The organism is Maribacter algarum (ex Zhang et al. 2020) (assembly GCF_005885635.1).
Taxonomy (GTDB): domain Bacteria; phylum Bacteroidota; class Bacteroidia; order Flavobacteriales; family Flavobacteriaceae; genus Maribacter_C; species Maribacter_C algarum.
Genome location: NZ_VATY01000003.1, coordinates 173,015 through 288,357, shown reverse-complemented (window position 1 = coordinate 288,357; position 115,343 = coordinate 173,015). Strand labels below are relative to the sequence as shown.

General features: G+C 38.7%; 87 protein-coding genes, 1 other RNA gene and 1 pseudogene (2 of these 89 running past the window's edge). 44 read left to right on the top strand and 45 right to left on the bottom strand.

Annotated features, from left to right (window positions below):
• The 3 genes from FEE95_RS14995 to FEE95_RS14985 all read right to left on the bottom strand — a co-directional run.
• Positions 1-952, bottom strand: the 5' portion of a protein-coding gene (locus FEE95_RS14995; protein ID WP_138658815.1) for a fasciclin domain-containing protein. 1,073 nt of this gene lie to the left of the window's left edge; 952 of the gene's 2,025 nt are visible here — the first part of the coding sequence; the start codon lies at positions 950-952; its stop codon lies off the left edge, out of view.
• Between the two features lie 370 nt (positions 953-1,322).
• Positions 1,323-2,720: a fasciclin domain-containing protein gene (locus FEE95_RS14990; protein ID WP_138658814.1), complete on the bottom strand. Its 1,398-nt coding sequence runs from the start codon at positions 2,718-2,720 to the stop codon at positions 1,323-1,325.
• Between the two features lie 283 nt (positions 2,721-3,003).
• Complete coding sequence (locus FEE95_RS14985; protein ID WP_138658813.1) at positions 3,004-3,996, bottom strand: fasciclin domain-containing protein; 993 nt, start codon at positions 3,994-3,996, stop codon at positions 3,004-3,006.
• A gap of 180 nt (positions 3,997-4,176) precedes the next feature.
• Between FEE95_RS14985 and mnmA the strand changes: the two genes are divergently transcribed.
• Entirely contained in the window at positions 4,177-5,367 is a 1,191-nt protein-coding gene (gene mnmA / locus FEE95_RS14980; protein WP_138658812.1) for a tRNA 2-thiouridine(34) synthase MnmA, read from the top strand.
• A gap of 66 nt (positions 5,368-5,433) precedes the next feature.
• Positions 5,434-6,396 carry an NAD(P)H-dependent flavin oxidoreductase gene (locus FEE95_RS14975; RefSeq protein WP_394347957.1) on the top strand — a complete coding sequence of 321 codons (963 nt, stop codon included), beginning with the start codon at positions 5,434-5,436 and terminating at the stop codon, positions 6,394-6,396.
• Here the strand turns inward: FEE95_RS14975 and FEE95_RS14970 are convergent.
• From FEE95_RS14970 to FEE95_RS14930, 9 genes are all read right to left on the bottom strand, one after another.
• Positions 6,393-9,821, bottom strand: coding sequence for a HEAT repeat domain-containing protein (locus FEE95_RS14970; protein WP_138658810.1), 3,429 nt, complete (start codon positions 9,819-9,821; stop codon positions 6,393-6,395). The genes FEE95_RS14975 and FEE95_RS14970 overlap by 4 nt on opposite strands.
• 42 nt (positions 9,822-9,863) lie before the next feature.
• A complete protein-coding gene (locus FEE95_RS14965; RefSeq protein ID WP_138658809.1) occupies positions 9,864-10,076 on the bottom strand; it encodes a putative signal transducing protein in 213 nt (70 codons plus the stop codon).
• 45 nt (positions 10,077-10,121) lie between these two features.
• Positions 10,122-12,314 carry a transferrin receptor-like dimerization domain-containing protein gene (locus FEE95_RS14960; protein ID WP_138658808.1) on the bottom strand — a complete coding sequence of 731 codons (2,193 nt, stop codon included), beginning with the start codon at positions 12,312-12,314 and terminating at the stop codon, positions 10,122-10,124.
• A 73-nt stretch (positions 12,315-12,387) separates the two neighbouring features.
• The gene (locus FEE95_RS14955) at positions 12,388-13,035 is read right to left on the bottom strand and encodes an SCO family protein (RefSeq protein ID WP_138658807.1); all 648 of its coding nucleotides are present in this window, start codon (positions 13,033-13,035) and stop codon (positions 12,388-12,390) included.
• Positions 13,035-14,759 (bottom strand): tetratricopeptide repeat protein, encoded by a 1,725-nt coding sequence (locus FEE95_RS14950; RefSeq protein ID WP_138658806.1) that lies wholly within the window; start codon positions 14,757-14,759, stop codon positions 13,035-13,037. Before FEE95_RS14950 ends, FEE95_RS14955 begins: the two co-directional genes overlap by 1 nt.
• 11 nt (positions 14,760-14,770) lie before the next feature.
• Positions 14,771-16,438, bottom strand: a complete 1,668-nt coding sequence (locus tag FEE95_RS14945) for a tetratricopeptide repeat protein (protein WP_171037057.1) — start codon at positions 16,436-16,438, stop codon at positions 14,771-14,773.
• 321 nt (positions 16,439-16,759) lie between these two features.
• Positions 16,760-17,422, bottom strand: a complete 663-nt coding sequence (locus FEE95_RS14940) for a DUF2306 domain-containing protein (RefSeq protein WP_138658805.1) — start codon at positions 17,420-17,422, stop codon at positions 16,760-16,762.
• Positions 17,423-17,526: 104 nt separating this feature from the next.
• Positions 17,527-18,804 carry an aminotransferase class V-fold PLP-dependent enzyme gene (locus FEE95_RS14935; protein ID WP_138658804.1) on the bottom strand — a complete coding sequence of 426 codons (1,278 nt, stop codon included), beginning with the start codon at positions 18,802-18,804 and terminating at the stop codon, positions 17,527-17,529.
• Between the two features lie 28 nt (positions 18,805-18,832).
• The gene (locus FEE95_RS14930; protein ID WP_138658803.1) at positions 18,833-19,270 is read right to left on the bottom strand and encodes a PaaI family thioesterase; all 438 of its coding nucleotides are present in this window, start codon (positions 19,268-19,270) and stop codon (positions 18,833-18,835) included.
• A 105-nt stretch (positions 19,271-19,375) separates the two neighbouring features.
• Here FEE95_RS14930 and FEE95_RS14925 point away from each other — a divergent pair, with 105 nt between their 5' ends.
• A complete protein-coding gene (locus tag FEE95_RS14925; protein WP_138658802.1) occupies positions 19,376-20,302 on the top strand; it encodes a 3-keto-disaccharide hydrolase in 927 nt (308 codons plus the stop codon).
• Positions 20,303-20,318: 16 nt separating this feature from the next.
• Here the strand turns inward: FEE95_RS14925 and FEE95_RS14920 are convergent, their stop codons facing one another.
• Positions 20,319-21,182, bottom strand: a complete 864-nt coding sequence (locus FEE95_RS14920) for a DUF5694 domain-containing protein (protein ID WP_171037056.1) — start codon at positions 21,180-21,182, stop codon at positions 20,319-20,321.
• A gap of 132 nt (positions 21,183-21,314) precedes the next feature.
• A complete protein-coding gene (locus FEE95_RS14915) occupies positions 21,315-22,454 on the bottom strand; it encodes a DUF819 family protein (RefSeq protein WP_238474592.1) in 1,140 nt (379 codons plus the stop codon).
• Positions 22,455-22,654: 200 nt separating this feature from the next.
• On the opposite strand from FEE95_RS14915, the gene FEE95_RS14910 reads away from it, so the two are divergent.
• Both FEE95_RS14910 and FEE95_RS14905 read left to right on the top strand, forming a co-directional pair.
• Positions 22,655-23,704, top strand: a complete 1,050-nt coding sequence (locus FEE95_RS14910) for a DUF6340 family protein (RefSeq protein ID WP_138658801.1) — start codon at positions 22,655-22,657, stop codon at positions 23,702-23,704.
• A 161-nt stretch (positions 23,705-23,865) separates the two neighbouring features.
• The gene (locus FEE95_RS14905; protein ID WP_138658800.1) at positions 23,866-24,291 is read left to right on the top strand and encodes a hypothetical protein; all 426 of its coding nucleotides are present in this window, start codon (positions 23,866-23,868) and stop codon (positions 24,289-24,291) included.
• A gap of 15 nt (positions 24,292-24,306) precedes the next feature.
• Here FEE95_RS14905 and FEE95_RS14900 read toward each other — a convergent pair whose 3' ends face one another.
• Together FEE95_RS14900 and ggt are read right to left on the bottom strand one after the other, a co-directional pair.
• Positions 24,307-25,245 carry a hypothetical protein gene (locus FEE95_RS14900; protein WP_138658799.1) on the bottom strand — a complete coding sequence of 313 codons (939 nt, stop codon included), beginning with the start codon at positions 25,243-25,245 and terminating at the stop codon, positions 24,307-24,309.
• A gap of 56 nt (positions 25,246-25,301) precedes the next feature.
• Positions 25,302-26,996: a gamma-glutamyltransferase gene (gene ggt, locus FEE95_RS14895; RefSeq protein ID WP_138658798.1), complete on the bottom strand. Its 1,695-nt coding sequence runs from the start codon at positions 26,994-26,996 to the stop codon at positions 25,302-25,304.
• A 234-nt stretch (positions 26,997-27,230) separates the two neighbouring features.
• Between ggt and FEE95_RS14890 the strand changes: the two genes are divergently transcribed.
• Positions 27,231-27,836: a trimeric intracellular cation channel family protein gene (locus tag FEE95_RS14890; protein ID WP_138658797.1), complete on the top strand. Its 606-nt coding sequence runs from the start codon at positions 27,231-27,233 to the stop codon at positions 27,834-27,836.
• A 47-nt stretch (positions 27,837-27,883) separates the two neighbouring features.
• On the opposite strand, the gene FEE95_RS14885 is transcribed toward FEE95_RS14890, so the two are convergent.
• Positions 27,884-28,600: a peptidylprolyl isomerase gene (locus tag FEE95_RS14885; RefSeq protein WP_138658796.1), complete on the bottom strand. Its 717-nt coding sequence runs from the start codon at positions 28,598-28,600 to the stop codon at positions 27,884-27,886.
• Here FEE95_RS14885 and FEE95_RS14880 point away from each other — a divergent pair.
• Both FEE95_RS14880 and FEE95_RS14875 read left to right on the top strand, forming a co-directional pair.
• The gene (locus tag FEE95_RS14880) at positions 28,599-29,240 is read left to right on the top strand and encodes an NUDIX hydrolase (protein WP_138658795.1); all 642 of its coding nucleotides are present in this window, start codon (positions 28,599-28,601) and stop codon (positions 29,238-29,240) included. The genes FEE95_RS14885 and FEE95_RS14880 overlap by 2 nt on opposite strands.
• A gap of 50 nt (positions 29,241-29,290) precedes the next feature.
• Positions 29,291-30,100: a lysophospholipid acyltransferase family protein gene (locus FEE95_RS14875; RefSeq protein WP_138658794.1), complete on the top strand. Its 810-nt coding sequence runs from the start codon at positions 29,291-29,293 to the stop codon at positions 30,098-30,100.
• Here FEE95_RS14875 and FEE95_RS14870 read toward each other — a convergent pair.
• The 5 genes from FEE95_RS14870 to FEE95_RS14850 all read right to left on the bottom strand — a co-directional run bounded on the left by FEE95_RS14870 (position 30,097) and on the right by FEE95_RS14850 (position 35,426).
• Complete coding sequence (locus FEE95_RS14870) at positions 30,097-30,750, bottom strand: hypothetical protein (protein WP_138659197.1); 654 nt, start codon at positions 30,748-30,750, stop codon at positions 30,097-30,099. The two genes, FEE95_RS14875 and FEE95_RS14870, sit on opposite strands and share 4 nt — an antisense overlap.
• A gap of 7 nt (positions 30,751-30,757) precedes the next feature.
• On the bottom strand, positions 30,758-31,252 hold the full coding sequence (locus tag FEE95_RS14865) for an RNA polymerase sigma factor (RefSeq protein ID WP_138658793.1): 495 nt from the start codon (positions 31,250-31,252) through the stop codon (positions 30,758-30,760).
• A 150-nt stretch (positions 31,253-31,402) separates the two neighbouring features.
• Positions 31,403-32,830, bottom strand: coding sequence for an amidohydrolase (locus tag FEE95_RS14860; RefSeq protein WP_138658792.1), 1,428 nt, complete (start codon positions 32,828-32,830; stop codon positions 31,403-31,405).
• 22 nt (positions 32,831-32,852) lie between these two features.
• Entirely contained in the window at positions 32,853-33,668 is an 816-nt protein-coding gene (locus FEE95_RS14855) for a carcinine hydrolase/isopenicillin-N N-acyltransferase family protein (RefSeq protein WP_171037055.1), read from the bottom strand.
• Positions 33,669-33,731: 63 nt separating this feature from the next.
• Positions 33,732-35,426 (bottom strand): glycoside hydrolase family 13 protein, encoded by a 1,695-nt coding sequence (locus FEE95_RS14850; protein ID WP_238474590.1) that lies wholly within the window; start codon positions 35,424-35,426, stop codon positions 33,732-33,734.
• Positions 35,427-35,678: 252 nt separating this feature from the next.
• Between FEE95_RS14850 and FEE95_RS14845 the strand changes: the two genes are divergently transcribed.
• The gene (locus FEE95_RS14845) at positions 35,679-36,179 is read left to right on the top strand and encodes a hypothetical protein (RefSeq protein WP_138658790.1); all 501 of its coding nucleotides are present in this window, start codon (positions 35,679-35,681) and stop codon (positions 36,177-36,179) included.
• Between the two features lie 6 nt (positions 36,180-36,185).
• Here the strand turns inward: FEE95_RS14845 and xerD are convergent, their stop codons facing one another.
• Positions 36,186-37,088 (bottom strand): site-specific tyrosine recombinase XerD, encoded by a 903-nt coding sequence (gene xerD / locus FEE95_RS14840; protein WP_138658789.1) that lies wholly within the window; start codon positions 37,086-37,088, stop codon positions 36,186-36,188.
• A gap of 164 nt (positions 37,089-37,252) precedes the next feature.
• On the opposite strand from xerD, the gene FEE95_RS14835 reads away from it, so the two are divergent.
• The 6 genes from FEE95_RS14835 (at position 37,253) to FEE95_RS14810 (ending at position 41,484) form a co-directional block, all read left to right on the top strand.
• Positions 37,253-37,834, top strand: a complete 582-nt coding sequence (locus FEE95_RS14835) for a porin family protein (RefSeq protein WP_138658788.1) — start codon at positions 37,253-37,255, stop codon at positions 37,832-37,834.
• A gap of 59 nt (positions 37,835-37,893) precedes the next feature.
• Positions 37,894-38,481 (top strand): porin family protein, encoded by a 588-nt coding sequence (locus FEE95_RS14830; RefSeq protein ID WP_138658787.1) that lies wholly within the window; start codon positions 37,894-37,896, stop codon positions 38,479-38,481.
• Between the two features lie 195 nt (positions 38,482-38,676).
• Positions 38,677-39,204 (top strand): hypothetical protein, encoded by a 528-nt coding sequence (locus FEE95_RS14825; protein ID WP_138658786.1) that lies wholly within the window; start codon positions 38,677-38,679, stop codon positions 39,202-39,204.
• 82 nt (positions 39,205-39,286) lie between these two features.
• A complete protein-coding gene (gene aroQ / locus FEE95_RS14820; protein ID WP_138658785.1) occupies positions 39,287-39,700 on the top strand; it encodes a type II 3-dehydroquinate dehydratase in 414 nt (137 codons plus the stop codon).
• Positions 39,701-39,772: 72 nt separating this feature from the next.
• Positions 39,773-40,231, top strand: a complete 459-nt coding sequence (locus FEE95_RS14815; protein ID WP_138658784.1) for a DUF1569 domain-containing protein — start codon at positions 39,773-39,775, stop codon at positions 40,229-40,231.
• A gap of 80 nt (positions 40,232-40,311) precedes the next feature.
• The gene (locus FEE95_RS14810; protein ID WP_138658783.1) at positions 40,312-41,484 is read left to right on the top strand and encodes a PQQ-dependent sugar dehydrogenase; all 1,173 of its coding nucleotides are present in this window, start codon (positions 40,312-40,314) and stop codon (positions 41,482-41,484) included.
• On the opposite strand, the gene FEE95_RS14805 is transcribed toward FEE95_RS14810, so the two are convergent.
• The 8 genes from FEE95_RS14805 to FEE95_RS14770 form a co-directional block, all read right to left on the bottom strand.
• Entirely contained in the window at positions 41,481-41,735 is a 255-nt protein-coding gene (locus tag FEE95_RS14805; protein ID WP_171037054.1) for a hypothetical protein, read from the bottom strand. The two genes, FEE95_RS14810 and FEE95_RS14805, sit on opposite strands and share 4 nt — an antisense overlap.
• Before the next feature lie 44 nt (positions 41,736-41,779).
• Entirely contained in the window at positions 41,780-42,469 is a 690-nt protein-coding gene (locus FEE95_RS14800; protein WP_138658781.1) for a hypothetical protein, read from the bottom strand.
• A 42-nt stretch (positions 42,470-42,511) separates the two neighbouring features.
• On the bottom strand, positions 42,512-42,811 hold the full coding sequence (locus tag FEE95_RS14795; RefSeq protein ID WP_138658780.1) for a DUF3817 domain-containing protein: 300 nt from the start codon (positions 42,809-42,811) through the stop codon (positions 42,512-42,514).
• 10 nt (positions 42,812-42,821) lie between these two features.
• Positions 42,822-43,376: a PepSY-associated TM helix domain-containing protein gene (locus tag FEE95_RS14790; protein WP_138658779.1), complete on the bottom strand. Its 555-nt coding sequence runs from the start codon at positions 43,374-43,376 to the stop codon at positions 42,822-42,824.
• A 1-nt stretch (position 43,377) separates the two neighbouring features.
• A complete protein-coding gene (lpdA, locus tag FEE95_RS14785; RefSeq protein WP_138658778.1) occupies positions 43,378-44,769 on the bottom strand; it encodes a dihydrolipoyl dehydrogenase in 1,392 nt (463 codons plus the stop codon).
• Between the two features lie 155 nt (positions 44,770-44,924).
• The gene (locus FEE95_RS14780) at positions 44,925-45,455 is read right to left on the bottom strand and encodes a DUF1572 family protein (RefSeq protein WP_138658777.1); all 531 of its coding nucleotides are present in this window, start codon (positions 45,453-45,455) and stop codon (positions 44,925-44,927) included.
• Between the two features lie 111 nt (positions 45,456-45,566).
• Positions 45,567-46,067, bottom strand: a complete 501-nt coding sequence (gene msrB, locus FEE95_RS14775; protein WP_138658776.1) for a peptide-methionine (R)-S-oxide reductase MsrB — start codon at positions 46,065-46,067, stop codon at positions 45,567-45,569.
• A 130-nt stretch (positions 46,068-46,197) separates the two neighbouring features.
• Positions 46,198-46,767: a collagen-like protein gene (locus FEE95_RS14770; protein WP_138658775.1), complete on the bottom strand. Its 570-nt coding sequence runs from the start codon at positions 46,765-46,767 to the stop codon at positions 46,198-46,200.
• A gap of 197 nt (positions 46,768-46,964) precedes the next feature.
• On the opposite strand from FEE95_RS14770, the gene glgB reads away from it, so the two are divergent.
• The 6 genes from glgB (at position 46,965) to FEE95_RS14740 (ending at position 66,198) form a co-directional block, all read left to right on the top strand.
• The gene (gene glgB / locus FEE95_RS14765; protein ID WP_138658774.1) at positions 46,965-48,863 is read left to right on the top strand and encodes a 1,4-alpha-glucan branching protein GlgB; all 1,899 of its coding nucleotides are present in this window, start codon (positions 46,965-46,967) and stop codon (positions 48,861-48,863) included.
• A gap of 103 nt (positions 48,864-48,966) precedes the next feature.
• Positions 48,967-51,366, top strand: a complete 2,400-nt coding sequence (locus FEE95_RS14760) for a glycoside hydrolase family 31 protein (RefSeq protein WP_138658773.1) — start codon at positions 48,967-48,969, stop codon at positions 51,364-51,366.
• 37 nt (positions 51,367-51,403) lie between these two features.
• Positions 51,404-52,213 carry a M48 family metallopeptidase gene (locus tag FEE95_RS14755; protein WP_138658772.1) on the top strand — a complete coding sequence of 270 codons (810 nt, stop codon included), beginning with the start codon at positions 51,404-51,406 and terminating at the stop codon, positions 52,211-52,213.
• A 76-nt stretch (positions 52,214-52,289) separates the two neighbouring features.
• Positions 52,290-53,681 (top strand): MFS transporter, encoded by a 1,392-nt coding sequence (locus FEE95_RS14750; protein WP_138658771.1) that lies wholly within the window; start codon positions 52,290-52,292, stop codon positions 53,679-53,681.
• A gap of 198 nt (positions 53,682-53,879) precedes the next feature.
• Positions 53,880-59,867 carry an Ig-like domain-containing protein gene (locus FEE95_RS14745; protein WP_138658770.1) on the top strand — a complete coding sequence of 1,996 codons (5,988 nt, stop codon included), beginning with the start codon at positions 53,880-53,882 and terminating at the stop codon, positions 59,865-59,867.
• A gap of 322 nt (positions 59,868-60,189) precedes the next feature.
• Positions 60,190-66,198 (top strand): Ig-like domain-containing protein, encoded by a 6,009-nt coding sequence (locus FEE95_RS14740; protein WP_138658769.1) that lies wholly within the window; start codon positions 60,190-60,192, stop codon positions 66,196-66,198.
• Between the two features lie 66 nt (positions 66,199-66,264).
• Here the strand turns inward: FEE95_RS14740 and FEE95_RS14735 are convergent, their stop codons facing one another.
• Positions 66,265-67,113, bottom strand: a complete 849-nt coding sequence (locus tag FEE95_RS14735; RefSeq protein ID WP_138658768.1) for a DUF4349 domain-containing protein — start codon at positions 67,111-67,113, stop codon at positions 66,265-66,267.
• Between the two features lie 132 nt (positions 67,114-67,245).
• On the opposite strand from FEE95_RS14735, the gene FEE95_RS14730 reads away from it, so the two are divergent.
• Positions 67,246-68,139: a hypothetical protein gene (locus FEE95_RS14730; RefSeq protein ID WP_138658767.1), complete on the top strand. Its 894-nt coding sequence runs from the start codon at positions 67,246-67,248 to the stop codon at positions 68,137-68,139.
• Complete coding sequence (locus tag FEE95_RS14725; RefSeq protein ID WP_138658766.1) at positions 68,136-68,612, top strand: hypothetical protein; 477 nt, start codon at positions 68,136-68,138, stop codon at positions 68,610-68,612. Before FEE95_RS14730 ends, FEE95_RS14725 begins: the two co-directional genes overlap by 4 nt.
• Before the next feature lie 87 nt (positions 68,613-68,699).
• Here FEE95_RS14725 and FEE95_RS14720 read toward each other — a convergent pair whose 3' ends face one another.
• From FEE95_RS14720 to FEE95_RS14705, 4 genes are read right to left on the bottom strand one after another with little or no spacing between them, the layout of a single operon-like run.
• A complete protein-coding gene (locus FEE95_RS14720) occupies positions 68,700-69,425 on the bottom strand; it encodes a head GIN domain-containing protein (RefSeq protein ID WP_138658765.1) in 726 nt (241 codons plus the stop codon).
• A 47-nt stretch (positions 69,426-69,472) separates the two neighbouring features.
• The gene (locus FEE95_RS14715) at positions 69,473-70,564 is read right to left on the bottom strand and encodes a DUF4097 family beta strand repeat-containing protein (protein WP_138659195.1); all 1,092 of its coding nucleotides are present in this window, start codon (positions 70,562-70,564) and stop codon (positions 69,473-69,475) included.
• Entirely contained in the window at positions 70,545-71,105 is a 561-nt protein-coding gene (locus FEE95_RS14710; protein ID WP_138658764.1) for a DUF3379 domain-containing protein, read from the bottom strand. The genes FEE95_RS14715 and FEE95_RS14710 overlap by 20 nt, the downstream gene beginning before the upstream one ends.
• Positions 71,105-71,659, bottom strand: a complete 555-nt coding sequence (locus FEE95_RS14705) for an RNA polymerase sigma factor (protein ID WP_138658763.1) — start codon at positions 71,657-71,659, stop codon at positions 71,105-71,107. Before FEE95_RS14705 ends, FEE95_RS14710 begins: the two co-directional genes overlap by 1 nt.
• A gap of 243 nt (positions 71,660-71,902) precedes the next feature.
• Between FEE95_RS14705 and lon the strand changes: the two genes are divergently transcribed.
• Positions 71,903-74,353: an endopeptidase La gene (gene lon, locus FEE95_RS14700; protein WP_138658762.1), complete on the top strand. Its 2,451-nt coding sequence runs from the start codon at positions 71,903-71,905 to the stop codon at positions 74,351-74,353.
• Between the two features lie 50 nt (positions 74,354-74,403).
• Positions 74,404-75,096, top strand: coding sequence for a (d)CMP kinase (gene cmk, locus FEE95_RS14695; RefSeq protein ID WP_138658761.1), 693 nt, complete (start codon positions 74,404-74,406; stop codon positions 75,094-75,096).
• A 52-nt stretch (positions 75,097-75,148) separates the two neighbouring features.
• On the opposite strand, the gene FEE95_RS14690 is transcribed toward cmk, so the two are convergent.
• The gene (locus FEE95_RS14690; protein ID WP_138658760.1) at positions 75,149-75,529 is read right to left on the bottom strand and encodes a LysM peptidoglycan-binding domain-containing protein; all 381 of its coding nucleotides are present in this window, start codon (positions 75,527-75,529) and stop codon (positions 75,149-75,151) included.
• Between the two features lie 263 nt (positions 75,530-75,792).
• On the opposite strand from FEE95_RS14690, the gene rpsA reads away from it, so the two are divergent.
• The 8 genes from rpsA to ppk1 all read left to right on the top strand — a co-directional run bounded on the left by rpsA (position 75,793) and on the right by ppk1 (position 83,941).
• The gene (gene rpsA / locus FEE95_RS14685; protein WP_138658759.1) at positions 75,793-77,664 is read left to right on the top strand and encodes a 30S ribosomal protein S1; all 1,872 of its coding nucleotides are present in this window, start codon (positions 75,793-75,795) and stop codon (positions 77,662-77,664) included.
• 150 nt (positions 77,665-77,814) lie between these two features.
• Positions 77,815-78,354 carry a bifunctional pyr operon transcriptional regulator/uracil phosphoribosyltransferase PyrR gene (pyrR, locus tag FEE95_RS14680; protein ID WP_138658758.1) on the top strand — a complete coding sequence of 180 codons (540 nt, stop codon included), beginning with the start codon at positions 77,815-77,817 and terminating at the stop codon, positions 78,352-78,354.
• A 1-nt stretch (position 78,355) separates the two neighbouring features.
• Positions 78,356-79,282, top strand: coding sequence for an aspartate carbamoyltransferase catalytic subunit (locus FEE95_RS14675; protein ID WP_138658757.1), 927 nt, complete (start codon positions 78,356-78,358; stop codon positions 79,280-79,282).
• Positions 79,283-79,287: 5 nt separating this feature from the next.
• Positions 79,288-79,620: a ribonuclease Z gene (locus FEE95_RS14670; protein ID WP_138658756.1), complete on the top strand. Its 333-nt coding sequence runs from the start codon at positions 79,288-79,290 to the stop codon at positions 79,618-79,620.
• A complete protein-coding gene (locus FEE95_RS14665; RefSeq protein WP_138658755.1) occupies positions 79,617-80,522 on the top strand; it encodes a ribonuclease Z in 906 nt (301 codons plus the stop codon). Before FEE95_RS14670 ends, FEE95_RS14665 begins: the two co-directional genes overlap by 4 nt.
• A 122-nt stretch (positions 80,523-80,644) precedes the next feature.
• A complete protein-coding gene (gene pdxH / locus FEE95_RS14660; RefSeq protein WP_138658754.1) occupies positions 80,645-81,289 on the top strand; it encodes a pyridoxamine 5'-phosphate oxidase in 645 nt (214 codons plus the stop codon).
• Between the two features lie 91 nt (positions 81,290-81,380).
• Complete coding sequence (locus FEE95_RS14655) at positions 81,381-81,869, top strand: SixA phosphatase family protein (RefSeq protein ID WP_138658753.1); 489 nt, start codon at positions 81,381-81,383, stop codon at positions 81,867-81,869.
• Positions 81,866-83,941: a polyphosphate kinase 1 gene (gene ppk1 / locus FEE95_RS14650; protein ID WP_138658752.1), complete on the top strand. Its 2,076-nt coding sequence runs from the start codon at positions 81,866-81,868 to the stop codon at positions 83,939-83,941. Before FEE95_RS14655 ends, ppk1 begins: the two co-directional genes overlap by 4 nt.
• A gap of 52 nt (positions 83,942-83,993) precedes the next feature.
• Here ppk1 and FEE95_RS14645 read toward each other — a convergent pair whose 3' ends face one another.
• Positions 83,994-84,575, bottom strand: a complete 582-nt coding sequence (locus FEE95_RS14645; RefSeq protein WP_138658751.1) for a MiaE family protein — start codon at positions 84,573-84,575, stop codon at positions 83,994-83,996.
• Positions 84,576-84,711: 136 nt separating this feature from the next.
• On the opposite strand from FEE95_RS14645, the gene FEE95_RS14640 reads away from it, so the two are divergent.
• A complete protein-coding gene (locus FEE95_RS14640) occupies positions 84,712-85,071 on the top strand; it encodes a transmembrane 220 family protein (RefSeq protein WP_138658750.1) in 360 nt (119 codons plus the stop codon).
• On the opposite strand, the gene dnaX is transcribed toward FEE95_RS14640, so the two are convergent.
• Positions 85,060-87,108 (bottom strand): DNA polymerase III subunit gamma/tau, encoded by a 2,049-nt coding sequence (gene dnaX / locus FEE95_RS14635; protein WP_138658749.1) that lies wholly within the window; start codon positions 87,106-87,108, stop codon positions 85,060-85,062. The genes FEE95_RS14640 and dnaX overlap by 12 nt on opposite strands.
• A gap of 128 nt (positions 87,109-87,236) precedes the next feature.
• On the opposite strand from dnaX, the gene rnpB reads away from it, so the two are divergent.
• Positions 87,237-87,552: RNase P RNA component class A (gene rnpB / locus FEE95_RS14630), an RNA gene on the top strand.
• A gap of 180 nt (positions 87,553-87,732) precedes the next feature.
• Here rnpB and FEE95_RS14625 read toward each other — a convergent pair.
• The 5 genes and pseudogenes from FEE95_RS14625 to FEE95_RS14605 form a co-directional block, all read right to left on the bottom strand.
• Positions 87,733-88,407, bottom strand: a pseudogene (locus tag FEE95_RS14625) (RluA family pseudouridine synthase); the annotation flags it as partial.
• Positions 88,394-90,037: an amidohydrolase gene (locus FEE95_RS14620; protein WP_138658748.1), complete on the bottom strand. Its 1,644-nt coding sequence runs from the start codon at positions 90,035-90,037 to the stop codon at positions 88,394-88,396. The pseudogene FEE95_RS14625 and the gene FEE95_RS14620, both read right to left, overlap by 14 nt.
• Positions 90,038-90,078: 41 nt before the next feature.
• Positions 90,079-90,618 carry an RsmD family RNA methyltransferase gene (locus FEE95_RS14615; RefSeq protein ID WP_138658747.1) on the bottom strand — a complete coding sequence of 180 codons (540 nt, stop codon included), beginning with the start codon at positions 90,616-90,618 and terminating at the stop codon, positions 90,079-90,081.
• Entirely contained in the window at positions 90,618-91,448 is an 831-nt protein-coding gene (locus FEE95_RS14610) for a DUF3822 family protein (protein ID WP_138658746.1), read from the bottom strand. Before FEE95_RS14610 ends, FEE95_RS14615 begins: the two co-directional genes overlap by 1 nt.
• A complete protein-coding gene (locus tag FEE95_RS14605; RefSeq protein WP_317129257.1) occupies positions 91,426-92,160 on the bottom strand; it encodes a hypothetical protein in 735 nt (244 codons plus the stop codon). The genes FEE95_RS14610 and FEE95_RS14605 overlap by 23 nt, the downstream gene beginning before the upstream one ends.
• A 99-nt stretch (positions 92,161-92,259) precedes the next feature.
• On the opposite strand from FEE95_RS14605, the gene FEE95_RS14600 reads away from it, so the two are divergent.
• From FEE95_RS14600 to FEE95_RS14575, 6 genes are all read left to right on the top strand, one after another.
• Positions 92,260-93,699, top strand: a complete 1,440-nt coding sequence (locus FEE95_RS14600; RefSeq protein WP_138658745.1) for an ATP-dependent DNA helicase — start codon at positions 92,260-92,262, stop codon at positions 93,697-93,699.
• An 86-nt stretch (positions 93,700-93,785) separates the two neighbouring features.
• The gene (locus FEE95_RS14595) at positions 93,786-94,355 is read left to right on the top strand and encodes a DUF4126 domain-containing protein (protein ID WP_138658744.1); all 570 of its coding nucleotides are present in this window, start codon (positions 93,786-93,788) and stop codon (positions 94,353-94,355) included.
• A gap of 35 nt (positions 94,356-94,390) precedes the next feature.
• A complete protein-coding gene (kdsB, locus tag FEE95_RS14590; protein ID WP_171037075.1) occupies positions 94,391-95,104 on the top strand; it encodes a 3-deoxy-manno-octulosonate cytidylyltransferase in 714 nt (237 codons plus the stop codon).
• Positions 95,095-95,793, top strand: a complete 699-nt coding sequence (locus tag FEE95_RS14585; protein WP_138658742.1) for an HAD family hydrolase — start codon at positions 95,095-95,097, stop codon at positions 95,791-95,793. The genes kdsB and FEE95_RS14585 overlap by 10 nt, the downstream gene beginning before the upstream one ends.
• Before the next feature lie 8 nt (positions 95,794-95,801).
• On the top strand, positions 95,802-96,929 hold the full coding sequence (locus FEE95_RS14580; protein WP_138658741.1) for an iron-containing alcohol dehydrogenase family protein: 1,128 nt from the start codon (positions 95,802-95,804) through the stop codon (positions 96,927-96,929).
• Between the two features lie 102 nt (positions 96,930-97,031).
• Positions 97,032-97,538 (top strand): 1-acyl-sn-glycerol-3-phosphate acyltransferase, encoded by a 507-nt coding sequence (locus FEE95_RS14575; RefSeq protein ID WP_317129256.1) that lies wholly within the window; start codon positions 97,032-97,034, stop codon positions 97,536-97,538.
• Here FEE95_RS14575 and FEE95_RS14570 read toward each other — a convergent pair.
• On the bottom strand, positions 97,535-98,038 hold the full coding sequence (locus FEE95_RS14570; protein WP_138658739.1) for a hypothetical protein: 504 nt from the start codon (positions 98,036-98,038) through the stop codon (positions 97,535-97,537). The genes FEE95_RS14575 and FEE95_RS14570 overlap by 4 nt on opposite strands.
• Before the next feature lie 224 nt (positions 98,039-98,262).
• Between FEE95_RS14570 and FEE95_RS14565 the strand changes: the two genes are divergently transcribed.
• From FEE95_RS14565 to FEE95_RS14555, 3 genes are all read left to right on the top strand, one after another.
• Positions 98,263-101,067 carry an HYR domain-containing protein gene (locus FEE95_RS14565; RefSeq protein WP_138658738.1) on the top strand — a complete coding sequence of 935 codons (2,805 nt, stop codon included), beginning with the start codon at positions 98,263-98,265 and terminating at the stop codon, positions 101,065-101,067.
• Between the two features lie 376 nt (positions 101,068-101,443).
• Positions 101,444-113,818, top strand: a complete 12,375-nt coding sequence (locus FEE95_RS14560) for a BspA family leucine-rich repeat surface protein (protein WP_138658737.1) — start codon at positions 101,444-101,446, stop codon at positions 113,816-113,818.
• A 590-nt stretch (positions 113,819-114,408) separates the two neighbouring features.
• Positions 114,409-115,343, top strand: the 5' portion of a protein-coding gene (locus FEE95_RS14555; RefSeq protein ID WP_138658736.1) for a BspA family leucine-rich repeat surface protein. The gene runs 3,232 nt beyond the window's last position; 935 of the gene's 4,167 nt are visible here — the first part of the coding sequence; its start codon is at positions 114,409-114,411; its stop codon lies beyond the right edge, outside the window.

The window sequence follows — 115,343 nt, the reverse complement described above, 5'->3', positions numbered from 1 at the left end:
TAACGAAACTTTTGTCCAAGGAAATGATGTCAATGGAATTCCCTTCTAAAGCTGTTGGAACCATGCCCTCGGTTAAATCGGCTGCCTTGACAGTTGCATTCGGAATTACATGGAATAAAAGAATGTCTTTCAATAGGTCCATTTCTTCGGGAGTATCAAAATCTTCTAAACCATGATAGTCGTCACCTAAAATTCCTAGTAATTCTACAAAGGCATCATTGGTAGGTGCAAAAACAGTAAATGGACCTTCGCTACTCAATGTTTCTGCAAGGCCTGCTTTAATAACAGCTGCTTCTAATATGGATAATTGTTCTGTGGCAACAACGAGGTCGACCAATGTACCTAAAGCCTCCATTTCAGCATCATTAATAGCATCAATGATAGCTTGCGGTAACAAAACTTTGTCAACAACATGCACCACACCATTACTTGCTGCAACATCGGCGATAACTACTTTAGCATCGACTTCAGTAGCATCTTGAATGAACACATCCGCATCAATGTTTATTGTAACATCTTCTCCTTGAACTGTAGAAATCATTTGATTATTACTCAAATCAGTCGAGAAAGCTGAGACACCTGCTACTACATGGTAGCTAAGGATAGTTGTTAGAACAGCCCTGTCTTCATCTGTTGAGAAATCTTCAAGAGAATTGTAATTGTCTAAACTGGAAAGCAAATTTGAAAAGGCCTCATTAGTAGGTGCAAAAACTGTAAAGGGGCCTTCGCTGCTTAGCGTACCTATTAAGTCTGTGCCTTCACTTTCATCGGCTTTAGCGAGTGCAGCGACAAGAGTACTTAATGCATCAGTTTCTTGTGCGGTTTCTACTATGTTTTTTGGAGGTGTTTTATTTTCGAAGTCGTTGATGTCAACGTTTTTTTCACAGGAAGTGAAAAACAAAAAAAGTGCTGAAAGAAGCAAATAACTTTTGAATGGGACATTTTTTTTCATAATAAAAAGTGTTTTTGTTTAATAGTAAATTGTTTAAAAATCAAATGGTAGTTCTATTTTAGGTGATAACCATTCTTTAACTAAAAGTTAGTTTTGTAAGATGTTGTGCACAATACATGCCTATAAAACTGGAATAGGTTAAACAACTAAAATGTTTTGTTTAATTATTAAGTAGATTAGTTAAACTTAAAAAGGTTGCTTTATTGTTCACTATTTTTTTAAAAAAATTAAACAAAAAAAATTTTATGGACTGTTGACCTTATTTGGTTTTTGATATCATAGATATGCAGCAGAGTGACAATTCGGATTTACTCCATAAAAAAAGGACCGCTATTGCGGTCCTTTAGAAAATCTTCTATTTCAAAAAAACTTAGTTATCTGAATTTGGAAATAATACGGTATCCAAAACATGTATCACACCGTTTATGGCTTGAACATCCACTGCGTCAATTCCTATTCCATCATTATTAGCTCCATCTACTACATTAGCAATATTTCCATCCGTACCAGGCAAAATAATCTGAAAAGTATCGCCTTCTAAAGTTTCGGGGGTAACTGTTGTGCCATCTGCTGTTAAATCACCAGAACGAATATTGGCCCCTGCAATTACATGATGCTGTAAAATGGGTGTAAGACCAGCTTCATCAGGAATAGCAGCCAATTTACCAAAAGCATCATTAGTTGGTGCGAATACGGTAAATGGTGCTGGGTCTGTACCGGTAAGCGTACTTAAAACAGCAACGAAATCAGTAGCTGGGGTCAATTCGGTTAGTGCGGTAACCAAAGTTGAAAAATTTGGGTCAGCAGTGGCAAAGGTAACTACTGTCGGTAAATCGATGACTTGATCTACGGCATGCACAATTCCATTCGTGGCAACGATGTCAGCAATGGCCGCTGTACTTGTTCCATTAAATTTTACTCCGTCATCTGTATTTATATAAATACTCAAGGCATCTCCGTCTGAATTTGTGGCAACAGTGTTTGCATAAGTATTTGATAAATCGGCAGCAGCTAAAGCAGCTCCGCTTATCACATGATTTGAAAGTACATCGTTAATGTCATTGTCATTAAGGTTCATAAAAGACGTAAATCCGTCATTTACTGGAGCTAAAACTGTGAACTTGCCACTGGCATCTGAAAGTAAATCTGTAAACGTTGTATTACCATCAGCGGTTAGGGCCCCAACCAAAGAAGTTAATCCGGGGTTGTTGATAGCGTGGTCGACGATTGTTGGTAATCCAATTACTTTGTCAACAATATGAACTACACCATTTGAAGCTTCCACATCAGCCTGGGTAACGGTAGAGCCATTTATTTTAACTCCACTGGTAGTATCAACATAAAGACTTAATGCCCTCCCATCAACACCAGCCGTTGAAGAAGAACTAATGTAGCTCGTGCTGAATCCAGAGGATAAATTTTTACCTGCTACAACATGATTCAATAAAACCTGGGTCAAAACATCAACAGGTACATCCTCTAAAGTTGCAAAACCATTATCACTTAAAAAAGCAGCGAAGGCATCGTTCGTTGGAGCGAAAACTGTAAATGGTCCGTCACCCTGGACAGTTGCTACTAATTCAGCACGGGTTAGAGCTGCAACTAAACTAGATAGGTCAGGTGTAGCTATTGCAGTCTCAGCGATATCGGGCATGGCCATTGGTGGGTCAATTAAAGGGTTGTCGTTATCATCGTCGCTACAAGCAACAAAAAATAGCGCCAAAATTAACACTGTTGTAAATTGTTTCATTTTTAAAAATTTCTTCATGGCAATTGTTTTAGTGATTTAACTGTTTCATTTAAAATGTGAGTTTTAGGCAATACCTTAAGTATTTTCTTTATCACCCACTTCTGAGATGCATAATTAAATAACGGTTGCTTTTGTTTAACAATTTTTACAAAAAGTTTAACAGAATGAAAAATACTTTAGGAAAGTAGAAGGCCCGAGTTCAATCTTTTAATGCAAAGAATTTTAGGTGTTTAGCCTTCGATTCGTGATTTGCATAAAAAAAACCGCCCAAAGGCGGTTTTTTTAAAGTGGGTAGTAATTATCAGTTCGTGGTATCAGGCAGTAAAACATTGTTCGATATAACATGGATAACTCCATTCGCTGCCTGAATATCAACGATTTCTATTGGTGTACCTTCATTTCCTGAACCATCGGTAATTTCTAAATTACCATCCCTAGACGATATAGTTATTTGATCTCCCTCAAGGGTAGCGACCATATTACCAGCAACAATATCGGTTGATCGGATATTGCCATTTAAGACATGATGTTCAAGGACGGCAGCCAAAAGATTCTCTTCTATATCACTTACAAAATCCCAATCCCCATTTGTTGCCAAAAGGTTGTCAAAGGCTTGCTCGCTTGGTACAAAGACAGTATACGGCCCACCTGCACCTTCCTTTAAATTTTCGGGTAAATCTGACGCTACTGCCGCTGCATCCAGAGCGGTAGCAAAAACTTCAAAATTCTCATCAGATGAGATGAATGTGTCGATCGTTGGTGGTGCAATAACTTGATCGACAATATGAATAATGCCGTTTTCAGCAACAACATCCGTTTCTATGACCGACGATAATCCATTAAATTCCACACCATTGACTGCATCAAAGTAAAGCGATAATTTGGACCCATTAGGCCCATCGGCCAAGGTCTGTAAATAGTTGCGCTGGAGATTGATTAGGGGTGCGGAGTCCACTCTACCCGTCACAACATGATTTAGTAAAATCTGTTCTAAGACTTCCGCTGGAACAGCCTCCAAATTCGCAAAGCCATTTGCGGATAAGAAACTTGAAAAAGCAGTATTTGTTGGAGCCAATACAGTAAATGGCCCGGCACCTTTTAGTGTGTTATCTAAGTCTGCTCTTTGCAAGGCGGCAACTAAAGAAGATAGATCTGCATTTGCCGCAGCGATTTCCACAATATCTGTTTCCGGTATGGGTATGGTATCTGTACCATCATCAATATTACAGGAAGTTATGACAAGTCCTACAATTATTAAAATCAAAAAACTTTTTACTCCCAAGAACTTTTTCATATGTATCAATTTATCTTTCAAAGTTAAAACAATTCATTAGCAATGAACCCTACTACCGATAGATGGTTAAAATCGTTTAGGGTTGCTTGTAATAGTTTTTTTAACTAAGATTTTGTCTTTATTGCCTGTAGATGCTTACCTGTTTAATTTTGTACTTTTGTACCCCAATTTTAGATTAAAATGAAAAAAGTGGTTGTCGGACTTTCCGGCGGAGTTGATTCTAGTGTGGCTGCATACCTTTTGAAAGAACAGGGGTATGAGGTAATAGGTCTTTTTATGAAGAACTGGCATGATGATTCCGTGACTATTTCCGAGGAATGTCCTTGGTTGGAAGACAGCAACGATGCTTTGATTGTAGCAGAGAGATTGGGGATTCCGTTTCAAACGGTTGATTTAAGTGCGGAATACAAAGAACGGATTGTCGACTATATGTTCAAGGAATACGAGATGGGAAGGACGCCAAACCCAGACGTACTTTGTAACCGCGAAATCAAATTTGATGTGTTTCTTAAAATTGCACTTCAATTGGGCGCCGATTATGTAGCTACCGGTCACTATTGTCGGAAAGGAACAATTCAAAATGCGGATGGGAGTGAAACCTATCAATTGCTTTCAGGTGCAGATGCGAATAAGGATCAGTCGTATTTCTTGTGCCAACTTTCTCAAGAACAATTGTCTAAAACTCTTTTTCCAATAGGGGAATTGCAAAAGCCTGAAGTTCGGAAAATTGCTGCGGCCAATGATTTGATAACTGCTGATAAAAAGGATTCTCAGGGACTTTGTTTTATAGGAAAGGTTCGCCTACCGGAATTTCTTCAGCAAAAATTGAAACCTAAAAAGGGAGTCATTGTTGAGGTTCCAGCGGGGGCAGTCCAGTTGCGTCGTTCGCAAATGGAATTTGATTCTAAAGAGGCCGAATTGGCCTATACTTCAGCAAAACCCGTTTACCATATTGAAGATGGCAAAATAGTAGGCGAGCACCAAGGTGCGCATTATTTTACAAAAGGACAAAGAAAAGGTTTGGACGTTGGTGGCACCAAGGAGCCTTTGTTTGTTATAGAAACTGATGTAGAGGAAAATGTAATTTATACGGGACAAGGAAAAAGTCACCCGGGTCTATATCGAAGAACGCTATTTGTAACTGATGCGGAATTGCATTGGGTACGTCCTGATTTGGCTTTGAAAGTTGATGGAACAATGAGCGTAATGGCAAGAATACGGTATCGACAAGCTTTGGAAAAGGCAACCTTATACAAAGTTGATGGCGGGCTTTATGTGGATTTCGAAGAGAAACAATCCGCAATTACAGAAGGTCAGTTTGTAGCTTGGTACCTAGAGGACGAACTTATAGGGTCGGGAGTGATTTCTTAGCCCTCGGTCAGTTCGAGCGGAGTCGAGAACGATGTTCGGATTGAGTTCCTCTCGACTCTGCTCGAGGTGACAGAAACATCTATACAAATGCAAAACAAAATAACAGAACTCTTCAAAATCCAATACCCCATCATTCAAGCAGGAATGATTTGGGCTAGTGGTTGGCGATTGGCTTCAGCAGTATCAAATGCTGGAGGACTAGGAATTATTGGTGCCGGAAGTATGTACCCTGAAGTGTTACGCGAACATATTCAAAAATGCCAACATGCTACGCATAAACCTTTCGGAGTGAATGTACCAATGCTCTATCCTGATTTGAAAGAGCTGATGGAAATTATTGTAGAAATGGGTGTAAAGATTGTATTTACCTCTGCAGGAAATCCGAAAACCTGGACCTCTTATTTTAAGGAAAAAGGAATCACTGTTGTTCATGTGGTGAGTAGCTTAAAGTTTGCTTTGAAATCTCAGGAAGCTGGCGTCGATGCCATCGTTGCCGAAGGCTTTGAAGCAGGTGGACATAACGGTCGTGATGAAACAACTACCTTGACTTTAATCCCCTCTGTGAAAGAAAAAGTGACCATTCCTATCATTGCCGCTGGAGGTATTGCTACAGGAAGAGCGATGCTAGCTGCGATGATTTTGGGTGCCGACGGAGTTCAAGTAGGTAGTCGTTTTGTGGCAAGTCGTGAAGCTTCTTCACATGAAGCATTTAAACAGAAAGTAGTTGAGGCCAGTGAAGGGGACACTCATTTAACTTTAAAGGAATTAGCACCTGTGCGACTTATCAAAAACAAGTTTTACAATGATGTTCAAGCAGCTTATGCGAGAGGTGCATCAATAGAAGAACTAAAAGAAGTTTTGGGTCGGGCAAGAGCCAAACGTGGCATGTTCGAAGGTGATATGGAAGAAGGCGAATTGGAAATTGGTCAAGTTTCCGCTTTGATTCATGATATCAAACCAGCAGCACAAATCGTTGTAGATATGATGCGGGAGTTTGAGGAAGCTAAGAAAATAGTTTCAAACCTTTAATTCAAAGTTAAAGGTTCAACCACTTTCAAACTGGATAGGTATTCTATCAAATCCCTTAGTTCTCGTTTGCTAATTAGTTTTCCAGCCGCGGGCATGGCTGATATACTGTTTTCCCTTTTTTGAATTCTGGAATGTGCAATTTCCAGGGGTTCTGCATCGGAGGTTCGGAGAATTAATTCATGTTCTGTTTCTTTTTCTAAAATCCCCGTAGCGATTTGGCCATCCTTTAAAGTTACGGTGACGGTGCCATAGCCTGGAGCTAATCTTTTACTGGGCTCTATTAATGATTCCAAAATCTCTTCCCTTGTTAAGATATTGGCGATGTTATCCAAAGGTGGACCTACTTGTCCACCCGCTCCTCCGACGGCATGACAACGAACGCATTGCGCTGCTGGATTGCTATTGAATACGGTTCTTCCTCCCCACCAATTGCCGCCATTTAGCGTTTCTTTAAACGAATCAGCCGTGTGTCCTCCAATTTTCAAAATACTAAGTTGAGCAATAAGCTCAGTAGATCCCGAAGTTTCGACTGCTTCCATAAGGTCTAATATAACCCCACTTTTCAATTGATTTTTTGCTGCGCGTTGAATAAGGTTTTTCAAAACACTCTCGCTTTTTTCACTGGGCATTTCAGATAAGACACCTAAAATTCTTTGTTGCTCGCGTACGGAACCTGTTCTAAAAATCGGATTAACGACAGCTGGAAGATCTTCCTTGGCAATATCTAATTCAGAAATCAATCCGACCGCCGCTTCTCGTACCATTTGTTCCTTATCGCCCATACCAGTTTTCATGGCGGTACCAATGTTTTCAAATTTTAGCTTCCCTAGAGCAGATAGCATTGCGGCCCTGACTTCTGGAGATTCACTTTTGGAGAAAACGGCGAACATATCCTTGTTGTTATCTTGAATACCCAAGTTCTCTAAAGTCTTCGCTAATCCAATCAGTATTTCAGGATTCACATCTGACAAGAACATCGGAATATCTTGTTGCAATTCTTTTCTCAAGAGACTTGCATCGCGTTCCACTTGACCTCGTAGACGACCATCGACACGATCTAGAACGGAAGGGGATTCCCATGTGCCTAGGGCGGCTAAGGCCTCGCCGCGAAGTTCACTAGTGAAAGCGGGATTCTTTGCGAAAGCAATGAGGTTTCTCATTTCGGTATCTCCACCAATCCGAAGCGCTGCATTTATACTGCGCCGTAGCAAAGGTTCCGATTTGAATTTTTCTTGTGTCAAAAGTCCTGCCAGAGCTGGAAGCGCTTCTTCAATAGACCAATCATCATTAATAGCACGGGCGGCTTCGGTTACAATATATTCATCAGTATCCTTTAAAAATAGGGCAACATTTTCATTTTCTAACCTTCTTAGAACCAATACGGCGGCAATTCGCAAACTGCGGTTCGGATTATCGACTAGGGCAGTAATCGGTTCGACTTTTCCTATTCTCGAAAGTGCTAAAACAGCAGCATGGCGTAAGTAGACATCTGCATCTGCATTGGTCTCCAACATATCTAATAAGGGCTGAATAGCAGCTTCATGTTTCGTTCTTCCCAAGGCTTGAGCGGCAAAGAATTTTACTCTGTCATTTTCGTGCTGCAGAAAAGGAATATATTCTGAAGCGGCTTCTGAATATTTTACATCTCCAAGTACTTTTAGAGCCTGGGCTATTATTTCGGAATCTTCATCAGACAATAATGATACAAGAGGTCCTGCTTTTCCTGAATTATTAGCAGCAATTTGACCTATACCCCAAATGGCATGAATCTTTGCAAACTGATTATCGCTCTCTTCCAATACTGATTTTAGTTTTCGGTAACCCCAAAATGTACTTTTTGCCAAGGAAAATTGTGCCTTTTGACGAATGCGCATATCTGGATAAGAGAGTAGTTTTACCAATTCATCATTCGATTGGCCATCATAATCCAAAGTCATCAGGCGTTCGGTTTCTGCTCGCTCTTTTTTCAAATCATTAGTATTGTCTGTAACATCGAGCTTCCAGATTCTGCCGTAGTTTTTAGTACCCCAACCATTAATCCAATCCGCCAGGTATAATGCTCCATCAGGACCAAATTTGATTCCAGTGGGAAGTACACCACTTAGCATATCGATATCCGTATCCAATTCAAAAGAAGCACCTTTGGGTTTCAAGTCAAAGGACCAGATATGTGACCTACTAGGATCACCCACGAATTCTACCAAAAAGAAACGATTTAACCAGTTTTTGCCGAGAGCCGTCCCTGGGTTGTAGACCATTCCGGTTGGTCCGTTATGGAAATTTTGAATAGGAGGGATGATATAGGCAGCTTGACCTTCCCATCGGGGTTTGTACAATTCTTCATCCATCCAAACTTTATAGCCGTTGTTTTTTGGGTCGGTGTATTTACCATATTGCCAATTGGAACGCCATCCGGCATCGGAACCTTCCACGATGTGAACCAAACGTTCACTTTCACCTCTATGGTCACCATCATTATCCGAAGAAATAATATTTCCGTAGGCATCAAAAACAAATTCATGGGTATTGCGAAGTCCGCGAGCGAAAACTTCGAAATCACTCCCATCAGGATTGCTACGGACTATCATTCCCTGATTTGGTAAATGATGCTTTTCCCCAGAAACGGTAGTAAGACTTCCTCCGATATCACCGATACCATAATATATTTTTCCATCGGGACCTTCAACTGCTCCAGACATTCCGTGAGCGCCAAAACCAATGTGAACTGCAAAACCATGGGCAATCGAAGTTTTCTCGTCTAAGATTTCATCGCCGTTGGAATCGGTTAGTCGCCACATATCAGGACCAACGCCTACAAAGACATCATTATCGCGAACTAGAAGTGCTCCAGCAACATCGGTAATTTCTTCATTGAAATCTTCTAAAATTCGTTTCGACACATCCGCCACACCATCTTTATTGGTATCCTCTAGCATCCAAACTTCGTCTTTTTCAACAGTCAAATCCTTCCAATCATGACTACCATCTTCATTCAAATCAGGAAACCATTCGTTTTCTTTGCTAAGTTCAGGGGCAAAAGTTTTTCGTAAAAATGCGCGTCGGTCTTCTACGGATTGTAGGGATATGGATGGTGTCATCCAATCCTGATATCCGCGGATATCAAACTCCGAATTTTTTTGACGATTGGTTCGGGTAAGATAGATTCTTCCTTTGGTGTCAATATCCATCGCAATAGGGTCTGGAGCCAGAGAATCGGATGCCCATAGGCTTAACTCTAATCCGTCTTCCATTTTAGCTACGATACTCTCACGTGCTTCTTTGGCTTTGGCACTTCCCAAAACGGAATCCTCAAAGACCGTTAAAGGAATTTCTTTCGGCTTGTTGGATTTGGTGTCGCATGACACACTAAGAAGTACTATTGCAATAAACGAAAGGGGAATGCGAACTACGGAATTTAGTTTCATTGGATGTTTGAATTCTAATTTGTGAGGTATGGTCTATTTTGGTTATGAATCCAGCACCTTTTCAGCCTGTTCTAATTCATCATTATGAACAAAAACTTCAGCCTCACCAAGCATTGATGATCCAAAACCTGCTAAACGAGCGGACTCTGCCTCATCTTTCACTACGGCAATAATTCCAATATCTTTAAGACGGCTCACAATACTTTGGGCTTCTGCAATATTTCCTATAAATATTCGGGTATAATTCGAATCCATAACAAATGTATTTTTAGTTTACATATCTAAATTACGAATTCCTTTTTATAACATTCCATTCATTTCTTGAATGTGTTTGTCAAAGTTTTTGAGTGTAGCGGCCAGTTTACTGATTTGCTCTTGCGCCTCTTTCCAATTCTTCTCCTCCACAGCTTCGCGAACCCCAGGTAAGGTCTTTACGCCGTAACCCGTATAGAAACCAGGTGCATAGATTTGGTGTTTGTACCATGAACGTCTTGGAAGCCCATCTTCAGAGGTTAATAGGTGTTCGGCTTGTATTAGCTTTTTATTCAAACTATTTCGTTTTTCTTTGGAAACTTTTGAAACATCCATTTTGGATAACATTTCAATACTTATTTTCAAAGCTGCCAATTCGTTTTGCAAAGGCGTAAAGTCCAAATAGGGAATAGCTTCTTTTTTCTTAGGTTTTAAAAAGGGTTTCTTAGGGTCGGCGGCCAATTCAAACATATTCTTATCGACCATTGTATTATGCTTCTCAACCTCTTTTCGCATCTTTTCTGTTTGCTTCATGATTCCATCTAAATAGCCCGAAACAGTCTTGTGCCATTGCTTGAATTCAAAAGGTAGCATATCAGCATTTGCCAATCGTAATGTAATTCTACCAGCCGTATTGGCTAGAGCAACTCCATAAGCGAATTCTGGGTCTTTAAATCTTTTATAATGGGGATAGGTATCATATATGGTGTGGTACTCACCGCCTCCATTTTCACCTCCAAAACCTAAGTTTAATGATGCAATACCTGCATGCTGGATGAAAGGCGTATAATCAGAACCAGAACCTAAAGCGTATAGTTCAAAATCTTCGGTGCCTCCTCTTACCATGTCTACCGCAATCCGTCTTTCTTTGATTGAAACTCCTCTTTGTGGGTCTTTTACAGTACCGGCCACCTCACCGACCATAGCCTGTAAGCTGTGGGAACCTCCTGCACCTAAGAATCCACGTCCGTTACCATCGGTGTTGATATAGGCGACTACTTTTTGTTGTAGCTCTTTTTTATGGTCTTCCACCCACTCGGTAGATCCTATGAGTCCGGGTTCTTCGGCATCCCAAGCACAATAGACTAAGGTACGTTTGGGCTTGTTTCCTTTTTTTGCCAATTCACCTACCGCTCTCGCCTCCTCCATTAAAGCAACCATTCCGCTAATCGGGTCATTTGCACCATGTACCCAAGCATCGTGATGATTGCCTCGCATCACCCATTGGTCAGGAAAGTCTGTTCCTTTAATGGTTGCGATAACATTATGGGCCGGTTTTAGCTGCCAATCGAATTCCAATTTCAAATGGACTTTCGCAGGACCCGGACCAATATGATAGGTGATTGGTAATCCACCTCGCCAAGATTGTGGTGCCACTGCTCCATCTAAAGCCGCCAATAAAGGTTGGGCGTCTTCGTATGAAATTGGTAAAACAGGAATCTTCGTAATTGTAGGTGCATCTTTTCTATCCAAACGTTTGGCATCTTTGGTCGCACCGTAGCCTGGAGTAAGAACATCGCCAGGATAAGTTGGCATATCCATCACAGAACCGCGCTGCACACCGGTCTTATTTTTGTAGGCTCCTTTAGGATAGACATCACCACGCCCATATCCATCATCCGCGGGGTCCGAATAAATAATACATCCTATAGCACCGTTTTCGGCGGCTAATTTTGGTTTGATTCCTCGCCAAGAACCTTGGTATTTGGCGATTACGATTTTTCCTTTTACATCGATACCCAGCTTATCAAGGACTTCGTAATCACTAGGAATTCCATAGTTCACAAAAACCAATTCGGCTTCTACATCTCCATCCGTAGAAAAGGCATTATAACTTGGGAGCAAAGCATCGCCTTGAGCCGTGAATTCATCGCCCTCAACAGGAACAGCAGTTAATTTTGCTTTATATGAAGTAGGACCTTTTAGTTCAAGTAAACGAACTTTAGGATAGGGAAAGAGCACATGATAGGTTTCTATTTTTGCATCATAACCCCAAGATTTGAATTGCTTCTGAATCCATTTGGCATTTTTTTCTCCGTATTCAGTGCCTACCCAATGTGGTTCTGCCGCCATAATTTGCATCCATTCATCAAGATTACTGGCATCGAGTTTAGCTTCAAAAGCGGTTTCTAAAGTCTTTTGCTTTTTGGCGTTTTCGCGAGTAAATCCTAAGATGGATTCTTGAGCGTTTAGAAAAGTAATGCAAAGTAAAAGGGAAAGGGTGAAAGTTCGAGTTCTCATGGTGGTTGGATTTAGCTAATGAAGATACTGAATTTTTTAGTTTTAAAATAGAATAAAACTACCTGTAGAAAGTCTATAATAAACTTTTCAAATCCTGAGTCAAACGGGTCATTTCTTCATTTTTAGTGCCATCATAAACCCCTCTAATACGCTTTTGTTTATCAATCAATATAAAATTTGGGGTATGTATAAAATCCTGAAGTCCGCCATCTCCTTCATTTACAACAGCAAAATAACTTTTGCGTGCTAGGTTGTAAATATGTTTTTTGTCTCCTGTTGTGATATTCCATTTGCCATCAATGACACCATGCTTTTCGGCATAGTCTTTTATAATGGGAATACTATCCAATTTTGGCGTGACTGATACCGAGAGAAACATCACATCGGCCTCATCAAGGAATGTGCTTTGTAGTTTCTCCATATTATTTGACATAATAGGGCAAATACTCGGACATCTTGTAAAAAAGAAGTCGGTTACATAAATTTTACCATCATAATCTTCTTGGGTAATTGTATCCCCATTTTGGTTACGAAGTTCAAAATCGGACACAGAATGGTCGCCCATCTCATTATGCAAACTAACATCAACCAGCTCTGAATTAAAATCTGAGGGATTAAAAACTGGCAACTCGGACTTCGCGTTAAACAAAAGAAGAACCACGGCAATTGAGAAAGCTATCAAGATTGCCACATATAGAACGGACTTATTAAATTGCTTCATTATAAAACGGAGTTGCTAATCTCAATATCAGCATGTTCCCAAGCTTTGTCAAATTCTGCTTTTATTTCTTGGGCTTCTTTTAGTTTGCCTTGGGCTTTTAAGCTATTGTGAAGTCCCATTAAAGACCATCCGTTTTGACGGAGAATTGCTAAATCTTCTTTGAATATTTTTTCAGCTTCTTTAAATTTTTCAGCTTTCATTAAAACCGCACCTAAATTCTGGCGTGTCGGGATGTGCCATGCAGCGGGCTCCGTATAAGTCAGCGCATCTTCAAATGCAACCGCTTTTTGCAAATGAGTAATGGCTTCCGAAATCTCGCCCCTTGCTGCCGCCAGTTCACCAGACACAATTTCGTAAGCTATATTGGCTGAATGAATAGAAGCATTATTTGCAGTAGCGACCAGAGTTTCCAGCTCTGGGTCATTTTTTAATGTTTCAATGGCATCTAGTTCTTCTTGAGCATCCTTAAGATTTCCTTTTCGGATAAATGCTATTCCACGGGCATAGTGACGAATGAGGTTTAAATGTTTGATATCTCGACTTGGTGCGGGGATAGTCAAAATTTCATTCCATTTACCAAAGCGTGTATACGCCAATAAGGGCGTAGCAGAAAAATCCTGTAAGAATGGAAGCGTTACCAGTTCTCCCGTGGGTACCTTTTCTGCCGTTTTCTTGGCAGCATCAATAGCAATATCACTCGCGCCAAGCAAACTTGCCGAAGACCAAAGAAAATGAATATTATGCGGATAGTAGGCAAGTGGATAAAGTCCCTGTGCAAAGCATTGTGCGATATAATCCTCATCCGCTTGAATGGCGACTTGATTTACTTTAACGGCATCTAAATAGCGACCCACCCGAATATAAATATGCGACGGCATGTGAACAATATGACCTGCGCCTGGCATCAACGTGACTAATTTATCAGCACTGGCAACACCCATATCGGGATAAGGTAATTCTACCATATGAATGTAATAGTGATGCCCTCCTGGGTTTTCCGGTTCAAGTGCCATTGCAGTTTCCAGGGCAGCCTTCGCTTCTTTTATATTTGGAGACGGATTTCCATCGGTATCCCAATAATTCCACGGTACGGTATTCATAACCGAAGCAGCATATAATATCTGAATATTTGCATCTTTCGGATACTTTTTGACCACCTTGGCCATAGCGTGCATATAGGCCAAATTAAGTTCTGATACATCTGCATTCAAATCCTCGCTATATCTTGCAGCTAATGCTTTGATAAGCGCCTCTTCTTTTGGGCTCGATTTGGCTGCTAATTTGTTTGCCATGACCATTGCCTCTTTGATTTTGCCTTTGCGTTCGTCATCAGGTAAAGGGTCATTGATATTAGGACCTAGTGCAAATGCCTGTCCCCAATATGACATGGCCGAATTTGGGTCTAATCTTGCTGCTTCCATAAACGAGCGATGTCCCTCAGCATGATTAAATGCATAGGATAATTTTACACCTTGGTCAAAAAATGCTTGAGCCCTTTCATTCTTTGTGGAAATAGGAAAGTGTAGGTTGCCTAAATTATTGAAAAGTGGTGAAATCTGTTGGGTGGTATCGACAACATCCAGCAGAAACTTTGTGGGCGTGCATTTGATAAAACTAAAGGAAGCTTTTCCATAATCTTTATTTCCATTAGAATCTTTAGTTATAAAATGAACTAACATAAGGAGAGATGCCCCTAATGTTAAAAGACTGATTTTGGTTTTCATGATGTTCTATATTAAGATTGATGTATGAACTTCTTTGCCTCGGCAACTTCAGGTCGTTTACTATTCGAATCCTTTGTTAATTCAATCAGTTGGTTAAAGTAGTGATTTGCTTTTTCTTGGTTACCGGATTGCTTTGCGGCTATTGCCGCACCATAAATGCCATTGAAGCGATTCGGGCGTCTTTGAAGGTTTAGCTCGTATGCATCTAATGCCTGTTGAGGTTTGTTCATGGTCAATAACATATCAGCAAAAAGCTCATCGGCAGGTACCACCTCTCCTGGAGTTACGGGATGTTTTGATGTTATACTTTCCATGATAACGGCGGTTTCCATTAATGATAGCGCCTCTTCTTTATTTCCTTTTGCCAGTGCTAACCAGCCTTCCGCCATTTTAATCTGTATACCGACCTGATTGGCTTTGTACGCATCATTCATTTCAATTAACTCATTTTGAAATGATTTTAAAGTGTTTAGTTCATTTTCTGCGGCATCGAGGTCTTTGGTATGTATGGCCCCCATAGCGCGGGTAAAGTGTAAAATACTCTTTTGCCACGGGAATGATTCCCAAGCCAACCCTAGATTTTTAGGCAATTCTATTGCTGCCGCTTCTTCCCAATTCTTATTCTCTATGGCAATACGTGCAGGGATAGCAGCAGCGGTATAGGCAATTTTAAAATTAGGAGGGAAAACTTCTTCAAACGATTTTAAATAATTGTACTGCTCTAGCGCATTTTCATTATCTCCAATCTGGAGATAAGAATACACCAAATATCCCATAGCGTGAACTTCTTCATCCCAATGTGCTCCGGGTGCAATACTTTCCGCGTAGCAGGTCGCCGAGGAGGCAGAGCTGATATTGGTATTAATAGATTCTTCCCAAAGTCCTAATCGCGTAAAGATATGCGAGGGCATATGCTGGGCATGGGCCGAATTCGGAGCAATTTCGGCATATCTTCGCGCGGTAGTCAAACCTAATTCAGCTAATTCCGGATAGTCATACGAATGAATGATATAATGGGCAATTCCTGGGTGATTGGGTTCTTTTTCAAATAACACTTCTAATATTTGACCAGCCTCTCGTTGTATTTTATAGGTTTTATCTGTGGGTACGGCCGATGCTCGAAGTGCTAAGGCATAAAACACCGCTACTTCAGTATCATCAGAATTAGCATTATACATTACCCCCATTTTTTTGGCATAGCGCTCTTTCCTCGTCTGGTTGTCTACGGTTTCCCAATCTTCGTAAAAAGCTCCAATGGCACCCAAATATTGCTCAGCTTTTTTTGATTTTGGAAGTTTCGCAGCAACTTCAAGTAATTTGCTACCTTTTTCCAGGACCGTGTTTGGAGGTGGGGCCCACAAACCATGATAAATACTCATAGCCACGCCCCAATAGGCCATGGCACATTCTGGGTCTTGGTCGATAACCTGAACAAAAGCTTTTTCGGCTTCCGTATATTCAAAGGAATGCAATAGCGCAATAGCAAGGTTGAAAGTAACTCTAGTTTCGTAAGAACAAGATTCAGAAAAACTAACATCTCCGAATTGTCCGTTTCCACAAAGTTGTAAATCACCTCTTAGTAAGTTCAAAGATGCTAATGCTGGATTTTGTTTCTGGTCTTTGCATCCCAAAAATGAAATGAAAACTAAGAGGAACATACTTTTTGAAATTGAAGTCATAGAATTGGTTTTAGTTATTGATTCAATCAGCATTGCATGCTATTAAGATACCATGGAATACTATTACCATATCATGAACTACCTTTTCAGAAAGAGGGGAGTTAGTCCTAGGGACTATGGGTAAACCAAGTTATAGTTGATTTAATCTTGTGAATATACTAAGTGCTAACTAATTATGAGACTTATCTGTGTAGAAGGGATAAAAGAAAGGTTAATCCGAGTATTTATCTGTGTAGATGGCAGAATTAAGAAAAACATATCCAAGCTCTTCCTTCTAAATTATTTATAATGTCGGATGAAACTTTATTTAAAAAGTGATTCCTAAGAAGTTTTTCGAGCACCAATTTTCCCTTCGGTTTTCCTTCGCCAATAAATGATATAAATCGTACCAATTACTGAAGGTAGTACCCAAGCCGTAATCGTCCACAATTTGAGTCCAGCTACAATGAACGCAGTTATAGAAGCAATCATACCAGCAATCATATGTGTTAAGTGTGTTAGTAACCAAGCTACTTTTTTCTGCTTGAAATTTTTATAGAACAAGAAGTTTTTGATGGTTAAGAAAAGACCTAATCCCCCAAAAACCATATACAGCACATTATCCGGTACCGATGCGAATAGGCCATAGATTCCGTAACCTAACATAAAAAAAGAGAATACCATCATAGCAGTAGAGATACCCAAATCAATAGAATGTGCTTTGAGCTTTTTTCGATTTTTGAAAGTAAGTGCCCGCTGCCCTATTAAAACCAAATAGATTGTAAATAAGGAAATAAGGAACAGGAATAAACTTTCATGACCAGGCATCCAAGCAATAGGTAGGATGATAAGGCAACTTGTTATCATTGAAAGGGAAAAAATCTTACCCATGCGCTTATGAAGTTTTCCTCCTTTTTTTACAGCCATGCTTCCAATGCCAGTTATTAGGCCAAGGCCTCCAAAAAATGCGTGAATGTAAATGCCAATAGTAATGATTTGTTCCATGGTTGGTTTCTTAGTTACAGTGCAAAAATCGAACTATACTGGAGAATTTAGAATTTTATATTACCGAACTGTCATTTTTGATAGATGGAAAGTTATTCTAGAAATTATTCTGAAATTGTTTCCAAAGCATTTATTAGAGTATCAATCTGGTTTTTGGTAATGAAAATGGCAAAAGAAAGGCGAACTGCATTGAGTCCAAATTTACTCATAGGACGACTATCGATGCCATATTCGTCAAAAAGACGATTCTTTACCTCCTGCACATTTTTACCTAGAACTTCTACCACTTGAATTCCCGCGGAAAGGGAATCCAATTCGGGAGTTTTTAAAACCAATTTTTCGTTGTCTTTAATCTTATCCCTGAAATAATGTTTCAGTTCATAAGTGCGGTCATGTATTTTTTGCGCACCGATGGCATTTCGATAATCTAGGGCTGCCCCGAGACCTAAAACTTCTGGAAGATTTCTGGTATTGTAATTTTCCAATCTTCGGATGCTCGTATCTTCATAGCCACGGGCGACAATGAGTGGTTTTAGGTGTTTTTGACTGTCTTGCCTGGCATAAAAGACACCAACGCCTTTGGGAGAAAACAACCACTTATGGGCACTTACGGTATAGAAATCACAGCCAATATCTTTTAAATCAATATTGAACATGCCGGTACCTTGTGCACCATCAACAGCAACTAGTATTCCCTTTTCATGAGCCAGTTCAGTCACCTCTTTTATGGGAAGTATCATACCATTCGTATTGACCAAATGGCAGATAGAAATCACCCTGGTTTTTGATGTTATCGCCTTTCGATATACGTCGACAACTTCCTCAACACTTTTGGGCAAAATTGGTAGGGTAGGAGTGACGATTTTAACACCTTTTGATTGCTGCCAATATTTCCAAGGATTTAACGCACTGGTATGCTCGTGGTCCGCGGAAATGATTTCGTCTCCTGGTTGCAAATCCATACTACTGGCGATGAGGTTCATACCTTCCGTAGTATTATGAATCAATGCAATTTCTTCTTCGGAGACGGAGAATAAGTCAGCAGTTTTTTGACGGACTTCCTCAATTTCATCCTTCCATCCACCCCACATATATTTTGAAGGGAAATCATCTAAAGTATTCTGAAAGTTTATCGTTGCCTGACGAATCGGTTTCGGACAAGCTCCAAGCGAACCGTTATTGAAATAAGTAAGACCTTCAGCAAAATGGAACTGCGATTGTATGGTTTTCCAATAGGTCTCGGAAATATCATCGGACTGTAAATCAGTTAGAGCAGAACGTAAAGGTGTGGTGGCTTGCCCCCAAATTTGTGTGGGAGTGGCTAGAGCACCCGCTGCTCCTATACTTAGGGTTTTTAGAAATTTTCTTCGGTTGTCAGTCATGTTTTAAAGATATCGAAAACTGCCAACTTTATTTCCTATCCGTATCGATTTTAATAAGATTCGAATGCCCCATAGCAATCATTCTTGAGCGATCTGCATTCCAAATTTCACAGTTTGTATTAATAATCTGATTGCCATTTTTGGTGATAGAAGCAACTGCAATAATAGTTTCTCCTGCTTTAGCTGAAGCAAAATAATCCACAGCTAAGTTTACTGTAGTATAGAAATTTGGTTTTCCTAAGGAGAACACCGTTGCGCCAACGGCATCATCAATGATAGCTGCTGTTGTACCTCCGTGTAAAATACCCATGGGGTTGGTCATCTCCTCACGAATCACATAGGAAAATTCAAGTTTGCCTGCTTCGGCGCTTAACAATGTTGGATTAAGCCAACGCATTAAGGGCGAAATGGACTTTGAAGAATCTTGACCAACTAAGGACTCAAACATCTCAAGGGATTTGTTCATTTTTCTAGCTTAAGAATTTGTCGCATAAAAGTAGTTTTTTTTCGTTGGATGAGTTCGTTATATTTGGATATACAACTTGATTTAACAACAATTTAGAACATACTTATGAAAATCAAATTTCTATTTACGATTACAAGTTTTCTATTGACCATATTTTTTGTTCATGCTCAAGATGCAAAGGCCTTGGAGGGCGCATGGAATCTTACCATCACTGAGGATGGAAAAGAGGAACCAGCATGGTTAGAAATCAGTCATTCTGGAAACAATACCTTGGTTGGTCGTTTTTGCTATAAATTCGGTAGTGCGAGACCAGTCGCTGAGGTAGAAGTGAATGAAGGAAAATTCAGTTTCTCAATCCCGAAACAATGGGAACCAGCAGGTTTTGACATGCAAATTATAGGAATGCAAGATGGTGACGGACTAAAAGGAACGATGATATATACGGACGGAAAAGTTTACCCTTGGGTAGCTTCTCGTTCGCCTAAACTCCCATACAATGAAAATCCAAAATGGGGCAAAGACAGAAAACTTTTCAATGGAAAGGATTTAACAGGATGGACGGCCATGGGCGAAAACCAATGGGTAGTTGAAGATGGCGTTTTAAAAAGCTCAAAGTCCGGCGCTAATTTGGTGACAGATGAGAAGTTCACGGATTTTAAACTTCATGTGGAATTCAAATATCCAAAGGATAGTAACAGTGGAATTTACCTTCGTGGGCGTTATGAAGTTCAAGTCGCAGATAACGTGGGTTTGGAGCCCTCTAGCATTCTTTTTGGTGGTATCTACGGATTACTTACACCTAATGAAATGGTAGCTAAACCAGCTGGAGAATGGCAAGAATATGATATTACTTTAATTGGGCGACGAGTAACTATAGTTGCCAATGGAAAAACCATTATCCAAAATCAAAATATTCCGGGGATGACCGGTGGGGCATTGGACAATGATGAAGCTGCTCCCGGACCACTTTTAATACAAGGTGATCATGGCCCGGTTGAATTACGAAACATCATGATTACACCGATAAAGTAGTATTTATGAAAAGCTATTATAAGTAGTCCATCACATCTACCAGTTCATATTTGGGGCTTCTCCCCATAAATTCACCTAGAAAAGCCGTATGACTTCCTCCCGATAGTATGAATACCCGATCTTTTATAGTCATTGGTATTCGGTTGAGGTTAGAATAGATTCTTAAGTTTCGCTGGTAATATTTGGCAGCTTCGTCGGCACCTTCGAAACCATTTTCTGATCCAGCGAATGCCAGCATATCGGCATTGACATTAATCAAGAAATCTAAAAATTTTGGATTATTATATAATTTCAGCTTTTCCAATAGGGATAGTTCGTCATGGTTGACATTTATCTCTGAGTGAAAAGCAAAAGGGTTTTTATAGTAGTTATTATAGGTTGTGGAATCAATAGTATTCTCGATTTCTTGGCCAATGTTATAATTGTATCCCATTTTATGATCTATTCCGTATATGGACTCCAAATTACTTAAACGTCCTACTTCAAAAGCTACCATTCCTACTTCACCATAATATGTGGATACTTTTGAAGGATTGGTTAAATATGCCTTGTATTCTTGGTCAAGTTCTTCATTTTTACCCCACGGCACTTCAACACATATGATGGTCGGTTTGAATTCGGAAATTAGCTGCGCTATTTTTTTGGCGTCATTTTGATTCTTCTTGTCATTCTCATCAAAATCAACGCTAGTTGCATCAGATGTAGCACCCATATGAATATGAAATGTGGCAAAATTCAAAACTTGCACTTTTTCGACAACATCTGTGCTGTCGATTAAAGTAATTGGGATTTCAGTTCGAAGTGATTCTGATGAATTGGAATCAATTTCCTTACAGCCCAGAAAAAGCAAGATCAGTAGCAGGAGAATATGTGTTTTCATAAAGTTGTCTTTTTAAGTAGACGCACTTTGTTTGGCGATTGTTACTGAATTCAATTGTTTTTTTAGAAATCGACCTAATTCTGACACCTATAATGAACCCAGGGAATCATATTTAATGTGCGTTATAGATATTCACAAAAGCCCAACTATTAAAAACCCGAGATAAGTGCCAAGGGCATTACCTAAAGTTCCGACCAGAATTCCTGGGAGTATGAGTTCTTTTCTTTTAAAGGATTCCGCTAGGGCAATGGCACTGCTACTTCCTCCAATATTGGCCTGACTGGCGATAGCGACCATTTCCCAATCACGAAATGAAATTCCGCCGAGTAGAATAATTACAACACCATGAATCAAAACTGCCAAAGAGGTGAATAAAAACAAGGTCCATCCAACTTCTTTAAGCTCAACCACGGCACTAATCTCGCAGTAGGCTCCGATAACTGCTAGAAATAAGAATATCAAATACAGGCCTAGCGTATGGCTTCCTTTAAGATTGGAAATCAAAGGGATTTGCGCCAATAAAAGTCCCAGAGTAGATAAAATCAGTATAAAGGGGACATCAGGTAACAACAATCCTATCAATTCGGAAATATAAAAGGCAGCTATTCCTAAAAACAGCAACCACATGAATGAAGTGAAATCCATCTTATCTTCTTCTTCCTCGTCATTAGTCTCATTAGTTACTTTGGATTCAATCTTTTTATCTTTCCAGAAGGTTCTCAAAACCACTGGAAATAATATGTTAATGATAATCCATGTAGCAGTGACAACGTTGTCTACGGCAATAGTACCGGCATACAAGGCTCCCTGTTCCTGAAAATTATACTCCAATGCTACGGCGTTGAAGTTGACGCTTCCCCCAGTATAGGTACCTGTTAGCATTCCTGCAATAATATTAGCATTTTCACCAAGTACATCTTGAGGAGTAATAAGATACCATGCTGCCAGAATGCCCAAAACCGTTGCCAGAGAACCAATTAAAAATAAAACAATCATAGGTGCTCCTGCCTTCTTGATGGATTGTAAGTTCACATTCAACAACAAATAAAAGATGGATATCGGTGCCAAATAGGTAAAGATTCCATTGTACAAGGGAATACTATTTGAAGCTGAAGGAATGAGTTTAAGGTTCGCTAAAGCGGCGGTAAAAAGAATAACAAGCAAAGCTGCGCCCAATTTCCCGCCAAGCTTGGTTTTACCGGCATACCTTGCCAAAATGACCATTAAACATAATACTGCGAGAACATAAACGGGATTTTCGATAAAGGTCATTGGCTAAAGATAGGAAAGTAGGTTTTGATATTAAAAACCGTAAACAGGTAGGACTGTTTGTTTCTAGGATTCTAGTAAATAAAAACTGCATTTTAAAAGCTGTTTTGATACAATAATTGCACAAATTATCTGTTTGGTAATAAGCGCGTTAGCTAAAAAAACACAGGCTCGCCAATTATAACCCTAAGACCCCACGTCCTATGAAAACTTTAAACCAACTATTTGGGTTTGCATGCATTGGCCTTTTATTGGCTTCTTGTAGTGCTACAAACCAATTGACAATGAGTGCCGTTGAACCAGCTCCGGTACATATCGCTTCAGATGTACAACACATCGGTATCATTAACCGAAGTCTTCCTGCCGAAGGAAATCACGGTATCGATACTATTGATAAAATATTGACCGCGGAAGGAAAAAATCTTGATAAGCATGGTGCAGAAGCATCCTTAGCTTCGGTAAAGTCTGAATTGGAACGTTTACAGCGTTTTGATAAAGTAGCTATTTTAGAAGACCTTCCTGAAGTTAGAAAGGGTTTGGGTGTATTACCAGCAGCCTTGACTTGGGATCAAGTAGATAAAATTTGCGAGGAGCATGACGTAGATGTTTTGTTCTCTTTGGCATACTATGACACGAATACTAAAGCTTCCGTACAAGCTACTGAGATGGAGATACCAAATCCGGTAGGAATAAAAGCTAAGGTGCCAGCTGTTTCGTTAACACTTCGTACCCAAATTCAAAATGGATGGAGAATATATGACCCTGCAACAAAGGAAATTTTGGATGAATATTCGTTCAATAATAACTTAGTGAATAGCGGACAAGGGATTAATCCAATGAAAGCGGTTAAAGCAATTATGAATCGCAAAGAAGCTGTTGTTGAAACCAGTAGTCATATTGGTGATTATTATGCAAGACGTATCACGCCTCAGTCTCGGAGAGTTACACGCGACTACTTCGTAAAAGGAACGGACAAGTTCGAAATCGCTATGCGAAGAGCCCAAAGTGGTAAATGGGATAGTGCAGCCGAGCTTTGGAAGGAAGAAGTTTCAAACCCAGATGGAAAGATTGCGGGTCGTGCATGTTACAACATGGCGATTATCAATGAAATCAATGGAGATTTGGATAAAGCCTTAGATTGGGCACAACGTTCTTATTCTGATTACGATACAAAGGAAGCTTTACGTTATGTAAATATCTTAAAGTATAGAATGGCTCAAAACAGAGAATTGAAAAGACAGTTAGCAAAATAAGCTTAGGTGAAGGAATATATGAGACGCCAAGCAATTTGCTTGGCGTTTTTTGTTTAAATCCTTCAAATGAAATTCAAGGAATTCTTTGTTAAAATTTGAATTTTAGCGCAACGAGTCTATCAATTTCCCATCTTTGTAAGATAGAATTTAACCGTAACCTTATGAAAACAAAGTTTTTACTTCCGTTTGTAGTCGTTTTATTGTTTGGCTCGAGTTGTGATGATTCGAATGATTCAAATGACACCATATCTGAAGACCCTTTAGCAGGAGTCTGGCATTTGAAAAACGTTAGTGGAGGAATTCAAGGTATTGATTTGGATTATGATCAAGGTGATGTAAGCTGGAATTTTATGATGGATGAAAGCACTTTGGAAGTCGAATCAAACATTCTCACTGATGGTCCTAAAAGTATAAATCAAGGACTTTTAAAAGGTATTTACGCCGTGGAGTTCGACGAACAACAGAGTATTCGAACCTTAGTGATATTGGGTGCTAAATTCCGTGTCTTGGAAATAGATGAAAAGAGTACTTTGGTAATTGATGATGGTGTAGCGGCCGATGGTTTTGTTCGGACCTTTGAAAGATAACTTTACAAATCACAATTACTTTTTGGTAATTTCCTTACCTATTCTACTGTATTCTTCACGAACTGCAGTCGGCATATGTCTAGCTCCGATTGCGTTTACATCATCAAATCCGCTCGGCCAAAAATAGCCGATGATAGCAATGGTCCTAGGTTCTGATTTTGCCAGTTCGAAATAACTTTTCGCAACACTTGCCATTTCGTCAAGGGCTATTCCTCCAAAGTCGCCATGTGCAAAATCTATATAATGTGTGTCCATTATTAAAATCAGATTTTGTTCTTCAGAGAGCTTTGATTTTAGAATATTCAATTCCGAAATAAAAGTGCCATCGTTTTTTGGATCTTTAATAAAATAATGGTCAAATCCTACCCAATCCACAGATGTCGGAATTTGAAAATCGTTTAAAGCCGGATAAGCTTCTACTACCATAACCGTAATATCAGGTATTGTAAGTTTAACATAATCAGAAACCTTTTTTAGTTCTGTAAAGCTAATACCATTCCAGGTAGGCTCTTCACCAACATAGAGTGCTTGAACTAAATCTTGATTCACATATAAGGAGTTGATGCCAAGAAACATATCCCATCGTTCTTGGGCGTCAGTTCTTAGACGATAGTCAGTCCCTGATGGTGCATTAGTGCCTTCTATTTCAAAGAAGAGCTCATGCAGATGAAGAATGCTTTTCATTTGAAGAGACTCCATGGCCTTCATCCTATCCACAATATTGTCCGTTGGGTTTACCACCAAAATATCGGCCATATTCGAGAAGTCGGATACTTCGTCGTTATAATTGTTTTTGGTTTCAGAATCTGTCGGGTCATCCCAATAGGTATCTACAAGTGTGAAACCGAAATATTTGATATGATCAACTGGTGGACTTGAAGGAGTATCCTCAGTAGATTCACAACCGATTAAAAAAAGAAAACCAATTAAGCAAGCTAACAATCTAGGCATCATATGGAGTCAGACGTTGATTTTCAACTAAAGTTACGAAGAATCAAAGATGTCTGGCCTTAGTAACCAACTGCCCCACTATCAGGCTGAGAAGAATCAGAAGCACCCGTAAAAATCTTTTTTTCGGGATCATAGGTAATCCCCATCAAGGCACCCATATTATTTCTTTCCTTTAAGGTATGACCTTTAGCTTCAAGTGACTTTTTAGTGTCTGGGGATAACAAATACTTTTCATAAACAATTTGGTCAGGAAGCCACTGATGGTGAATTTTTAGGGCTTCAATTGCCTTATTTACGGGCATTTCAAATTCCAAAACATTCAATACGGTTTGAAATACGGTATTGATGATAGTTCTACCTCCGGGACTTCCGATTACCAAATAGGGTTTTCCATTTTTCCCAACTATGGTCGGCGTCATACTTGAAAGCATCCTTTTTTCAGGTTCTACAAGATTCGGGGCTGTTCCAATTTGGCCATTACTTTTGGTAATACCCGGTTGTGGGTTAAAATCACCCATTTCATTATTGAATATAAAACCCAATTCTTTGGAACCCATTTGCGAACCAAAACTGTACTCTAAGGTATAGGTCAGTGATACGGCGTTTCCATCTTTATCCATAGTGGAAAGGTGGGTAGTGTTTTCACCATCATAGAGTCTTCCATATTTTGTCGAGTCACTCACTGAAGCTCTTGTCATGTCAATTCCTTGAAATCGCTTTTTTGCAAATTCCTTTGATGTCAACTTGTCCAAAGGGATATTTAAATTAAAATCAGGGTCACCCAAATGCTCAGCGCGGTCTGCAAAGGCTCTGCGCATTGCTTCGGCAACTAAATGTAAATGTTCAGAAGAATTGAATTCCATGGTTTTTAAATCAGCCAGTTCCATTAGATTCATCATTTCCACAAGAGCTACCCCACCCGAACTTGGGGGAGGCATAGAATAGATATCATAGCCTTTGTAGCTTCCTTTTATCGGTTGGCGTTCGATTGCTTCATATTTTGCCAAGTCTTTCTTTGTGATAATACCATCGTTCTTTTTCATAAACGAAGCAATCATTTTGGCAGTTTTTCCTTTGTAAAACCCGTCACGACCTTTATCCCGAATTCGAATTAAGGTTTCTGCTAATTCGGTTTGTTTCCAGATTTCATCGGGTTGGGTTACCCCTCCGCTTTCATTTCTAAAATAACTATCCATAAAAGGGTTCGTATTTCCTTCTTTTGTAAAATAATTGGCAGCGTTGTATAAAGACCAGTTGAAAGCAAAACCATTTTTAGCCTGGTCAATAGCTGGCTGTAACAAATCTTTCCAAGGCAGTTTACCATATTTTTCATGAGCAAGAAACAGCCCGGCAACGGTACCAGGAACACCAATTGCTTTTGCGCTAAAATGATTGATACCATCAATAAGCTTACCTTCTTGGTCCAAGTACATATCATTGGTAGCTGAAAGCGGAGCTTTTTCTCGGAAATCAATAGTTGTGGTCTTTCCTTCGGAGTTCATAAAAACTATAAATCCACCTCCACCAATGTTTCCTGCGGATGGATGGGTAACCGCCAACGAAAATGCCGTAGCAATTGCTGCATCGATTGCATTGCCTCCTTTTTTTAGAATTGCAGCGCCGACTGCAGAAGAACTCTTATCAGAAGAAACTACCATGCCGTTTTTGGAGTGGGTCTGGGCATTGAGGGATGCCGTAAATGCTATTAAAAGGGTTAGGAGTATTGACTTAAGGACTGGTTTTAAGAAGGTCATTTTTGGTTGGTTTAGAGTTCACTTAATAATATAATCTTCTGACGGATGAAGATAGGAATTTAAGATTGATATATTCAACTGTTCATATCATAACCAAAAAATTAAGGGGTTTCCAAATAGGGGTAAACCTTAATTCACAATTACTCTTTAATCTGGATCAGATGCTAAAAAAAGTCAAATTCAAGCTCAAGTATAAAGTTCAAAACTTACTTTTGACCCATTAATTTTTAGTATATGTTTTATCTAACTATCGATATCTTAGGAACCATCGCGTTTGCCATTTCCGGGGTACTTGTCGCCATGGAAAAGAAGCTCGATATATTTGGAGTTTTTATTATTGCTTTTGTTACTGCCATAGGTGGGGGAACCCTACGAGATATTCTTATTGGTGATTTCCCAGTAGTTTGGATGCGGGATTACACCTATATTTTGGTGGTGCTTGGTGCGGTACTATTTGCAGTTCTTTTTGTAAATCAACTTAAATATTTTAGGAAAACACTATTTCTTTTTGATACGATTGGCATTGGACTATTTACTATGGTTGGGGTCGAAAAAGGACTGGCTGCGGATATTTTGCCAATAATGTGTATTGCTTTAGGAACCATTACCGCGTGCTTCGGCGGCGTTATTCGAGATATTCTTTGTAATGAAATTCCAGTAATATTCCGAAAAGAGGTGTATGCCACAGCTTGTATATTAGGAGCAAGCAGTTATTTTCTTTTTCGTCAATTACCAATCAATATTGAATATGCATATATAGGAGCAATCTTGGTAACAATTCTAACCCGGTTAGTGGCGGTAAAATTTAAAATTGCACTTCCGAATATTTACAAGAGATAAATAGGAAGTACTAGGTTTAAAGTAAATAGGACATTACTGCCAACTGATTATTGAATCACCTCGGCTTTTTCAATATAGACATTATTCTGTGGCCAATCTCCTTTGCCCACTTCAACCTTATTGATTTTATCAACTACGTGCATGCCTTGAATTACCTTGCCAAAGGGAGTAAAATCACCATCTAAATGGTAAGAACCAGGTTTGGTAACCACGATAAAGAATTCATAAGGAGACGCCAATTTGTGGGGATTATTAATCTCACTGCTGGGCATAGATAAAGTTCCGCGATGGTGTTTGTAGCCTTTTTTGGAGTCTGGTGGTAACAGGTACCTACCGAGTTTACCTCTTTTTTTTGCAGTCTCATCGTCATCGGAGTTTCCGCCTTGAATGATAAAGTTTTCGACGATGCGATGAAACTGGGTCCCATCAAAATAGCCTTGTCTAGTCAAGAAAATGAAATTGGCCTTATGATACGGTACATTATCATATAGCTGAACGATAAAACTGCCCATGCTCGTGGTCAATTTCACTTTATTATCCTTTAAATCTTTTTGGTAATCGAAGAAAAACTCAATGGAGTTTTCCTCGTTGAGTCTGAATTCTTCTACTTCCTTCTCTTCAGAAGTAATTTCTATGGCGTCAATAGAATCTTGAGCAAGCTTTATTTGTGGTTCTTGCGGTACTTTTATAGTCTTTTCTTCCTTGCATCCTACTAAAAATAATAATAGTATTATTGTATTGAAAGCGACTCTATTAAATGACATGGATTATACTTTTTTTTCAGAACAAGTATCAAAAATAAAAAATCTACCCTTACCAGGGGAGGCTGCCCATTTTAAAATGGCGCACAAGGATAGATTAGAGGAATTAGAGATGGCAAATCCCGAACGCAAACATGCTAAGAAAGCGGGAGTTTTGGCCTTGTTTTATCCTAGAAATAAGAACGTTACGCATTTGTTGTTAATCTTAAGAAAAACTTATAAAGGGGTGCATTCAAATCAAATTGCATTTCCTGGTGGAAAGTTTGAAATGGATGATGCTAATTTAAAGGAAACCGCAATTCGAGAAACGAATGAAGAAGTTGGAGTTCCGATGGAACAAATTTCTATTATTAAAACTTTAAGTAAGGTTTACATACCACCGAGTAATTTTGAGGTACAGCCTTTCATCGGTCTGTACGAAAAACCAAAGCCTTTTGTCAAACAAGAGGAGGAGGTAGAGGCACTAGTTGAGGTATCTTTAGTCGATTTTTTGGATGATGCCAATCTTTTTGAGCAAAGCTTATCTACTTCTTATGCTCAAAATATTATTGTACCCGCCTTTAAATTAAACGGTTATACTGTTTGGGGGGCTACGGCGATGATGTTGAGTGAGGTCAAAGAGCTGCTAAAACAAGTGTTATAAGTAGTAGATTTTGTACATTGCAATTACTCAAAATCACCTCACTACCAAATATGGGCTTATTTAAAGAAAATCCTTTTGGACATATTCTCTTTTTAAAAAAATGGCTTATCCGAATTCTCGGTATAATGACCCATCAGCGTTATAAACGTTTTAATAAACTAGAAATTGAAGGTTCTGAGGTCATACGGAATCTACCGGATGCAAATGTTCTTTTCGTGAGTAATCATCAGACGTATTTTGCAGATGTGGTTGCCATGTTTCATGTATTTAATGCCAGCTTAAAAGGTCGTGATGACTCTATTCGCAACATTGGATATATATGGAATCCAAAGTTAAACATGTATTATATCGCCGCTGCGGAAACCATGAAGAAGAGCTTACTTACTAAAATATTAGCTTATGCAGGCTCTATTAGTGTGGAACGCACCTGGCGTTCAGAGGGTAAAGACATAAACAGAAAAGTGAAGTTTAGCGATATTTCAAATATTGGCAAAGCACTCGAAGATGGATGGGTAATTACATTTCCTCAGGGTACAACCACCCCTTGGAAGCCTTTGCGGAAAGGTACTGCACATATTATTAAGAAGTATAAACCTGTAGTTGTACCAGTGGTTATAGACGGGTTTCGTCGCTCTTTCGATAAAAAGGGACTTCGGGTAAAGAAGAAAGGCATTCTGCAGTCAATGGTAATCAAAGAACCTTTGGAAATTGACTATGAAGATGAGTCGTTTGAATCCATTATTGAGAAGTTAGAGTATGCCATTGAGCAACACCCTTCATTTTTAAAGGTCATATCTGAGAAAGAACTTCTAGCCTACGAAGAAGAGAATGAGGCACGCAGATATAGTGCTAAAAGTTAGACTTCAAGTTTTTTGAGTTCTTTATAATTGTGGTTTAATTTTCGTAGGAGAAAACCATAAATGAGTCGGTAAAACAACCAAATAAAGCCCACGACGAAAAACATACCCAGAACGACAATTACAGCACCAAACAACCAAAATTTTAACTCGCTTCCTTCTTCTCTAATGGTCTGAAAAAGTTTCATCACTTTTTCGTCATGGGTAAACAAATGGTAAATCGTATAAATGGTCACTAAAATTGCCATTATTATGTTATAACCTACGTAGTACTGAACAATTTTTCGGGTTTTTAGAATACTTTCCATTAGTGATTTTACATTGTCTACCACTGAAATACTGCGATATGCCTTATACAAGAAGTAGATGAAAATTAGAATTATTCCGAAAGTAAATATTGTAGAAATGATTATAAAAGTAATCGAAAATGTATCCTCAATGTCACCTAATTTTTCTTGATAAGAATCCATAAAAAATGGAGCGGCATTTAGTACAATCCAAAAAACGAGCTCGATAATACTTATATAAAAAATCCATTTAACAATAGAAGAAGATTTCTTCCATAGCATGGTGTAAATTTCATTGTAAGACAATTTAGGAAGATGCTCCTCCTTTTTCTGCCAATCTTTTTTTAGTAATTCTAATTCGTCCATCATAATCCTACGGATTCAATATGGTTCTTAATTTGTTCTTGATGCGATTCATTTTTACCCTTGCGTTTACTTCGGTAATACCAAGAGTCTCAGATATCTCGCTATAATCTTTGTCTTCCAGATATAGAAAAACTAACGCCTTATCAATGTCCCCTAGCTGTTTTACGGCTTTGTACATCAATTTCAACTGTTGTTCTTCAGTTTCGTCATATTCCTCGGCCTTAATTTTAAAAATAACCGATTCATAATCTTGTGTTTTTATACGTCTTTTCGATTTACGATATAAAGTAATTGCTGTATTCAAAGCAACACGATACATCCATGTGCTGAATTTAGAATCTCCCCTGAATTTGGGGTATGCCTTCCACAATTGTATCGTAATTTCTTGAAACAGATCTTTGTGCGAATCCCTGTCATTCGTATACAATGTACAGACCTTGTGAACAATGTTCTGGTTGTTCTCGAGTTCCGTAACAAATTGATGTTCCAGTTCTTTATTCACGTAACAGGTTGGTAAGATGTTGTTAGGTTAGTAGTATGTTTTTTGGATTTGTTACAAGAAGATTAAAAAAGATCGATTAAAAGTATCCAGTTCAAACTCAAAAAGTTATTCTAGAGTTTGAACTGGATAGATGTGCCTTCTTTTGAACTTCTAATTTCTATAATCCAATGCCGGAGCTCTTTCTCCCAGCAGTGGAATATATTTAAAGTCTGCACCTCGACGTTCTAAGAATTCTGTCTTGGCCTTGGCCACTAGGTCTTTATCTTTAAACAAATCCATAGCCGTAAGTGTTAGTGTTTTAGCAGCTACCATCATTCCTTTTTTTCCTATGGATGTTCCTCCTGCAGCTACGGCTTGCCAACTATGAGCGGGAGTGCCAGGCACCCATGTTGCAGCACCCATACCCACTGTAGGTACTGTAAAACTTACATCACCTACATCGGTAGAACCAAAGGCCCTTGCTTCTGTTTTATACGGTTGTATGTTTTTTGCTTTTGCCAAATCTGCCTGTTTTTGACCCAAACTCACTGCAATTTTATCCGCAAATGCTTTTTCTTCTGGAGTATACTCAAGACCACCGATTTTTGAAAGGTTATCATGCATTAATTTCTGCAAGGTCAGATTTGGAAGTAATTCATGTGTGCCACCGATCATTTCATAATCCATTGTAGTACCAGTGCCTAAAGCCGCACCCTCGGCTGCTTTGACGATACGGTCAAAAATATCGATGACAACATCTCGTTTATTATGCCGCGCATAGTAGTAAACTTCGGCAAAATCCGGCACAACGTTCGGTGCTTTACCACCGTCTGTAATAACATAATGAATACGCGCTTCTTGAATAACATGTTCACGCATCATATTTACCATGGCGTTCATAGCTTCTACTCCGTCTAGCGCTGAACGACCCATTTGTGGTGCTGCAGCGGCGTGAGAAGAAACCCCATAAAATCGAAATTTGGCCGATTTATTGGCTAGAGCTGCACCTGCACTTGCCGCATTTTGCGAGCTAGGATGCCAGTGTAAGGCAACATCGACGTCATCGAAAAGGCCTTCACGAACCATATAAACTTTTCCAGATCCACCTTCCTCGGCGGGAGTACCATAAAAACGAATCGTCCCTTTAGTTTTATTGGCGACCATCCATTCTTTAACGGCAATAGACGCTGCTGTTGAAGCGGTTCCAAAGAGATGATGTCCACAAGCATGGCCCGCTGCCTTTCCTGCCGATTTCTTTTCGGCCACGGCTTCCTGTGAAAGTCCGGGTAGCGCGTCATATTCTCCCATAATACCTATAATTGGACTTCCGCTTCCAAATTCCGCGGTAAATGCGGTAGGAATACCCGCAACTCCGGTTTTTATAGTAAAACCAGCATCACTTAAGGTCTTTTGTAGTAGGGCGGAACTTTTTTCTTCTTGATAACCCATTTCAGCCAAATCCCATATGTTTTGGGCAATAGTGCTATATTTTTCAGTTTGGCTATCTAGTTTTTTAAGGACGTCTTCTTTTTTCTTTTGTGCATTTATTGCCGTAAAGGATAGGATACAACTTAGGCCTAGACATAGTAATTTTTTCATAATAAAAGGAGTTTGTTGGTTGTTATAAGAGTTCTATTTTTCTTTTTTTGGACTTCTGAAATTCGGATTTCAAAACTAGTTTGGTAATTTTAGTATTATCTAATTTATATACCAAAACAAATTCCATATCTGTAATATTGATGAAGGAGGTATATAAAGTACCTCCTGTCTTACCATCCTTATTTTGTTGTGGTACTTGAACGGCTCTAGCCATCGTATTTCCTATGGTTAATAAATCAATCGATGTTTCTTCTTTTTCGAAGCGTTCGATTTCTTTTTGAATTGCATCATATCTAGGGCATGAATGCCCCGCTTTGTTACTATCAGCTAATAGAAAGTTGGTCATTATCAATCGATTGTTAGCAATCTTGATGATTTTTTGCTGTCCGTCTACCCATTCAATAACTGCGGCATTTCCTGTAGCATCGCCGAACATCATATGTGCATTTTTTAGGCCTATTTTCCTTTTTTCAAGATAGGCAATCGCTTCATCAACGGTTGTACAATTCGCAAGAATATCATCCCCTAAGTTTCCTTTTATCTTTTTAAAAGTTTTAGGTATTTTTTGTTCTGGAGTTACTGCGCCATCGAAGAACAATCCTGCTTCATTGACCCCTCCTTGCGCAAAATCTTTCCACCCATACCATAGCCGTGCTAGCCCCTGTTTTGATTTTGGTTCGATTTGTATATAAGCTTTTGTATCGTACCAATAATCTTCATTATTGGCTACATATATTTTTCCTGAAGCGCTATCCACGTAGTAAAGAACTGCACAGGCTTTTGCCGTGTAAATGGAAATGAAAAGGAAGAAGAAAAGAGCAAAAGTCTTTCTTTGCAAAACAATACAATTTTTAAAGTTGATTTAAAGATACTAAAATCAACTAGCTTGATTTACTAAAGTTTAAGATAGCTTATAAATACAGGCTTGGTAGGGCATGAGTTCAAATTGATTGTTTTGATTCGTTGGATAGATTTCATCATTCGAAATCACCAATTCTGCTTTCTCAAAAACTATTTCATTTATGGTTTTGATCTTCTTTTTGGTTGAAAAACTTAATAAAACTAGATAACGCATATTTTCTAAAACTCGAGAATACGCGTATACCTCTTCATCCGATTGCAATAATAGCTGGTACGAGCCATACACTAAAGTTGGATGGTCTTTGCGAACCTGAACCATCTGTCGGAAGTAGTTCAGTACCGAATTCTTTTTCCCTTCTTGCGAGGCAACATTAATACCTTCTTGGTGATTTAAATTTACCTTTAGCCAAGGTTTTGTTTCTGAGAAACCTGCATTTTCGCTCGTATCCCATTGCATAGGGGTACGCGCATTATCTCTACTTGCATCTTTTTCATTTTCTATAAACTTCACAAGATTTCCTCCACGTTGCTCTTCGGTTTTGTATCGGTTGATTGTATTGATATCTTGATACTCCGAAATATTTTCGAAACGGATATTCGTCATTCCGATCTCCTCTCCGTAATAGAAAAAAGGAGTACCTCGCATACTTAATAAAAAGGTTTGTAGCATGGTAGCCGAATTGTACCAATGTGTCCTAGAGTCATTCCCCCAACGACTTACGCTGCGAGGAAAATCATGATTATTAAGAAACATACTTCCCCAGCCTTTCTCAGCAAAAACTGCATCCCAAGCGGAGTGAATTTTTTTGAATTCAGTAAGCTTCCAAGGTTCTTTGGCCATCAAAAAAGGTTCTCCAGCTTCACGATCTAGTTCCATTAAGTCGAAATGAAAAAACATATTAAGTTCTTCCCGGTCTTCATCTACAAATTCCAAGGCCTGCTCAATACTAACTCCTGGCGCCTCTCCAACTGTCATCACGTCGTACTTTTTTAAAACCGACTGATTCATTTCATGTAAATAGTCATGCAATTTTGGGCCATTTGAATAGAAGGGGATGAACTTTCCCTTATAAGATTCAGGTAGTTCAGGAAAATTCATGTCCTTCGAAATGAAAGAGATTACATCCATACGGAAACCGTCAACCCCTTTCTCAAACCAGAACTGCATTAGGTCATAAATTTCTTTACGAACCTCGGGGTTCTCCCAATTTAAGTCTGGTTGCTTTACTGAAAAGTAATGTAAATAATAAGCATCAGTTATTTCCTCGTATTTCCATGCGCTACCTTCAACATCAAAATAACTCCATCTTTTGGGTGGTATACCTTTTTCGGCAGGCCACCAATGGTAATAATCCCTGTAAGGGTTGTCCCTAGACTTTCTTGATTCTTCAAACCATTGATGTTCATCGCTAGTGTGATTTACCACAAGGTCCATGACTAATTTCAAATCACGTTCTTTCATTCCTGCCAAGAGCTCATCAAAGTCGGCCATAGTACCAAACTCTTGCATGATATTCCGATAATCACTGATGTCATAACCATTATCATCATTTGGGGATTCATACACAGGATTTAGCCAAATAATATCTACTCCTAATCCCTTAATGTAATCGAGACGTTTGATAACGCCTTGTATATCTCCAATACCAGTTCCGGTGGTATCTTGAAAACTTCTGGGATAAATTTGATAAACAATACCTTCTTTCCACCAGTGGCGGTTCAAGTCTTTTTTCATGAAAAAATATCTATAGACCCTTAAATATATCATTTAACATTTGGAAAATTGTAGGGTATAAACAGGAAAAAAACACTACAACGTTTGAGGTGAAGAACTTTTCAATAAATTGGGGTCGTAGTTCTTTTTTCATGTTTTAGGGCAAAGGGAAATTGGATAAAAGCTCTCTGGAAGTTAAAATTGTGATAAGGTTTCTTAAATGGAATGGTTTTTACCAGTTTTTGAGCTAAGTTTAATTCAAGATTAACCGACATGAATACTCCCTTTTTCTTTTTTTGCACAATGCTAATGAGTTGGGTGGCCATGGGTCAATCACCCGTTGAAGAACCTCCTTTAGATTCGGCAACAAAATCTAGGTGGGAATATGATGCATTTTCTTATGCTGATTTTGGTACTGATGAAGAGCATTCTTATTTTTCTTTGATGTATAGAATGAATCCAAATTTGTATTCAGAATTACAAGGTTTCTATGATTCTTATTTAAGCGCTGATATCGTTGATTTCTCATATCGAGTTAGATGGTATCCTACTAAAAAAGTCTATTTTTTCTCCGGTGTAGGAGTTCAAATACAAAGGCCCAAGGTAGGCCCCGGATTGCCGGTCGTGCCTGTGAGAGTGATGAATGGAGTCGGATACGAACCTACGAACAGTTTTAGTATTGAAGCGGTTCATTGCCTTAATTTCAATAAAAATGCTGCGGGTCAAAATGCGAGCTCAAGCCTATTTACCTTAAAAGGAAAATATCGTTTCTGATACTTATTAATCTGTTTTTCGAGGATGGAATTTATTCATCACCTCTGCCAAATGTTTACGGTCAACATGCATATACACTTCGGTAGTAGTAATACTTTCATGGCCTAACATCTGTTGAATGGCACGGAGGTCAGCCCCATTTTCCAGTAAATGTGTAGCGAATGAATGGCGAAAAGTATGGGGACTGATATTCTTTCTCAATCCTATTTTATCAGCCAACTGTTTAATAATTGTGAACACCATTGCTCGTGTTAACTGTTTTCCCCTTCGGTTTAAAAAGAGAATGTCATCAAAGCCTTTTTGAACGGTTTGGTGTACCCTAATTTCCTTCTTGTAAATATTGATATACTTTTTATTTATATCGCTAATGGGAACAAACCTTTGTTTATCTCCTTTGCCAGTTACTTTAATAAAATCTTCTTCGAAATATAGGTCCGAAATCTGAAGATTAGTGAGTTCAGAAACTCTTAAACCACATCCGTAGAGCGTTTCAAGCATTGCTCGGTTGCGCTCTCCTTCAGGTTTTGAAAGATCAATGGCCTTAATAAGCTCATTTATTTCTTCCTCTGAAAGTGTATCAGGCAATTTACGTCCTATTTTAGGTGATTCGATTAAATCCATGGGATTATCCGTTCGATAATCCTCAAAAACCAAGTAATTAAAAAAACTTTTAAGTCCGGATATAATTCGTGCCTGAGATCTTGGATTCACAATTTTTGCAATCTCATAAATGAATTGTTGAATGGTTTGCTTTTGAATTTGAATGGGGGTTTCAGTAATTGAGTTACTTTCTAGAAAAAGAACCAACTTTTCTACATCCAATAAGTAATTTGAAATAGAATTGTCGGCCAACCCTCTTTCAATTTTGAGATAGTGTTGGTAATCTTTTTGAGCAAGTTTCCAATTCATGTTTTAAAGATACACAAACAGAAATTTTACATTCCAGAAAGGTTGATGTCATTTTTCTGTGAGAAGCCTTGGAATAAGGTTTTTTCGATGAAATACGTATTTGGTATACATCTTGCTGGTTAAAGTTTTTTATATTTGAATACTAACACTAGAACATTACTACAATGAAAAAAGTACTTTTTACAATTATCCTATCATTTCTTTTTATTTCGGGACTTCAAGCTCAAGACGATTTTAAGTTTGGAGTTACAGGTGGCCTGATTACTTCAAGAATAAATAATAAGGTTGCTCCTTTGGGTATTAACCTTGTAAATACCACATTAGCTAGTGGTACTGGTTTTTATGTAGGAGGTATTGCTTCCTTAGGATTTGGAGAAAAATTCGGTGTGCAACCTGAACTTGTATATGCCAAAGCAGGGGATTTGGAATATATTCAACTTCCTATTATGATTAAATATTATGTCATAGAGGGTTTATATGCTCAAGCGGGCCCACAATTCAGTCTTTCAACCAATGCGAACAAAGTGGGTAATCTTATTGAAGATTTATTTAATTCAAATGATATTATTGGAGTAAATAGCTTAGGAGTTGATATAGCATTTGGAGCAGGGTACGAAATTCTAGAAAACTTATCCGCGCAAGCAAGGTTTTCCGTTGAACTCACAAATCGTATTGATGGGGCTATTGGCTCAATTACCAAAGGAAAAGCAAATAATTTAACAATCGGAATTGCCTATTTTTTCTAGAACCTTAAGAACTGTCCTCCCCCAAATAAATCTTATTTTAACCTCAAAAAACGATTCTTATGAAAAAAGTCTTATGCAGTTTTATCTTTATGACGTTCATCATTGCTGGTGTGAATGCTCAAGTTATTCAAGGTACCAGTAATGCGAGCGGTGGAGGTTTAAGTGGAGATATGATGTTTGGTGCGAAAGCCGGATTTGGATTTTCAACTTTTTTAGGACGTGACTTTTTTGATATCACGCCAACACCAGGTTTTTATGTTGGTGGGCTAGCTGAGATTCCTGCATTTTTTGATGGTTTTTATTTGCAGCCTGAAGTTGTTATCCAACTACAAGGTGCAGACATAGGTGCGGAAAATCTAAATCTGGTTTATTTGCACATTCCTGTAATGGCTAAATATCATATTACAGATGAAATTGCCGTTGAATTTGGTCCGCAAGTTGGCTTCCTAGTAGCCGACAATTGGGATGAAGATATTTCCATTATCGATACGAAGAAAGTGAACATTGGTTTAAATATTGGGGGTGGATACCGCATGAATGAGAACTTTTACTTTAATTTAAGGATTAGCCCTGGACTCACACGGGTACTCGATGGAAATAATATCAAAAACTTTGCTTTTCAGGTAGGAGCCAATTACTTCTTTTGAAAATAGAATAGTATAAAATAACAGGGATAGCCGCTTTTTAGTGGCTATTTTTTTATTCAAAATTGAGCGGTTTTTGAAAGAAGACCTACAATATCTTGGTTTTTAATGACGGTTTACTCGCTTTGACAACAAAAATGAGGAAGAGTTTAGGAATGAAGTTAGATTTGTCTCAATCAAACCATAACCAAACCCAACATGAAAAAAGGTATTTTGACTTTAGTGCTAATTTTTGCTGCGTTTGCTGTTCAAGCACAGCGAAACGTAGATCGAACGAATTTTAGAGCAGGTGTAAATGGAGGCCTTGTAATAGGTGATTTTTCTGAGGCCTATAGTTTTGGCTTAGGTGTAGATGCATATCATCACTGGGGTGTTTCTAAATTATTAGATGTTGGAGTTACAGCTGGTTTTTTTAATGCTTTTGGCTCAAAAGAAAGTATATCGGTTAATGGACTGGTTGCCGAAACGGAATTTGCCAATGTACAATATATACCTGTAGGTGCTTCTTTACGTGTATACCCTGGTAAAAATGTAGGTTTTAAATTCGGAGCAGATATTGGCTATGCAGTAGGTATCAATGAAGGAAATGATGGTGCTTTATATTATAGACCTTCTATCGGTATTGATCTAAGAGGTGGAATTTCTGAATTGAATATCTCGTATTTCGCTGTAAACGATGATGTTACTTTTTCTTCCGTTCTTTTAGGGTATTTATTTCTTTTTTAGACGGTTAGCATATTTTCAAGACTTTTAGGACTAGTGGTGTTTTCCACTTTTCAGGGGACAATATTATTAGTACTTTTAAGCCATGAAAATACTAATACTCAACGGCCCCAATTTAAATCTTTTAGGGAAAAGAGAACCCGAAGTTTATGGTGATCAAACCTTTGAAGATTATTTCGAAGCCTTACAATCTAAGTTTGAAGGTATAGATTTAGAGTACTACCAGTCTAATATCGAGGGGGAAATCATTAGTAAAATTCAGGAAGTTGGCTTTTCATACGATGGTATTGTTTTGAATGCAGCTTCATATACCCATACTTCTGTGGGAATAGGTGATGCTGTAAAAGCCATCGAGACCCCAGTTGTAGAGGTCCATATTTCTAATACCCACAAGCGCGAGGATTTCCGTCATGTTTCCTATATTTCTTCGGGTGCAAAGGGAGTAATTCTGGGTTTCGGACTTCAGAGTTATGATTTGGCTATTGAAAGCTTACGCTAACCAGCCTCCAAATTGATTTGCCATTTTACAAGGGATATCTTTATCTTTAATGGAATCAAAGAATCAAACATCATGAGTTGGAAAAACCTTTTTAACGAACAAGAATCGCAAGCAGCAGTTTCTAGAATTAATTCATTAACACCAGAAACCCAGCCGCAATGGGGTAAGATGAATGTTGCTCAAATGCTAGCGCATTGTAATGTAGCCTATGAACTTGTTTACACTGATAAGCATCCCAAACCAGGAGGCTTTCAAAAATTCATGATTAAACTTTTTGCTAAAAATGTTGTGGTAGGACCGAAGCCTTACAAGAAAAATACACGTACAGCGCCCATGTTCTTGATTACGGATGAGCGAGAATTCGAAACAGAAAAGAAAAGGCTAGTAGAACATATTCAAAAAACCCAACAATTGGGAGCTTCACATTTTGAAGGCAAAGAATCCCATGCTTTTGGTGCGCTATCAGAAAATGAATGGAATACGCTGTTTTCAAAACATTTGGATCATCACCTGACCCAGTTTGGCGTATAAAGATTACCCATAAAAACGAGGGTTTTGCTTAAGGATATCTCAGGTTATCCGATTCTGCGTATATACATAAACCCCGCGCTATGAAGAGAGTACTTAATATTGGTTTTGTTATCTTAATTTTTCTTTTTACGGATTGTAAGAACTCAGATGATAGTCAACCCATTGATCCAATACCTGAGGAAGGTCTTACATTGCAGAATGCTTTTCCAAATTTAAGTTTTTCAAAACCACTTGATTTACAAAGCCCTGATGATGATACCGATAGAATTTTTGTTGTAGAGCAAGGCGGAGTTATTCGAGTTTTTGCCAATGATGCGGTTACTTCTCAAAGTAACATTTTTTTAGATATTGCCAGTAACCTTGTAAGTCGGGATGAACTTGGGCTATTGGGATTAGCTTTTCACCCAAATTATAGCACAAACGGACTTTTCTATGTCACTTATACACCATCAGCAGATTTGGCCGTTGTTTCAAGTTTTCGGGTCTCAAGTTCAAATTCAAATATAGCTGACCCGACAAGTGAAACTATTTTACTGCGTATTCCTCAACCTTTTGCGAATCATAATGGAGGGCAATTAGCTTTTGGGCCAGACGGCTATCTGTATATTGCTTCTGGTGATGGAGGTTCTGGAGGTGACCCCCAAGGCAACGCTCAAAATTTAACTAATCTTCTCGGGAAGATATTGCGTATAGATGTGGATAGAACCGAGAACGGTTTGGAATATGCCATTCCATCGGATAATCCTTTTGTAACGAGCAGGTCTGCTCAACATGAGATATATGCCTACGGACTAAGAAACCCATGGCGTTTTAGTTTTGACGTACAAACTGATCTATTGTGGGCAGGTGATGTTGGGCAAAATAGAATTGAAGAGATTGATATTATTGAAAATGGAGGCAACTACGGCTGGAATACTCTGGAGGGTACGCAATGTTTTGATTCCCCAACTTGTGATTCAGGTGGTTTTATTGCCCCAATTTTTGAGTATGATCAAAGTGACAACGACAGATCGATTACAGGTGGTTATGTCTATCGTGGGCAATCTACACCTTCCCTTCAAGGACGCTATATTTATGGAGACTTTATCTCTGGAAGAATCTGGGGCTTAAGCACAAATTTAGAAACAAACATCACAAACAACCAGTTATTAGCTGAATCTAGGTTGCCGATTTCTTCATTTGGGACGGACACCAATAACGAGCTGTATATATGCGCTTATGATGGAAATATCTACAAGTTCGTCGAAAATTAGGATTTGTGGGATCCGTTTTTCAGTTTTCTTAGTTCCTGGGTCTTTTTGAAACCGCCACCAAAAACGATGGCGCCAATTAATGCGAAAATACCTGCCACAGTGAGTTTCCCACCTATGTCGTATAAAAACCACAAAAGGGAATTCAAACGCATTTCTTCGTTCGAATTTTCCCAAGCAGCCAAATCGAAGTATAGATAAATTCCGAAGACAATAAGACCTATTCCCATTAAAGCACCCCAAATTAAGGGCATATTTGGATTTTTGGAGGATTTTCCCGTATACATGTTTTCCATACTTATTCCTTCTTTTGAATATCTGTAATATATCCTGAAAATTTCATATCCGTATAATCAAAGCCCATGACACTTCGTTCTTTAAAGCGTGGTAGAGAAGCTTTGATAGTTTCCCCGGTAAAATTTTTATCTTCTAAATCAAAATCAAATCCATCTTCATTGCTAAAATCAGCATGCTGTTTTAGAAAAATTGTGTCTGAGTCAATGCCAATAATTTGATACCAAGTGTTTCCATAACTTTTGGTGGAATTCTTTTCTAAAAAGGTTTGCATTACCATCACTTTATCACCGACAGCTGAATTTTCTATTGATGCGCTTTGATTCATGTAGGTATTATGCTCCCACATAGAATACCCAATGCCGCCTAGAATTAGTAGTGTCGGAACAATTAGAATGAAATAAAACCACTTGTTGAATTTAAGTCCGGTCGAATGAAGCTTCAATTTTGATTTTTCAGTATTGAAATAATTCTCGATTTCATTTGTCCAAAGAACGGGTGAGATTTCAGTTTCAGTGTTGCGACATACTAAAACCCCGGTTACCTTTTTAGATACCTTTTTAGAGAATGGGGTTTCTATTCTCTTTTGATAAAAATGAAGTTCTAGACAATTTTGACTTCCACAATCAGGACATTTACTTGATATTTCTTTTTGCCCAATCGGGTCGTAGAAATCAGTTACTTGGTAATACATAATTTGATATTTGGTCTTCTATAGTGCAAATATCAACCAAATCTAAGTACTAGCGTTCCCTGATTTCAGGGGTTTTAGATATTTTTCGTCCACATAAAATGTAGCGAAGGGAAGGAGGGAAGCAATTACCAATATAAAACCTCTCTTCAATGACCATTTTTTCTGGAACCAAAAAATAGCGGCAATCAAGATGTAGGCGATAAATAGGACGCCATGTGCATAACCAGCATATTTATTTGGCATTGGAATGTCTGCCAAATATTTCAAAGGCATGGTTACGGCAAATAAAGACAAATACGATATGCCTTCCAAGATTGATGTGATTCTAAAAAGGTTGAGCATTTCTGATGTTTTAGCTAAATAAGATGAGTATTATGATAGGAAAGACTAATCCAGCAAGGGCTAGTTTCCAACCTCTTCTTTTAAATGTGTTTTTTCCTTTGGTGATAATGAACATTCCGGTAAAAGCAATAATCAACATACCAATTCCAAAGATATCAGAATACCAAATCCAGAATTTATTGGTGGTCTTATGCAAAAACATGGTTTGTCCTAATACAGGTGTTTTACGCTTGTATTCCACAACGCCCTTTCCTGTAGTGATATCAGCATCTAAAACAATATTATCTTTATAGAAAACACGAAGTTCGTTGTCTCGAATACGGTGACTGTCATATTCGGCATCTAATTCCCACTTTTCAGAAATACCTTTGATAAATTTTTCCGAATCAATCGCATTCTTATCCGAAGGAAGTTCTAATTGAACATCTTTGGTCTCATAAGCATAATCCATCGGATACCAATCGGCACGGTGGTTCAGAATAATTCCTGAAAAAGAAAAAGCAATTATTAGCCCGATATAAAAATAGGCTACATCTCTATGGACATTTCTATTTTCCCACTTCATATTACAAGTGAATTACTTCGTCGTAAGCGTCCGCTACGGCTTCCATGACCGCTTCACTCATCGTTGGGTGAGGGTGAACGGCTTTTAGGACTTCATGGCCCGTAGTTTCCAATTTACGCCCTAAAACAGCTTCTGCAATCATATCGGTAACGCCTGCCCCAATCATATGGCATCCTAACCATTCGCCATATTTGGCATCGAAAATCACTTTTACAAATCCGTCAGACGCACCGGAAGCCTTTGCTTTTCCACTGGCGGAAAAAGGAAATTTACCAACTTTAATATCGTGTCCAGCTTCTTTGGCCTGTGCTTCAGTTAAACCAACAGAAGCGATTTCGGGAGAACAATAGGTGCATCCAGGAATATTGCCATAGTCCAAAGCTTCAACATGCATTCCTGCGATTTTCTCAACACAAAGAATTCCCTCTGCTGAGGCAACATGTGCTAAAGCCTGCCCGGGAGTAACATCACCAATAGCATAGTAACCAGGAATATTGGTTTGATAAAAATCATTTACCAAAATCTTATCTCTATCGGTAGCAATACCTACATCCTCTAAGCCAATATTCTCAATGTTGGTTTTAATACCAACCGCGGAAAGTACAATGTCAGCTTCAAGTATTTCTTCACCTTTGGACGTTTTTACAGTTGCCTTAACACCATCCCCAGAAGTATCCACCCCCGTTACTTCCGCAGAAGTCATTATTTTAATTCCAGATTTTTTAAAACTACGTTCCAATTGTTTCGAAACATCTTCATCTTCAACAGGAACAATTCTAGGTAGATATTCAACTACGGTCACTTCAGTTCCCATAGAGTTATAGAAATAGGCAAATTCAATTCCGATAGCACCACTACCAACAACAATCATCTTTTTGGGTTGTTTGTCCAAAGTCATTGCTTCACGATAGCCGATAATCTTTTTACCGTCTTGTGGTAAACTTGGTAGCTCGCGACTTCGCGCACCAGTGGCGATGATAATGTGACTTGCAGAATATTCGGTTTCTTTCCCGTCTTCACCCTTAACCGAAATCTTTTTTCCTGCTTTTACTTTTCCGAAGCCATTGATAACTTCGATTTTGTTCTTTTTCATTAAGAATTGAACACCTTTGCTCATTCCGTCAGCAACACCACGGCTTCTTTTGACAACAGCATCGAAATCTTTATCAACGCCATCAGCTTTTAGTCCATAGTCGCCAGCATGTTGCAGATATTCAAATACTTGAGCAGATTTTAATAAAGCTTTGGTTGGAATACATCCCCAATTGAGGCAAACCCCTCCGAGGCTTTCTTTTTCTATAATTGCGGTCTTCAAACCCAGTTGAGAAGCTCTAATAGCGGTTACATACCCTCCAGGACCACTACCTAAAACAATAACATCAAAATTGCTCATAAACTTAATTTTTAGTGTTCAACCCGAAAGCTATCGGGAGCGAGTGCAAAAGTACGCATTTCAGGTAGCAAAAAGCAAGTAACAAAATCCAAAATAATGTTATAAAAAATGAAGAGAAAAATACGAAGTGCGAAATACGAAGTGCGAGGGATGAACTATGATTTTCTAAATCTTTGACGATTAAAATCATCAGATTTTCCTTTGGCAATAGATAGAGAAACCCATTCACTTTTTTTAATCATTCTTCCTATAAATATAATTTGCCCAACATGATTGGCATAATGGGCTAGTTGTCGATTAACTGCTTCAAAAACTGTATGTTCCTCATTTCTAATTTTGATTTTTGAATCAAAGTTATCGGAATTGATTGAGGCTATCGCCTCAAAAAGACAGTTCCATCCTTTTTCCCAAGCTTCTATCATCTCAGCTTTTGAAGCGTATGCATCCTTGAATTCGGTTTCTCTATTTCTCCATGATTTTTCACCGTCCTCTGTTAAGAAATTTGTCCAACGACTCAGCATATTTCCTACCATGTGTTTGACGATAATGGAAATGCTATTATCTATTTCAGAAAATGTCCAATGGATATTTTTTTCTTCAAGTTGCGCAAAGGTTTTGTCCCCTAGCGTTTTATATCGTTTGAATTCAAATACCGCACTCTCAATGTAGTTTTCTTGATAATTCATATACTTCGAAGATAACAAATCGTCAAAAGAAAAAATTCCAAACTCTAGACTTTGATAAGCTAGGATTTGGAATCTTGAACCCGATTTAGGTTTCGGGAATATGTATTGAAATTATTTCTCTGCCGGGATGAATTTTAGTGCAACTCCGTTAATGCAATGTCTTTCTCCAGTTGGCTCTGGCCCATCTTCGAAAACATGGCCCAAATGTCCGCCACAGGTAGCGCAATGCTCTTCGGTACGTTTATAGCCGATTTTATAATCCACATCATAAGCAACGTTACCTTCAATTTCTTGGTAAAAACTTGGCCATCCTGTACCTGATTTAAATTTGGTTTTACTTTCAAAAAGCGGTGTATCACATCCTTGACAAACATATACCCCTTCTTCCTTATTTTCCAGTAGTTCACTCGTAAAAGGATTCTCCGTAGCCGCTTTGCGTAAGACATAATATTGATCTGGGGTTAATTGATTTTGCCACTCAGCTTCCGTTTTAGTAACAGCAAAGACTTTTTCTTTTGCATCGGATTTGGCAAGTACTTCTTTCTTTTCCTGGGAGTTTCCCTTGCAGCTTGCAAAAAGCAGCACAAGAATAATGGCGATATTTTTTTGCATGAGTTAATAATTTTATAGTTCAGACGTAGTATGTAGTTATTCCTTTCTTAAGGAAGTCATAAAATTAAAGAATCCTGTTATCATTGAGAAAACAGGATTCTTAAGTTTTTTAAAAGACAATTATGTTCGACTATAACTTTACTTTTGAAACGTCTTTTTCTGACACACCTATATGAGCCATCACAGCTTCGATATCCGTATGGTCAAGGCTTGATTTGCCAGACTTTTCTCCTGGTACCACAGCTATGCGAAACACTTGTTGCTCAGTATCGCCAGGTAGTAGAAGACCTAAATCAAAATCTGCCTCTAAGAATATGCTTACATCTAAAAAGGTATGGTCAAAGTTATATTGCAAAAGACCTTGGTCAACAATTAAAGTCTGCGGTAGTAAACGCCAAATGTCTATGGCTTCACCGTTGCTATCTTCAGTTTGGTCAAAAAGAATATAAACTAAGACTAAATCTGTTTCAAAAACCTCAATGGTATCTGGAAACTCATATAAAATTCTGTAATCTCCTTCGGGTGTGAAATCCCCCTCTATATCGATTACGTTGGCTAGAATATTCACACCATCTTGGCCATCTAACCCGTCTCTTCCATCAAGCCCATCCAATCCATCACGTCCATCAAGGCCGTTTACTTCACAGGAAACCATAAAAAGTGTCAGAAATGCGCCGAGTATTAGCGTTGCTTTTTTCATAATAATAGTATTTAGTTTATACGAATTTTTCAAAGTTGTAATTTATATTTCAAAAAGCGTTCCACTTTTTTCAGTTTATCAAAAATTCAGCCTTATATTGGTAATTTAGCAAGAGGAATCAAGAAAAAGATATCTGCCGATTCTTACGGTATTCAATCCTACAAAGTTGATTACTTTTGCAACAAATACAGCACTTTATGTCAAAGGTCATCGCTCACAGTCTTTTTTCTGATTTTGATATTAACTTATTCAAATCGGGAAAGCATTATAAATTATACGAGAAGCTCGGTTCTCATCCAACGGAAGTTGATGGCGTAAAAGGAACATATTTTTCTGTTTGGGCGCCAACCGCAAATTCAGTTTCGGTAGTTGGGGAGTTCAATGCATGGCAAGACGGAGAACATGGACTAAATGTGCGTTGGGATGAAAGCGGAATATGGGAAGGGTTTATCCCTAGTATCGGTCATGGTGAAATTTACAAATACAAGATTCATTCAAATAATCATGGAATCGTCACTGAAAAAGCAGACCCATTTGCGCGCTACTGTGAGCACCCACCCAATACGGCTTCGGTTATTTGGGATGCTAAATATACTTGGAGGGACAAGAAATGGATGGGGTATCGCGCCGAAAAAAACGGACTCGATAGACCCTATTCGGTCTACGAAGTGCATTTAGGCTCTTGGAAAAAGAAGAATGGAAATGAATTCTTGAGTTATGAAGAATTGGCTAAGGATTTAGTGGACTATGTAAAAGAAATGGGTTTCACCCATGTGGAGTTCATGCCAATAATGGAATATCCGTATGACCCTTCTTGGGGATATCAGCTTACGGGATATTTTGCCCCGACTTCACGTTTTGGTGAACCCGAAGGTTTTAAACTATTGGTAGATAAATTACATCAGAATGATATTGGGGTTATTTTGGATTGGGTGCCTTCTCATTTCCCAGAAGATGCGCACGGATTAGGGTTCTTCGATGGCTCTCATTTATACGAACATCCCGATAGAAGAAAAGGATACCACCCTGATTGGAAAAGTTTGATTTTTAATTATGGTCGCAATGAAGTTCGAGCATTTTTGATAAGCAATGCGCTTTTTTGGCTCGACCAGTTTCATGTTGATGCACTTCGTGTCGACGCTGTGGCTTCAATGATTTATTTGGACTATTCTCGTGAAGAAGGGGAGTGGGAACCTAATATGTACGGCAATAATGAAAATTTGGAAGCGCTTTCATTTATTCGGGAATTGAATCAAGCTGTTTACGAAAATTTCGAAGGTGTTCAGACAATTGCTGAAGAATCAACCGCATTTACAGGGGTTTCAAAACCTGTCAGTTTAGGTGGACTAGGTTTTGGAATGAAGTGGATGATGGGCTGGATGCACGATACTTTAGAGTATTTCAAAAAAGACCCCATCAATAGAAAGTATCACCAAAATGATTTGACTTTCAGCATGACCTACGCCTTTACGGAGAATTTTATGCTTCCGTTCTCGCACGATGAGGTGGTATATGGCAAACAATCACTGGTATATCGCATGCCAGGTGATGAATGGCAGAAATTTGCAAATTTGCGCTTGCTTTTTGGATATATGTTCACACATCCGGGAACCAATTTGATATTCCAAGGAGGTGAATTTGGGCAGACTTCTGAATGGAACTTCCAACAAAGTTTAGATTGGCATTTGTTGGATTATGAGGTGCACTCAGGTGTTCAACAATTGGTAAAAGATTTAAATGTGTTCTACAAATCATATCCAGCCTTATATGAAAAACAATTTAGTCCGGAAGGCTTTCAATGGATTGATTATGGTGATCATGAGAATTCTGTTTTGACTTATATCCGTAAGGGGCATGATGACAAAAACGATATTTACATTGCTCTTAATCTTACACCAGTTCCAAGGGAAAACTATCGTATAGGAATTCCGAAGAAATCAGGACAAGTAAAAGAGCTTTTCAATAGTGATGCTAAAAAATATGGCGGCTCGGGTATGGACACGAAGATTTCGAAATTGAGCTCCAAAGAATGGCATGGACATAATAAATCCGTTGAAATGACCATTCCGCCTTTAAGTATTGTTATTTTTAAATAGAAAATTTGAGGATATCGTTATAGTTGAAAATTTCAGCTGTAATTATTTCAAGTTTAGGTAGTAATGTATTTTTTTTGCTTCCTTAATATACAATCAACCTACTATGATTACGAATACCGAATTAGAATATAAAGGGAATTTATACCCCAACCAGATAGTCGACTTTCTTCAAGATGTCGATAAATTGTATTTCACTTCTGAAAACGGAGTGGTACTTCAAATTACCGTATTACGTAATAGTATGTTACGTTTTCGCTATGCCACCAGCTATAATTTCGAGCCTGATTTTTCATATGCTATCAGCAAAGTTGGGCGCAGAGGTTATGATAAGTTGGATATTTCTGAAACCAAAACAGAATATCTCATTGAAACTATACGGATGAAGGTTTTAGTTGATAAGAAAACCATGCGTGTACAAATTTCCGACCCTGAAGGAAATATTATCAATGAAGACGAAATCGGTTTTCATTGGGAAGAGAACTATGAGTATGGGGGCAATACCGTTAAAATGAGCAAGATAGCCCAAACAGGTGAAAGCTTTTATGGGCTCGGCGATAAGGCAACACATTCCAATCTGAAAGGAAAACGCTTAGAGAATTGGGTTACTGATTCGTATGCTTACGGAAAAGACAGAGATCCTTTATATAAGGCGATACCCTTTTATGTCGGCCTCACAAACGGCAAGGCATACGGTATTTTCTTCGATAACTCTTTTAAAACGCACTTTGATTTCGCACATGAACGTCGGACAACAGCCAGTTTTTGGGCTGACGGTGGCGAAATGAATTACTACTTCATCTACGGGCCCGACATGTCAAAAGTGGTACGTTTGTATACCGATTTAACAGGAAAACCAGAGCTTCCACCACTATGGGCTTTAGGCTATCAACAGTCTAAATGGAGTTATTTTCCTGAAAGTAACGTCAAGGAAATTACCAAGAAGTTTCGAGATTTGAAGATTCCATGTGATGCCATTTATTTGGATATTGATTACATGGATGGCTTTCGCTGTTTTACATGGGATAAAACACGTTTCCCAGACCCAAAGAGAATGATTGGCGAGCTCGAAGAAGATGGTTTTAAAACCGTTGTTATGATCGATCCAGGAATAAAGATTGATCGTGACTATTGGGTATATCAAGAAGCTATGGAAAACGATTATTTCTGCAAGCGTGGTGATGGACCCTATATGCATGGCAAAGTTTGGCCAGGAGAATGTCATTTTCCTGATTTTACAAATCCTGAAGTTCGCAAATGGTGGGCAGAATTGTACAAAGAATTTATGGCGGAAATGGGAGTCCATGCGGTTTGGAACGATATGAACGAACCCGCCGTAATGGAAGTGCCCTCAAAAACAGCACCTTTGGATACAAGGCACAACAATGATGGTAACCCGAGTACACATAGAAAATCGCATAATGTGTATGGAATGCAAATGGTGCGGGCCACGTATAATGGAGTGAAAAAACATTCGTACCCGAAAAGACCTTTTGTTATTACGAGAGCAGCATACGCAGGAACACAAAGGTACGCTTGTACATGGACGGGAGATAACGTAGCGACCTGGGAACATTTATGGCTGGCCAATGTACAAATGCAGCGTATGTGCATGAGTGGCTATTCTTTTGTCGGTTCTGACATTGGGGGCTTTGCAGAACAACCAAATGGAGAGCTTTTTGCCCGTTGGATTCAGTTGGGCATTTTTCATCCGTTTTGTAGAGTACATTCAAGCGGTGATCACGGTGATCAAGAACCATGGTCTTTTGACGAGGAGATAACCAATATTGTTCGAAAGTTTGTCGAATTACGTTATGAGCTGCTTCCATATTTATATACCATGTTCTACGACTATTCTAAAAACGGAATAGCTATGTTGAAGTCTTTGGTCATGTTCGACCAAGAAGACCCACAAACTCATTTTAGAACAGATGAATTTATTTTTGGTGACCAGATTTTGGTTTGTCCGGTCCAAGAACCAAATGCCCAAGGTAGAAGAATGTACATTCCCAGAGGAAAATGGTATAATTTCTGGACAGAGGAAGTTGTAGATGGTGGTAAGGAGAAATGGGTTGCCGCAGATCTTGATAAAATTCCGCTTTTTATAAAGGAAGGAGCAATAATTCCTAAATATCCTGTACAGCAGTATGTGGGTGAAAAAATAATTGACACCTTAATTCTAGATGTATATTACAAAGAGGGCGTGGAAAATTCTATGGTTTACGAGGATGGGCAAGACGGCTACGATTATACTAAAGGCAGGTATAGTCACCGAAAGCTAAAGCTGCAGGGTAAGCCAAATAGCTTGAGCATTCAACAACACAAAGATGGTACTTTCATAACATCTTATAACACCTTAGAGTTCAGATTTCATGGCCTTCCTTTCGAAATTGATGGCATAGAAATTGATAATGAAGAAGTAAGCTTAAAGGATATTAATCAAAACGGAAATCATTCTATCGAAGTCAACAAAAACTTTACTTCTCTTCGTATTATAGGAAAATAATTTTTTTGTACTTTACGAGGACTAAACACAAATCACAATGAAAAAGTTATTTTTAACGCTGGCTATATTTATTGGCGTTACAGCGTGTAAGACTAACCCTTTTACAGGTCAAAAAGTCTTGAATTTTTATGGAAACAAGCAAATTTTCCCCATGGCTTTTGCACAATACGATCAGTTTTTGACTGAAAATAATGTAGTGGAAAACACAACGGAAGCAAAAATGATTACTCGAGTAGGGCAACGTATATCTTCTGCGGCTGAACGATGGTTAACAGCGAATGGATATCCTGGTTATTTAAAAGACTATAAGTGGGAATATAACTTAGTAAAAGATGAAACGGTAAATGCTTGGTGCATGCCAGGTGGCAAGATTGTTTTTTACACAGGTATATTACCAATTACGCAGCAAGAAACAGGTGTGGCAGTAGTTATGGGGCATGAAGTTGCTCACGCACTTGCTGATCATGGAGCGCAGCGAATGAGTGCGGGTACTCTGCAGCAATTAGGCGCTGTTGCAGGCAATATCGCGATTCAAGACCCTCAAAAAAGAAATATGTTCAATCAAGCTTATGGCCTAGGTTCGACCTTGGGTATCATGCTTCCTTTTAGCCGAAGCCATGAAACAGAAGCGGATCGTATTGGTCTTCAGATTATGGCCATTGCTGGGTATAATCCAGATGAAGGAGCTGAACTATGGAAACGAATGAAAGCTAAAAGTGGAGGACAAGCACCACCCGAATTTATGAGTACACACCCATCAAATGATACCCGTATTGCCAATTTGGCGAATTGGGCACCTGCGGCCAAAAAAGAGGCTGCCAAATTTGGCGTTACTTCTTTTCAATAGAAACCTATTCGTAATAATCGTATATTTAAAACCGTCTGTCATCCGGCTGACGGTTTTTTTATGACCAAACCAAATTATGGCAAGAACTCCAGCGGTTAAAGGAAGCAAAAAACTACTTAATGCTTGGGCCTTTTATGATTGGGCAAACTCGGTATATACCCTGACAATTGCCTCGTCCATTTTTCCAATTTTTTATTCTGCTTTATTTTCTACGGATGATGAACTCGTTTCTGCTTTTGGTTTTGAGATGAAGCCTACCGTACTTATTGAAATTATTACCGCTTTTACCTTTTTGATTGTTGCCATATCATCGCCTATTCTATCTGGAATTGCTGATTATGTGGGGAATAAAAAGAACTTCATGAAGTTCTTCTGTTATCTCGGCAGTATTGGATGCGTTGGTTTGTATTGGTTCGACTTAGATGCCATTCATATGAGTCTCCTGTTCTATTTTATGGGCTTACTTGGATATTGGGGTAGTCTAGTTTTTTATAATTCATATTTACCTGACATAGCTTTTGAAGAACAGCAAGATCGCATTAGTGCGAAAGGATTTTCAATGGGATATATTGGAAGCGTCCTTTTACTGGTCCTCAACCTGGCTATGGTTATGAAACCAGAATATTTTGGTTTTGATATTGGTATTGCGGATGGTATTTCTGAAAATGGTAGTGAAGAAGAAATTGAGGCGGCAATGAAAGCTGCAAGAAATGCCGCATCTTTTGAAGCCATGAAAATCTCCTTCATAACCGTAGGAATTTGGTGGGCGCTTTTTAGTCAGTACACCTTTGTTGTTTTACCCAAAGGAACCTCCAATGGTCAAAAAGTAACTAAAGATGTACTGCTTAACGGATTTAGAGAATTAAAAGGGGTTTGGCAACAGTTGCGGCAAAACTTAAGGTTAAAACGATATCTGGAAGCTTTCTTCGTTTTTAGTATGGCCGTACAGACTATTATGCTTATTGCCGTTTACTTTGGTGAAAAAGAAATTGGATGGGCTGACGATGACCAAAAAACTACAGGACTAATCATTAGTATTCTCGTAATTCAATTGGTCGCTATTTTAGGTGCATTTTTGACATCAAGAGCTTCAGACAAGTTTGGCAATATTAAAACTTTGATTGTCGTAAATGCCATTTGGATGCTATTATGTGTCTATGCATTTTTTATGAAAACTCCACAAGAATTTTATATAGCGGCTGGTTTTGTTGGTCTTGTCATGGGTGGCGTGCAGTCTTTAGCGCGTTCCACCTATTCAAAATTCTTACCCGAAACGGAAGACACGACATCATATTTTAGCTTTTATGATGTCGCGGAGAAGATTGGTATCGTAATAGGGATGGTTATTTTTGCCATCGTTGATGAGAAATACAATATGAGATGGGCTATTCTTTTCTTGGTTGTATTTTTCTTAATAGGAATTGTTTTGCTTTTTAGGGTTCCAAAAGAGGAAAAGGCACTTTCTTAGGGTTATTTCGAATAATTATAGTTGTCTGAAAGCCTATCCTTTATACCCTAAAATTCCTTCTTCAAAATATCCTACTTTAAAGTGAGAATACCATAACTTTTTGGCTTGTTGTGCTTCAACGAATTAAGGTGTATTTCATCGATTAGCCCCATGAAATATTAGCGAATCCTATTCCTTTGTTGGTAGAACCAAACCAAAATGAAAACGAAACAACCGCAAAAAAAAATCCGTAATTACCTTCTTGTATTTTCGTCACTAATTCTTTTGAGTGCTGTTCCTTATTTCGCAGGGCCAGGAATTCAAAATGCAACACCAATTGGTGCTTACCTTAATGGCGTTTTTCCTAGCCAAATACCTACTATAACCAGCTCATCAACTGCAAGTTATACTGTTGTAAATGCTTTTCCTAACCTAACCTTTATTGATCCAGTGGATATGGTTGAGCTGCCTAATAGTGGTGAATTCTTGGTTCTTGGACTACAGGGTCACATTTGGAAAATAGATAGCGACGAAAGCACTAGCAATAAAGAATTACTCTTAGATATATCAGATAATGTTGTTGTTAATACCGACGGTGGAATGTTGGGTTTAACATTACACCCAGATTACGGTCAAACAAGTTCTGAAAATGGCGAGTATATATATGTATTTTATAGGTATAGTCCAGTGGTAGGTACGGATGGGAATGGATCGCAAACGAACGGATATATGAGACTTTCTCGGTTTAATCTACCCTTAGGCTCTAATATTATAAACCCATCAAGTGAGCAAATACTGATTAATATTTACGATAGAAATGATTGGCACAATGGAGGTGATATGTTTTTCGGACCTGAAGACGGGTTTTTGTATCTATCATTAGGTGATGAAGGAGGCGCAAATGACAATTATGGAGTAACTCAGCAGATTGACAAATGGTTATTTGGTGGAGTGCTAAGGATTGATGTTGACCGAAGAGGAGGAACTATCAGTCATCCAATAAGAAAACAACCACTGAATAAAGGTACACCACCTAGCGGATGGTCAAATTCATATACTCAAAATTATTACATACCAAACGACAATCCTTGGCAGGATACAAATGGAGGTATTTTAGAAGAATTTTACGCCATTGGCACTAGAAGCCCTCATCGAATGACAATTGACCCACCTACAGGAGATATTTGGATAGGTGACATTGGTCAACATACAAGAGAAGAAGTAAGTTTGGTCAGAAAAGGGGACAATCTACAATGGCCTTATGGAGAAGGAGATCGAAATGGGCCTAAAGCACAGCCCACCCAACTTATTGGGAATGACAGGCCTCCAATACATGCCTATGACAGAAGTGTTGGAACTTGCGTTATAGGCGGTTTTGTTTATAGAGGATCTAAATTTCCGGAGTTAAATGGGAAATATTTGTTCGGAGATCAGACCACCCAAAATGTATGGACCTTGACCAAGACCGGTGAAAATTCAGGTGATATAAATTACTTATTAAACGTACCCGTTAGTGGAGTAGGCAGTAAAGATGGAATTTCCTCATTTTTTGGAAGTTCAAATGAAGATATCTACATCTTAGACTTGTTTGGTACCGGACAAGATGGTGCTGTCATTCGCAAAGTTGTACGTTCTGGGCCTTCAGTTGACCCACCTCAAAAATTGTCTGATTTAAATGTTTTTACAGATCTACAGTCTCTAACACCTATAGATGGTTTAGTGCCCTACGATGTTAACGCACCACTTTGGTCAGATGGAGCAGAAAAGAGAAGATGGATTGCATTAACAAACGATGGAAATCACAACACTCCATCAGAGCAAATTCATTTTGAGAAGGAAGAGAACTGGTCTTTTCCACCAGGTACTGTAGCAATTAAGCAATTCGACTTACCAACAGATGAAAATGATCCTTCAAAAGTCACAAAATTAGAAACGCGGTTTCTGGTTTTCACTGAAGATAATGATGTCTATGGCGTTACCTATAAGTGGAATGACGAACAGACCGATGCCTTTTTAATTGGAATAGATGAAGATATATCGCAAGATTATAGTATTACAAAAAGTGATGGATCCATCGTTAATCAAACTTGGAATTTTCCGAACCGGTCGCAATGTATTCAATGTCATAATAGTGTTGCGGGCTATTCACTTGGTTTGAAAACAAGACAACTCAATAAAAGTTATACCTATCCATCTTCAGGCATTACAAGCAATCAGTTAGAAACCTGGAATCATTTGAATATGTTTAGTGAAGAAATAGAAAAATACACAGATTTACCAGTTTCAGCTAACATTAACTCTGAGTCTTCCAGTAATGAAATGAAAGTAAGATCTTATATCGATGCCAATTGTGCTTTTTGCCACAGACCCAATGGGGTAGAAGGAGCCTTCGATGGTCGCTCACTGACTGCCTTGTACGATCAATTGTTAGTCAATACATCTGCGATAAGTCACGCTTCACTACCGGGCTACGAACTGGTAGTACCTCAAGATATACAAAATTCATTATTGTACTTAAGGGATATCAGTACTGAAGCTGATAGAATGCCACCAATAGGTCGTAACATGGTAGATGAGGACTATATGGAAGTACTTATTGGTTGGATTGAGGGGCTTGATATTGATGGACCCAAAACGATAGAAGAAGGGCTATACACTTTGCAGGCTCGTTACAGTTCTAATTTTATGGCGGTAAGTAATGCCTCAAATTTAGATGACGCATCGGTTGTTGAAATTTCTTCAAATCTTGAGGACCATTCTAATTGGTATATAGAACCAGTCGGAAATAAAAAATATCGAATAAGGGCAAAGCATTCAGGTTTGGTTTTATCATTGAGCGATTTAAGAAGTGATCGTGGTGCTAATGTTATACAGGAACCATGGAATGGAGACCAGCATCAACTTTGGTATATTGAAGATGTAGGAGATGAATACACGAACATTGTTAGTGTTTATAATGGTTTGGTATTAAATGTATCTACTATTAGTAACGAAGAGCAGAAACCTCTAAATCTTTGGACAAAGGACAATACATCTCAAAATCAACAATGGAAAATAAGCTCTCCTCCAATAAGAGTTACTGGGGTTACAGTCAGCCCACTAACTATAAGTATTGTTGAAGGAGACACGCAACAAATTACCATGACAATAACTCCGGATAATGCGACTAACAGCTCCATAACTTGGTCATCTAGTGATGATGGTATTGCTACGGTTAATGTTGATGGACTTGTAACGGCTGTTGCGGAAGGTACAGCGACCATAACGGTAACAACTACTGATGGCGGTTTTACCGCTACCTCGCTCATTACAGTAGATGCCCTTCCCGTTGCAGTAACGGGAGTAAGCGTTTCCCCGCAGTCAACAACCCTGCTCGAAGGAGCTTCGCAGCAACTTATTGCCGCAGTTAGTCCTTCAAATGCTAACGATACCTCTGTAATTTGGTCTTCAAGCGATAATCTGATAGCTACGGTAAGCATGAATGGTACGGTAACAGGAATATCTACAGGTGCGGCCACTATAACTGCCACCACAAATGATGGCAACTTCACTGATACCTCCATAATTACGGTAGAAGCAACTCCGGTATCAGTTTCTGGAGTAAGTATTTCGAACGTACCTACGAATATTACCATTGGACTTTCCGAAGCGCTCACTGCTACTGTAGCGCCTTCGAATGCCACGAATACATCGGTTGATTGGTCTTCTAATAACACTGCTATAGCAACAGTGGATATTAGCGGATTGGTAACGGCGATTGCTGAGGGTACCGCAATCATTACGGTTACTTCGAACGATGGTGGTTTTACTGACTCGGCTGCAATAGATATAGTACCCGATAATTCAAATTTATGTAACCCCAGCGGTACCATTCTTATGGAGCGCTATGATGGGATATCAGGTTCTGCCATAGCGAATCTTATCAACGCACCTAATTATCCGGATAGTCCTTCACTGAGTTCAGAGCTTACCTTGTTCGAAATTCAAAGTAACCAAGGTGATAATTACGGGGTTAGCTTGAGTGGTTACCTATGTCCCCCTGAAACAGGTGTATATTACTTTTGGATTGCTGGTAACAATCATACAGAACTCAACCTGAGTACAAGCGAAGATTCTGCCGACAAGGTACGTTTGGCCCACAATGAGGATTATGCCCTTAGCAGGGAATGGAACAAGTTCCCCACACAAAAGTCTCAAGGCGTAGCTCTGACAAAGGGGAACAAATACTATATAGAGGCCTTAATGAAAGAAGCTGCTTTTGGTGATAACCTTGCCGTGGGTTGGAGAAGGCCAAGTGAAGGGGATGGTGCGTCACCTACAGAAGTTATACCAGGGAATGTAATGTCACCAGTGGTTCGTTCTATCATTGGAGTTACGGGGATTTCATCTTCTCCTAATTTAACATTGACCGCGGGCGAGACCGCTCCAGTGTCCGTTACGGTATCCCCATCGAATGCGACAGACACTTCGGTTAGTTGGTCTTCAAATAATAACGCTATAGCGACTGTCGATGTCAACGGACTCGTAACGGCCATGGCAGAGGGAACGGCAACCATCACAGTTATTACGAACGACGGTGGTTTCACTGATACTTCAGTGGTAAATGTGGTCCCGGATAATCCAAATTCATGTACTGCAAGCGGTACCGTCCTTATGGAACGTTATGATGGTATATCGGGTTCTGCAATATTGAATCTTATCAACGCCCCAAATTATCCAGATAGCCCAACGATGAGTTCAGAGCTTACGCTGTTCGAGATTCAAAGTAATCAAGGTGATAACTACGGGGTTCGGGTGAGTGGTTACCTATGTCCCCCAGAAACGGGAACTTATTACTTCTGGATAGCGGGCAATAACCATACAGAGCTGAACTTGAGCACAAGTGATAATCCAACTAGCAAGGTGCGCATTGCCCATAATGAAGATTATGCGCTCAATAGGGAATGGAACAAATTTCCTACCCAAAAATCACAGGGCATAGTGCTTACCAAAGGAAACAATTATTATATCGAGGCCTTGATGAAAGAGGCTGCTTTCGGTGATAATCTTTCTGTTGGCTGGCGAAAGCCTAGCGATGGTAACGGAGCATCACCAATAGGAATTGTGCCAGGAAACGTATTATCACCTGCAGTGCAAGAAATTATTGCTGTTAGCGGAGTTTCTTTACAGCCAAGTAGCTTAACCCTTGCTCAAGGAGAAACCGGAATGCTTACACCCACCATTGCACCTTTGAACTCGAGCAATCGAGATATTAACTGGTCATCAAATGACGACTCGGTAGCGACCGTTGACAGTAACGGACTTGTAACCGCCCTAGCCGAAGGTACGGCTACTATTACCATTACTACAGAAGATGGAGGCTTCACGGATACCTCGGTGATAGATGTAGTTTTGGACAATCCAAATTCCTGTACGGCCAGCGGCACTATCCTTATGGAAAGATATGATGATATAACGGGTTCTGCGATATCGAATCTTGTCAATGCACCCAATTATCCTGATAGCCCTTCGATAAGTGCTGAACTTCCGTTTTTCGAGACACCCAGAAACATGGGCGATAACTATGGGGTCAGGGTAAGCGGTTACCTATGTCCCCCAGAAACTGGTATCTATTATTTCTGGATAGCTGGCAACAACCATACGGAACTCAATTTGAGTACGAGTGACGACCCCGCCAATAAGGTACGTCTAGCGCACAATGAAGACTATGCACTCAACAGGGAATGGAACAAGTTCCCCTCGCAGAAGTCCCAGGGGGTATTACTTACAAAGGGGAACGACTATTATATAGAAGCCTTGATGAAGGAGGCTGCTTTCGGTGACAACCTTGCAGTTGGCTGGAGAAAGCCCAGTGATGGCAATGGGGCATCACCGACCGATGTCATACCGGGCAGTGTGATATCACCGGTTATAAATTCAAGTCAATCGCTAATGGTAGATATTTCTGATTTGTCATTTAATGACCATTCAAGCTTTACGATAAGTCCAAACCCGGCATCAACTGAGATACAGATTATAATAAATGACCTTGAAGGAGAAGATTCCGAGATAGAGTATCTTGTATACTCGATTACCGGGAGCAAGATAATGCACTTAAAAGGAGGCTGGAACCAAACAATCGATGTTAGTCGTCTTGCTAAAGGGGCTTATCAAATCATCGTACGTTCGGGCCCATGGTCTGAAAGTAAGAAACTAATCGTTAGATAATATTCGGTAATTCCTTAACTTAAAAAGCCTCTGCATAACGGAGGCTTTTTGGTATATATTATTTATCACTTTTTTTAACCAAACGGTTTATAAATAAAATACGAGAAGAAATCCTGTTAATAATAAAGTCCAAATATGGATGATGCCAAGTGCAATGGCTTCTCCCAGTTTTCAACCTGAAAAAATAGTCTACCCCAAAGCCGGAATAACGTAGATTTTTATCCTATTGTGCTTCAACGAATTAAGATGTATTTCATCGATTAGCCCCCATAAAATATGAGGAAATCCTATTCCTTTGTTGGTAGAACCATTCCACACCAATATGAAAACAAAATTACTCCTCGGAAAGCGGAAGAAATACCTATTTCTGCTTTCCTCTCTACTTTTTTTAAGCGCAATACCATATTACTTCGCAGGCTCTGGATTGGACAACCCTCAACCAATAGGAAGTTATCTAAATGGCAACTTTCCTGGCATTCTTCCGCAAGGCTTGCCGTACGAACCAATATTTCCAAATCTCACTTTTGATTCTCCATTAACTTTTAACGAATTACCAACTGGTAATAAGATTATTGTTGGGCAGCGCGATGGAAAAATATTTTCGTTTGAAAAGAACCCTGCTGTCTCCACCAAGAACTTAATGATAGATTTATCAGATAAAGTTGGTGTTGTTTGGGATGGTGGTTTTTTAGGTCTGGCATTGCATCCGCAGTTTGGTAACGCGGGAAAGAACTATATCTATACCTGGTACACCACCGAGGATGCCAATAGCAACGATTTTCCGAATAGTTATACTACCCAAAGCTGTGATAGCGAAGAGTATTGGGGTAATTTTTTGATACTGGCTAGATATGAGGCCAATCCCACAACACTTAATATTCAAGAATCTTCTGAGCAAATAATGCTAAAACTACGAATGTATGGAACAACCCATAGAGGTGGTGGACTCTTATTTGGAGATGATGGGTTTTTGTATCTGACAACTGGGGATCAAACTGCTTTCAAGAAAGCTCAAGATATTGAGAATAATCTTGATGGCGGTGTTTTACGTTTGGATGTAGATATGGATAATACGAAAAGTCACCCACCAGTACGAACAATGCCCGATGATCATGGTTTTTCGGATGAATTAACAGGAAATGGCTACTGGATACCTAATGACAATCCCTTTTTAAGTCCAACAGGAGAAAATTTTGAAGAATATTATAGCATGGGGCATAGAAACCCTCACCGAATGACAAAGGACCGGGAAACGGGAACCTTATATGTAGGTGAAATAGGAGGGGGTAGGCATGAAGAAATTAATGTTATCAAAAAGGGTAGCAATTATGGCTGGCCTCTTTTTGAAGGCTTCTATGAAAGTACGTTTTGTGTACAAAACCTTTACAATAATATGCCTCATGAACAACCTCTTCTAGCATTTCCGCGTTCAGAGGCGAATGCAGTTATTGGTGGATATGTATATCGTGGCAATGAAGTTCCTGAGCTGAGAGGAAAGTACATCTGCGCTGATTATGGCAATGGGGAAGAAATCTTTACCGTAGATATCAATACGGGGTCATATGAACAATATGGTAACTTTACTTCTACAAATATCATTTCTTTCGGGGAGGATAATCAAGGTGAACTCTACATATTAAAACAAGGTACTTCATCACTTTTTAAGATAACTTCCAAGAATACTGGTTTTGGAAACACACCGCAATTGTTGTCTGAAACGGGTGCTTTTTCCGACCTGATAAACCTTACGCCGACTGACGGCTTAATACCCTATGATTTAGTGGAATCATTTTGGTCTGATGGCGCAATAAAGAAACGTTGGATGGCTATTCCCAATGACGGAAGTCATAATACTGCTGCCGAAAAAATAGCATACTCTGATGTTGATGATTGGAATTTTCCTATAGGTTCGGTAATAGTCAAGCATTTTGAATTGCCCATCAATGAGAACAATCCCTCAATTACGAAACGACTGGAAACCAGATTCTCAATTAAAGCCAGTGATGGTAACTTTTATTTTGTGACCTACAAATGGAATGATCAACAAACGGATGCTGAACTACTTACTAGTGGATTAGACGAATCTATTGACATTACAAAAGCTAATGGAAGTACGACCACCCAGACTTGGAGCTATCCAAGTACAATTGACTGTGTTACTTGTCATAACCCCACAACAGGGGGAACTTTAGGTACAAGGGCCAGATATTTGAACAAGGATTTCACCTATTCTGAAACTGGAAGAACGGCCAATCAATTAGTGACCTTGAGTCATTTAGGAATATTAGACCAAACTATTACCGATACTGATGCAAATACTATTTTAACTTCAAAATCTATTGATGATGCCAGTGCAACTCTTGATGAAAAAGCAAGGTCTTATATGGATTTGAATTGTGCATATTGCCATAGGCCGGGGACTGGAAATCGCGGCGATTTTGACTTAAGACTAAATCTTGATATTGTACAAACCGGACTTTTGACAGCAAATCCTTATTTGCCTTTGGGAATCCCAAATGAAAAAATTGTTGCCCCAGGAAATCCGAGCGCCTCGATAGTTTACCATAGAATGAACAGCACGGATCCGGCAATTCGAATGCCGCCTATTGCCAAGAACAAAATAGATGCAAATGCGGTACAACTAATTGATGATTGGATTAGCCAACTTGACCCAGATCCCTGTACGGATAGAATTATTATGGAGACCTATTCAAATGTTCCGGGAAAAACAATTGATGAATTAAAGAGTAATGTGAACTTTCCTGCTGCGCCAAGTGCTGTAGATGAACTCAATGAATTCCGAATTCCTATTAATGTTGACGATGATTATGGAGTTCGCGTGAAAGGATTATTAAAAGCACCAGAAACTGGGACTTATTATTTTTGGGTTACTGGGGATGATAACGTTGAACTAAGTTTAAGTACAGATGCTAATGAACTTAATAAGACTAGAATTGCATATCATGAATCATGGTCTTTTGACGGTGAATGGAATAAATTCCCTACTCAAAAATCTATTGGAATTAATCTGGTTGCGGGTCAGAACTACTATATCGAAGCATTGATGAATGAAAGAGGTGGTGGTGATAATTTATCGGTAGGATGGCGTAAACCAAGCAATGGTAATGGAGCTGTTCCTTTTCAAGTTATACCTTGTACGGCATTTGATTTTTTCAGTGGGCCTCCTGTTGTTAATGTTACAGGTGTATCGCTTGATGTTAATACATTAACCTTACAAGAAGGGGAATCGGGAACATTGACAGCCACAGTAACACCATCTGAGGCGACGGACATTTCAGTAACTTGGTCATCAAGTAATGCTTCGATAGCAACTGTGGATACGGATGGCTTGGTTATCGGGGTAATTGAAGGCACTGCGACCATAACGGTAACGACCACTGATGGTGGTTTTATTGATACAGCAACCATTAGCGTTGAAGCGCTTCCTGTCCCGGTAACGGGAGTGAGTGTTTCTCCACAGTCATTGACGCTCCTCGAAGGGGCTTCACAGCAGCTTGCTGCTAACGTTATCCCAGCGGATGCCGATGATACTTCCGTAAGTTGGTCCTCCAGCGATGACCTGGTCGCCATGGTTAGTACGAACGGTTCCGTAACGGCGGTATCGGTGGGTACGGCAACTATAACGGCAACGACCGTTGATGGCGGCTTTTCCGACACGACGCTTATTACAGTAGAGACCGCCCCAGTATCGGTATCAGGGGTAAGTATTGAAAACGCACCGACAAGTATTACTGTCGGACTTACCGAATCGCTCACCGCTGTTGTATCACCTTCGAACGCTACCGATAATTCAGTTACCTGGTCATCGGACAACACCTCTATAGCGACCGTTGACAACAACGGGCTTGTAACGGCATTGGCCGAGGGCATGGCGACCATAACGGTAACCACCGGCGATGGTGGCTTTACCGATACCACTGTGATAGATGTAGTAGCTTACAATCCGAACTCGTGCACCGCCAGTGGCAGCATCCTAATGGAACGCTATGACGGTATAGCGGGCTCTGCGATAGCCAATCTTCTCGATGCACCGAATTATCCTGATAATCCGTCGCTGAGCTCCGAACTGACAATCTTTGAGATACAGAGCAACCAGGGCGACAATTTTGGTGTGCGGGTAAGCGGTTACCTCTGTCCACCTGAAACGGGCATCTACTATTTCTGGATAGCGGGAAACAACCATACCGAACTGAACCTTAGTACAAGCGACGACCCGGCAGACAAGGTACGCCTGGCGCATAACGAGGATTATGCGCTTAGTAGGGAATGGAACAAGTTCCCTACGCAAAAATCACCGGGCATATTACTCACAAAGGGAAACACTTACTATATCGAGGCTTTGATGAAAGAGGCGGCCTTCGGTGATAACCTTGCCGTGGGATGGAGAAAACCAAGTGATGGCAATGGAGCTTCACCAACAGGGGTTGTACCTGGCGGCGTACTCTCACCGGTCGTACGGGCCAATGTGCCTGTAACAGGAGTTTCTCTGTTACCTTCGAACTTGAGTCTTGCGGAAGGTGAAACTTCGACACTTTCACTTTCCGTATCACCTTCGAACGCTACCGATAATTCAGTTACCTGGTCATCGAACAACACCTCGATAGCTACCGTTGACAACAACGGGCTTGTAACGGCATTGGCCGAAGGCATGGCGACCATAACGGTAACCACCGGCGATGGTGGCTTTACCGATACCACTGTGATAGATGTAGTAGCTTACAATCCGAACTCATGCACCGCTAGTGGCAGTATCCTTATGGAACGCTATGATGGCATAGCGGGCTCTGCGATAGCCAATCTTCTCGACGCACCGAATTATCCTGATAATCCGTCGCTGAGCTCCGAACTGACAACCTTTGAGATACAGAGCAACCAGGGCGACAATTTTGGTGTGCGGGTAAGCGGTTACCTCTGTCCACCTGAAACGGGCATCTACTATTTCTGGATAGCGGGTAACAACCATACCGAACTGAACCTTAGCACAAGCGATGACCCGGCAGACAAGGTACGCCTGGCCCATAATGAGGATTATGCGCTTAGTAGGGAATGGAACAAGTTCCCTACGCAAAAATCACCGGGCATATTACTCACAATGGGAAACACTTACTATATCGAGGCTTTGATGAAAGAGGCGGCCTTCGGTGATAACCTTGCCGTGGGATGGAGAAAACCAAGTGATGGCAATGGAGCTTCACCAACAGGGGTTGTACCTGGCGGCGTACTCTCACCGGTCGTACGGGCCAATGTGCCTGTAACAGGAGTTTCTCTGTTACCTTCGAACTTGAGTCTTGCGGAAGGTGAAACTTCGACACTTTCACTTTCCGTATCACCTTCGAACGCTACCGATAATTCAGTTACCTGGTCATCGAACAACACCTCGATAGCTACCGTTGACAACAACGGGCTTGTAACGGCATTGGCCGAAGGCATGGCGACCATAACGGTAACCACCGGCGATGGTGGCTTTACCGATACCACTGTGATAGATGTAGTAGCTTACAATCCGAACTCATGCACCGCTAGTGGCAGTATCCTTATGGAACGCTATGATGGCATAGCAGGCTCTGCGATAGCCAATCTTCTCGATGCGCCGAATTATCCGGACAGCCCATCGATTAGTGCTGAGTTGACCGAATTCGAAACCCCGAGGAACATGGGCGACAATTTTGGTGTGCGGGTAAGTGGTTACCTCTGTCCACCGGAAACGGGCATCTACTATTTCTGGATAGCGGGTAACAACCATACCGAACTGAACCTTAGTACAAGCGACGACCCGGTAGACAAGGTACGCCTGGCCCATAACGAGGATTATGCCCTTAATAGGGAATGGAACAAGTTCCCTACCCAAAAATCACAGGGCATATTACTCACAAAGGGGAACAATTACTATATCGAGGCTTTGATGAAAGAGGCGGCCTTCGGTGATAACCTTGCAGTGGGATGGAGAAAACCAAGTGATGGCAATGGAGCTTCACCAACAGAGGTCATACCAGGAAATGTTATGTCTCCTGTCATAAATTCAAGTCAATCCTTGCTGGTTGATATCTCTGATTTGGTATTTAACGACAAGCCGAGCCTTACAATAAGTCCGAACCCGGCTTCAACCGAGGTACAGGTTATTTTAAACAATTTAGAAGAGGAGGGTTCGGAGATAGAGTACACAATATATTCGATTTCCGGTACTCAAGTTATGCATTTAAGGGGAGGGTGGAACGAAATTATCGATGTAAGCCGACTCGCTGCGGGAGCGTATCAAATTGTAGTGCGCTCGGGCGCATGGTCCGACAGTAAAAAACTCATTATTAGATAATATTGGTATTTCAGGAACTTGAAAAGCCTCTGCTTAGCAGAGGCTTTTTAATATATTTTGGTTATCTCATTTTTTAACAAAACGTTTTCTAAGTAGAAATGTTAGAAAAAACCCTATTAGCAGTAAAGGCCAAATGTAGATGATGCCAAGAACAATTGCTTCTACCAGCTCCCAACCAAATACCAGTGCGTCCTTTGATTTTGACCAAAATGACTTCGAGTAAGTCTCAGGCTCTTCCTTATAATCAACAGTTTCGTATAGGTCAATTTGAATAGTGCTATAGGCGACTTTGTTCGTTAAATATTTCAATTTTCCCTGGGCGGCTTCTATCTCCTCTTGAATAACACGTAATTTTTCCTCCGTTGCTAAGATATCTTTAACTGTTTTAGCGCTTTTTCTAAGTATGATTTCATAACGTTCCTTTACTTCTAGTTTTGTTTTTAAACGTGATTGAAGATCTATATACTGCTCCGTAACATTATCCGTTGTAATGTTCTCGTAATCAATAAAATCGGCAACTTGAACTATGGAGTCCATCATAGCGTCGAAATGTTCTTGGGGGATTTTGACAGTGAAGCGATTTTCAAGGCTATAAAGACTATTTTCAAACCTTAAATCTGAGATGTAGGCATTGAATACAGATGCTGATTGTTTGATGGTATTCGTAGCTGTTTTAACATTTTTCACCTTATACTTGACATTGGCAGATTTAATGATTTTTAAATTCTTTGGAAGTTGTGGGTTTTTTGAATCATTGGTTTCGTTTTCTACCACTGCATCATAGCTTTCAGTTATTTCCGCATTATCAGTGGTAATTTTTTCTGAATATTGGGACTGGTTGCATGCCGTGAAGTAACACATGCCTATGGAAAGAGTTACAATTATTAATACTCGATTTACCGTTTTTACGCTCATAGTTTTATATTTTTAGAATTAATAGAGCAAACCTATATGAACGCTGGTAGCTGGCTTTGTATAACTCCTGTAAAATAATTGTAATTTGTTTTACAATTTTTAAATGATTGATTATTAGTTGATTAAACCATATTGAATACCAAAGACAAATTTTATTTCAAGCTCTTAAAAGAACAGATTACCGTTACTTTTTTAAAGAGTCACAATGCCCCTGATTCAATTGAAGCATGGAAAGGGGAGGAGATTGCGCTATTTCAAGAAGATTTGTTTACCAAGGTTAAAGCCAAGGTCAGCGAAAAGTGGTTTTACACCTACTTCAAGAATACACCTGATAAATTGCCGCGAATTGATATGCTTAATTTGTTAAGCAAGTATGTTGAACAAAGTAATTGGAATACTTTTAAGTCAAATCATGAAACACCCATAACTCAAATTCCAAAAACAACAAAAAGTAAATATTTACTTTTTGGTTTAATCCCAATTGCTCTGCTGGTATGGTTCGGATTTAATACAAAGAACGAATTCCAGTTTTGCTTTGTAGAAAATCTTTCAGACAATCCTATTGTAAAGATTCCTTTGGATATAAAAATATTAAGTAAAGGTGAATCTCCGATTGGTTTTAAGACCGATAGCCTTGGGTGCTTTACGTATTCTAGTGCTGATGATTATATAAAGTTCGTTGTAAAATCTCCTTATCATAAAACTGATACTATAGTCCGTTTTATTGAGAATAATAAGAATCAAAAAATTCAGCTTGAAGCAGATGATTATGCTCTCATGCTTAAGTTTTATACCGATGGCAATGTAACAGACTGGAATAAGCATAAAAGGGGATTGCGAAATCTTATTTCTGACGAGGCTATTATCTACCAACTTCATAGTAAAAATATAGGGGTAGAGCTATTTTCCAAAGAAGACTTTATTCAACTCCTAACAGTACCGACCAGTAATTTGAAACGGATTAAGGTCTTGGAAAAAACTTTAAAGAATGGAAAAATTGTGAAATTAAAATTCATTACGCTATGAGAAAAACAATCTTTGTTCTGGTTATATGGATTTTAAGCTCTTGCGGCAACAATATGAACAAGGAGTATATAGTAACCAATGACGACTCTACTGCTTCAGAATATGAAATAGACCGCAAAGATTTTACTTTAGAAAACCTAGTTTCTGAGCGGTTAAAAAACTATTTCGAGTTATTAAAATTGAAAAATGAACACCCAGAATTTCAGGAAGATATTCTAAAGCAGCTAAAAGACTTCTCAAAAGAGGGCTTTATAAAAACAGATAGCTCAAATTTTTCTGTAGAAAATATCCGTACCGTGGGTGAGACCGTCGTCCTTTCGGATTCCCTAAAAAGTATGAGATTGTATTATGATAGTGTTTCGACAAATGGCATAGAAACAGATTCTATTGACGCTTTAATTATGACAAAGATTATTCTTCTAGATGGTATTGAAACAAAATCCACAAAAATATCTTTCTTAAGAATAGAGTAATATCGGTTACTTTAATTTAAAAAGCCTCTGCTTTGCAGAGGCTTTGTTTTTGATTAGTGGGGGTTTTCTTCTTTGATGAATAAACCCCTATCCTTTTGAAATATCTCCTGAACCAGAAGCTTTCGTGTCTACTTTTTCTGGGTTACCGCGATAGCTAATATCTCCTGATCCTGATACTCTGGCTTTCAGCATTTTGTTTGCTGTTACCTTAATATCAGCAGATCCTGATACTGTTGCATCTACATTATCCGCTTCTAGATCATAGGCTTTGATATCACCGCTACCTGATATGGTCGCTTCGAAATCACGTGTACTTCCCTTTAAAGTTATATCACCTGAACCTGACATTGAAGCATCAATTGAACTTGCTTCAACATCTAAGGTAATGTCACCTGACCCAGACATCGCGGTTTTGAAATTATCAGTTTTGATTGTTGTTTTACCAACAATATCTCCCGAACCTGAAAGTGCAACAGCGTTGATACTCTCAACAGGAACGGTGATTCTAATGCCATCATCCCACGATGAAGGTTTTAGATTGTACCCTTTTTCTACTTTGATCGATAACTTTCCGTTTTTCACTTCGGTCTTGATATATTCTAATAGATTAGATTCACCTTCCAATTTGATTTCGCCTTCTTTTCCGGCTACTAAATCTAAATCAAACCAACCAGATAATCCGATGGCATCATATTCACCGACACTGCGTTCAATGGTCGTTACATTTCCATTTCCTTTAACTTTTTTCCCCCATTGTGCTGAACATGAGGCTGTAAACAATAGTACTAAACTTAGGCTCAATAATTTTTTCATGATTGTGTTTTTAATATCCGCTTTTGACGGATGGGTTGATTAATGAATTAATTTTTATAAAATGTTATTCCTCCGTAGTCACTTGAAATAGATACGGAGTTTCCGCTATTCGAAGACCCGTAATGGCCTTTGTAATACTTACTTGTATTTTTGACTTGACTTACACTCATTTCAAAATCATCTTTTCCACTTACCCCTGCATATGAGGTTTTGATTTCGAAATTAAAATGATACCCTGGATCATATCCTATTTTTATACCTGTATAGTCACTGCGTATCTGCACGTTTCCAGCATCGGCCGCCAGTTTTGCAATCTTTACTGAACCATAATCAGCTGTTACATCTACATTGCCGTGAATTGTACCTAACTTAACAGTTATATAATCTCCCGTACCTAAAACGTTTTTAGCTTCTCCTATCTCGATTTTACCGTAATCGGTGTTGTAGTCGAGATTGCCCATTTTTTCTACCGTCGAGTTGGTGTAATCTGCTTTGATGGTCAAATCTCCTGCTTTTTCAATAGTGAATCCGGAATAATCCGCGTTTATGGTACCACTATTTATAAAATCGATAGTTGACTTTGAAGTGTAATCGAAATTCAATTGATTATTTCTCCCGTGGAGTTCGCCAATTTCTAATCGACCATAATCACAGTTGATTTTTGCATGCCCATCCACACGGTCTAAAATAATACTTCCGTAGTCATTATTCAAGTTCACACTATTTTTTATGGGAAGTTTAATCGTATAGTTGATTTGCATGTTGACATTGTTGTTTTTGCCCCAGTTCCAACCCCAACTGTTTTTATTGTCATCGAAAATAGTTCTTGCGGAAACTACACTGCTACTTGCTTCAAAGTCAACTGAAATTCCATCAAGTTTCTTTTGGACTTTTTCCTCATTGTTACCGTTGGTTTTAATATGCACTTCAATAACAACCCTGTTTTCATCCCAGGAAGTGAGATTCAGATTACCGTAGCTGTTCCTGATTTTTAAGAGGGCATCTGAGTTGACATCAAACTCTTTTTTAATGGTTTTTTCTTTAGTGTATTTACCTTTCAGTTTTCCATTCCCAGCCGAAAGTAGCATAGGAAGTACTAAAAGTACAATAAGGGGAAATTTAAATAGTATAGTTTTCATCATTATATTTTTTTAAGTTTTTAATAGTTGAAACTTGATCTAGTACGTCTTGTAAAAGGTCTATTCGTGTTTGAAAATTGTTTATCATAGCACTCAGTATCAATTTGCTGTTTCCGCCATTCAAAAGGTCTTGTTCTAGTACTTTATAATTGGCATCTAACCTATTTAATTGAATCATGGTGTCATCAATCATTTTCTTGGTCTCCGGAGTACTTTCGCTCTCCAGTAGTTTTACTTGTTCATCAATAAGGCTGGCAAAGTAAAATTGTGTCTGCGATACTTCCGGAGAAATTTCAGCAACCTGCTGATTTACAGTAGGCGATGTATTGTACATGCTGAAACCTATTCCTAAAAGGATGACTACTGAGGCTGCTATTGATAAGGGTTTCCACCAAGCATTACTTTTCTTTTGAATTGATGCAACACCTTGCGATGCTTGTAACTTTTCTAAGAACCTTTGCTGATGCCCTCCTTTGGGTTCTTCCGTGTCGAAAGTACCTTGGAGCTTGTCAAATAGCCTATTTATATTATTCTTATCCATTAGTATGCAATTGTTAATTTATTTCTCAAACTTTGCTTTGCCCTAGAGATTGTCGTTCTGCAGTTGGCATAACTGATATCCATTATTTTACTTATTTCTTCATAATCATACCCTTCTATTAAATGTAAGGTCAAAGAAACTCTGTAATTGTCTTTCAACAGATTCATGGTCTCCATCACTTTTTGAGCCTTCAATTCCGTGATCGCATGATCCGAAACAACTCCGTCATTATCTTCGACCTTGTACATTACATCATCCAGATCAACTTCTTTTTTCTTTTGTTGTTTTCTGTAATGATAGATACTGTTGTTTATCACAATGCGTTTCAACCAAGATCCGAAAGTTACCTCTCCTTTAAATGTGTGCAGTTTCGTAAACGCGTTTAAAAACGACTCTTGCATCACATCCTCAGCCTCTGCGCTGTTCTTTACAATCCGCACCGATGTATTGTACATGGCTTTGTAATAGCGGTTGTAAATCTCCAATTGTGCACTTTGTTTTCCTTGCAAACACAATTGAACTAAAACGTCAGTATTTTCTTTTTTGTGGCTCAAAAAATGAATGGTTTGTTATAGAGATAAGGGAAGTTACGGATTGTTACAGTTTGTGTTAAAAAAATCATTTACAAAGGCTTTATCAATTTAAATCAGGATTGGCATAACAATTGTCTTTATTTGTAAACAAGAAAAGCCAATTTGAAGATAACTTAATGATAGTAAGGCTTTTGAATACTTTAACGACTTAAAATAAGAGAACGTTCAGTGTTATTATAATGACAGAATGTCTTAAATGTATATATGGGAAATTCTAAGTTTACCAATTTTGACAATATGTCTTTGCATTCCATAGAAGAGGATGCGGAGTTAATTCCCTTATTGACCCCCGAGGACGAGGAACAAATGAACAGCGAGAGTTTACCTGAAACCCTTCCGATATTACCATTACGTAATACTGTTTTGTTTCCAGGAGTTGTAATTCCGATTACTGCTGGGCGTGATAAATCAATTAGATTAATAAAGGACGCTAATAACGGTTCTAAAGTAATCGGAGTGGTTTCACAAAAGGATGAGGAGACTGAAAACCCTGATGTAAAAGATATCAACACTCTGGGTACCGTTGCTAAAATTTTACGGGTACTACAAATGCCTGATGGCAATACAACGGTTATTATTCAGGGTAAAAAGCGTTTTGAAATTGCAGAAGTCTTAACGAAAACCCCTTACATAACGGCAACTGTAAGAGAGACTGCGGAAGAAAGACCTGCAAAAGATGATAAAGAGTTTTTAGCAATAATTGAATCTATAAAGGATTTATCGCTGAAGATAATCGCAAATAATCCGAACATACCTAGCGAGGCTTCTTTTGCAATTAAGAATATCGAGAGCAATTCCTTTTTAATAAACTTCATATCATCAAACTTGAACTTAGGAGTTGCGGCAAAACAAGAATTGCTTGAAATTCGGAACCTTCAAGAAAGAGCTTTGGCTACTTTGAAGTACATGAATGTTGAATTACAAAAGCTTGAATTGAAGAATGATATTCAATCTAAGGTTCGTAGTGATATGGATCAGCAGCAACGTGAATACTTCTTGCACCAGCAGATGAAAACCATTCAAGAAGAGTTGGGTGGAGTTTCCTATGATGAGGAAATCCAAGAAATGCGAGCTCGTGCCAAGAAGAAAAAATGGAATGAAAAGATAGGGGAGCACTTTGATAAGGAGTTATCCAAAATGCAACGAATGAACCCTCAGGTAGCCGAGTATTCCATCCAAAGAAATTATTTGGATTTATTTTTAGATCTTCCATGGGATGAGTTTTCGAAGGATAAATTTGATTTAAAAAGGGCCCAAAAGATTTTAGATCGAGATCATTACGGCTTGGAGGATGTTAAACGAAGAATTATCGAATATCTGGCAGTATTGAAACTGCGAAATGATATGAAATCGCCTATTCTTTGTTTATACGGGCCACCGGGAGTCGGTAAAACTTCCTTAGGAAAATCAGTAGCCGAAGCCCTAGGAAGGGAATATGTGCGTATTTCTTTAGGAGGATTACGGGATGAAGCTGAAATTCGCGGACACCGTAAAACCTATATCGGTGCGATGCCGGGACGTATTGTGCAAAGCCTGAAAAAAGCGGGAAAATCAAATCCCGTTTTTATTTTAGATGAGATAGATAAGTTATCCAATAGCCATCAAGGAGACCCTTCTTCAGCGATGCTTGAAGTTTTAGATCCTGAACAGAATAGTGAATTTTATGACAATTTCTTGGAAATGGGCTATGACCTTTCTAAGGTGATGTTTATTGCAACTGCAAATAACTTGTCAACGATTCAACCGGCACTTCGTGATCGTATGGAAATCATCAATGTCACAGGTTACACTATTGAAGAAAAGGTCGAGATAGCTAAGCGTCATTTACTTCCGAAGCAATTAAAAGAACACGGACTCGAATCCAAACATTTAAAGATTGGTAAGCCGCAGTTGGAGAAAATTGTTGAAGGTTATACGAGAGAATCCGGAGTACGTTCATTAGAAAAGCAGATTGCCAAAATGGTACGGTATGCTGCAAAATCTATTGCTACAGAGGAGGAGTATGAGATAAAAGTGAGTAGTGCAGATGTTGAAAAGACATTGGGTCCTGCAAGAATGGAGCGTGACAAATATGAAAACAATGATGTTGCAGGTGTTGTCACTGGTTTAGCTTGGACGAGCGTGGGGGGAGACATTCTTTTTATTGAATCCATATTATCTAAAGGAAAAGGAACATTAAATATTACTGGAAACCTTGGTAAGGTAATGAAAGAGTCTGCCACCATTGCCATGGAATATATCAAATCAAATGCCGACCGTTTTGGTATCGATGCGGAGCTCTTTGAGAAGTACAACGTACATATTCACGTTCCAGAAGGGGCAACTCCGAAAGACGGTCCAAGTGCTGGAGTTACTATGCTAACTTCTTTGGTTTCCTTATTTACACAACGGAAGGTGAAGAAAAGTTTGGCCATGACCGGCGAAATAACACTTCGTGGAAAAGTACTACCAGTAGGCGGAATCAAGGAAAAAATTCTAGCAGCTAAGCGCGCTCGTATTAAAGAGATTATTCTTTGCAAAGAAAATGAGCGAGACATCTTAGAAATCAAACAAGATTATTTGAAGGGATTGACCTTTCACTATGTTACTGATATGCATGAGGTTGTTGATATTGCAATTACGAATCAGAAGGTCAAAAACGCAAAGAAGTTCTAATATTTCTGCTAGTAGGGTAGAACTCCTTTATTTCTGACTATTTTTATTGAATGGAAAAAATAACCATAGCTATTGACGGCTATTCCTCAACAGGGAAAAGCACAATTGCCAAACAATTGGCAAAAGCTTTGGGTTATGTATACGTGGATACCGGTGCGATGTACCGTGCTGTGACGCTATTTGCCATGAGAAATGGTTTTATAGATAAGCATCACAAAGATGTAGACGCTTTGGTAAATTCCCTTGATAAAATAATACTCAACTTTCAGTATAATGACCAGTTGGGATTTTCGGAGATGTATTTAAACGGAGAAAACGTAGAAAAGGAAATCCGTACTATGGAAGTTTCCCAGTTTGTGAGTCCGGTTGCGGAAATTGAAGCCGTGCGAATTAAATTGGTCGCCCTACAGCAAAAAATGGGAAAGGCGAAAGGCATTGTCATGGACGGGCGAGATATCGGAACTGTAGTTTTTCCGGATGCGGAAGTAAAGATATTCATGAGCGCCTCCCCGGAAAAAAGAGCGTATCGACGCTATAAAGAATTGTTGCACAAAGGCGAAGAAGTAGACTATGATGAAGTGCTTAAAAATGTGCAGCAACGTGATGCGATAGATTCAAGTCGGGAATTTTCGCCACTGCGAAAAGCGGAAGATGCTATTGAGTTTGATAATAGCGATATGGGATTGAAAGAACAGTTTGAGCGAATGTATAATTTTGCGTTGCGCATTATTGAAAAGAAATAAAAAAGGGATGGTTTCTGGCCATCCCTTTTTCAATGTACAATAAGTTAAATTCTTATGGATTTGGAATAACCAAAACCTGATCTGGATGAATCACATCTGGATTTTTAAGAATATTGGTGTTTGCAGCAAAAATCTGCTTGTATTTCATGGCATCACCGTAATAGTGCTTCGCGATTTTACTTAAAGACTCTCCGCTAGAAACGGTATGTCTGTGGTAGATGGAATCATCGGCAACTGAAATATTTGCTTTAATGTCAGAAGCACTTTCGCCACCTAATTCTTTGATTTTATCCCAAAGTAAGTCTTTTTCGTAAGGCGTATTTGCCACTCCTTTTATTTTAAGAACGCCACCTTCTTCGGTTACGTTTCCATCTTTAATTCCTAATTGTTCACCAAGGTTCAAAACGCCTTGATACTTTGCTTTAACGCTCATGTATTATTATTTAAACGGTTAATATTTGAATGCCCAAGATACTAATAAATGCCCTAATTTATCATCTATTATCAAAATATGTGCTACTCGAATAAGACCTTTTTAAAATTGGGTTGGTTTACTGAAATAAAAACTGTATTTTTGCAGCCCTTTTTAACGAAATTTTTCAAGAGAAGAAAGGGAAAGAAAAAATTCATATAACAGCTTCTACGCTAATCGTTTAACTCTTGTTAAGGTTGTAGAATACAAATAATACTCTTCAAATGGCTGAAGAAAAAAAAGCTCAAGTAGAAGAAACTACTGAAGCAACTCAAGAAACTGCAGAAGCAGTTCAAGAAGCTACCGAAACGGTAGAGAAGGTAAAAGAGACGGCTCCCGTCCAAGATCCAAAAGAATTTTTAGAAAACTTTAATTGGGAAAAGTACGAGCAAGGTATTGAAAAAGTTGAGGACGCTAAATTAGAAGAGTTCGAAAAACTTGTTTCAGAGAACTTTGTAGATACTGCTGATGCTGAAGTTGTTGAAGGTACTGTTGTGTATTTAACAGACCGTGAAGCAATTATCGACATCAATGCAAAATCGGAAGGGGTTATTTCTTTGAACGAATTCCGTTACAATCCTGATTTAAAAGTTGGAGATAAAGTTGAGGTATTGATTGATATCCGTGAAGATAAGAGCGGTCAATTGGTCCTTTCTCATAGAAAAGCAAGAACTATTATGGCTTGGGATCGCGTCAATGCGGCTCATGACAAGGAGGAAGTGGTTAGTGGTTTCGTTAAATGTAGAACTAAAGGTGGTATGATTGTCGATGTATTCGGAATCGAAGCTTTCCTTCCAGGTTCTCAAATTGATGTGAAGCCTATTCGTGACTACGATCAATACGTGAATAAAACAATGGAATTCAAAGTGGTTAAAATCAACCACGAATTCAAAAACGTTGTTGTATCGCACAAAGCATTGATTGAAGCAGATATCGAAGAACAGAAAAAAGAAATCATCAGTCAACTTGAAAAAGGACAAGTACTTGAAGGTGTTGTTAAAAATATTACTTCTTACGGAGTCTTTATCGATTTAGGCGGTGTGGATGGATTAGTTCATATTACAGACCTTTCTTGGAGTAGAATCAACCACCCGAACGAGGTTGTTGAACTAGACCAGAAATTGAATGTGGTAATCCTTGATTTCGATGAGAATAAATCAAGAATCCAACTAGGATTGAAACAATTAGAGAAGCACCCATGGGAGGCTTTATCTGAGGACATTAAGATTGGTGACAAAGTGAAAGGTAAAGTAGTCGTTATTGCTGATTACGGTGCATTCATTGAAGTTGTTGAAGGTGTTGAAGGATTGATTCACGTTTCTGAAATGTCATGGTCTACACACTTGCGTTCTGCACAAGATTTCGTGAAAGTAGGTGATGAGGTTGAAGCAGTTGTATTGACTTTAGATAGAGAAGATCGCAAGATGTCTCTTGGCATCAAGCAAATGACTCCAGACCCATGGACGGATATCACCACAAAATATCCTGTTGCTTCAAGACACAAAGGTATCGTTAGAAACTTTACGAACTTCGGTGTATTTGTTGAGCTAGAAGAAGGTATCGACGGATTGATTTACATCTCTGACCTTTCTTGGACTAAGAAAGTTAAGCACCCATCTGAGTTTACCGCTGTTGGTGAAACTTTAGAGGTTGAGGTACTGGAATTGGATGTTGATGGGCGTAAGTTAAGCTTAGGTCACAAACAGACAACTGATAATCCTTGGGATAAATACGAGAAAGAATTTGGTTTAGATTCAGTTCATACGGCATCTATAACCGAAATTGTTGATAAAGGAGCTATCATTGAATTCAATGAAGACATTACGGCATTCGTACCGCAACGTCATTTAGAGAAAGAAGATGGCAAGAAACTCGGAAAAGGAGAAGAAGCCCAATTCAAGATTATTGAATTCAATAAAGACTTCAAAAGAGTTGTGGCAAGTCATACCGCAATCTTTAGAGAAGAAGAGAAACGTAATGTAAAAGCTGCTGTTAAAAGACAGAAAGCTTCTGCTGATGAAGCAAAACCAACTTTAGGTGATGCTAACGAAGCTTTACAGGCGTTAAAGGATAAGATGGAAGCTGGGAAGAAATAAACCAGTGACATTTATCTTTCCCACGAAGGTGAGAAACTATGAATAAAAAACCCTGACCGTTTTGGTCAGGGTTTTTGTTTTGCTACAAATTAAGATTCCTATTAATCGAGAATTCCCTATTTTTGTCCAACAAAAGGATTCACGTCCATTATGAGTCAAAAAGTACTTCTTTCCGAAAAAGAAATCAACATCATCCTTCACCGATTGGCTTGTCAACTTCTTGAAAATCATTTGGACTTTTCAAACACTGTTTTAATTGGGATTCAGCCCAGAGGAACTTTCGTAGCCGAACGACTTACCAAAATTTTAAAGGAAGAATACAAGGTCAAACATATTGACTTGGGATTTTTGGATATCACTTTTTATCGTGATGATTTCCGAAGGGGGGATAAAACACTTGAGGCCACAGCTACAAGTATCAATTTCTTAGTAGAAGATAAAAATGTTGTGCTTATAGACGACGTGCTTTACACCGGAAGAAGTATTAATGCCGCTTTAACCGCCTTACAATCTTTCGGAAGACCTAAAGACGTAGAGTTACTGACTTTAATCGATAGAAGATTTAGTAGACATTTACCGATTCAACCCAACTATAGAGGACGACAAGTCGATGCAATAAACAACGAGAAGGTGAAAGTGATGTGGAAGGAGAATGACGGAAAAGATGTAATTTATTTGATAAATAAATAGTATGAGCGAACTAAGTGTCAAACACTTATTGGGAATTAAATATCTGAATGAAAAAGATATTCAGCTCATTTTTGAAACTGCCGATCATTTTAAAGAAGTTATCAATCGATCTATTAAGAAAGTCCCATCACTTCGAGATATTACCATTGCCAATATTTTCTTTGAGAACAGTACGCGTACCAAACTGTCTTTTGAATTAGCCGAAAAACGTTTGTCCGCGGATGTTATCAATTTTTCCGCCGGTCAGTCTTCTGTAAAAAAGGGAGAGACACTTATTGACACCGTCAACAATATTCTTTCTATGAAAGTAGATATGGTCGTGATGCGTCATCCAAATCCTGGAGCTGGGATATTCTTATCGAAACATGTAAATGCATCTATTGTAAATGCTGGTGATGGAGCACATGAGCATCCAACACAAGCTTTGTTGGATTCCTATTCTATTCGGGAAAAACTTGGTGATGTGGCGGGTAAAAATGTGGTTATTGTTGGAGATATTTTACACTCCCGCGTAGCGCTATCAAATATTTTTGCGCTTAAGTTACAAGGAGCAAATGTTAAAGTTTGCGGACCGAAAACCCTGCTTCCCAAACATGTTGAGTCTTTAGGTGTAGAAGTTGAGACCGATTTACGAAAAGCCTTGAACTGGTGTGATGTGGCGAATATGCTACGCATACAAAATGAACGATTGGATATTAGTTACTTTCCAACCACAAGAGAATATACTCAGCAGTTCGGAGTGAACAGAACACTGCTTGAAAGTTTAAACAAAGAAATTGTGATTATGCACCCAGGCCCTATAAACAGGGGTGTTGAAATAACCAGCGATGTAGCGGATTCCAATCAATCGATTATATTGAATCAGGTCGAAAACGGAGTTGCTATTCGTATGGCGGTGATTTATTTATTAGCCTCAAAAATAAAATAAACACTATGGTTTTTGATAAAAATGGAACTACTACTACAGTTTTTCAGGAGAATATCGAGTTGTCTATGTTTTTAGAAAATTTGGCCAATGCTTACACGAAAATCGAGAACGATCATTTAATTATCAATCTTTTTTCTTTTTCCAAGTTGAGCAGCGGAGATGTTTTGGAGTTTTTAGAGCTCTCTAACAAACATAGGGGAGCAAACAAATCTTTTGTTTTAGTCACAGATAAGGTTGCTTACGATGAAGTTCCAGAAGAAATTGTTGTGGTTCCAACGCTTCAGGAAGCACGAGATATAATCGAAATGGAAGAAATAGAAAGGGACCTCGGAATTTGAAATTACACATTCTAGGCTGCTATGCCGCTACGCCACGAACTTTAACCAATCCAACGTCTCAAGTTTTAGATATCAAAGGACATATGTTTCTTATCGATTGTGGAGAAGGAACACAAGTACAACTGCGGAAGAACAAAATTAAGTTTTCTCGAATCAATCATATTTTTATTTCCCATTTGCATGGAGACCATTTCTTTGGATTACCTGGATTAATTTCAACATTTCGTTTGCTAGGTAGGGACAAAGAAATGCATATTTATGGTCCGAAGGGAATTAAAGAAGCTATCACCCTTCTTTTAAAACTTGGGGATTCATGGACGAATTTCCCCTTGATTTTTCATGAGTTGACATCTAAGGAAACAGAACTGATTTATGAAGATGATAAAGTATCGGTTGAAACTATTCCTCTAAATCATCGAGTATATACCAATGGATTTCTGTTTAAAGAGAAATTGGGTGAACGGAAGCTAAACACAGAAAAAGTTGCGAAACATAAAATTGACATATCATCCTATCAAAATATCAAAAACGGAAAGGATGTCACTTTAGATAGTGGTCAAGTGATACCAAATACAGAATTGACCTTTGATTCTCCAAAGCCTAAAACCTATGCCTATTGCAGTGATACGGCCTATATGCCCGAGATTATTCCACAGATTAAGGGTTCTGATGTTTTATACCATGAATCCACTTTTTTAGATTCAGAAGAACATCTTTCTGGTAAAACAAAACATGCAACAGCTAAAGAAGCCGCTGCCATTGCAAAAGCAGCTGATGTTGGTATTTTGATTTTAGGGCATTACTCAACTAGATATAAGTCCATTGAACTTTTCAAGGAAGAAGCGCAAACGATTTTCCAAAATGTTGAGCTGGCAGACGATGGTAAAATTTTCGAATTCTAACAAGATTATTTAATCGAGCAAGCTCAACACCTATAAAGAGCGCACTCCAAAGACTTTCAAAACCTTTGGGGTCTTATAATTTTTACAGAACTTTACAGGTGTATTTTTAATACTATTGTCTTATGCAAAAGGATTTAGGAAATTACCGAAAATCGTACGAAAAGAGTGCCTTGATGGAGAACACTGTTTCAGATAATCCTATGGAGCTTTTTCAAAAATGGTTTTATGAGGTTGAGGCTTCTGAAGGAGTAGATGAACCAAATGCTATGACGGTTTCCACAATCGGTTTAGATGGTTTTCCAAAGAATAGAGTATTGTTATTGAAAAAGTATACTCATGAAGGGTTTACCTTTTATACAAATTACGAAAGTGAGAAGGGAAAGGCGATAGCCAAGAACCCACATGTTTGTATTTCCTTTTTTTGGCCGAATTTAGAACGTCAGATTATTATCAAAGGAAAAGCTGAAAAAATTTCAAAGAATCTTTCCGATGGGTATTTTGAATCTCGCCCGGAAGGAAGTAAGTTAGGTGCACTAGTTTCTAACCAGAGTAGCGTAATTCCATCAAGGGAATTCTTAGAAAAAAAACTTACAGATTTAGAACAGGAGTACGAAGGTAGAGAAATCGAACGCCCAGATTGGTGGGGCGGATATATTGTAAAGCCCGTTTCAATGGAGTTTTGGCAAGGAAGACCAAATCGCTTGCATGACCGAATTCAATATACACTTGAAAATATAGACTGGAAGATGGAGCGATTAGCACCATAGACCAGTAACAGTTGGCTTGGGCAGAAAACTTTGAATAAAACTGCCAAGTCAAATGAACACTAATATCCCCCCTTTTTAAAGACAATTAAGAATGAAGACCCTTATTCTAGTCCGCCATGGCAAGTCCTCCTGGGAGTATTCCGTTGGCGATAAAGACCGTCCGTTATTGCAAAGAGGTATAAACGATGCGCATTTAGTAGCCGATAATTTCAATGAGCAATCGATACCTGTTGATGCTGCCTTCTCTAGTCCTGCAAATAGGGCATTGCATACAAGCATGATTTTCGTAAGACAATTGTATTTTGCATTAGACAAGTTTCGGGTAGTCAATGAGTTATATGATTTTTCAGGAGAATACGTCCTTCAGTTCGTAAAAGGGCTGGATGATGATTTAAATACTGTGCTGATTTTTGGACATAATCATGCGTTTACGCACATTGCCAATTCCCTCGGAAATACCTATATTGAAAACGTTCCTACAAGTGGATTGGTACATTTGGAATTCGAAGTCGAAGATTGGAAATCCGTTGAAAAAGGAATCACAAAACAAACTATTTTTCCAAAGCAATTAAGAGGATGATAAAAGCCAAAAATCAATATGTAAACCGCGAAATCAGTTGGTTATGGTTTAATGAGCGCGTTTTACAAGAGAGTACCGATACTAATGTACCTTTGATTGAAAGGCTGCGATTTCTCGGTATTTACTCAAACAATCTCGATGAGTTTTTCAAAGTGCGATACGCTACCGTAAAGCGAATAGTAGAGGCAGGAAAAAAAGGAAAGAGTGTTTTAGGTGGAGAAATCGCCAAAGATCTTTTGGAGGAAATTACTAAGATTGTAATTGACCAACAATCAAGAAGTGTAAAAATTTTAAAGCAGATTCAGGCTGAATTAGAAGGTCAGAATATCTTTATTATCAAAGAAACCCAGCTTAACAATAAACAACGGGACTTTGTAAAAAACTATTTCCTTCAGAATGTAAGCCCACAATTGATGACCATCATTCTTAATGATCTTACAGAGTTTCCTACCTTAAAGGATACTGCAGCTTATTTGGCCGTGAAGATGATTATTATCGGGGATCAAATAGCTGAAGAAAAAGAGAAAAGATACGCCTTAATAGAAATTCCCAAAGGCATTGACCGCTTTGTAGTACTTCCAAAAGAGGGTGATAAAAATTACATCATTATATTAGATGATCTTATTCGATACTGCCTACGGAGTATTTTTACCATGTTCGAGTATGAATCGATATCGGCACACATGATTAAAATTACCAGGGATGCTGAGCTTGATATGGACAATGACCTTAGTAAAAGTTTTATTGCCAAGATATCTTCAAGTGTGGAACATCGAAAGTTGGGAGATCCGGTCCGTTTTGTATACGATAAGAGTATTGGAAAAGACACCTTGGCTTTTCTTAGAGAGAAAATGAATATTGAGGATACTGATAGCGTAATACCTGGTGGCCGCTATCACAATAGACGCGATTATATGGGTTTCCCTAGCCTGGGCAGACAAGATTTAATGTATGATAAAATTACGCCTCTGCCTGTAAAAGATTTCAGCATGGAAGGCAGCCTACTCGAGCAAATTGCCCAAAAAGACTATTTACAATATACCCCATATCATACCTTTTCTTATGTCATTAAGTTTCTTCGGGAAGCCGCTTTAGACCCTAAGGTTAGAACTATCAAGATAACAGTTTATAGGCTTGCTAGTAATTCGCAAGTAGCAGCGTCACTAATCAATGCAGTTAAAAATGGTAAGCAGGTAACGGTTCAAATCGAATTGCAAGCTCGTTTTGATGAGCAAGCCAACATAGAATATGCGGAGCAACTTCAAGCTGAGGGAGTTAAACTTATTTTTGGTGTACCCGGGCTCAAAGTACATAGTAAGGTTTGCGTAATCGAACGAGAGGAAGAGGAAGGAATGAAACGTTACGGTTTCATTAGCACCGGAAACTTTAGTGAAGCAACAGCTCGCATCTATACAGATTACACCTTATTTACCGCTCACGAAGCTATACTTAAAGAATTGAACAAGGTCTTTGATTTCTTTGAGACAACCTATAAGATTAATAAATACAAGCACCTCATAGTTTCACCACATTATACAAAAAGTACGTTTCTCAAACTAATTGATAAAGAAATAGAAAGTGCTTTGGCTGGTAATGAAGCCTATATCAAAATCAAAATGAACAGCTTTACAAGCTATAAAATGATAGACAAGCTTTATGAGGCCAGTAGGGCGGGGGTCAAAATTCAATTGATTATTAGAGGAGTTTGTTGTTTAGTGCCCGGAATCAAAGGTATAAGTGAGAATATTGAGGCGATTAGTATTGTAGATAAATTCTTAGAGCACCCACGTGTTTTTATTTTCGGAAATGGTGGTGATTCAAAAATCTATATTTCTTCAGCTGATTGGATGACCCGTAACCTTGATAATCGTGTTGAAGTTGGTTGTCCTATTTACGATGAAGATATCAAGCAAGAACTATTGGATACTTTCGAAATGTCTTGGAGTGACAATGTCAAAGCACGTGTTTTTAATGAGTCGCAAGATAATGCGTATCGGAAAAATGGCAACAAAAAAGTGCGTTCGCAGTTTGCCATGTATGATTATTATTTGGAGAAGTTAGAGGAGAAGTGAAAAACGTTATGAGGTTAGAATTATAAAATTAATTTTAAACCTTAAACCTTTTTTATCCATGAATACTTTCACTTTTACTAAGGTTTTTCATAATCTCGGCCTCATATTCCAATAAATTTTGCCACTTTTTATCTACTTCTTCGCGGTCTCCATATTGTCGGGCAAACTTTAAGAACATCGTATAGTGACTTGCTTCACTGACCATTAATTTATGATAGAACTCTGCAAGATCTTTATCTTCCAATTCTTCGGATAATAATCGAAAACGTTCGCAGCTTCGAGCCTCTATTAATGCTGCATATAGAAGTCTGTGTACAAGCTGGGTAGTTCTGCTACCTCCCTTTGGAAAGAACTTGACCAATTGTAAAACGTATTCATCTTTGCGATCTCTGCCTAGTTTCTGTCCCCTAGCGATAATACGATCATGCACCATTTTAAAATGCCCCATTTCTTCACGAGACAATGCAATCATCTCTTCAATCAAATCCGTATACTCGGGGAAACTTACAATTAACGAAATCGCCGTACTAGCTGCCTTCTGCTCACAATACGCATGATCTGTTAAGATTTCATCAATATTTTTCTCAACGATATTAACCCACCTAGGGTCAGTGGGAAGTTTTAGACCTAACATAGCGTTTTTCTTTGGGACAAAAATAGAAAGAAAATAGGAATGATTTCTTACATGCAGTAAATGACATGAATCTTGGTACAAATCAAGTTAGAAGTGTATTTTGTATTTTAGACATCAAATTAAAGCCAACTGATTCATGAACAAGCTTTTTAAAATCATTGCCATACTTTTCGGAATCTTATTCATCATTTCTGCGGCATTGCAGTACAATGACCCGGATCCAATGTTATGGATTATTATTTGGGGTCTAGCCGGGATTATTACGTTGGCTTTTGCTTTTGGACGACTTTCGTTTACAATTCCATTGGCTGGAGGAGTCGCCGCCCTAATCGGTTTCTTTTATTCTTATCCGGAAAAGTTTGAAGGCTTTGAAATAGGAGCCGGTGATATTAAAAACATAGAGGAGGGAAGAGAAGCCTTCGGACTTCTAATTATCGCAATTGTGATGCTCGTATTGGCATTACGAGGTTGGATGGCCAGGAAATCAAAGGTCTAAATCGAATTCTTTTCGCAACAAATCTATTGTTGGATTCTTTTCCCGCAACTTTTGATATTTCTCTTCGGGAGTAAAAGCAAATTTTTTAGCCGTGGCTTCGTTTACGGTTATTTGTAAAGTGATAAAATAGTTATTCAACTTCCCTTTAAGATACTCCATCAAATCATACTGCTCCCGTTCAATTTCCTTTTTCATGGTATCGTTTGGTAGCTCAATCCAGATAGTCGTTTCGTTTCTTAACTTAGGAACATCGGCATTTAAATTTGATGCTAGAATTTTTTTACCCGATTCATCCAATTTTTGAACAAAATCTGCCCAATGGCCTTGTAAAGCTTCCTCAGCAAAAACTTCTTTGGGAAGTTTGCTTTCATCAATCGTATGGTCTTTACGACTCTGCTCGTGAACTTTTTTAGCCTTCAGACTGGATATTGAAAGTGCGGAAACTCTTTTTTCTGCGAGACTAATATTGATTTTAGGAGCTTCGGTAACTTTCTCTTCTACAACAGTTTCAACCGATTCGGAGAGGGCAACTTCTGGTTCCGTAATTGATCTTGGCATTTCAGAAGGTACATCTTGAACAGTTTCAACTGCACTCATTTCAGATATTGGTGCAATAGGTGCAGACGCAACTTCCGTTGGAATGGTTTGAGTCACTTCCTGCATAACTTCCAAAGTTGCTGGTTCGGTAGGTGTAGCTTTGGCCTCTGAGGGAATCCTTTGAGTTGCTTCAGGAGTAATCGCGGTTTGCGAAATGGATTCTTCAGAGATAGTAGAGGTAGTTCTAACTTCCTCAGGACTTTCTTCTATAATGATTTCCTTAACCTGTTTAGGGGCATTTGTTGTAGTTTCAGAAGAAACTTCCTCCTTAGTTTCCACTGCTGTTGACTTGGTGCGAGTTATTCCTTTATAAAAAGAAGCAGGAGCAATAAAGTCAACGGTACTATCTAAAAGCGCTACTGATTCAGGGTTTTTTTTTTCTCCATCAAAATCGATGGATGCCAATTTCATTAAAGACAGTTCCACTAGAAGACGTTGGTTCTTACTAGTCTTATATTTTAAATCACAGTCATTGGCTATGTTTAACGCTTTTAGCAAAAAGGAATTGGAAGTCTTTTGAGATTGTTCTAGATAATTTTGTTTCGCTCCGTCGCCGACTTCAAGCAAATTAATGGTGCTTTGATGTTGACATACCATTAAATCTCTAAAATGAGTTGCTAAGCCACTAATGAAATGGTGTCCGTCAAATCCTAAGGACAAAGTTTTATTGAATAAAAGAAGTAATTCCGGAATGTTATGCTCAAGAATACGGTCCGTCGCTTCAAAATAAGTTTCGTAATCAAGAACATTTAGGTTTTCGGTAACCGCTTTTCTAGTAAGTTGTTTTCCAGAAAAACTGACAACTCTATCAAAAATGGAGAGCGCATCCCTCATGGCTCCATCTGCTTTTTGAGCGATGATATGAAGCGCATCATCCTCCGCTTCAATACCTTGATTCTTTGCTATGTACTTTAAGTAGTTTGCAGCGTCTTTTACCGTAATTCGTTTAAAGTCAAATATTTGACAACGCGAAAGTATGGTGGGTATTATTTTATGTTTTTCCGTAGTGGCCAAGATGAATATGGCATGTTTGGGTGGCTCTTCCAAAGTTTTTAAGAATGCATTGAAGGCGTTTGAGGACAACATATGTACCTCATCAATGATATATACTTTGTATTTACCTGTCTGCGGCGGAATACGGACTTGGTCAATCAGATTCCGAATATCATCTACGGAATTGTTAGACGCAGCATCCAACTCGAAAATGTTAAAAGCAAAATCTTCATCTTCACTTTGCGTACCATCTTGATTGATTTGTTTGGCTAGAATACGTGCGCAAGTTGTTTTGCCAACACCACGTGGACCACAAAACAAAAGCGCCTGGGCCAAATGGTTATTTTCTATAGCATTCAGCAGCGTATTGGTAATCGCTTGTTGGCCCACAACATCTTTAAATGTTTGCGGTCTATACTTTCTTGCTGATACTATGAAGGGTTCCAAATAGGAGTTATTTTAAGTCAAAAATGAACGGTCTACAAATATAAAAATAGCGCGATACTATCAAAGGTGATTCTAGTTCTTTAAGTGATTTTTTATCAACAATTATCGAGTATTGGGCTACCTTTGCATCAGCAGGTCACCTTATCGTCGTGTGCTGATTTAGTTTCAGTACAAGGAGGAAAGTCCGGACACCATAGTGCAGCATAGTGGGTAACACCCATCCGTCGAGAGATGCGGACAAGTGCAACAGAAAGCAAGTACAGTTCGGCTGTAGTGAAATCAGGTAAACTCTATGCGGTGAAACGTCATGTAAACCGGTGTTTGAGGGCTGCACGCCCGAGCCGAAGGGTAGGCGGTTAGAGCTTTTGGGTAACCGAAAGTCTAGATAAATGATAAGGAACTCAGCAATGAGGAACAGAATCCGGCTTATGACCTGCTTTTTTTTAAAAGTTTTCCGAATTTCAAGGGAAGTTCTTTTTCAAAATACATTTTTTCATTAGTAAAGGGATGTAAAAACTTCAAGGAAAAAGCATGTAGGTATAATCCTTTTCCCTTTAAAAGGAGATCTTTCTTAGTATATGTTTCATCTCCTAAAATGGGGCTTCCTAATTCGGACAAATGTTTTCTTAGTTGGTGTCTTCTTCCCGTTTCAGGAGATAGCTTAACCAAATTCAAATACTGAAACCTTTCCGATACGATGGTCTCAATCACCTCAAAGTTTGAAATGGCTTCCTTTCCGTCCACAGAAAAAGTAATCGTTCCTTTCTTTATCATTTTTCCTATGGTAACGGCAAAATAGGTTTTCAGCACTTGCTTCTGCTCAAATAATTTATTTAATGCTATTAGAGAAGTACTTGTTTTTCCGATGAGTAAAAGACCGGTTGTTGCATAATCCAATCGATGCGCTGGTTGTGGTTTTATGGCATCCGATTGACCACTTTCTTGAAGATTTTGTACTAGAGCATTGGCTATGGTTTTAAAGGAGTTTCCACTTACCAAAATTCCGGCAGGTTTGCGAATAATAGCAATATATTCATCCTCATAAACTATTTCTAGTTTAAGTATGAATTGTTTTTTATTAGGTTTTTCTTCGGATGGATGAAACGTAATAATTTCATTCCCACGGATGTAAGTTGAAGTCTCGCCCAATTTTCCATCCACAAAAATCAATTTTTTCTTTAAGGCTTTTTTTAAAGCGGATTTTGTGGATATAGTGGAGAAGAGGCCAATGCCGTATTCTTGTAAGCGTATGGGTTTCTCTTGTGGTTTTGCGATATGAGTCTCCTTACTTTTCACCATCGTAAACCTTGATTCCACCCAAATAAGTCTTTAAAATCTGAACGTTTTTGATTTTAACAGGGTCTATTTTTGTAATATCCTCACTTAGTATTACAAAATCAGCAAGTTTACCAGGTTCGAGTGTTCCCTTTCGTTTTTCCTCAAATGACGCATAAGCTGCTGTTGTAGTATAGGCTTTAAGTGCCTGTTCTACAGTTATCTTTTGTTCGGGAACCCAACCATCGGGATTCTTATCATCTAAAGTTCTGCGTGTTACAGCAGCATAAATTCCATCTAAGGGAGAGGCGGGGGCTACCGGCCAATCGCTTCCAAAAACCAGTTTTGCGTTGGCATCCAATAGGGATTTAAACGCATAAGTAGTTCGTATACGCTTAGAACCTATGAGCTCTTCAGCCCATCTGCCATCATCAATCGCATGATAGGGCTGCATACTGGCAATTACATCTAACTCATCAAAACGGCTAATATCTTGATTTGCTATGTGTTGTACATGTTCCACACGGAACCTTCTGTCTTCAGGCCCATTTTCTTTGATTACTTGTTCGTATGTGTTTAGTAATGAATGAATAGCTTTATCGCCAATGGCATGAATTGTCACCTGAAGATTCTCTTTGTCCGCACTTGATGTCCATTCTGATATTTTATCCTCGTCGTTTATAAAAAACCCACTGTCATCAGGCTTATCTGTATAGGGTTCTTTGAAGGCAGCGGTGTGTGAACCCAAAGAGCCATCTACGAAACCTTTTACAATTCCTGTTTTTAGCCATTTATTGTCTGAATTACCCATATCAAATTTCTGATTCCAGCGATTTAGCGGTTTCGCCATATAGATACGAATAGCAAGCTCGCTAGAATCTTTGAGTTCTTTGGCCGCGGTGTAGGTGCCTAAACTATCCATATCATGAACTGAGGTTACACCTTTGGATAGCAAGTAATTCGTTGCTGCTCTTAAGGCATTTTTCTTTTCTCTTTGATTCAATGAGGGAACCTTATTAAGAACCAGGTACATGGCATTTCCTTTTAGAATTCCACTTGGAGTTCCGTCAGCATTTCGAACGATTTCTCCGCTTTCGATTTTACTAGTGTTTTTGTTGATTCCGGCAATTTTCAAGGCAGCGGAATTTGCTAAAATCATATGTCCATCTAATCGATATAGAGCTACGGGTTTGTCTTCTGTGTATTTGTCTATCCATTCTTTATTTGGTAATTCACCGCCCCATAAAGTATGATCCCAATTGCCTTCTAAAATCCATTGACCATCTTTCAAGGTATTTGCATATGATGCAATTCTTTTAGTGAATTCTTCTGGGGTGTTTGCATCTCTCAATTCGACACTTAAAAGCGCATTTCCACCCATCATTAAGTGTACATGGGTATCTATAAATCCCGGAGTAATGAAATTGCCTTCAGCATTTACGAGTTCAGTTGAGACGTCTTTTAGTTCTTTAATTTCTTCATGGGCGCCAATGGCAATAATGGAATCTCCCACTAATGCCATGGCCTGAGCGTATGGTTGTTGTGTATTGCCTGTCCAAATAACAGCGTTGGTAATTATTTTGTCCGCTTTTTGGACTGGCTTTTGGCATGACCAAATTGTCAATAGGATAAGGAAAATTTGCAGATATTTCATGTAAAAGATTCTATTTGAAATAGAAGGCACTCATAGTGCAATTAAGGTAACTCAAAAAAACTAAAAACACTTCCGCCATATTTTCGCTTGTTGACAAAATTTGAAAGATGCGAAAGGTCTGTTTGCTTGGCGTGCTCAATAATCAGGATACCATCTTTAAGCAATAAGTCTTTTTCGAAAACCAATTCAGGAAGTCGTTCAAAATCTTCTAAAGGCATATCATATGGAGGGTCGGCGAAAATAATGTCTGATTTAATTACTGTTTTTTCAAGAAAAGAAAATACATCGCTTTTCAGTGCCGTAATATCTAAATCTAGCTCTGCAGCTGTTTTGGAAACGAATTGTACGCAACCAAAGTCTCCATCAACCGCAGTTATTTTTTCACAGCCTCGCGAAGCGAATTCATAACTGATGTTTCCTGTGCCGGCAAAAAGATCTAAGAAGGCCACTTCATCAAAATAGTAACGGTTATTCAGAATATTGAAGAGGGCTTCCTTTGCCATATCGGTTGTTGGCCGTACAGGCAGTTTGCTAGGAGCGCTAATGCGTCTACTTTTATACTTCCCTGAGATAATTCGCATTAGAGGGTTTTTAAAACAGTGAAGTCGATGGTGTCCTTTTCTAAATCCATAGGATAAGAAGAAATAGAAGGTACAAATATGGAGATGTTCTTTACATATTCATAGCAGATATCATAAATGGAATCACCTTCCTCAATGGCACCGAATAGTTTTAATTTGGTAGTTTCTGTATCTAACTTAAGTTGTTCTAGGGTAAAAAGCAAATAGTAAACAAAGTCTTCTTTTGTTACGAAATTGAAGCTATTGTATAGTATTAATTTGCGCTGTGAAATTACAGTTACTTCCATTTGTCGGTCTGACACGTGAACGTAGCATGTCGGCTCCTTTGGAATGTTTTGACCCGTAAGAAGAGATTCAACCATAACGGTACCGCTGTGCTTATAAATGAACTCACCGAAAAGTTCATAAACGTAATTATTAACGTTCACAAAGGGGACATATACATTGACCATATCATGATTCTCAACCTCGTCATGAGCAATATGGTCATTTGCCAATATCTTTGTATTGAACTTAAGGTAATTAGCCATTTCATTTTCGTCAAACAGGGATTTAGGAACAAGGCTGAACAACTTATTGCGATGTACAACTATGACTTCAGTAAATTGCTGTTGATGTATTTTATGTTTATTGAAAAGGGAAACCAAGCCTTTTTGCAGGCCATAAGGAGTGCGTTCTTTTTCAAAAACAATATGGTCTGAACTAAGTACTGAATTTGCAATGGTATCTACAATGCAAAAAGAAAGTCCATTCAAGCTAACTTGAATGGACAGTTTATTGAATTCTTTTGAAGTCTCTGTTGCTTCTTTAGTTGTCACCTTTTCTATCATATAACGCCGGCCAGTTACCACTTGTACTTACCTGATCTAAAGAACCAACGCTGATATGAGTTCCATTTACCTCTTCAACGCTCACCTGAGCATTCTCACGAGATAATAAGTCTTTAGGTTGGTCGGCCAAGATATCGCTTTTCGCAACTTTCACTTCATAAACAGGAGCCTTATAACCACCCTTATCAATTATGGAAGCCTTCATTTCAAAGGTCTTGCCTGGTACACCTGGTACATTCATCATGTTCTTATAACGTGCGTCTTTTTTGAATAATGAATCTTTCACTGAGCGTGTGCCTAAGGTATCTATGATAACACTGTCTTTAGGAACATCAATTCTAAACACCTCACTATAAACCATGTAAGACGTGTCACGCTGTTGAGTAATAGTATAATTCGCCCTATCAACGAAATCAATTAAGTTTTTGAAGGTACCTGCATATTTGCCCGTAACGCTTTTGTGCGCCTCTTGTGCAAGTTTTATATCTTTTAAAGTGTTTATAACTTGTCCGTAGCGTTCCTCTTTTACTTCTTGAAATCGAATTGGCCCAGTGATAGACTGATAAATCAAATAAGCAAAAAGAATTGATAATAATCCAAGCACTATAGAGATAACAGGTTTCATCTTTTGAGGTAAAAATTTGTCTATCAACATCACCATCAAAACGGTAAAGACAATTATCCCTATTATAATCAATATTAGTGTTACCATAAATTAAATTTTTAAAAGTTTGGCTTATTGACAAATTTACATTTTTTTTTCAATCGCAAAAGTTTTTCTACTAAAAATCCTGATTATCTTAGCAGCCCTATGAAAACCCTTACAGACGCTTCTTTTTATACCATTTTAAAGGATAAATTTCCACACGAACCCACCCTAAAGCAGTCTGTCGCTTTGCAAAAGCTATCCAGCTTTATTTTAAGCAACAAAAAAGATGCCATTTTTTTATTAAAGGGTTTCGCAGGTACCGGAAAAACTACACTTGTAGGCACTTTGGTGAATAGTTTATGGCAGACAACGATGAAAGCGGTTTTAATGGCCCCAACGGGAAGGGCCGCAAAGGTTATGTCTAATTACTCGACTACGTCTGCCTTTACCATCCATAGAAAAATCTATTTTCCGAAGAAGCAAAGTGGAGGGGGAATACAGTTCGTTTTGGCCCCTAATAAACATCGTAACACCATATTTATCGTTGATGAAGCATCTATGATTCCTGATACTCCTGCAGATTCTAAGCTCTTTGAAAACGGTTCATTGTTGGATGATTTACTAATGTTTATTTATTCTGGACATAATTGCAAATTGATACTAATAGGGGATACGGCACAACTTCCGCCAGTGCATTTAAATTTAAGTCCTGCCTTGGATGCTGATAAGTTGGAACTAAATTATAATAAAGATGTCATTCGTTTGGAGCTGGATGAGGTAGTACGCCAAGCTGAAGATTCGGGGATTTTGCTAAACGCAACAATGCTTCGTGAACAATTACAAAGCGAATTTTTTGAAGCGTTTCAATTTGATGTAAGTCCGTTCAAAGATATTGTCCGGTTAATCGATGGACAAGAAATTTTGGATGCGATCGACAATTCGTACGCTGAAAATGGGAAAGAGGAAACCAGTTTTATAGTTCGCTCGAACAAGAGGGCAAATCTTTATAACGAGAATATCCGCAGTCGAATTCTGTATTTGGAAAATGAAATTGCCGTTGGAGATTTTATGATGGTAGTAAAGAATAATTACTTCTGGTTAGATACGAAATCTGAGGCCGGGTTTATTGCCAATGGCGATATCATTGAGGTCTTGGAAATCTTTGCGATAAAAGAACTTTATTCCTTCAAGTTTGCTGAGGTGAAAGTCCAGATGGTTGATTATCCGAATATGAAACCGTTTGAAACGGTATTACTTCTCGATACCATTCAAGCCGTCACTCCATCCTTGTCCTACGAAGATGGAAATCGTCTGTACCAAAAGGTAATGGAAGATTATGAAAATGAAACTTCTAAATATAAAAAATTTCTCGGGGTTAAGGGTAATAAATACTTTAATTCATTACAGGTAAAATTCTCATATGCAATAACTTGTCACAAATCTCAAGGTGGCCAATGGGATACTGTTTTTGTAGAACAGCCTTATCTACCCAATGGTGTAGATAAGGAATATTTGCGGTGGCTATATACGGCTGTCACAAGAGCTAAAAAACGGTTGTACCTAATCGGATTCAAGAACGATTTTTTTCTTGATGGGGAATAGATTAAATTTGGTAAGGTGTTTGAGGTAGATTGTGCGAAGCGCGATGAATGATATAAAACATTAAACACCTTAGCACACAATAAAGAATGACCTCCGAAACAGTAATCAGTATATTTTTAGGAGTTGGCTTAGCTGCCTCAGTTGGCTTTCGAGTCTTCTTACCTTTATTCGCCCTTAGTCTGGCCAGTTTTTTTAATGTTTGGGAGCTCAATGATAGTTGGCAATGGATTGGCAGCCTTGCTGCGGTGATTACCTTGGGTGTAGCCACCGTAATCGAAGTATTTGCTTATTTTATTCCTTGGGTTGACAACGCATTGGATAGTATGGCAGTTCCATTGGCAGCAATAGCAGGTACGGCAGTAATGGTAAGTACAGTTGCGGGTCTGGATCCAGTTGTAACATGGTCCCTGGCTATTATAGCAGGTGGAGGTACCGCCACGGCAATTAAGGGTGCGAACGCCACTGGTAGGTTGGCCTCAACAGCTTCTACTGGAGGAGTGGCTAACCCCTTAGTCTCTACTGTAGAAACTGGGACTGCGGTAGCTGTCACAACTGCATCGATTTTTGCGCCGGCCATTGCAGCTGTTTTGGTGATTATAATTTTGTTTATCATATTTAGGATTTATAGAAAGCTTCGTCCTCGAGCTAAAACCTGAAAATTAATCCCCAAGAAAACGTGAAGATAATTGCTATGATACCCGCGCGTTACGCGGCATCTAGATTTCCTGCAAAATTGATGCAAGACCTTTCGGGTAAACCCGTCATTGTTCGTACCTACGAGGCCACTAAAAATACCCGGTTATTTGATGAAGTTTTTGTAGTTACTGATAGTGAGGTAATATTTGATACAATTACGAAAGCCGGCGGCAAAGCGATTATGAGTATCAAAGAGCATGAATGTGGAAGTGATCGTATTGCCGAGGCTGTCGAGAACATGAATGTCGACATCATAGTAAATGTTCAGGGTGATGAACCCTTTACGGATAGGGAAAGTCTAGCAGGTGTGCTGGAGGTTTTCAAATCTGATCTTGAGATGGAGATTGATTTAGCTTCGCTAATGGTTCGGATAACGGACAAGGATGAAATAGCGAATCCGAATACAGTGAAAGTAATTGTGGATAATCGCAACTTTGCATTGTACTTCTCAAGGTCTCCAATTCCGTATCCTAGGGCAACCGAAATAGAAAATGTATATTATAAACACAAAGGCATTTACGCTTTCAGGAAAAGTGCTTTAATGGATTTTCAAAGATTACCGATGTTGGGGCTTGAAGCCACAGAGAAGATAGAGGCCATTCGTTATCTGGAATATGGAAAAAAAATAAAAATGGTGGAAACCACAGTGAGTGGAATTGAGATTGATACCCCAGAAGATTTGCAACGCGCACAAGAAGCATGGAGGTAGATTATAGTTCGATAAAAGTCATAGGTTTTGATGCGGATGATACGCTATGGGTTAATGAGACTTATTTTAGAGAAGCTGAAGAAGACTTTGCCAGTTTGTTGGATAGCTTTGAAACCAAAAACAAAATAGACCAAGAGCTTTTCAAAATGGAAATGAAAAATTTACCACTCTATGGCTATGGCATAAAAGGTTTTATGCTCTCGATGGTGGAATCAGCTCTAGAAATTTCTAATAACACTGTTTCACAAGCAACGATTGCTGATTTGTTGAATCTGGGTAAAAAGATGATTTCGCACCCTGTGGAACTCTTGGAAGGAGTTAAAGAAGTACTGGAAGCCCTAAGTGGCAGGTATCGTTTAATTGTTTTAACGAAAGGTGATTTATTAGATCAAGAACGGAAAATTGAACGATCTAGCCTGTCTAAGTATTTTCATCATGTTGAAGTTTTGAGCGATAAGAAAGAAGAAAACTATCTAAATTTACTCGAGCATTTAGAGATAAACATCCAAGAGTTTTTAATGATAGGAAACTCATTGAAATCAGATGTATTGCCCTTATTGAATATTGGGGCGCAAGCGGTACACGTTCCCTTTCATACCACTTGGCAACATGAAGAAGTTACTATTGAGGATAGGGATTTTAATTACTTGAAAATAAATAAGTTATCGGATATTTTAAAGCATTTGTAATTTGAAATATGGATATTAATAAAGACATAGATACAAAAAAAGTGATTGGATCAAAAGCTGAAGGGTATAGGAATTTCCCAATGGTTCCTAGGGTTGTATTTGGAAAAGATAGTTTCAATCAATTGGGAGATATTTTGTTACCTAAACGCAAACATTCAGATGCACCGTTTATTTTCTTAGTTGACGAGGTTTTTGAAGGCACTGACGTTGCAGCAAGAATTCCTGTTATTTTTAACGATCAGATAATTTTTGTTTCTGCAGAAGAAGAACCAAAGACCACACAGGTAGATGCCTTAGTTCAAAGAATAGAAAACGATCATAGCGAGCTTCCATCTGGAATTGTTGGTATTGGTGGAGGCACTTTATTGGATTTGGCAAAGGCGGTTTCTATTATGTTGACGAACAACGGTGGTTCTGCTGCCTACCAAGGGTGGGATTTAGTTCAAAAACCATCTATCTATCATGTTGGTATTCCAACAATTAGTGGTACAGGTGCAGAAGTATCTCGAACTACGGTTTTAATGGGCCCTGATAAGAAATTGGGAATAAATTCTGATTATACAACATTTGACCAGGTGGTTCTTGATCCCAATCTTACTCAGGGAGTTTCAAAAGAACAGTGGTTTTATACCGGCATGGACTGCTTCATTCACTGTATTGAATCCTTAAATGGTACTTATTTAAATGCCTTTAGCCAAAGCTATGGTGAAAAAGCCCTAGATCTTTGTAAAGAGGTATACCTCGGCGATTTAACTTCAGAAGAATCAAGAGACAAGTTGATGATGGCTTCTTGGCATGGGGGTATGAGCATTGCATATTCTCAGGTGGGCGTCGCCCATGCAATGAGCTACGGTTTAGGGTATTTATTAGGTGTTAAACACGGTATTGGAAATTGTTTGGTTTTTCAACATTTAGAGGAATTTTACCCAAAAGGAGTGCAGCTCTTCAATCAAATGAAAGAAAAACAAGGTATCATTTTGCCAAAGAGTATTTGCGCCGAGTTAAGCGACGCGGATTATGATACGATGATTGAGGTAGCTATGGGTATGGAACCTCTTTGGGAAAATGCCTTAGGGAAAAGTTGGAGAAGTATGATAACTCCTGAAAAATTAAAGGCTATATACCAAAAAATTTAGATTATCTTTTACGTAGTGTCCCTTTTCATTACTACTCTTATTTAATCTTAACTGTTTTAGATACCCATGCAGAAATTTGCGAGGTTTATTTATTTTAAAGTGATGAAATGGTCGCTGAATGGTGATTTTCCATCACACGTTAAAAAGTGTGTTGTGGCTGTAGTACCTCATACCAGTTGGTGGGATTTTCCGTTGGGAATTATTCTTCGTAATGTATGGAATGTAAAAATCAACTTTGTAGGAAAAAAGAGCCTCTTTAAAGCTCCTTTCGGATGGTATTTTAAATGGATGGGCGGCGCACCCGTCGACCGAACAAAGAATAGCGATACTGTCACTGCAACCGCAGAGGTTTTTCAAACAAGAGATGTATTTCGATTGACTTTGGCGCCTGAGGGCACAAGAAAAAGAGTGAGCAAGCTAAAAAGCGGATTCTACTATATTGCAAAAAAGGCGCAAGTGCCAATTATTTTAATCGCTTTTGATTTTGGGAAAAAAGAGGTTAAGGTTTCTGAACCCATATGGCCTACAGATGATAAAGAAGCGGATTTTAAAACCTATGAAGACTTCTTTAAAGGAGTAAAAGGTAAAGTTCCAGAAAATAGTTATTAGCCTCTTTCTATTAGTTTTTTCTCTTTGGGAGCTTCTTTCTTCTTCGTGTTCCCCGGAAATACGAGATTTGTACTAGAATAAGAAGTACCGAAAGTCACACTTGCCGCATGTACCTGGCTAATTGCATCCAAAACTTGATGATCACCTAATTCTTTCAAAGGGTGAATAAAAACGGACCATATTACTTCATCACTTAGAGCATATTTGACGTCTAAGGCAGAATGGAAATTCGCCACTAGCATATTTAATAATTGCTCCTCCTTTAAATCTTTTGTTTCCACGATAGGAGAAATGATACGCATTCGATTGGCATTTTCGTCATAAACACAAATCAAAGGTCGCTCTTGATACATGAATTGTATGGTATTGCTATTGGTCATGACCGTGTCAGAAACTTGTGTGATTAGTTCTGATAGTTTTTCAGGATTCATATCCTGTGCTTTTGCTTTTGTCAAGACAACAAAGCTGAATAGGATGAATAGGTAGTAAACTCTTCTCATGTCTGGTTTTTTATATAAGTCGTATTTCCATGGTCATATTTACAAAATCTATTATAAGAATAAAAATTGCCTATTCATTTGATAATCAAAATCTAAGAATTCGATGAATTGCATACTCCGTAGTAAATATTGAACAATATCGGGCTGTACTTCTTCGTTGATAAAAAGTAAGAATAATACTACAATTATATTTATTAAAATTATTAATTAAAAAAATTTAGATTATGAAACAAATTACGTTTTTGATTTTTCTTTTTGGTATCACGTTCGCCTCACACGCACAAGATTTACGAATTACTGAAATCATGTACAATCCAAGTAATGCCGATAGCGCATGGGAGTGGATAGAAGTTTATAATGCGGGTACGGAACTAGCAGACCTAACTGGCTTTGTAATTGATGACAATAGTGGTGCCTCCTATAGTGAAGCAAATATCCCGTCAGGAACAATTCTTTCTGGAAAATCTGCTATTTTGTTCAATGCGTCTGTTTTATCTGAAAGTGACTTTCGTCAAGTTTGGGGTACCGTAGACTTGATTCCGGTTATACGTTGGAGCTCTTTGAATAATGGAGGTGATACCATCGGCATATGGAATAGTTTTGAGTCCTATTCCGGAGATAATACATCCCAAGAAAATGTTATCGAGCAGGTAGCATATGCAGCGGACGGAGAAATCTGGCCAGAAGATGACGGTTCTGCATCAATTTTTTTAAGGGATTTAGATTCGGACAATAATATAGGGACGAACTGGTCTTTGAGCACAGTTGGTATAGCTACACCGATTTTCAAAGCCTATGCCAGCATGGTTTTTGAAACAAACGAAGGTGAAGATATAGGGTCACCAGGACTCCCTGGTTCCGTTGATACCGAACGGCCCATGATTACATGTCCTGAAGCCTTAAATATGGTTTCAGATGTAGATAATTGCGGAGCAACTTTCCAATTACCATTGCCAACAGCTACGGATAATGAATCCACCCAAATACAATTCTCAGGAATTCGAAATGATGGATTGGAGTTAACTGACCTTTTTCCAGTGGGAGAGACCATCATAACTTGGACGGCCACTGATGAAACTGGAAATGTTTCAGATAGTTGTATGCAATCCATTACCGTAACAGATGAAGTGCCTCCAACATTGATATGCCCTGAAAGTATTATGGTATCCAGCCACGACGGAAACCCGGTGTCCATTGAAATAGAAGCTGCTACAGCAGCTGATGTTTGTGACGAGGAAATTGAGCTTTCGTTTTCTCGTAGTGATGATTTAGGATTACAAGATCCATATCCCGTTGGCATGACAACCATTACTTGGACAGTGACGGATACTTCTGATAATTTCTCAGAATGTGAACAAGTGATCACTGTTAATTCAAGTGCTTCAAATGAAAATGATATCACTTCATTTTCTGTTTCAGAACAAACTGGAGAACCTGTAATTAATACAGAAAATAAAACGGTGAACTTAAAAGTTCCTTTCGGAACGGAATTAGAGTCTTTGATTCCAACTTTGGAAATTTCTACAAACGCTACTGTAACTCCCGAAACCGGAGTTGCACGTAATTTTTCAACTCCCGTTGAGTATACAGTAACTGCCCAAGATGGAACAGATGAAATTTGGACTGTCATTGTAGAAGTTCTTGAGCAAGAAGAAGAAGAGAAGGATAATGAACTTTCCGTTACCAGCTTTATGTTAGTGAATGCAGAAACAAATGAAGATTTATTTCTGTTAGAAGAAGGAATGATGATTGCTATTGAAGACCTTCCAACAGTGCATTTAGATATTCGTGCAAATACTACTGAAAACGTTGAAAGTGTTCGTATTTCTTTGGTGGGAGCTCAAAATACAGTAAGAACCGAAAGCCTGTTGCCATACGCCTTGTATCAAGATTTACCGATTGGAGATTACAAGGGGAATGATTTCATACCAGGTAACTATACCGTTTCTGCTACTCCATATTCTGGAGATGCACTTCAAGGTGAAGCAGGGAATTTCTTGACCTTAAATTTTGAAATAATCGGTGTAATTGGAACACTTGAAATAGAGAGTTTTACACTTATTAATGCAGGAACAAATGAAGATCTGTTTACCATTGAAGAAGGAATGGTCATTGATATCAACAGCTTGCCTACAAATCATTTAGATATTCGGGCTAATACAACTGATGATGTAGAGAGCGTAAAATTGTCATTGTCAGGCTCTCAATTTTCTGCAAGAACAGAAAGTTTAGAACCTTATGCCTTATTTCAAGATCTTCCGATTGGAAATTACAAGGGCAATAATTTTTCCACCGGAAGCTATTCCGTTATAGGAGTTCCCTATTCTGAAGATAGTGCGAGAGGAAGTTTAGGTTCTTCATACAGAATCAATTTTGAGCTGGTCGACTCCAGTTTACAAGTAATCGATTTCATGTTGGTAAATGCGGATACAGATGAAGATCTTTTTGTTATTACGGAGGGAATGGTTATTGATATCAATGAACTTCCAACAAGGCATTTAGATATAAGGGCTAATACATCTGAAGATGTTGAAAGTGTACGCCTGTCTTTGTCCGGTGCTTTAACTTCCGCTCGAACGGAAAGTCTGGTTCCATATGCATTATTTCAAGATCTTCCGATTGGAGATTACAAAGGAAGTAACTTTGTAGTTGGCACCTATACCGTCTCGGCCATTCCATACTCAGAAAACAGTCTGAGGGGGCAAGTGGGAATGGCACTTTCAATAGATTTTGAGCTAAGTAATCCAATTGTTATTGTTGTAGCAGAAAAGTCAAGTTCAATAATCATTTCTCCTAATCCAGCCAGAACTGAAACACGATTGAGTTTTGAAAACTCCGTAGAATTGAAAGTGATAGAGATATACGACTTTAATGGAAGACTTTTAGAGTCTTTTAACGCTGAAGGTGTACTAAACGGAAATTCTTACCTAGTGCCTGTAAGCGGATTACACCCAGGAAATTATATTTTAAGATCACAAGACACACTAGGTGATTTTTATCAGGAGTTGCTGGTTATTTCGAGAGAATAGCTAACTAAAATAGTAGAATAGAGAGACGGAAATCATCCGTCTCTCTTTTTAATTTATCAGGAAGGTGAGTTCAAAATATATTCTACCTGACTTTTATCATAGAATTTACAATGTACTTTGACGAAATATATTACGTTTAATCGATTTATAAAAATAGGCGAATTCTTACAGTTTATTTTAGAGGTGCCAAACGTCGAAAACCTAAACTCAATGAATTCCCTCAAAAACTTTATTTCTTCAAGAAATCTTTACTTCCATTCGAAAACTATTATAACTCCGATTACTTTTCAAACTTTAGGTTGACTGCAAGAATAAATTAAAGCTACAGTTTTAACTCAAAACATATTTTGGTTCAAACCACCTAACATAGATTCTCATGAATAAAATTTTACTCTCGATTGCCTTCTTTTTCACATGTTTACTTTCTTTCTCGCAATGGACTCAAACTAATGGGCCTGAGGGAGGTTATGCAAATGATATTGTTCAATTGGGTGATGATTTATTTGTTTCTGCTAGTAATGGCGGAATTTATAAGTCCACTGATATAGGGGCGTCGTGGTTTCCGGTGAATTCAGGATTGCCGACTAATTCACAATCGTTGGTTTTATCTATTTACAGCGGCAACATTTATGCCTCAATAGGTAGCAATGGCATATATAGATCAACTGACTCAGGAAATAACTGGTTGCCTCTAAATTCTGGAATTGAGAATGAAACATTCTATACACTTCTTGTTGACGGACAAAATATTTATGCCGGGAATGCGAATGGTGGAATGACTTATTCGAATAACGGTGGTCAAACTTATTCCTATGTAGGTGGTAATATCGAAAACAGGCAGTTTCAAGATATTGAAATATATGGTTCAAAAGTATATGCAGCAGGTAATGGTCTTTATGAGTCTAGTGATAATGGGGCAACATGGCTAGAAGTTAGCATACAAGGCGATGGTCCAACAGGTGCTTATAAACTTCTTTCTTTTGAAGGAGCGTTTTATGTAGTAAGCTCAAGCAGGATTTTCAGATCTACAGATGATTTAAGTTTGTGGAGTGCCTCGCCATACTTCTTTGGCGAATCAATAAACAGTATTGATGGTTATCAGGAAAAAATATATTTCGGTGCCTCTAGCGGTAAGTACTTTTTTTCTGAAGATGAAGGTTCGAATTGGACGTCTGTTCTAAATCCATTAGCCTCAAGCTTTGTAAGAGGTATTTTGGTAAACGGCTCCAAAACCTTAATGATTACAAATGAAGGTGTTTTTGCTAGCTTAGATTCAGGCGTAACATGGTTGTCAAGTAATGCTGGAATTAGGGCTTTAGATGCAAGGGCATTATACTCAAATAACTCCTTTGCATTTGCAGGTACACTAGAACAAGGTATTTTTAGATCTGCGAATTCTGGCGATACTTGGGAAGCTATTAACTCCGGTTTGACGGGTTATGGCCCTAAACAAGTAAATAAGATTATTGAAGTAAACGATGTCTTATATATTGCAACTGGTGGAGGAATTTTTTCTTCATCGGATAATGGGAATAGTTGGAATTTGAAATTAGATCCAGGCCTGAATCAAAACAGTAATGATCTCGCCTATGATAATGGCATATTTGTGACCGCTACTTCAGGTTCAAGTATATATATGTCAACTGATATGACCCAATCTTGGAGTCAAGTGCCTATTGATGCTCTAAGCGAACCGAGTTACTTTGGCGAAGTAGAAATAAAGGGAGATACCATTGCCGTTAGCACAGGGGGAAGTATTTATACTAGCATAAATCTTGGAAACACATGGAAAAAGAGTACTCCAATAAGTAGTAATACAATTGGTGCGATTGAAATTTTAAATGAAAATTTATATGTGTCGAATTACAACGCGGTTTATGTGAGTCGAGACCTTGGTGATAGCTGGGAAAGATTAAACAATAGCTTTAGTCCAAATGGAATTAGGGATCTTGTAGTAACCGATGAAATTATTTATGCTGCTACTCAAAACGGATTTTACGTTACCGCGGAGGGTAGAAATGAATGGTATTCCTTATCTGAAGGTTTAGATGGCACTGCGATCAATAGTCTAGCAATTGATGACAATTATGTTTACGGAGGTGTCGGTTCGTCCAGCGTATGGAAATTACCAAAAACAGAAGCAGCCTTACCACCACCAATTGAATACCCTTTTGTCACAAGATGGTATACTGGAAATGAAGGTGCCTCAGAGAACAATCAAATTACGATTCCAACCTTTCCTGGAGAAATCTATAACTACATCGTAGATTGGGGAGACGGCACTACATCAGAAGGCGTTACAGGCGATATAACACATACGTATCCTGATATTGGAAACTATACCGTTAGTATCACAGGTACATTCCCAAGAATATATTTCAATAATTCTGGAGATGCAAGAAAACTATCGATAATTGACCGATGGGGCACGATTGAATGGACCTCGATGGAAAATGCCTTTGCGGGATGTGATTATTTGAATGTTTGGGCTTATGATAATCCCGATTTTAGTCAGACTACTTCTACAGAGGGAATGTTTAGAGACTGTCTTCGGGTAAATGCAGAAAACAGTAGTATCAATAGTTGGGATATGAGCGCTGTTGCTAGTATGAAGAAAATGTTTGAAGGTGTAGAAACGATAACTGGTGATATCACCGGTTGGAACGTAAGCAACGTAACCAATATGGAAGGCATGTTTAAAGACGCGGTTAATTTTAACCAAAATCTTGGGAATTGGAATGTCGAGAAGGTTAACAACATGGCAGATATGTTCAACGGTGCTGTCAATTTCAATGCAGATATTGGTGAATGGAATGTAATGAACGTTGCTACAATGAACAACATGTTCAGAGGAGCTCTTGAATTTGATCAGAACCTAAGTAGTTGGAATGTAGCAGAAGTCGGTGATATGCAGAATATGTTCACGGCAGTATCCCTCTCAATGGAAAATTATGATGCCCTTTTGACCGGTTGGAGTAGTCTTTCATCTGTTCAAAATGGTGTGCAGTTCGATGCAGGAAATAGTCAATTTTGTACTGCGATACAAGAACGTCAAGTACTTATTGATACCTATGGATGGCAGATAACCGATGCCGGGGAAAGCTGTACAATTGACACAACTAGTTTTATTACTTTTTGGAAAACCGATAACACTGGTACTTCTGAAGATAATGAAATTACAATCCCGACTTTTCCTGGAGAAATTTACAATTACACAGTGAACTGGGGCGATGGGACTACTGATACGGGGGTAATGGGAAATATTACCCATACGTATCCTACATCTGGTAATTACGAAGTATCCGTTTCAGGTGATTTCCCAAGAATTTATTTTAATAATGAAGGTGACAAAGAAAAAATATTACAAATAAAACAGTGGGGTAAAACTGCCTGGACTTCGATGGAAAATTCTTTTGAAGGATGTAATAATCTTGATATAATGGCTAGCGATCTTCCCGATTTGTCTAATGTCACCTCCCTTAAGTCAATGTTTCAATCTTGTAGTGCTCTGGTAGGAAATGATTTAATTGGTCAATGGGATGTGAGTGGTATAACGGACATGACTAACCTTTTTCTAGGTGCTTATAGTTTTAACAAGGATATTGGAAATTGGAATGTTAGCAATACAAGAGAAATGGCGGGAATGTTTTTTGGCACATCATTCAATCAAGACATAAGTAGTTGGAATGTTGCCAATGTCATTTCGATGAATCAGATGTTCTTTTTTGCGACTTCTTTTAACCAAGACATAAATGGCTGGGATGTTAGTTCCGTTACTGACATGGCTGCGATGTTCTTTTACGCTAGTAATTTCAACCAAGACATTAGCGGGTGGAATACATCAAATGTTCAAGATATGTCTTCTATGTTTAATACTGCTTCAGAATTTAATCAAGACATTGGCAATTGGGATGTATCAAGCGTTACTAAAATGCCTGGTATGTTCTATCGAGCGACAAAATTTAATCAAGAGTTAAACGAATGGAATGTTGAAAATGTAACTGACATGTCCGAAATGTTTTATGAAGCTTATTCGTTTGATCAGAATATTAGCAACTGGGATGTACAAAATGTAACTGACATGTCTAGCATGTTTAAAGATGTTGCCCTTTCTCAGGAAAATTATGACTCGATTTTGAATAGCTGGTCGTTGCTTCCAAATCTCCAAAATAATGTTGAATTTGATGCTGGTAATAGTCGTTACTGTTTAGGTGTAGATGCTAGGGAATCTTTAGTTTCCAATTATGGTTGGGTTATTTCTGATAAAGGAGAAAACTGCCCGGTTTCAACCGATGCTATTTGGTTGGAAGCAGAGTGTGCTGAAGTGGGGGCCAATTGGAATCTCGTGGAAAGCTCAGAAGCTTCAAAGGGGTCATATTTATTGGCACCAATAGGAAACAATTATAGCTCGGCACCTACAGATTCAAATTCTATAATATCATTTAATTTCGATGCAGAAGCAGGTAGTTATAAAGTTTTTGCCAGAGTAAGCGTTCCTTCTCAAGAAGATGACAGTTTTTGGGTACGTGCCAATGGAGGTGATTGGATACGCTGGAATTTGATTCCAGGGAGTAGTGATTTCAGCTGGCACCAAATTCACAATCAAGAACAAAACACGGTTTTTATCACTTTTGATTTAATGGGTGGCGAAAACACCTTGGAATTCGGACATCGCGAAGATGGTGCTGCTATCGACAAGATTTACGTTACCAAAACCAATGAACTTCCTGAAGAGTTTGGGGCATCAGCATCGAATTGTCCGCAAAATCCATTTGTTACCACATGGCAAACGGATATTGAGTATGAATACAGTACAGGTGTTACTATACCAACGGTTGGTGGAGGTTATGATTACACCGTAGATTGGGGTGATGGCACCAGTGATATTGGTGTTACTGGAAATATTACGCACTATTATGATTCGCCTGGAACTTATCAAGTATCGATAAACGGAGATTTTCCCAGATTTTACATGAATTATGGTTTTGACCGAAATAAGTTGGTAAGTGTAGATGCGTGGGGTGACATCCAATGGTATAGTATGGAAGATGCATTTGAAGGTAGTGAAAACCTGAATGTCCTGGCAGAAGATATTCCGGATTTGAGCTTAGTTACGTCCTTAGCTTCAATGTTCAATCAGTGCAAAAAACTTATCGGAAACGATAGTTTTAATTCTTGGGATGTAAGTACTATAAAAAACTTCTATGGAGTTTTTAGGAACAATCATCTTTTCAATGCCAACCTGTCAAGCTGGGAAACAGCAATGGGTACGAACTTTAGTGGAATGTTTGAAGGGGCCAAAGGGTTCGACCAAGATATAGGTAATTGGAATATGCAGAGTGCAGAAAATTTGGCGGTAATGTTTGCCAATGCTAGTAACTTCAATCAAGACATAGGTAATTGGGACGTTTCAAAAGTCACAAGTTTATTCGGGGTCTTTCAAAATGCTTCATCTTTTAATCAGAATATAGGAGCATGGAATGTTGGTCAAGTTACCGATATGTATGGTGTATTTGAAGGCGCTGTTTCTTTTAATCAAGATTTAAGTAATTGGGATGTATCCAATACAGAATATATGGTCCGTATGTTTTTTGGCGCCGTTGCGTTCGATCAAAACTTGGGTGAATGGAATATTGGCAAGGTATATTCTATGGATGATATGTTTGAAGGGGTCGGATTGTCACTAGAAAACTATGACAATTTATTGAAAGGTTGGAGTGAACTACCAAGCTTACGCTATGGAGTTACATTTGATGCGGGAAATAGTCAATATTGCTTAGGTGCCGATGCAAGACAACTATTAGTAAATAATCACGGCTGGAATATTATAGACGGTGGAGAAAACTGCACAGATACCCCACCCGTTGTTTTAGCAGGAGACAATCAGATGATTGTAATTCCCGCTACGACAAGTGCAATTTTTAATGGTTCTGCCAACGACCCTGATGGGGGTGAGATTGTTTCTTACGAATGGACACAAGTCAGCGGGCCTAATGACGCGATGCTCAGCGGGGAAAATACAGCTGACCTTACAGCAACGGGGTTCGTTGTAGGTAACTATGTTTTTAGACTGATGGCAATTGATGATGAAGATCAATCCGCATTTGATGAGGTAAGTCTTGAAGTACAGTCTGGTGGAACTTCTTCCCCAGTTGTAGATGCTGGTCAAGATCAAAATAGCGCGGAAACCACTATAAACTTGAACGGAAGTGGCAGCGATCCCGATGGTGGAGATGTAACTTATTTATGGACCCAAGAAAGTGGTCCAAATACCGCAACATTATCTGGTGCAGATTCATCAGATTTGGTGGCGAGCAACCTTGTGGTAGGTGATTATGTTTTCAAATTAACGGTAACAGACGACGAAGGTGATTCATCATTTGATGAGGTTACACTGACTATCACTTCAGATGAAGTATTTGCATTACGGATAAATGCTGGGGGTTCTGAAATACAATATGATGTAGAAACCTTTATTGCCGATACCTATTTCAATACTGGAAATACTTTGGATAGACCACAAACAGGTCTACCCGAACCTTTCCAAACCTTTCGATTTAGCCGTTCACAACAAATGAGTTATGACATTCCCTTGGAGGATGGTGAGTATACGGTAAACTTATATTTCGCGGAATTATGGTTTGGCGCAACTGGCGGTGGTTCAGGTGGAGCGGGAAGTCGTGTATTTGATGTCAGTATCGAAGGACAATTGGCAGAAGATAATCTAGATGTCTATGCTGAAGCCGGTGCGGATACTATGCTGATGAAATCACATACGGTAACAGTAACCGGTGGTGTATTGGATATTGATTTTGATTCTAGAGACGAGGTCGGCGGGGAACGTCACCCGATTATCAATGCGATTGAGATATTAGGTCAAGCATCAGAACCTGATGAAAGACCGTTTGTCACCACTTGGAAAACGGATAATCCGGGTACTTCTGAAGATAATCAGATAACGATACCTACCCACGATGGAGAAATCTATGATTATTCTGTGGACTGGGGAGACGGTACATCAGATATTGGAGTAACTGGCAATATTACTCATACCTATCCTAATTCTGGTATATATACCATTTCAATCAATGGTAATTTTCCTAGAATCTATTTTTTAGGTCAAGGGGATAAAGATAAATTAATCTCGGTAAATCAATGGGGATCGATAGAATGGTCTTCTTTTGCTGCTTCCTTTAATGGTTGTATGAATTTGGATATAGTTGCTAATGACACTCCCAATCTTTCTTCAGTTAGTAATTTTGATAGGGCATTCGCAAACTGTAAAAATCTTGTAGGAAATAGTAAGTTTAACGAATGGGATTTAAGCGCTGCGACAGATATGCGTTTAATGTTTTTTTATGCCGAACGGTTCAATCAAGATATTAGTAATTGGAATGTTAGCAATGTAACAGAAATGAATGGTATGTTCCGTTCAGCCATATCTTTTAACCAAGAAATCGGTTCTTGGAATGTAAGTTCGGTATCCACAATGGATTCAATGTTTCGTGATGCTATTTCTTTTAATGGTGATTTGGGAAATTGGAATGTTAGCAATGTTAGAGGTTTTGGGGGCATGTTTTTTTCCGCTAGCTCATTTAACAAAGATATTGGGCTTTGGAAGGTTAGTAGTGCAATGTTCATGGCCGATATGTTTAGGGAGGCTACTTCTTTTAATCAGGATATCGGTTCTTGGGATGTTAGCAATGTACTTACCATGCCTTCAATGTTTTCAGGAGCATCTTCCTTTAATCAAGACATTGGTGATTGGGATGTTAGCAAGGTTCAATTTATGAGGTATATGTTTTCCAATGCAATCTCTTTTGACCAAAATTTAAGCAAATGGAATATACAAAGCGTATTGGGAATTAATAATATGTTTACAGGCGCAACGTTATCCACTGAAAATTATGATAGTACTTTGTTGGGGTGGTCTGGACTATCTTCCGTCCTTACCGGACTTACTTTTGATGGTGGAAACAGCAAATACTGCCAAGGCGAAGAAGCCCGTCAAAAAATAATCGATGATTTTGGTTGGACGGTTACCGATGGTGGCAAAACCGAAGATTGCCCAGATACAACTTCATTCATTACCACTTGGAAAACAGATAATCCTGGGGTTTCTCAAGATAATCAGATTACGATACCAACTTATTTTATTGGAAGCTATAATTATTCGGTAGATTGGGGAGATGGCTCCTCCGATAGCGAAGTAACCGATGATATTACACATACTTATTCCGAACCTGGAACCTACCAGATTTCAATCACCGGAATATTTCCAAGGCTCTACTTCTATGATCAAACGATTAATGGGAAAGATAATTTGAAATTAGTCTCGGTAGATAATTGGGGTGATATAGTTTGGAACTCTATGGAATTTGCTTTTATCGGTTGTTCAAATCTTGATGTCAAGGCTACTGATACTCCGAACTTATCAAATACCGAAAGTATTGCCGCTATGTTTGCCAACTGTTCTTCCTTAAGGGGAAATGGTTCATTTAATTCTTGGGATGTAGGAAACATTAAGAATATGTCGAATGTTTTTGATGGCGCTATAGTTTTTAATCAACCTCTTAGCAATTGGGATGTAAGCAGAGTGGAGTCTACAGTTAGAATGTTTAAAGACGCTAGTCTCTATAATCAGGAAATGGCTACTTGGAACTTAATGAATTGTTTTGATACGGAATTAATGTTCCAAAGATCTACATCCTTTGATAGAGATTTAAGTTTGTGGGATATAAGAAATGTCAGAAATATGAGAAATATGTTTGATGGCTCAGGTTTATCCACCGAAAATTATGATAGTTTATTGAATGGTTGGAGCACTCAGCAACTGCAGACAAGAGTAATATTTAATGCAGGTGACAGTCAATTCTGTGAAGGCCGAGAAGCTCGAGAAAAATTAATAAGCGATTTTGATTGGTTTATTCAAGATGCTGGCAAAAGTGAAGACTGTGCTGACACAACATCGTTTATCACAACTTGGAAAACTGACAATCCCGGTAGTTCTAATGACAATCAGATAACCATTCCCACCCATCCAAATGAAATTTATGATTATGTTGTGGATTGGGGGGATGGAACTTCAGATTATGCAGTAACAGGCAGTATCACCCATACCTATGAATCACCAGGTTCATATCAGGTATCTATTTCTGGTATCTTTCCAAGAATATCATTTGATGTGGGAAACCCTGATTGGGTAAAATTGTTAAGTGTTGATCAGTGGGGTGATATCAAATGGAGCTCAATGGACGGTGCATTCTCTGGTTGCACACTTATGGATGTTTTGGCAACTGACACCCCTGATTTATCTAATGTAGACTCATTGAGTGGCATGTTCGATGTTTGTAGCAGTTTGAAAGGAAATGAGTCCTTTAATCAGTGGGATTTAAGTGGGGTCCAATATTTGTTCGGAATGTTTAAGGACGCCTACCTTTTTAATCAAAATATTGGAAATTGGAATACATCTAGTGTTCAAAATATGGGTGCAATGTTTAAGGGTGCCACTTCATTTAATCAAGATATTGGTGTTTGGGATACTAGCTCAGTGGAAACAATGTCAGGAATGTTTCAATTGGCTACTTCCTTTGACCAAGATTTGGGAAGTTGGAATATTGGTAATGTTAGTGATTTAAGTGAAATGTTTGACCAATTAAAGTTATCTAAAGAAAATTATGATGCACTTTTGCAAGGTTGGAGTACCCAACAATTACAAAATGGAATTATTTTTGACGGAGGCAACAGCCAATACTGCCAAGGTGAAGCTGCCCGCCAAAAACTAATCGACGATTTTGGTTGGTCGATTACCGATGATGGTAAAACTGCCGATTGCCAAGATACGACCTCTTTTATCACAACTTGGAAAACAGACAACCCTGGTGTTTCAGCAGACAATCAAATAACTATTCCAACCTTACCGGGAGAGACTTATAACTATTCTGTAGATTGGGGTGATGGTACATCAGACACAGAAGTGATTGGCAATATTACCCATGACTATGAAACAGGAGGAACATATCAAGTTTCAATATCTGGTGAATTTCCAGGAATAAATATGGGAATCTCTTCAGATAGTCAAAAGCTTCTTGAAGTCAACCAATGGGGTGATATTGCTTGGAAAAATATGGCTTATGCTTTTTCTGGTTGTTCCAATTTAAATGTAGTTGCGATGGATATTCCAGACTTATCACAAGTGCGGTTTACTGGTTCAATGTTTAGTGGTTGTGAATCGCTGGTGGGTAATGTTACTTTTAATGAGTGGAATTTGAGCAACGTTACTTCGATGTCAGAAATGTTCTTCAATGCAGAACAGTTTAATGCTCCAATAGGCAATTGGGATGTATCTAATGTATCGAATATGTATTTTCTTTTTGCCGGCGCAACTCAATTCAACCAAGATATTGGACAGTGGAATGTAGAAAATGTGAGCGGTATGTACGCTATGTTCTCCGGAAGCTCAAAATTTAATCAACCTATTGGGAACTGGAATGTTAGTAGTGTTACTGATATGTCCTTAATGTTTTCAGGAGCACTAGAATTTAATCAAGATCTTAGCGCTTGGGACGTAAGCAATGTAGTCCAAATGTCATCCATGTTTGATGGAACTCCGGCATTCAATCAAAATATTGCAGAATGGGATGTATCCATGGTGACCAATATGATAGATATGTTCTACGGGTCGGGCTTATCAAATGAAAATTATGATGCTTTGTTGAATGGTTGGAGTACACAACAACTACAAAGTGATGTCTCCTTTAATGCTGGCAACAGCCAATACTGCCAAGGTGAAGCTGCTCGACAAAAACTAATTGACGATTTCGGTTGGACAATCACCGATGCTGGTAAAGCTCCAGATTGCCCCGGGCCAAGTGATTTTGCTCTAAGAATCAATGCTGGCGGTACCGAAGTAGACTATAACGGAGAAAACTTTATCACCGATACCTTTTTCAATACTGGAAATACTTTAGACAGACCGCAAACAGGTCTACCAGAACCTTTTCAAACATTCCGTTTTAGTCGTTCACAGCAAATGGGCTATGATATTCCTTTAGAAGACGGTGAATATACAGTCAATCTTTATTTTGCAGAACTTTGGTTTGGTGCTACTGGTGGTGGTGCAGGCGGAGTAGGTAGTCGTGTTTTTGATGTTAACATTGAAGGACAATTGGCAGAAGACAATCTAGATGTATACGCAGCGGTTGGTGCTGATGCCATGTTGATGAAAACCTATACGGTTAACGTTTCTGGTGGAATCTTGGATATTGATTTTGATTCTAGAGATGCCGTTGGTGGAGAACGTCATCCGATTATTAATGCGATTGAGATATTAGGGAAAAGTACTTTGAATTTACCAAGCATTACCGGTTTTAGCCTATACAAATATGGCCTAGACGAAATTGTTCTTGATTTTGTAGATGGAGAAAGATATTCCAATGATTATTCGGCGGGGGAGATTGATGCCTTTGCTGGGCCACTCAACATCAGAACAAATTTAGAAGGAACAGTAGGCAGTGTTAAATTTGTCATGTCTGGAGCTGAGGAATTTGAATTTGAGGACAGTACTTTCCCTTTCGATGCTTATTCACCTTCTAAAAACAATTTTGAAGAGGCTGGGTTTTATACGCTTACAGCTACTCCATACAGTGAACCTGGGCTTAATGGAATTGAAGGAGAGCCTTTTGAACTGACTTTTGAGGTTTACAATAGATGCGAGGAACAGACTGAAGCTGCATATATAGAGACCATTCCGGCAGATTGTAATGGTAATGGCGGACGGGCTATATTACATTCCGCAATACCCCCGGATATTAATGAAATAATAGAGTTCGGAAACGGAGGTCGCTGGACTTTTGATACGGAACTAGACCTTTGGACTGCTGATGATTTACCTGCGGGTGAGTATGAGGTAGTTTTATATGAGGGTGATTATGGCGATTATAATTGTTATGGTTTATTGGAATTTGTTATTGAAGAGTCAACTTGCTCAAATGAAGACTTTTGGCTAGAAGCTGAATGTGCCGATGTAGGAGGTAATTGGAGTGTTATCAATAGTGCAGATGCTTCTGGCGGTCAGTATTTGTTACCACCCGCCGGGGCGAATTACAATAGTGCACCAACAGACCCGAATTCTGTGGTTACTTTTGACCTTGATGCGGAGGCAGGCAATTACAAGATCTATGCAAGGGTAAGTGTACCATCTCAAGAGGATGATAGTTTCTGGGTACGGGTCAATGGCGAAAGCTGGCTGCGATGGAACCTGATTCCGGGTAGTGCAGATTTCAGTTGGCATCAGGTCCATGACCGCGAGCTCAATACATCATTTTTGACCTTCGATTTAATTGATGGAATAAATACCATAGAAATTGGCCATCGTGAAGACGGTGCCGGGCTCGATAAGTTGTACGTAACAAGAACATCAAATGCACCTACTGGATTTGGTGAGGCCGATGAAACATGTAATTCAGGTATAAGTGGGAAACGGGCTATTGTAGAGACAAACGCCGCAATCTTGACACCTAACCCAGTAGTGAGCTCGACGACTTTGAGTTTCGAAAAGCCAGTGGAGCTTACCACAATCCAGGTGTTCGATGTAACGGGTAGGTTGGTACATTCCTACAATGGACCAGAAGTAGCCGATGAAGGTTCGTATCTTCTTCAAGTAGACGATTTGGAATCAGGCACCTATTTCATAAACTCGGTTGATGTCAAAGGAATAAAGCATAAAAAACAAATGGTAATTAAAAAGTAGAAAAGAATAATAATATCAAAAGAAAAGCGACCTGAAATTCAGGTCGCTTTTCTTTTTTAAAATACTACAAGTTCGAGAACACAAAAAAGATGCATTTAATCGATAAAGTACCATGTTATATCTATTTTTATGCTGAAGTAATATCCTACAAACCTTGTTTTTGTAAATTTAGTTAAGGCTAAATAGTTACCAGTAAAAGTCTTAACTGATATTAAAACCAAACCGTTATTGTATAATTAAAAACTAAAAAATTGGTAGAAAAAGGAATCTAAAATTCAAGTTGTTTTTTAATGAATATTTTTTCAATCGGAATTAAAAAATTGATTCCAGTTGTAATAAAATAGGCTCACAACAACTTTGCTGTTTGATACCACATAATACCGACACTTTGCAACATTAACTTGATAACCCCTTGAAATTAAGATAGTTTAAGGATGCGTTTCGATGTACGCCCTTCCCAAACTTACTATTATACTCCCCTGCTTTTTAGATACATATTAGAATACCTTTTTTTGGTATTCACAAAGAATGGGGTGCTTTTTCTCCCTTTATAATACATAGTAGCAAATAGTAATTTAAATGCAATTCATATGAAAAACTTTACTTTTTTAGCCTTGTTCATTTTCTTGTGTACCGCCAACAATCTTGAGGCTCAAGAAAATTTCGCCTTACGTCTGAATACAGGGGGCGCAACTGAGGAGTATAATGGAGTGACGTATGAAGCGGACAGTTATGCAGATACCGGCAACGTATTAGATCGACCACAAACAGGCTTACCTGAACCTTATCAAACCTTCCGATTCAGTCGCTCACAACAGATGAGCTATGACATTCCCCTGCCTGATGGGGATTATACCGTGAACCTTCATTTTGCAGAACTCTGGTTTGGTGCAACAGGCGGAGGTACTGGTGGAGTAGGTAGTCGTGTTTTTGATGTAAACATTGAAGGAGCTTTGGCTGAAGATAACCTTGATATTTTCGCTGAGGTCGGTGCAGATGCAATGTTGGTCAAGACACATAAGGTGACAGTTACAGGAGGAGTTCTTGATATTGATTTTGATTCTCGAGATGCTGTTGGTGGTGAGCGTCACCCTGTTATTAATGCGATTGAGATTTTAAGAAAACAAGTTCAGGAAAATATAGCTGTTACAGGGTTTTCTGTTTGGGAATTTTGGGGAGGTGATAGCCCATATGGAGCCTACCCCCTCAATAATGGTGACCAAATCGGACTTGTAAATAATTCCCGTCCTTATGTCGGCATAGGAGCTAATGTTAATGAACAAGTACAGAGCGTGCTTTACGAGTATATAAATGAAGAAGGTATTCCTGAAACAAAAGTAATTAATCAGGATATGGGGCTTGGAGTTTGGATAGAACCTAATACTAGCATTGGTATGCACACTATTACGGCAACACCGTATTCCGAAGTTGACCAAGGTGGTGAGGCAGGTCCGCCTAAGACAATAAACTATGAAATTGTAGATGATAGTACCAAACCAAGACCATTTATTACAACCTGGAAAAC

Excerpts from the sequence above, each read along its gene's own strand:
- FEE95_RS14990 (WP_138658814.1), bottom strand. The coding sequence starts at position 2,720 with ATGAAGAAATTTTTAAAAATGAAACAATTTACAACAGTGTTAATTTTG.
- FEE95_RS14985 (WP_138658813.1), bottom strand. The coding sequence starts at position 3,996 with ATGAAAAAGTTCTTGGGAGTAAAAAGTTTTTTGATTTTAATAATTGTA.
- mnmA (WP_138658812.1), top strand. The coding sequence starts at position 4,177 with ATGAAAAAAGTGGTTGTCGGACTTTCCGGCGGAGTTGATTCTAGTGTG.
- FEE95_RS14970 (WP_138658810.1), bottom strand. The coding sequence starts at position 9,821 with ATGAAACTAAATTCCGTAGTTCGCATTCCCCTTTCGTTTATTGCAATA.
- FEE95_RS14965 (WP_138658809.1), bottom strand. The coding sequence starts at position 10,076 with ATGGATTCGAATTATACCCGAATATTTATAGGAAATATTGCAGAAGCC.
- FEE95_RS14960 (WP_138658808.1), bottom strand. The coding sequence starts at position 12,314 with ATGAGAACTCGAACTTTCACCCTTTCCCTTTTACTTTGCATTACTTTT.
- FEE95_RS14955 (WP_138658807.1), bottom strand. The coding sequence starts at position 13,035 with ATGAAGCAATTTAATAAGTCCGTTCTATATGTGGCAATCTTGATAGCT.
- FEE95_RS14950 (WP_138658806.1), bottom strand. The coding sequence starts at position 14,759 with ATGAAAACCAAAATCAGTCTTTTAACATTAGGGGCATCTCTCCTTATG.
- FEE95_RS14945 (WP_171037057.1), bottom strand. The coding sequence starts at position 16,438 with ATGACTTCAATTTCAAAAAGTATGTTCCTCTTAGTTTTCATTTCATTT.
- FEE95_RS14940 (WP_138658805.1), bottom strand. The coding sequence starts at position 17,422 with ATGGAACAAATCATTACTATTGGCATTTACATTCACGCATTTTTTGGA.
- FEE95_RS14935 (WP_138658804.1), bottom strand. The coding sequence starts at position 18,804 with ATGACTGACAACCGAAGAAAATTTCTAAAAACCCTAAGTATAGGAGCA.
- FEE95_RS14930 (WP_138658803.1), bottom strand. The coding sequence starts at position 19,270 with ATGAACAAATCCCTTGAGATGTTTGAGTCCTTAGTTGGTCAAGATTCT.
- FEE95_RS14925 (WP_138658802.1), top strand. The coding sequence starts at position 19,376 with ATGAAAATCAAATTTCTATTTACGATTACAAGTTTTCTATTGACCATA.
- FEE95_RS14920 (WP_171037056.1), bottom strand. The coding sequence starts at position 21,182 with ATGAAAACACATATTCTCCTGCTACTGATCTTGCTTTTTCTGGGCTGT.
- FEE95_RS14915 (WP_238474592.1), bottom strand. The coding sequence starts at position 22,454 with ATGACCTTTATCGAAAATCCCGTTTATGTTCTCGCAGTATTATGTTTA.
- FEE95_RS14910 (WP_138658801.1), top strand. The coding sequence starts at position 22,655 with ATGAAAACTTTAAACCAACTATTTGGGTTTGCATGCATTGGCCTTTTA.
- FEE95_RS14905 (WP_138658800.1), top strand. The coding sequence starts at position 23,866 with ATGAAAACAAAGTTTTTACTTCCGTTTGTAGTCGTTTTATTGTTTGGC.
- FEE95_RS14900 (WP_138658799.1), bottom strand. The coding sequence starts at position 25,245 with ATGATGCCTAGATTGTTAGCTTGCTTAATTGGTTTTCTTTTTTTAATC.
- ggt (WP_138658798.1), bottom strand. The coding sequence starts at position 26,996 with ATGACCTTCTTAAAACCAGTCCTTAAGTCAATACTCCTAACCCTTTTA.
- FEE95_RS14890 (WP_138658797.1), top strand. The coding sequence starts at position 27,231 with ATGTTTTATCTAACTATCGATATCTTAGGAACCATCGCGTTTGCCATT.
- FEE95_RS14880 (WP_138658795.1), top strand. The coding sequence starts at position 28,599 with ATGGATTATACTTTTTTTTCAGAACAAGTATCAAAAATAAAAAATCTA.
- FEE95_RS14885 (WP_138658796.1), bottom strand. The coding sequence starts at position 28,600 with ATGTCATTTAATAGAGTCGCTTTCAATACAATAATACTATTATTATTT.
- FEE95_RS14875 (WP_138658794.1), top strand. The coding sequence starts at position 29,291 with ATGGGCTTATTTAAAGAAAATCCTTTTGGACATATTCTCTTTTTAAAA.
- FEE95_RS14870 (WP_138659197.1), bottom strand. The coding sequence starts at position 30,750 with ATGGACGAATTAGAATTACTAAAAAAAGATTGGCAGAAAAAGGAGGAG.
- FEE95_RS14860 (WP_138658792.1), bottom strand. The coding sequence starts at position 32,830 with ATGAAAAAATTACTATGTCTAGGCCTAAGTTGTATCCTATCCTTTACG.
- FEE95_RS14850 (WP_238474590.1), bottom strand. The coding sequence starts at position 35,426 with ATGAAAAAAGACTTGAACCGCCACTGGTGGAAAGAAGGTATTGTTTAT.
- FEE95_RS14845 (WP_138658790.1), top strand. The coding sequence starts at position 35,679 with ATGAATACTCCCTTTTTCTTTTTTTGCACAATGCTAATGAGTTGGGTG.
- xerD (WP_138658789.1), bottom strand. The coding sequence starts at position 37,088 with ATGAATTGGAAACTTGCTCAAAAAGATTACCAACACTATCTCAAAATT.
- FEE95_RS14835 (WP_138658788.1), top strand. The coding sequence starts at position 37,253 with ATGAAAAAAGTACTTTTTACAATTATCCTATCATTTCTTTTTATTTCG.
- FEE95_RS14830 (WP_138658787.1), top strand. The coding sequence starts at position 37,894 with ATGAAAAAAGTCTTATGCAGTTTTATCTTTATGACGTTCATCATTGCT.
- FEE95_RS14825 (WP_138658786.1), top strand. The coding sequence starts at position 38,677 with ATGAAAAAAGGTATTTTGACTTTAGTGCTAATTTTTGCTGCGTTTGCT.
- aroQ (WP_138658785.1), top strand. The coding sequence starts at position 39,287 with ATGAAAATACTAATACTCAACGGCCCCAATTTAAATCTTTTAGGGAAA.
- FEE95_RS14815 (WP_138658784.1), top strand. The coding sequence starts at position 39,773 with ATGAGTTGGAAAAACCTTTTTAACGAACAAGAATCGCAAGCAGCAGTT.
- FEE95_RS14810 (WP_138658783.1), top strand. The coding sequence starts at position 40,312 with ATGAAGAGAGTACTTAATATTGGTTTTGTTATCTTAATTTTTCTTTTT.
- FEE95_RS14805 (WP_171037054.1), bottom strand. The coding sequence starts at position 41,735 with ATGCCCTTAATTTGGGGTGCTTTAATGGGAATAGGTCTTATTGTCTTC.
- FEE95_RS14800 (WP_138658781.1), bottom strand. The coding sequence starts at position 42,469 with ATGTATTACCAAGTAACTGATTTCTACGACCCGATTGGGCAAAAAGAA.
- FEE95_RS14795 (WP_138658780.1), bottom strand. The coding sequence starts at position 42,811 with ATGCTCAACCTTTTTAGAATCACATCAATCTTGGAAGGCATATCGTAT.
- FEE95_RS14790 (WP_138658779.1), bottom strand. The coding sequence starts at position 43,376 with ATGAAGTGGGAAAATAGAAATGTCCATAGAGATGTAGCCTATTTTTAT.
- lpdA (WP_138658778.1), bottom strand. The coding sequence starts at position 44,769 with ATGAGCAATTTTGATGTTATTGTTTTAGGTAGTGGTCCTGGAGGGTAT.
- FEE95_RS14780 (WP_138658777.1), bottom strand. The coding sequence starts at position 45,455 with ATGAATTATCAAGAAAACTACATTGAGAGTGCGGTATTTGAATTCAAA.
- msrB (WP_138658776.1), bottom strand. The coding sequence starts at position 46,067 with ATGCAAAAAAATATCGCCATTATTCTTGTGCTGCTTTTTGCAAGCTGC.
- FEE95_RS14770 (WP_138658775.1), bottom strand. The coding sequence starts at position 46,767 with ATGAAAAAAGCAACGCTAATACTCGGCGCATTTCTGACACTTTTTATG.
- glgB (WP_138658774.1), top strand. The coding sequence starts at position 46,965 with ATGTCAAAGGTCATCGCTCACAGTCTTTTTTCTGATTTTGATATTAAC.
- FEE95_RS14760 (WP_138658773.1), top strand. The coding sequence starts at position 48,967 with ATGATTACGAATACCGAATTAGAATATAAAGGGAATTTATACCCCAAC.
- FEE95_RS14755 (WP_138658772.1), top strand. The coding sequence starts at position 51,404 with ATGAAAAAGTTATTTTTAACGCTGGCTATATTTATTGGCGTTACAGCG.
- FEE95_RS14750 (WP_138658771.1), top strand. The coding sequence starts at position 52,290 with ATGGCAAGAACTCCAGCGGTTAAAGGAAGCAAAAAACTACTTAATGCT.
- FEE95_RS14745 (WP_138658770.1), top strand. The coding sequence starts at position 53,880 with ATGAAAACGAAACAACCGCAAAAAAAAATCCGTAATTACCTTCTTGTA.
- FEE95_RS14740 (WP_138658769.1), top strand. The coding sequence starts at position 60,190 with ATGAAAACAAAATTACTCCTCGGAAAGCGGAAGAAATACCTATTTCTG.
- FEE95_RS14735 (WP_138658768.1), bottom strand. The coding sequence starts at position 67,113 with ATGAGCGTAAAAACGGTAAATCGAGTATTAATAATTGTAACTCTTTCC.
- FEE95_RS14725 (WP_138658766.1), top strand. The coding sequence starts at position 68,136 with ATGAGAAAAACAATCTTTGTTCTGGTTATATGGATTTTAAGCTCTTGC.
- FEE95_RS14720 (WP_138658765.1), bottom strand. The coding sequence starts at position 69,425 with ATGAAAAAATTATTGAGCCTAAGTTTAGTACTATTGTTTACAGCCTCA.
- FEE95_RS14715 (WP_138659195.1), bottom strand. The coding sequence starts at position 70,564 with ATGAAAACTATACTATTTAAATTTCCCCTTATTGTACTTTTAGTACTT.
- FEE95_RS14710 (WP_138658764.1), bottom strand. The coding sequence starts at position 71,105 with ATGGATAAGAATAATATAAATAGGCTATTTGACAAGCTCCAAGGTACT.
- lon (WP_138658762.1), top strand. The coding sequence starts at position 71,903 with ATGGGAAATTCTAAGTTTACCAATTTTGACAATATGTCTTTGCATTCC.
- cmk (WP_138658761.1), top strand. The coding sequence starts at position 74,404 with ATGGAAAAAATAACCATAGCTATTGACGGCTATTCCTCAACAGGGAAA.
- FEE95_RS14690 (WP_138658760.1), bottom strand. The coding sequence starts at position 75,529 with ATGAGCGTTAAAGCAAAGTATCAAGGCGTTTTGAACCTTGGTGAACAA.
- rpsA (WP_138658759.1), top strand. The coding sequence starts at position 75,793 with ATGGCTGAAGAAAAAAAAGCTCAAGTAGAAGAAACTACTGAAGCAACT.
- pyrR (WP_138658758.1), top strand. The coding sequence starts at position 77,815 with ATGAGTCAAAAAGTACTTCTTTCCGAAAAAGAAATCAACATCATCCTT.
- FEE95_RS14675 (WP_138658757.1), top strand. The coding sequence starts at position 78,356 with ATGAGCGAACTAAGTGTCAAACACTTATTGGGAATTAAATATCTGAAT.
- FEE95_RS14670 (WP_138658756.1), top strand. The coding sequence starts at position 79,288 with ATGGTTTTTGATAAAAATGGAACTACTACTACAGTTTTTCAGGAGAAT.
- pdxH (WP_138658754.1), top strand. The coding sequence starts at position 80,645 with ATGCAAAAGGATTTAGGAAATTACCGAAAATCGTACGAAAAGAGTGCC.
- FEE95_RS14655 (WP_138658753.1), top strand. The coding sequence starts at position 81,381 with ATGAAGACCCTTATTCTAGTCCGCCATGGCAAGTCCTCCTGGGAGTAT.
- ppk1 (WP_138658752.1), top strand. The coding sequence starts at position 81,866 with ATGATAAAAGCCAAAAATCAATATGTAAACCGCGAAATCAGTTGGTTA.
- FEE95_RS14645 (WP_138658751.1), bottom strand. The coding sequence starts at position 84,575 with ATGTTAGGTCTAAAACTTCCCACTGACCCTAGGTGGGTTAATATCGTT.
- FEE95_RS14640 (WP_138658750.1), top strand. The coding sequence starts at position 84,712 with ATGAACAAGCTTTTTAAAATCATTGCCATACTTTTCGGAATCTTATTC.
- FEE95_RS14620 (WP_138658748.1), bottom strand. The coding sequence starts at position 90,037 with ATGAAATATCTGCAAATTTTCCTTATCCTATTGACAATTTGGTCATGC.
- FEE95_RS14615 (WP_138658747.1), bottom strand. The coding sequence starts at position 90,618 with ATGCGAATTATCTCAGGGAAGTATAAAAGTAGACGCATTAGCGCTCCT.
- FEE95_RS14610 (WP_138658746.1), bottom strand. The coding sequence starts at position 91,448 with ATGATAGAAAAGGTGACAACTAAAGAAGCAACAGAGACTTCAAAAGAA.
- FEE95_RS14605 (WP_317129257.1), bottom strand. The coding sequence starts at position 92,160 with ATGGTAACACTAATATTGATTATAATAGGGATAATTGTCTTTACCGTT.
- FEE95_RS14600 (WP_138658745.1), top strand. The coding sequence starts at position 92,260 with ATGAAAACCCTTACAGACGCTTCTTTTTATACCATTTTAAAGGATAAA.
- FEE95_RS14595 (WP_138658744.1), top strand. The coding sequence starts at position 93,786 with ATGACCTCCGAAACAGTAATCAGTATATTTTTAGGAGTTGGCTTAGCT.
- kdsB (WP_171037075.1), top strand. The coding sequence starts at position 94,391 with ATGATACCCGCGCGTTACGCGGCATCTAGATTTCCTGCAAAATTGATG.
- FEE95_RS14585 (WP_138658742.1), top strand. The coding sequence starts at position 95,095 with ATGGAGGTAGATTATAGTTCGATAAAAGTCATAGGTTTTGATGCGGAT.
- FEE95_RS14580 (WP_138658741.1), top strand. The coding sequence starts at position 95,802 with ATGGATATTAATAAAGACATAGATACAAAAAAAGTGATTGGATCAAAA.
- FEE95_RS14575 (WP_317129256.1), top strand. The coding sequence starts at position 97,032 with ATGAAATGGTCGCTGAATGGTGATTTTCCATCACACGTTAAAAAGTGT.
- FEE95_RS14570 (WP_138658739.1), bottom strand. The coding sequence starts at position 98,038 with ATGAGAAGAGTTTACTACCTATTCATCCTATTCAGCTTTGTTGTCTTG.
- FEE95_RS14565 (WP_138658738.1), top strand. The coding sequence starts at position 98,263 with ATGAAACAAATTACGTTTTTGATTTTTCTTTTTGGTATCACGTTCGCC.
- FEE95_RS14560 (WP_138658737.1), top strand. The coding sequence starts at position 101,444 with ATGAATAAAATTTTACTCTCGATTGCCTTCTTTTTCACATGTTTACTT.